The organism is Janthinobacterium sp. CG_23.4, assembly GCF_029892305.1.
Classification (GTDB): Bacteria; Pseudomonadota; Gammaproteobacteria; order Burkholderiales; family Burkholderiaceae_D; genus Janthinobacterium; species Janthinobacterium lividum_D.
In genome coordinates, this window is sequence record NZ_JARXUX010000001.1 from 4,596,704 (window position 1) to 4,712,046 (window position 115,343).

Consider the following 115,343-nt stretch of genomic DNA (forward strand, 5'->3'; position numbering starts at 1 on the left):
GGATCACGAGTATTCGCGGACGCGCCGACCTCGGCAAGAATGTCGGAGATCCCAGCAAGAATACTGGCCTTCTCTTGGTCGATCAAAATCCAACGCATGGAAAAACGCGAGGAGTCTTGAAGGTACTCGTCGATGTCCGCATCGGTGACGCGGGGAATGAACATGCCCTCCTTATACAGAGCGAGATTGCCTTTATGGGCAAGCAAAAACGCAGTGAACAGCACGGGCATGATGCCTTTGCGGACGCCATACGGCGGCTGGGCCCAGAGCTCGTAAAGATCAGAGATCTTCACTCTCGTGTTCGCATCGGTGAAGAGCTCGCGCGTCTCTTTCCAAAGATTGCAAAAGGTCGGGGCATGTTGGTCGTCAGGCGGTAAGAAGCGCCATGCGCCATTGCTATCCTGTCGATGCAGCCCCGTTGCTCGGAGCAATGTCTCATAGAGGCCGCGCTCGGCAGGGAAGCCCGATACGCCGAGATTCTCTTCTTCTTCATGGTCGAGCATGCAGTAGAGCAGGTCGCGGCGAGCCTTGACGCTGTTGCTCGAAGGGCTGTCGCGGTTCAAAAGCTCGCTCCACAGTTCCGGGGCGGAAGGGTAGACCGCATCGGCCAAATTGGATGTGACAGGGGATAGACGCCCGTTTGTTTCGAACTCGTCTTCGCCAGCGATCCATCGCGCGTTGATCACAGCTTCACGAAGTTGCTCTTCAAGATTGGCGCGCACCGACGAGATTCTCGCTTGCACTTCGCGGCGCGCGACCGGATCGCCGTTGAGCTCATGGCGCGACTGGACAATTTGGAGCGCGAGAAGCTCGGAGCCGAGATCCTCGATTTTGGCGTGGTTGCGCGGAATGCCAATGACCACCGGCCAAGGCTCCACCCTTGAGTGTTCGTGGCACTTGCGCAGCGCGGCTTTGCTGTTGATGTTCGAGCCAGGTAGCGCCAGGAGAAATAGGCCGAAGTCGCCATTGTGGGGTTTGAACTTCATGGCGATGCGTTGGACGTCGTCCAAACGGCACAGCGCCATGTTCATCCATCGCATCGTGCCAGTTTCGTGATAGTGCCGCTTTGCGATGACCGGATAAAGATTCGTTAAGCTTTCGATCAAGGAGAAATCGACGCCAGACATCCCTGCTCGGGCTTGCGAAATGGCATTGTCAATATCGAAGTCGCTGCCTTCGAAAACCGACCAGGCTCCTATGTGTTTTTTGAATAGGATCACTCTCCAATTGGAAAGCTGCTCCAGAGCGGCTTCGACCTGCTCAAGCGTGTGGCCGTAGAAAAGCGATTTGAGAACGGTCGACTCCGCCGCAAGCCCCGATCCATTGCGGAAGAGATCGATCACAGCAATGTTCTTGATGAGCTCGACATGCAATGCATCGGTGGTTTTTGCTTCGGCGCGCTCGACGGCCTCGACGGCCTGAGCCCAACGGTGTCCATCTGGCGACGACAGGATCGCCGGCTCCAAGTTGGCGCGCAGGTAGTCCCAATAATCGTTGGGGCGATACCAGGACGATTGCAGTTGTGGCGTGGACTCTAGGTAGGAGCGGAATCCGGAGGGCTCGACCGAAGCCAAGAAGCCAAATGTGCTTCGTTCGTTTTGCCCAAATTGGCGTTTTGAGATTGGACCTAACAGAGCCGCCATGGTCGGATGCAATGGCCAGCAGGCATGTAAGCTTTTGGAGAAGCTCTCGCCTACAGCGGGGCGCCGTGCACGGATGGAGTCCGCGATCTCAATGGATGCTGGCATCATCCAGTCGGGCGTTACCTCAGCGTGGATGGCGCGGCCGATCAACTCCACAACCTCGTCGCTTGCAGCGACCAAAGGTATGTCGGAGTATCGACCTTGAACTTTGACCCAGTCGTCGCGCGTCCCGATGCCAAGCCGAGCCGCATATTGGCTGAACGATTGGTGAAGGATGCCAATGACGACAACCTTGCCAGCGGTCCGCGCCGCCGCTTCCGCGAGCTCTTGGAAGAAATAGACGTCGTCGCCCACGCCCAGCGCGGAAGCTTCGAGAAACTTGCCCATCTCATCGATGATGATCAGGACGCCATCGTTCTTCTTGGACTCGGCGGCTTCGCAAATGTCCGCGATGAGGGCCGAAGGGTTAGTCTTGCGTCCATCATGGCTAAACCCCTGCGCTTGGCGAAGACCTTTGGCGAGTTCGGATACGACACTCGCTCGTTTGCCGACGATCGGGACGGTCAACCAACCCTTGCGATGGGGCAGAGCCTGATCAAATGAAGGAACATCTTCCAGCCTTAGAATCTCTCGGGCTTTCGCGCGCAGATTCTTGTCCGCGCCCAGGGCGCTCGCGAATGCAACAGCCAGCGACGATTTGCCGCCGCCGAAGGGGCCGGTCCAACTAAATGCCCGCTGATTGCTCTCCAACAGTTGCTTGGTCATGCTGCTTAAAACGGAGGTAGCCGTTCCATGGCAGATATAACCGTTCAAAGCGTCGGGGCGGCCAAGATCGATATCGATGCGTATCGAGCGCTGATAGTGGCGTGAGACGTGGACGATGTCCGAGAGTTTGATAGTTTGCGTGTTAGACATAGGCCAGCTCGATCATGCGTTCGCTGAGGTTTTCAGCCTTGTTGATGTTGCGATGAACTTGCCTCAGGCCTGCTGTGTCGGTCCAAGAAAGCGCTCCGAGTGTGAGGTCCTCAAGCGCAAGAAGGCGCTCGGCGATCGAATCCTCGTCGAGCTTGAATACCCGTCCCGGCGATCCTTCGCCAAACGCGATGGCTTCGAAAGGGAGAGAGCTGAGTCCCGGCGCGGCCGTCTCCCAAAAATCCAAAAGCGCGTAGGCGAACATCCCGTCATGCAACGTGGCCTTCGGGCCGCGGCGGAAGGCGAAGTAGCCTTTGCGCTCTTCAAAAATCAATCCCAACTCGCCAAGCATTGGCTCGGCATAGTCCTCGGGTGAGCCGCCTGTGGACCGTGGAGCATAGCCGCGAAGGCACGTTTCGATATCTCGCGACAAAGTTGCGGGAGACAGCTTGCGATTGGGGTCCAAGCTTCGCGCGTATTCGGCCAATGGGGCTTCAAGGTCCTCGCGCGCGAATGTCGGAATGGTTACATGGTTGAAGAGCCATTTCCATGTGGTCGCCCGATTGCCTTTTCCTGCGAGCCACCAATGCGCATACCAAGCAGTGGTGGGATTTTCCGAATAGGGGTCCAAGCCGCCGTCCTTCAAGACTGCGTTGGCGGCATCGGTGACTTTGTAGGCGCCGCTTGGAGCGCCTTCCTCCGTCATCACATTGCACGCCAACGCCCAATGCCGTATCGCAGCGACCATGTTCTTGCCAACGCCGAACTCGGCGATCGCATTGTCGTCGGTGAAGGTCGATTTCAGGATAATGCCGCGCGATTTCGCTTGGTCGAAGGCTTTTTTGAGCCACATTTGACGAAGCGGAAACGTCTCGTGTCCTGAGAAGTGCGCCTGAACGCCTTTGGATGCTATTTTTTTCTTCATGCCTGCAATTATAACTGGAGACCTTCGCCAGTGGCTCGCTTTCCCGTCTAGCTACTACAGAAACTGGATACCTTCACCAGCGGGAATGGGGACGCATATTGCCGCAGTGTGCAGACGTCTACACTTATTTTCACTAATTAGTTCCTCTTGCGGACGTTAACAAAAAACATCAAATACTTAAATAACAACTCTCCACATTAGAGAAAGCACTGTGAAAATATACAGTATTTTCACATTTTTTACGATTGCTCTTTCTTATTACCTTTCGAGGAATTCGAAAAATTTTGCACAAAACATATTAAAACCTATTTTCTAGCGCCTAAGTAGGCGGTTCAGCTAGTTTGCAGGAAACCTAGAAAGCAAATTTCTCCACTATGTCCGACGGTTGGTGTTGGTTGATTGGCAAGAATTCGACCTCCGTCACATACACAAGGTCGTGTCGATCAGCGGTGTATTCAAATTTTTGGAGGTAGACGCTGTGCATGGTGGGCGCGGTGATGATCGATGTCGCCGGGACTAAAGTGCTCAGCACGACGCCACCTCTCCCGATCTTGTTCAAGCCGCCGGCGAACATCTGAGCCCTGTTGAATTGCGAAGTCTAGCAGGTACGATTGTCAAGGTGCCGATCTCGACGGCACCTTCATCGTAGTAGCACAGTGGTGCGGGCCACAGGATTAGGAAATATTGAATCGTACGCCTTACGTATCATCCCTGTATTGCCTGCAGCGCACCACCGCGGAGATCACCATGCCCCACAGCCACTATCCGGCACACCGCACTGGGTCAACTTCCAACACCTCAGGCATAGGTCAGAAGATTGGATGGGCAATCGTAAGTATCAGGGCATCACCGCTTTGAAGGCAGATTTTGATTGCTTTAAGCTTGAGCGATGAAGATACCGTATGAAAATTCGAGCCCGTAAAAAGCGACTTATGCAAAGGCGCCGATCTCAATTTAATCGAGACACGGTTCAGGGTCTCGCGGAGGCCAAGGCTGGCCTGTTGTCTCCCTATTTTTCAACAGCGAAGATCGCGCGTGGCTGGACATGCCCCCCGTTGAAAGGGAGTTTGGAGCCGCTCGTTTGTAATGGCGGCGAAGTAACTGTTCAGTTATGTCTTAAGTCGGCTTAAGTGGCGCCATTGCAGACGGCATGCGGCGCCTTACCTCTTGCCGCCCGCAGGCGTGGCAAGTTTGGCGCACATTTCCGTGACCCAACCGAGCATCCAGACGCGATCTTCTTCGCTCAACGTGTTAAGGGCTCCGGCCAGATCAATGGCCTGGTCAATCGAGCGAGCAGAACCGGCGCGCACCAGCGCATCGAGCGGCACATCAAAAATCTCCGCTAGGTCAATCAGCCGGAGCAACGGCGGCAGTGTGGCACCGCGCTCGAAACGTGAGATGGTTTCCTGCTCGACGCCCAGTTGCGCTGCCACTTGCTCCTGCGTGAGGTTGCGCGCGATGCGCTGCTTCGCCAATGCCTTGCCGATCCTCTTAGCAAATTGCCCCTCCTGCCGCGCCGTGACCATATTCTACATTCCATGATGAGTAACCACATGAATGGTGGTGCCGCGGAGAAATTCTGGTAACATCAAAATATGTGGTTAAACCACAAATTTTGCATATCAACCTACAGGATGGAGATGTCGATGCCCTATTCCCCCGCTATCTTTCGGTGTGTGATGATCGGTCTAGGGCTGGCCATTTCCGGGTGTACGACGCCGACCATACCGCAAGACCAGCTCCACAGTTATGCGTTGCTTGTCCCCCAGGACTTGTACGGAAACGGTGCCGCGGTCACCGAGATCGATCGCGGCCCCAACCGAGTGGCACTGCAGATGACGCTGGAGGGCCTCCATATTCTGCCTGGCACGGACACACGACCCGGCGTCAACGTGCGGCCTGGACGACATAGCATCGTGGTGCGGGTCTGCCGTACCGGCAGCACTGAGAGCTGCAAGCCGGATACATACATATTTGAGGCACAGCCTGGTGTGGCTTACGTCCTGCGCGGGCCGGGGCAAACCATCGTGATGCTGGACCGATTCAAGAAATCTCCTCTGGGCGAACTTTACCCGGCCGCACAGCATGCATTCGTCAGTCAACAGGAATGGACGATGATGCGAAACGCTGAACTCACGGCCGCGGTTGACGCTGGCCTCCGGGTCAGCGAGCAGCGCCAACGAGATCAACCAACGATCCGCAAGGTTGGCGCGCACGTCTGCCAAGAGGCGGGCCGCGGCATTATTTACAGCGGGTACGTGGCGAAGCTTACCGATGACAAGGTGCAAATCCGTATCGCCGAGGCGCATTTCAAAGGCAACCCCAGCCTCCGCCCTGGTGGCTTCGTCCCCACGACGATATGGGCGTCGCCGATGCAATGGGATCTGTGTAACTGATCGACGGATTCCCCTAAAAACAACAAACAACATCCGCATTATCTCCCCGTCGGTCACGAATACGCTGGCCCGAAAACGTGACGCCGCCCCCCTCTCACTAGAGGGGAACCCCTCCCAAAATCCACCTAAGTACTTGATTTTCAGCAGTTTTTCACTATTGCAAATATAACATCTTGTAGCCATCCGGCACCTGCTCGTGTTAACTTCCATTGACCGTCCAAATCTAAGCACCGATTGAAAAGAAAATTATGGCAAGCATGTTGTTTGGTAGTGCATTCAACGTGACGCGCATTCGCATGCAAAAGCGTCAGGGGGAAATTGCACGCCTCGCAGGAATCGACGCGAGTTACTTAGCGAGTATTGAATGCGGTCGTAGAAAGGCTCCCAATCGCGATGTCGTGGACAAGCTATTGCCAACGCTCAATGTGGACGAGCCTCTGCGCAAGAAGCTGCGCAGTCTCGCCATCATCGATCGCATGCTAGATGTAGTAGAGGGCCAGGCCGCCGACGATCTAACCATTACTCGTCTGAACAAACTATTGCGCCAGGTGGCTGATTTTAACGAAGGGGAATGGGACTCATTAGAGTGTGCACTCGCTGCCCTGACCAATCAATGTCTGCGACGGAAAGAGGGATAACCATGAGCTAAAAACCAAAAAAGCACCGAAACCCACAAGGGGCTGGCGCTTTTGGCTAATGCAGTAAAACTGATCTCGCAAATCTAGTTTCTACTGCCCGCCTTCTTAAGTCAAGCCCTCTTGTCGACAAATTCGTAATTTTTTCATTGCGATCTGGACAAAACACGTCCATTACTTTGACGAGAATAACCATGACCAAGCATCAAGGAGGGACGAGCACGTCCCACGCTGTGACTATGAACGTCCCAGCCGACCGCAGAGCCAAGCTGCGCCCGGGGCGATTTGGCAAATTAGAGACCTCTCTCGATACCCGCAACGTCGAACCGTATCTCTCCCATAGAAAAGTACGCGAGATCGTTACGGTCAGCGGTCGCAGCCCACGGGGTTACTTTCCTAGCTACAAAGGACAGTTACTGAAATTTGAAAGCCTCATTGAAGCGGACGCACTGCGGGTGTTCAATGTGGCGAGTATGGTGACGTCGCTGGTAACGCAGCCCGTCGTTTTGAACATCCCCACAGATCTTAAGCCCCGCCGCTACATGCCTCGCTGGAGTTAACATGAATGGAGGCGTTATTTTAATTTTAAGGAAAAAACAAAATAGCGAAATTCTTATTTTAAGTTGGCACTATCGAGCCGCCTTCGGCCACAGCACTTCGCCAAAGATTTGCAACACTTGTTCAGACTAGCAGCCCAACATCGCTTCAAGACGCCGACGATGCTGGCGGCGATATCCTGATTGATCTTGCTGCGCCAGACGGTGTACAGCATGGCCTCGATATAGCTGTGTTGATCGAGCAATAAGCGCCCTTCCTTCACAATGTCACGGCAGCAGGACAGTGATCATCGTCTTTCCTCTTCCGTATCACCCTTCTCACCCCAGAAACCAGTACACTAGTTCTTGAGCGCAACTACTTTTGTAGGCGCGTTATACTTCCCGCCGGTGCCGGCAGGTGTCCCTGCCGTAAGGCTTATTGTCTGCCTGGAAAAATACAATGTTCACTACGCGCAGCCTGTCTCCTGCCTTGTATTACCTGTTCTTTTTAGGAGAGCCGGAACAGCAGCAGCGCTTTTTCAAGGAACTGCATTTTATTTCAATAGCCATACTGACGTTTGGTATGACTTGCTGGCTGGTGACGTTCAGCCTGACCCTACCGCGCACTCCGATCGACCCTGCACAAGCGGAGATGGCTCTGGCAGGCATGCTGGTGGGGCTGCTGCTGACCAAGTATGCCAAGTCGCTGCACGCCACCATCGCCTGCGGCACCGTCAGCGTGCTGTTCATCAGCTTCGGTTTTCGCGTACTCATGCTGGGAACGGAAGAACCCGCTTTCTGGGTGTTGCCGCTAGGCGTGATGATCACGCTGACGACGGCCCCCATCTTCAGCGGCATCGCGTATTACTTGGGTGTATCGCTGTGCGTGTGGGCCATCCTGGGAGTAGGGCAGTTTCCCGTTCATGCCGGGCGCGTGGACCAGCATTGGCCCGTGCTGGCCGTCGCAATCAGCGTGATCATCGGCTTGGCGCTGAATATCTATTTTCTCGTCTTGCGCATTAACAACCATCGTTCCCATCGCGAGCTGGAAGCGATGGCCTATAAGGATGGCTTGACCGGGCTCAACAACCGGCGCATGTTCACGCAAAGCGCCCGCGTCCTGCAACGGACGACGCATACGCCCGCCTATTTCTTGATGATCGACATCGACGACTTCAAGCAAATCAACGACGTGCACGGCCATGAGGTGGGCGACGAGGTGCTGAAACAGGTCGCGGACATCATCGCAGGGCTGTCGGGCGGGCACCTGTGCGGCCGCCTGGGCGGTGAGGAATTTGCCATCATTTACCAGGGCGATGCGAATGCGGCTTGTACCTTTGCCGCGCAGCTGGTCGACAGTGTCGAGACGGCTTTCGCGTCGGAACGCAAGGTGTCCGTCAGCATCGGCATAGCCGAACTGAGCAAGGAAGCCGATTTGTCGCACAGCTACCGGCGCGCCGATGCATCGCTGTACCAGGCCAAGAAAAGCGGCAAGAACCGCTACGTGTTCAACGCCACTTGATTGTGCGCCGCTGACGGCGTTTCATCGGGCAGCGCCAGCTAGCGGGAAAAATAGGTTCACGGGGAGCGATGATAGGGAAAAGCATTGCCGTGACGCGCAAGAGCATGGCATTTTGACATTTTACGGTATGATTTCCGGCCGTGCGGCGCGGTCCGCTCCCTGCCTTGCCCACCCTGTCCTTCAAGCCTGCCACGCTTGCGTCGCATCCTGCCCTAAGGAATCATATGTTCGGTTTTAACTTGCGCGTTGCCAAGATGGTGTGGACGGCTTTCCTGATCACCTTCCTGCTCTTTCTCACCTACAAGGTCTCGTCGACCCTGATCGTGGTGACGTTTGCCGTTTTCTTCAGCTATCTCGTGTATCCACTGATCGAACTGCTGGAGCGGTATGGGCCGAAGCGCCTGCCGCGCACGGCCAATATCGGCATCGTCTTCCTGGTGGTGATCTTGCTGGTGGCGATACTGGGCTCCATTTTCGGGGCACGGATCGAGGAAGAGGCGATCAAACTCAGCGATCAGTTGCCGACCCTGCTCAAGGGCAACAACTTTGCCGAGCGCATCCCGTTGCCGGAATTCATGGAACCCTTGCGCGCGCGCCTGCTGTCGTTCATGCAGACGCAGCTGAGTAGCGGCACGGGACAAGCCATGCCGCTGGCGAAAGAACTGGGCTTGACCGTCATGCATGCGGCCAGCAACCTGATCTATCTGGTGCTGGTGCCCGTGCTGAGCTTTTTGCTGATCAAGGAAGGGCCGGATATGCGCGACGGCTTGCTGTCCCTGTTAAACCGCCCGAACAAGAAACTCTGGGGCGCCATCATCGATGACCTCGACATCTTGCTGTCGCGCTATGTGCGCGCGCTACTACTGTTGTCAATCGCCACTTTTATGTCCTACAGCATCGCTTTTTCCCTGATGGGCGTGCCGTACAGCCTGCTACTGGCGGGAGCTGCTGCCTTACTCGAATTCATCCCGTTTGCCGGCCCGCTGGCGGCCGCCGTCATCGCCGTCGTGGTGGCCGGTTTCAGCGGTTTCGAGCACGTGTTCTGGCTGATCGGCTTTATCGCCGCCTACCGTTTATTCCAGGATTACGTGGTCAACCCGTACTTGATGAGCGAAGGCGTGGAAGTAAGCCCGCTGATGGTGATCGTCGGCTTGCTGGCCGGCGACCAGCTCGGTGGCGTGGTGGGCATCTTCCTGTCCGTACCCGTGATGGCTGCCATTAAGATTGTCTTCGTGCGCGCCCGGGCGGCCTTGCAGGCGCGCCACGATGCGTTGGAGAAAGCGGAACAGGCGGCAGAAGAAGCACGCGCGCAAGCCTTGGCCGAGGCTGCGCTGCTGCAGGACCAGGGCAGCAAGGTGGCCCTGGAGCAGCAATAATTCGGAATCAATACCACCTAAAAACCATCACCAGCACCAGCGAACTCGGCGCCGCCGTTGTGCCGTGAGGCGCAACGGCGCTAGCACGAAGCTGCCGAAACAGTGAGTATCACCGGCCGAAAATGCGGCCGGCAACAGCTTGATACAGGTGCTTAAAACTCTTCCCACTCACCGCTGTTATCTGCGGCAGGCTTGGCCGGACGCGGTTTTGCAGCTGCCGCAGGTGCCGCCGCCGCAGATACTGCCGCGGTGCGGGCCGGCGCCATGCGCAAGGCCGGGCGTTTCAAGCCTGTGCTGGCGGCGGCCGCGACAGGCTTGGCGAGGGCCGGGCCGCTCTGGGCGGCATCGAGTTTAAAGATGCTGACCATCTCGGCCAGCGCCGCTGCCTGCTCTTGCATCGATTGCGAGGCGGCCGCTGCTTCTTCCACCAAGGCCGCATTTTGTTGCGTCACGGTATCCATTTCCGCCACAGCTTGATTAATCTGGCCAATGCCCAGTTCCTGTTCGCGGCCGGCGGCACTGATTTCACCCATGATGTCGGTCACGCGGCGGATGCTGGACACGATTTCGTCCATCGTCGTGCCCGTCTGGCTCACCAGCGTGCTGCCAGCACTCACGTTGTGCACCGACGCTTCGATCAGTATTTTGATATCTTTGGCAGCGCTGGCCGAGCGGTGTGCCAGGTTGCGCACTTCCGTGGCGACGACGGCAAAGCCACGGCCCTGCTCGCCCGCGCGTGCCGCTTCCACGGCTGCGTTCAGGGCCAGGATGTTAGTCTGGAAGGCGATGCCATCGATGACGCCGATAATGTCGGCAATCTTTTTCGACGATTCGCTGATGGTGCCCATGGTCTCGACCACTTGCGCCACCAGCGCGCCGCCCTTGACGGCCACATCCGATGCGGACACGGCCAGCTGGTTCGCCTGGCGCGCATTGTCGGAATTTTGCTTGACGGTCGAGGTCAGCTCTTCGAGCGACGATGCCGTTTCTTCCAGACTGGACGCTTGCTGCTCCGTGCGGCCGGACAGGTCCAGGTTACCCGAGGCAATTTCATTGCTGGCCGTGGCGATGGTGCTGCTGCCGTCACGCACGCCGCGTACGGTGCTCGACAAGCGTTCCTGCATTTGCTGCAAGCCCGTCAGCAAGGCGCCCATTTCATCGTGGCGCGTGATGACGATGTCATTGGCCAGGTTGCCGTCCGCGATGGCACCAAAATGGCGCAGGACTTGCTCCAGCGGGCCAAAGATGGCGCGCAGCAGCAAAATGCTGGAAATAATGGTCAGCAAGGTACCCACTACCATGCCGGTGATGGCCATGCTCACTTGCGTTTGGAAGCTGGCCTGGCTTTGCGCATACTTTGCGGCGGCCAAGCTAGCCTGGTGCTGCGTCAATGCATCGGAAGCCTGGTCCAGAGTCGTATAGAGGGGCGACAAGCCCTTCATCATCAAGCTATCGGCTTGCGCGATATTGCCTTCACGCAAAGCCTTGCTCAGGAGCAGCAAACCGTTATTCAGGAAATCGTTGCGATTCTTGTCCATGTCGTCGGACAGGCGCTTTTCTTCCGCGCCTTGCGGCAGGCCCAGGTACACCTTCCAGGCCTTGTTCGACACTTCCAGCAATTGATCTGCACGCGCCAGGGTATCCTTGGCATCGGGCGCATCCGGGTGCACCATCACGCGGTCCAAGGTAAAACGGGCGCGGCCCAGCGCGATTTGCGATTCGCCGATCGCTTGGGTCGACGCCAGCTGATTGCTGAAGACCTCATTGAGACTATTATTGGCCGATTTCAGGCTGATGATGCTCATCAAGCCCAGTACGGCGATCAGCAAGCCCAGCACACACATCGTGGCAATCAGGCGCATTTTTATTGTTATATTCGACAACATGCGATTTTCCTTGGTAAGGGTGCAACCATGCCTGCGCATGCCGTACGGATAGCAGCAGGCGCCAGATAGGCGGAGCAATTCTCAATGGTTCAAGACAAAATTCGGTCGATACGGCGTTACTGGCGGCAGGGGGAAGGCGGCCCGCTTGTTATCGTCAGGAGTGAAATACAGGGCAACAGGGTTAGGGTTTCCTGTACTTTTTATTTCCTTATTGAAAGATACATGGAAAGATTGGCAGTAGCAATACGCAGCCGGACTTTTCATGCTGTGTAGCAAGCGGATGATGTTTTTTGCGCAGAACTACGATTTTGCGGCCGTGAGCAGTCGCGCGGGAATGCCAAGTATGTTAAAAACAATTTTTTTGATGCGCTAAGCATCAACCGGCATCGACCGGACTCTGCCTGCAGCGCTTGTTGCAGAAACAGGCGGGCTCAATCAGCATGTCGGCACACGCCTACCGCGTTTTACTGGGCGGAAATCATCGCGGCGCAAAAAAAATGCTGCTATGCATCAATAATGATGGGAGATCGCCGCAGCTCTTGTTATCATCGCAAGCCCTATCGCACTGCGCCCGTCCTGGCAGCGGCGTTGACTTCACTCACACCACCATGACACAGAATTTCTTCCAGACTTTTATCCTGCTCTTGCTCGTCACCGATCCGTTCGGCAACGTTTCCCTGTTCGTCAATGCCCTGAAGGGGGTACCGGTCGAGCGGCGCTGGAAAGTCGTAGTGCGCGAGTGCATGATCGCCTTCGGCATCTTGCTGCTGTTCATGTTCTTCGGCCGCCATTTCCTGAACGCCTTGCAATTGTCTGAAGTGGCGCTGCGCATCGGCGGCGGCGTGATCCTGTTCTTGATCGCAATGCGTATGGTGTTTCCACAGCCCAACGCGGGCAATAGCGACCACGAGATGGGCGGCGAACCGTTCATCGTGCCGCTGGCCATCCCCGCACTAGCTGGCCCGTCGGCACTGGCTACCGTGTTGCTATTTTCCTCGCACGAAATGAACGATGTCATTGCCCACGTGGCCGGGCTAACGGCCGTGGCCATCGTCTGGCTGGCAGTCTTCCTGTGCGCCGAACGCTTGCAGCGCGCGCTCGGTCCTAGGGTCATGACGGCGTTCGAGCGCCTGATGGGCTTGATTCTGACGGCGATGGCCATTGAAATGTTGCTCGCCGGCATACGCGCATTTTTGAAATCCGTCTGACATCAATCTGACATCATAGCCGCCATACACTGGAGCAATCATCATGCAGCGCTGTGCCCACCTTGGCCTGATGGCCGCTTACAACCAGTGGATGAATGCCAAGGTCTACGCGGCGGCGGCTAGCCTGCCGCCCGGCGAGCTGCAGCGCGAGCGGGGCGCGTATTTCGGCTCCCTGCTCGCCACGCTGAACCACGTGATGGTGGGCGACACCCTGTGGCTGCAGCGCTATGCCAAGCATCCAGCCAGCTTTCCCCGGCTCGATCCCATCCGCGCCATCACGCCGCCCACGTCGCTGACGCAGCCGCTGTTCGCGGCCGAGGATTTCTCCGCCATGCACGCACACCGCTTGTGGCTGGACCAACTCATCGTCGACTGGAGCGCTTCCATCAGGGAAGAAGACCTCGACCATTTGCTCGACTACCGCAACAGCAAGGGGCAGAACCGGCGCGAGTTCTTCAGCCTGCTCATGCATTTCTTCAACCACCAGACGCACCACCGGGGCCAAGCCAGCACGCTGCTGTCGCAGGCCGGCGTGGACATCGGCGAAACGGACCTACTGTTCATCATCCCGAACCATCCCGGGCACTGAGGAAAGGCACTCGCGCCACGCTTTCAGGGCGCCCCCACCAGCGCCAGCCATCACACGTCCCACGACTCAGTGCGCAGTGGCGCGGCGCAGCAATACTGCTGCCGAGAGCCGATGGGAAACGTGCCAAGTCATGGCAAGCCCCCGCAGACGTGCAGGCCCGGCAGGAAGTTACCGGCTGACTTTTTTTTTCGTCTGCAAACAGCACTTTTTTTGCGGCAAAGCCCGCGCAATAGGCGAAAGTGCAAAACGTGCAGCGCGCAGACGCTTTACAATCCCCGCTCGCTTTACAAACTATTGGTCATCATGAATCAGGCAGAACAGCAACGCCTCCTGGCTATCCTGGAGTATTGGCACAAGATCGAATTCTTTATCCCGTTTGACCTGAATCAAATCACGGACGTTGAAGACCAGTCCACCGTGCGTCTCCTGCACCGCGAACAGCTGGCGCAACTGCCGCTGCAGTTCGCCACGCAATGGCAAGTCCCGTCCGACCGTGAAATTGAAGGCTTTCAACTCTTTTTGGGCGTCTTCGACAAGGCGGAAATCTTGCAGGCATGCCCGCCGGCCAACGGCCCGGAAAAGCTGGCCGAAACAGAAAAAACGGAACTGCTGGGACGCTCCTGCTTTGCCCGCTTATCCCTGAATGCACTCGGTGAGCCGCAGTTCGACCCCGTGTCCGTATCGACCTTGCCGTGGGCGCTGGGCCGCGCGCGTACACCGGACTGGTCGGGCCTGAGCCTGGACGCCTTCAGCGATAGCCAGCTGGTACTGCAGGACAGCTTGCGCAATTTCGCCGCCAGCCGCACGCCGCAGCAAGTGACGGACGAAGCGGGCAATAGCTCATCTCCGCTGTCCGGCATGGAAATCGCGGCCCTGGCCGACCTGCTGCGCGACTGGGCCGGTTTCCACCCGTCGGCCGGACAACCGCTGGCCGTGCTCGAATTACGCACGCGCAAAAAACGCGCCGCCGTGGCGAACGCCGCGACGCTTGAGTCGAGCCAGAGCCGCAGCCTGGACTTTGGCGACGCGGTGGAAACATCGATCGATATCCTCAACAGCTTTTACCTCGATGACCTGGAACAGATCATCCGCGCCTTGCGCGGCGGCAAGCTTCCAGCCACCGTGGCCGCCTATCTGACGCCGCTGGCGCACGACGAACGCATCGACCTGTACAGCCCGGCCGGACGCCAGGCACTGGCCGCCATGCTCAATCCGGCCAATATGAACCGGGGACACTGGCTGGAAGACGCCAGCTATGCCATGAGCTTGATGCAGCAGTTCGCCATCCACGGCGCGCGCACAGGCTTGCAAGAACGCGGCATCTTTTCCGTCAACGGGCCACCGGGCACGGGCAAGACAACGTTATTGCGCGAATTGTTCGCCGACAACATCGTGCGCCGAGCGGCCGTGCTGTCCTGCCTGGACCGCGCTGGCGACGCCTTCATCGGCAAGGTGGCCGTGGCCTTCGAAGGCGTGCGCGATCCGATTACCATCGCGCGTTTGCGCCCGGAACTGACGGGCTTTGAAATGGTCGTCGCCTCGTCGAATAATGCGGCAGTGGAAAACATTTCCGGCGACCTGCCGAAACCGAAACAGCTGGGCAAGGAATGGGCGCGCACGCGCTATTTTGAAAGCGTCGCGCGCCGCGTCATGGCCGACGGCAATGGCGCCAACCGCGCCTTGAGCGAGACGGAAGCGCCGTGGGGCTTGATGTCTTGTGCGCTGGGCAATAGCGCAAACCGCCGCCGCTTCGTCAGCAATTTTTATGACGACGACTGGGACAAGAGTACGGCGCGCAAGACGTCGAACGCACAGAATATCCGCCAATGGCTGGCCAGCTACCAGGGCGTCAGCTTCGCCCAGGCGGCGCGCGAGTTTCGCGAAACGCAACACGTGGTGGAAAAGACGCTGGCCGAACAAGCCCAATATGCGGCCCTGTGGCAAGCCGTGGGCACCTGCACGGAAGCTGACTTCATCCAGGCCAGCCAGCAAGCGCTGATTGCTGCCGAACAAGAGATGGATGCTGCGAATGGCGCCCTGGCCACCGCGCTGGCGCAGCAGGACACCTTGCTCGCCAGCAAGAAGGAATTGCTGGAAGAAGAACGCCTGGTAGCGCTGACACAGCCCGGTTTCTTTGCCCGTCTGTTGCGCACCACAGCAGCGCGCGCTTACAAGGACGCCGTCATCGCCAACGCCGAAGCGCAGCGCCAGGCCGCGCGCGACGTGTCCGCTATCAAGCTGCTGCTGAAGGGCGAACTGGAGCCGCGCTGCGAGCGCGCACGCCACAGCCTGCACATCGCCCTGCGCACGGCACAATCGCGCCAGCGCGAATGGGATGACAGCACGGAATTGCTGCGCCGCGCGCGCATGCGCTTTCCCACCATCATCGCGCCGGCGAGCCTGGACGAGCTGGACGGAGACGCGCTGCAAATTGACGGCCTGTGGCATGAACCGGCGCTGGCGCGCCTGCGCTCGCGCCTGTTCGCCAAGGCCCTGGCCCTGCACGAAGCGTGGCTGGCTGAAGTGGCGAAAAAGGGCGGCCCCGGCTTTGGCGGCAACTTGCTGGCCGTGTCGAAATTGCTCAAAAACAAACGTGCCTACGACCCGTCGCATATCGCCATGGTCTGGCACAGCCTGTTCATGGTAGTGCCTGTCGTATCGACCACGTTCGCTTCGTTCGCGCGTCAATTCCAGGGCATGGGCGCCGAATCGCTGGGCTGGCTATTCATCGATGAAGCGGGCCAAGCCGTGCCGCAAGCGGCGCTCGGTAGTCTGTGGCGCGCCAAACGCGCCGTTGTCGTGGGCGACCCACTGCAGATTGAACCCGTGTTTACGGTGCCGGCCGGCCTCGTGCAAAGCCTGTCGGCCCTGTCGCCGCATACACGCGATGGCAGTTACGCGCCGACTGCCGTTTCCGTGCAGACGCTGGCCGACAAAGCCAACGCTTATGGCGCGCATGTCGGCGCCGGCAGCGCCCAGCCCTTGTGGATAGGCAGCCCCCTGCGCGTGCATCGCCGCTGCGTCGAGCCGATGTTTTCGCTGGCCAACAGCATCGCGTATGAAGACAAGATGGTCTACGGTTTGAGCCAACGCACACCGCCGGCCAGCGCGCGCGGCCTGACGCGAGGCCCCAGCCGCTGGATCGACGCCGTCGGCCCCGTCAGCTACAAGCAGGTAGTGCCAGTGCAACTCGATTTCGTGCTGGAAGTGTTATTGAAACTCTACCGCCGCGACGGCAAGCTGCCCGAGATGTATGTGATTACGCCATTCAAGGCGGTGCGCAACGAATTACGTTCGCGCATCATGGACCTGGACTGGGACCGCCGCCTCGGCTATGGCAAGGCGCCGACGGCGCACGAATTGCGCCAGTGGAGCAGCCAGATGGTGGGCACCGTGCACACCTTCCAGGGCAAGGAGCAAAGCGTGGTGATGCTGGTCCTCGGCGCCGACGACAGTACGGCCGGTGCCGCGCAATGGGCGGCCAGTACGCCGAACCTGCTCAACGTGGCCCTGACACGCGCCCAGCATCATGTGTACATCGTCGGCAACCCTTTGCTGTGGGGCCAGTTGCCGCACTTTGCGCCGGCGTGTGCGCAATTGCCGCATACGGGCATGCATGAGTTTTTGGTGGAAATGGGATAACGGCCCCGAGACCATGCGGAACCACGTAATCCGACAATATTATTGGCGGCTCTTGTCGGATTACGCGTGGCTTCGCCTCGCTAATCCGACCTACCCTGCGCTGGAATGCGGCGTAGGTCGGATTAGCGTAGCGTAATCCGACACCACCCCAGTCAATTACGCCGGGAAAACGAGGGTAAATGTCGTGGCGGCCGCGTCGGATGCGACCGTCGCGCTGCCGCCATGCAACTGCATGATGGCCGTGACGATGGCCAGCCCCAGACCGGTGGAGGCGGCCGAATCGCTGCGGGCCGGATCGGCGCGGTAAAACCGCTCGAACAGATGCGGCAAGTGGCGCGCGGGGATGGCCGCTCCCAGGTTGCTCACGCTCAATTCCACGCCCTCGTGTGTCGTATGCGAACGCAGCAAGACCGTGCTGCCCGGCGCCGCGTGGCGTATCGCATTCGACAGCAAATTGCCCAATGCGCGGCGCAGCAGTTGCGGCTCGGCCGTCACTCTGCCGCTGCCGTGGCAAGCCAGCGCCAGCCCGCGCTCTTCGGCCAGGCCCTCAAAGAAATCGGCCAGCCTTAAAAACTCGTCCTGCACGGGCAAATCCTGCTTGACGAGTATCATTTCATCTTGCTGCGCGCGCGCCAGAAACAGCATGCTGTCGATCATGCGCGACAGCCGTTCCAGCTCTTCCACATTCGACGACACCAGTTGTTCATACTCAAGCGCGCTGCGAGGACGCGCCAGCATCACCTGGCTTTGCCCCAGCAAATTGGTAACGGGCGTGCGAAATTCATGCGCCAGGTCGGCGGAAAACTGCGACAGCCGCGCGTAACCTTCCTGCAAGCGCGCCAGCATGGCATTGAGCGCCTGGATCAACGGCAACAGTTCTGTCGGCGCGCCGCGCGCCTCCAGTTGCTGCTCCAGCTTGCCGGGCCTTACCAGGGCCGCATGGGCAGCGATATTACGCAGCGGGCGCAATCCCCGCAGCAACATGACGCTGGCCAGTATCGCCGCCACCAGCGCGCTGACGGCGACGGAGACGACGATCTGCCAGCGGTAGGCGGCAAACATGGACGTGCGGTCGCCGTACACGCGGGCAACGCTAATGTCGGCCATTTGCGCCGGATCGCCGATGCGCGCGCTGGCCGCCACGACCCTGGCCGGATAGCCGTCGCGGCTGGTCCAGCTGGCGATGTCGTTGGCCGTGACGGCTGCATCGACAGGCACGGGAACAAGACGCACCACGTTCTCGCCATGCGGATTGACATCGATCAAACGCGTGCCATCGGCACGCACGATGCGCACCAGCGAATTCTCTTGCCCGCTCATGGTGTCGCGGAAATACTGCGGCCGTTCGCGGATGATATCGAGGGTGCCCGCATTGCCCAGCAACTGCTGGATTTGCCGCAGTTTTCCCAGCAATAAAATGTCGTCGCGGCGCTCGATTTCCGCCACGAATGAACGGTACAGATGCATGCCCAGGCCGGCCGATACGAGCGCCACGATCAGCACGAAGACAAGCGTGACGCGCAGGGTCAGCGAGCGACGCAGTTGCGCCAGCGTCATGCGGCGCTACCAGCGTCAGGCGCCACGGGCACGGACGGCGCGCGCAATTCGCAGACATAGCCCATGCCGCGCAAGGTGTGGATCAGCTTGGGTTCGAACGGATCGTCGAGCTTGCTGCGCAGGCGGCGGATGGCGGCATCGATGACGTTGGTGTCGCTCTCGAAATTGATATCCCACACTTGCGAGGCGATGATGGAACGCGACAACACCTCGCCCTGGCGCCGCGCCAGCAAATGCAGCAAACCAAATTCCTTGGCCGTCAAGGTGATGCGCTGTCCTTGCCGGCTGACCTTGCGTTTCATGACGTCGATTTCCATGTCGCCGATGCGCATGACCTCGTCTTCACGCGGTGGTCCGCGCCGCAGCAGAGTGCGGATGCGCGCCACCAGTTCGGCAAAGGCGAATGGTTTGACCAGGTAATCGTCGGCGCCCAGTTCCAATCCTTTGACGCGGTCCTGCACTTCATCGCGCGCCGTGAGAAAAATCACGGGTACATCCGCGCCACCCTCCTGCAGCCGCAACGCGCGCAAGACTTGCCAGCCATCCATGATGGGCAGCATGACGTCGAGCACGATCAAATCGGGCGCTTCTGTGCCTGCCATGTGCAGGCCATCGCGCCCATTGCGCGCCAGGCTGACCGTAAAGCCGGACTCGGCCAGGCCGCGCAGCAAATAGTCGCCCGTCTTTGGTTCGTCTTCTATGACCAGGATGCGCATGGCGGCTTTCGAGTGAGAATATCGCGCTATTTTACGCCGCGCGCCACGCGCTGCAGATGATAAAAATGTCATCTGGCGATCATCTTCTCGTAGGGTAACACTGGCCATACTGATGTCACTTTATCCCAAGGATGCCAGATGAAAACACTTTTACTCGGCAGTACCCTGCTCTGCCTGCTGGCCAGTCCCGCACACGCGCAATTGCGCAGCATCAATGACGTGTCGCTGGCATCGGCAAGCAAGCTTGCCGATGCGGCCATGGCCGCGTGCCAGGCGCAAGGGCGGCACATCGTCGTCACCGTAGTGGACCGTGGCGGCAACATCGTTGTCGTGCAACGCGCCGATGGCGTCGGGCCACACAACACAGAGGCGAGCCGGCGCAAGGCGTACACGGCCTTGTCCACCAAAAGCGACACCTACACGCTGGCCGTTGCCGCGCGCGGCAACCCGGACATGCACAATTTGAGCAGCATGCCAGAGTTGCTGCTGCTGGGCGGCGGCCTGCCCTTGATGGCCCAGGGGCAAGTGGTGGGCGCCATCGGCGTCGCCGGCGGCGGTGGCGCCCTGCCCGACCGTGCCTGCGCCCGAGCTGCCTTGGCCGCCGTCCCTGAACTCGATCTCCCCACACCCTGAAAGAAACGACGATGACTTATCTGAAAAAAATCACTGCCGCCCTGGCTTTCGCCAGCCTGTCTGGCATGGCCATGGCCGCCGCCAATCCCTTGAGCGTGCACATCCTCGACCTGCAGAGCGGCCAGCCAACGCAGGGCGTCACGGTGACCCTGGAGCAAAAGCAGGGCGACGGCTGGAAACCACTGTCGAGCGGCGTGACGAATACGCAAGGGCGCATCGCCGCCATGTATCCGGAAAACAGCGCCATGCAGGCGGGCGACTACCGCATCGTCTTCAAGACGGGCGAGCACTATGCGCGCCTGAAACAGGAAACATTCTTTCCGGAAATCCCCGTGCAATTCCACGTGGAGAAGACGGACCAGCACTACCACATACCGCTGCTGCTCAGCCCTTTCGGCTTTTCCACGTATCGGGGTAACTGAGGAGCAACTGAAACTTAGCCTAGCGTTTTCGCCGTCTGGCCGAACAGCACGCTTTTCGCATCGTCGCTGACGGTGGGCTGCACATTGATTTCGGCCGCCCGCGCATACGCGCGCACGGTCGCAGGACGGGCGGCAATGGCGGCGAACCAGCGCGCCAAGTGCGGGAAGTCTTCCAGCTTCTGGCGCTGGCGCGCATGCGGCACGATCCATGGGTAAATCGCCATGTCGGCGATCGAATACGTGTCACCGGCAACGAAGACGCGATCGGCCAGGCGCTTGTTCAGCACGCCATACAAGCGGTTCGTTTCGTTCACATAACGCGTGATGGCATAGTCGATGGGTTCGGGCGCATATTGCACGAAATGGTGGTTTTGTCCGGCCATGGGCCCCAGTCCGCCCATTTGCCAGAACAGCCATTGCATCACCTCGGCGCGTGCGCGTGCGCCCGCCGGCAAGAATTGCCCGCTTTTCTCGGCCAAGTATTGCAAGATGGCGCCCGATTCGAACAGCGACAGGGGTGCGCCGCCATCTTCCGGCGCGTGGTCGACGATGGCGGGGATGCGGTTGTTGGGTGCGATGGCAAGAAATTCAGGCTTGAATTGATCGCCCTTGCCAATGTGTACGGGAATGATGTTGCAGGCGATGCCCGTTTCTTCCAGGAACATCGTGACTTTGTGCCCGTTGGGCGTGGTCCAATAGTAAAGGTCGATCATCGTGCTCTCTTAGTGTGGGTAGAATGCTAAGCTTGTCGGCGGGGCGCGCTTGGAGATTATCGCACCGCAGCTGGTGTGCATGGCTATAATGCCACGTCAGCAAAAAACAAGATGGCGCCCGAGGCAGGGTAAGCACCCACTGCCGCCATCACGCAGCCAGCCCAACATTCCAGAGCACATACCAAGAAAGCCGACCATGCGCAAACTCCTGATCGTCATGCTATCCATCCTGCTGTCAGGCTGTGTCCAGGATTTCGCCATCTATATGTTCGACGGCCAGGAGCATTCCCTGACTATACGCCGTCAGCAACGTTATTTTTGGCAAGATAGCGTAGAAGTACAGCTGATGGCCACCAATTTGCCGCAATGCCAGCGCCTGCATATTCTGTCGAGCGAGGCAGCGGCCGACATCAAGGTCGAGCTGTTTGCGGCTGGCGATGGCCTGTGGAATATCCGCATGGGCGAGCAATTGTGGCAGGCGCAAACGACTACCTGCAATGATCTGACGGAAATGGAAAACGACCCGCAAGCCGACCTGGGCCAGCCGGTCGGGCAATTCGTCGTCGTCGATGACAAGCTGGAGTTCGAAGCGGCGCCGCCAGCTGCGGCGCCGGCTCAGTAAATTAGCGCGCTGCCAGGCTGCGCAGCGGCTTTTTCGCCACGGCGCGTGGCGCGCCAGCGGCAGCCAGGCGCGACGCCGTCGCCGGCTCCTGCGCCGACAGCTTGAAGCGCGCGACCAGTTGCGCCAGAACGGCCGCCTGGTCTTGCATGCTGGACGCCGCGGCCGCCGCCTCTTCCACCAGTGCCGCATTTTGCTGCGTCACACTATCCATTTCCGTGATCGCCTGGTTGACGTGGCCGATGCCCGTGCTTTGCTCGTGCGAGGCGGCCGTGATGTCGGCCATGATGTCGGTCACGCGCGAGACGCTGGCCACTACCTGATCCATCGTCGTGCCCGCCTGGGCGACCAGGGTGCTGCCGGCTGCGATACTGTCGACGGAAGCGCCGATGAGTTCCTTGATTTCCTTCGCTGCGCCAGCGGACCTCTGGGCCAGATTACGCACTTCCGACGCCACCACCGCAAAGCCGCGCCCCTGCTCGCCCGCGCGGGCCGCTTCCACGGCTGCGTTCAAGGCCAGGATATTGGTCTGAAAGGCGATGCCGTCGATGACGCCGATGATATCGACGATCTTGCGCGACGAGGCATTGATGGTGTCCATGGTGCCGATCACTTGCGACACCACGGCACCGCCCTGGCGGGCCACGGCCGAAGCGGACTGCGCCAGCGCATTCGCCTGCTCGGCATTGCCCGCATTTTGTGTCACGGTCGAGGTCAATTCCTCCATCGAAGCGGCCGTTTCTTCCAGCGCACTGGCTTGCATTTCCGTGCGCGCCGACAAGTCCATATTGCCGCTGGCAATCTCGCTCGATGCCGTGGCTATCGTATCGGCGCTGTGGCGGATTTCACTGATCGCATCGACCAGATTGGCTTGCATGGTTTTCATCGCATACAGCACGCTGTGGCGGTCGTTGGCATGCGTGCGCACATTGCCGCTCAAGTCGTTGTTGGCGATCTTTTCCGCCACCTCGGCCGCATATTCAGGGTCGCCGCCCATGGCATGGCGCAGGCTGCGGTTGATCGCCACGACGATGGCAGCGAGCAGCGCGCATACCAGCAGCAGCACGCCCAGCGAGGTCAACAGCGACTGGCGAAAGGCTGCGTCGATATCGTCCATGTAGACGCCCACCACCAGGGTCCAGGCCCACGGTTTGTAAGCGACCACGCGGCTCATCTTCGGTTCCGGATTTTTCTGGCCCGGACGGGGGAAGTAATAGTGAACGAAACCCTTGCCGGCATCGCTCTTGCCGACGGCAACGATGTCGCGATACAGATAGGTGCCGTTGGCATCCTTGAAGTCCGCCATATTCTTGCCGTTAGTTTGCGGCGCGGCGGGATTCATGACGACAATGGCGTCGAGGTTGATGATGGACAAATAACCGGTCTCGCCAAAACGCATGCTCTTGATGACGGCACTGGCCTGCTTTTGCGCCTCGTCCTTCGTCAAGGCGCCGCTGGCGGCGAGGTCGCCGAACATCTTGACGGCGCCCAGGCCCAAGTCGGCGGCATTGCTCAGGTCGGCGCTGCGCTCTTCGATGCGAATCTTGCGAATTTCCAGCGCGTTATAGACAAAAATTACGCTGATGCATATCAGGCTGCAAATCAGGGGAATCCATAACTTCTGCCGAAACGTCAATTTCTTCATGTGCTGTCTCCAACTGTATGTGCGGCAAAGGGGCTTGTTGCTTACTCGGCTCTGCGGCCAGGTATGCGGCGGCGACGGTGCTCTTGCGGCACCGTTCAGACGACCCAGCATACGCTCGAACTAATATTTTTGACAATGCCGGGAAGCAATGTTTTTCCCTTATTGTTGTTAATATGTTGCAATAATTAATATTGCGCTGCAATAAAAACGTATGCAGATAGGCTGCCGCAAAACAGCCGAGGGTAGCGCGCCTGTGTCAAAATGCGCACCGGATACACGATGAATCACGAAAGAACAGCATGACCAAGAATGAAGCCATGAAACGCATCAACGACCGCCTGGGCAAGCCGACCCTGACGGACAAGAACACGCATTTTGCCAGCGTCGCCAGCTATGGCACGGACGAAGGCTGGTGGCTGAAGATTCCCTTCCTGACCTTCAAGCAGGAATTGCACTTCATCCTCAACAATGAAAAGACGAAAAGCTTCCAGCACCTGAAAATCGGCGCCAACCAGATCCTCAGCCCGGGCATGCGGTTTCGCAGCACGGGCGGCGCAGCCGACGCCTTCATGTCGGCCGCAGCGCCAAAACGCCTGGTCGATTTGCTCGACGGCGGCAGCAAGTACAACTTCACCAAGCACTTTGTCAACGATTATCGCTACTGATGCATAGCCTCGCTGCCTGAGGGTAGTCACGGCGATGTGCGGCAAGATCGCGGCGGCCCCAGACGGGGGGAAAGCGGTGACAGCGCATTGCAGGCGGACGCCGTCAGGGCGGCGTCGAGTATAAGAAAAGGCGAGAAAATGCGGCAGGCGCTGCCCCGGCAGCCCCTTGCATGACTACGCTGCCGGCGGGCGGTGCGCGCGCACTAGCAGCGCAGAAATCGACACGCTGGAACTCGCTTCCGGCCAGGCATCGCCGGGGCCGAACCAGCGCGCCTCGGCGATCTCATTGTCGTCCAGGCGAATCTCGCCATCGAGGTAATCGGCCGTAAACGCGATCATCAGCGAATGCGGGAACGGCCAGGACTGGCTCATGAAGTATTGCAAGTTATGCACGCGCAAGCCCACCTCTTCCATCACTTCGCGGTGCACGGCTTCCTCGATCGATTCGCCCGCTTCCAAAAAACCGGCAAGTGGGCTGAAACGCTGCGATGGCGAGTGCTTGTGCATGGCCAGCAACACTTGCTCGCCCTTGCGTATGAGCACCATCATGGCCGGCGAAATGCGCGGGTACGCCAGCATGCCGCAGGCGGCGCACGTGAAGCAGCGTTCACCGCGCGTGCGCTGCATGGGCGTGGCGCAGACACCGCAATGGCGGTGCGTGCGCGCCCACTCGGCCAGTTGCGCGGCGCGACTGGCCAGGCCCAGCAAGGCATCATCGACGGCATTGAAAAGCGCGCGCATGCCGTGCCAGGCCAGGGGGCTATCGGCGGGCAGCGACTCCTCATCGGTCCAGACGGTCTGGCAATAGCGGCCCTGCCACAGACCCACGGGCTGCGCGCGGTCGACGCCGACGGCGATACCCAGTACAGCCACCTCGGCGGCAGTGGGCAAGCGCAATTGCGGCGTATGCAACAGCAAGCGCCCGCGGTGAAAGACAAACGTGAGTATCTCGGTGGCGGCCGGAGCCGGTTCGGGCGCATCGATCAGCGCGACAAAGGCATCGGGAGTATGCAGCATGCTGGGATGAGGTTGGTCAAGGTTGCTTATGATACTCCCAAGATACTCCCAGGATACTCCCGCGCCAGGAGGCTTGCGCATATAGCAGCGGCCGGCCAGCAACGCAAGCACTCATACGCCATGCGGGTATTTTTTTTGGCGGCATCGCCAATCCGTTGCGTAAACGATACTGATAACGATTCTCATTTACGAAACGACTCCCATTTATTACAATATGTCTATTCCGTCTCCGTCGCCAGCCACTTGCCCGCGTGCCAACACCGCGTCGCAGAGCCAGCCAGGAACCACTACCCTGAACTTATCGAGAGAGCAATATGGCAATCAAGAGCCGCAAAAACGCCCCTACCCGCTTCAACCAGCACCTCGGCGCCGCCCTGGCCGTGATGCTGCTGCCCGTCGCCGCCCAGGCGGCCGACCCGGCCGGCCAGAGTGCCCCGGCAGCGCAGCAAACCCTGAACGAAATCAAGGTCGTGGGTTCCAAGGAAAATGATTTCAAGGCTGAAAAAGCCTCGTCGCCAAAATACACGGAAGAGCTGGTCAATACGGCGCAAACCATCGTCGTCATCAAGAAAGAATTGATCGAGCAGCAAGGCGCGCTGACCCTGACGGATGCGCTGCGCAGCACGCCGGGCGTGGGCACCTTCTTCCTCGGCGAAAACGGTAACACCAACACCGGCGACGCCGTCTACATGCGCGGCTTCGATGCGTCTAGCAGCATCTATGTCGATGGCGTGCGCGACGTGGGTTCCATCTCGCGCGACGTCTTCAACATCGAACAGATCGACGTACTCAAGGGCCCTGCGGGCACGGACAGCGGCCGCGGTTCGCCTACCGGCTCGATCAACCTGGTCAGCAAGACCGCCACCATGGAGAACTCGTTCAACTCCCTGCTGACAGCCGGTAGCGGCAAGCAAAAGCGCGCCACGGCTGATGTGAACCGCGTCCTCGACAGCGATACGGGCACGGCCATGCGCCTGAACCTGATGACGCAAGACAGCGGCAGCCCGGCGCGCAATGAAGTCACCAACAAACGCTGGGCCTTCGCACCGACCGTCACCTTCGGCATCGGCAAGCCAACGCGCGTCACGGCCAGCTACCTGCACGTGGACCAGGACAATATACCCGACGGCCTCGTGCCGACCATCGGCTTGCCAGGCTACTCGACGCCAGACACCGTCTCGAAGACGAATCCGGTCGTACGTACCTTCCTGAACAGCGCAGCGCGCGTCGATCCAAAGAATTTCTACGGTTCCGTCGCCGATTACGACAAGATCAAGGCCGACATGGGCACCTTGCGCATCGACCATGATTTCTTGCCCAACGTGCAAATCCAGAACACCACGCGCTACGGCAAGACCAAGCAAGACTACCTGCTGACAGCCTTCATGGGCAACACCGCCAACCTGAAAACGCCGGTCGCCAACGATCCGTCGAGCTGGACCCTGGCACGCTCGCTGCCCACCGTGAAGGACCAGGAAAATACGATTTTGACCAACCAAACCGTGGTCAGCGCACAATTCGACACGGGCGTGCTGAAGCACTCCGTGGTGGCCGGCGCCGAGTTCACCAGCGAAAAGCAGACCAACTACGGCTATGTCGCCGCCAGCCTGGGTACCTTGCCGGCTGCCAATCTGTACAATCCAAACCCGCATGACACCGTCACCGGCCGCAATCCCGTGCGCAGCGGCGCCTTCACCCAAGGCGAATTCAACACGCAAAGCGTGTATCTCTTCGACACCATCAAGTTCGGCGACAAGTGGATCTTCAACGGCGGCGCGCGCTTCGACCATTTCAACACCACCTATGACGCCGTCGCTTTGCAAACAGCCGTGACCGCGCCTGCGGTACAGCCATTGCCAGTGGGCACGCCGATTCCCACCCATTTGACCCTCAGCGATACCTTAGCCAACGGCAAGATCTCGGCCCTGTACAAGCCGACGCCGGACAGCAGCGTATATGCCTTGCTGGCCACGTCAAAAGCGCCACCGGGCACTAACTTTACCCTGAGCGCCGGCGCCAGCAGCGCACAAAACCCGAAATATGACCCACAGGAAACCATCACCAAGGAAATCGGCACCAAGTGGGACTTCCTGAAACAAAAACTGTCGTTGTCGGCCGCCGTCTACCAGACCACCGTCAAGAATGAAGTGGAACAAGATCCCGTCGACAAAATCTACTATCAGACTGGCAAGAAGCGCGTGCAGGGTATCGAGATCGGCATGGTCGGCGAAGTCATGCCTAACTGGCTGGTCAGCGCCGGCTATGCGCGCATGAACACCCGGATCGAGTCGAACAGAGTCGCCAGCGTCACTGCCAGCGGCATCAATAACCTCACCTACACGCCGAAACAATCGTTCAGCAGCTGGACCTCGTACACCATGCCGTTTGGCCTGAAAATCGGCGGCGGCGCGCGTTACGTGGGAGAAATGCTGCGCGGCATCGATGGCGCCGTCGGCACCCCGGCCCGCGTGGATGGGTACTGGGTCTTCGACGCCATGGCAACCTATAGCGTCAACAAGAACCTCGACTTGCAGTTGAACGCCTACAACCTGGCCGACAAGACCTATGTGGCAGCCATCAACAAGTCTGGCTTCCGCTACACCCCAGGCCAGCCGCGTTCGTTCAGCCTGACGGCGAATATGAAGTTCTAAGATCGATACAACACGTATTGCGCCATACCAAGCCCCTCTTCGGAGGGGCTTTTTTATTGTCCTGATAATCTTGTCTTTTTGGCGCAGGCACAGCCTGTCGCCACTAACGTATGAAAAGTCATACGGCGATGCCTGAGCGCGTCCAATATTTCGCGCAAGCAGCCTAAGCTGCAACATCCTTACAACAAAAAAGCTCACTTAAATCAACAACTTAAGAAGTTAGATCCGAAAGAAGCATTTCAGGCATATCCTTTGCTATGTACAGGTTTTGCTGCAAATAATCGCTAGTACGCAAGGGCTTGTTTCTGAGAAATATTGACTCCAAGCTTGAGTTGCTCGCAATCAATAATCCGCTCACAGCGGCGCTTCACCGGAGGAGTCCACATGAAAAAGAAACGGCCATTAACCCTGTACATCCTGATTGCCATGATCCTCGGCATTGCCGTCGGTTATGGATGCAATACTGCCTTCCCCGACGCCAAGCTCAGCGCTCAGATCGCTGGCAATATTTCCATCGTCACCGATGTCTTCTTGCGCCTGATCAAGATGATCATTGCGCTGCTGGTATTTTCCACCCTGACAGTCGGTATCGCCCACATGGGCGACGGCAAGACAGCGGGCCGCATCGGCTTGAAAGCCATGTGCTGGTTCGTCGTTGCCTCGCTCGTTTCGCTGGCGTTGGGCATGGTGCTGTCGAACCTGATGCAGCTGGGTACCAACCTGGGCTTGCCATTGCCTGACGTACACGCTTCGACCAATTTGAAAACGGCGGCCTTCACTTTGAAAGATTTCTTCACGCACCTGGTGCCGAAGTCGCCGATCGAAGCCATGGCCAACAATGAAATCTTGCAAGTGCTGGTGTTCTCGATCTTCTTCGGCGGCGCACTGGCCGGCCTGGGCGAATCGGGCAAGACGCTGACGGCCGTTGTCGATCAGCTGGCACAAGTCATGCTGCGCATCACCGGCACCATCATGAACCTGGCCCCACTGGCCGTGTTCGCCGCCATGGCCTCCGTCATCACCACCCACGGCCTGGGCGTACTGGTCACGTTTGCCAAGTTCATGGGCGGCTTCTACCTGGGCTTGCTGTGCCTGTGGATCTTGCTGATCGGTGCCGGCTTCATCGTCATCGGCCCGCGCGTCTTCAAGCTCGTCGGCCTGATCCGCGAACCATTCCTGCTGGCATTCTCGACGGCCAGCTCGGAAGCGGCTTATCCAAAATTGCTGACGGCGCTCGATCAGTTCGGCGTGGACCGTAAGATTTCCAGTTTTGTGTTGCCTATGGGCTACTCCTTCAATCTCGATGGCTCGATGATGTACTGCACCTTTGCCGTCCTGTTCATTGCGCAAGCCTACGGTATCGACCTGTCGGTCGGCACGCAAATCACCATGCTGCTGCTGCTGATGCTGACCTCGAAAGGCATGGCAGGCGTGCCGCGCGCCTCGCTGGTGGTGATTGCCGCTACCCTGAACCAGTTCAATATTCCGGAAGCGGGCCTGCTGCTGCTGATGGGTGTCGACCAATTCCTCGACATGGGTCGCTCGGCCACCAACGCGGTCGGCAATGCCGTCGCCACGGCCGTCGTCGCCAAGTGGGAAGGTGGCCTGGCCACCGAAGAAGAAGCAGCTGCGGCCAACGCCGCCAACCAGAACACGGAAAGCCATTGGGGCGAAGCTGACCACGCTAGCAAAGCCTGATAGCGCCATGGCCCGTCACAAGCGGGCCATTTATTTGTTGTCCATGTTGAGTAACAAGCAGTCAGGTAGTGCGATCAGTAGTCATTCCAACTTACGAGAGAGATTTTCATGAAAAAAATCCTGTTTACCCTGCTGGCCCTTGGCGCAGCTTCCGGCGGTGCCCTGGCGCAATCGAGCGTCAACATCTACGGCGTGGCCGATGCGGGCCTGGTGTTCGACAAAGACGCGGCCGGCGATCGCGTGAACCGCGTCGCCTCGGGCGTGGCCTCCGGTTCGCGCATCGGCTTCAAAGGCAAGGAAGACCTGGGCGGCGGCCTGGCAGCCACCTTCGTGCTGGAAAGCGGTTTCAATATCGATACCGGTACCTCGGGCCAGGGCGGCCGGCTGTTCGGCCGCCAAGCCTACGTCGGCCTGACCGGCAGCGCCGGCGCCGTCACGCTGGGCCGCCAGTATTCTCCGTACTACCTGGCCCTGCGCGACGTGGCCGATCCGTTTGTCATCGGCCTCGCTGGCACGGCGTCGAACATTATGGCGACGAATTACCGCGTCGATAACATGCTGCAATACAGCACGCCGACCTGGAACAAGCTGTCGGGCGAACTGGCGTATGGCTTTGGCGAAGTACCCGGCGACAATGCAAAAAACCGCAGCATGGGCGGTGCCATGCACTACATCGACGGCCCGCTGAACGTGACCCTGACGCACCACCGCGCGGAAGATTTGCAGGCCAAGCAAAAGCGCAACACCCTGCTGGCCACGCGCTATGACTTTGGCGTGCTGCAAGGTAACTTCGGCTATGCCGACAACCGCGCCATCGACAGCAGCAAGAGCAACGACATCCTCGTTGGCTTCAGCGCCCCGTTCGGCGCCACCAAGCTGGTCGCGTCGTACATCCGTCACAACGACAAGAGCAAGGCTAACCGTGACGCCCAGCAGTGGGCCATCGGCGCGTTCTACGCCCTGTCCAAGCGCAGCGACCTGTACACCGGTTACGGTCACATCAGCAACAAGAACGGCGCCACCTTCGTCGTCGGCAATGCCACCGACGATGGCACCGGCACCAGCGGCTTTAACCTGGGCATGCGTCATACTTTCTAATCGCGGCTAGTGACAGCGCAGGCCGCCGGATGCATATCCGGCGGCTTTTTTATTTCCGCAATTACTTAAATGCGATACTGTGGGTTCTTGCAAGTTGGCAACTGATTTTATGCATAGCAGTAATAAACCCTCCCTTTCCTGGCGCCAGCGCCTGTCGCAACGCTCGGCCCGCGAAACGCTGGCCTGGGGCGTGGTGCTGGCCGCCTGCCTGGCCACCGTCTGGCTCGTGTATTTCTGGACCGAACGCATCGCCATCGACAAGCTGCAAGCGAGCGGCGCGCAGCGCCTCGAGGTGTACGTCAGCAGCCTGGAAAATGCGCTGGAAAAATACGACTTCCTGCCCAAGACCCTGGAACTGAACCGCGACGTCATCCGCTTGCTGCAGCACCCGGAAGACCCGGCGCTGGTCGATACGGTCAACCATTATCTGGAGCAGATGAATGCCCAGGCGAAATCATCGACGATTTTTATCAGCAACCTCGACGGTAACACGCGGGCCGCCAGCAACTGGCAGCAAGACGACAGCTTTATCGGCGACAATATTTCCTTCCGGCCCTACGCCCAGGATGCCCTGCGCGGCACGCCCGGCCGCTTCTACGGCGTGGGTACGACACGGCTGGAGCCAGGCTACTTCTTTGCCCACGGCATCTACCAGAATGGACGCATGCTGGGCCTGGCAACGGTGAAGGTAAACCTGGAAACCCTGGAAAAACGCTGGGTGCAGGGTGCCGACAAGGTGATGCTGGCCGATGAGCACGGCGTGATCTTCCTCAGCTCCATGGCGGACTGGAAGTACAAAACCTTGGCGCCGCTGTCACCCGCCGTCGTCGAAGAGCTCAAGCGCACGCGCCAGTATTACTCGAAGCAGCTGGCAGCCATCCCCTTCGTTTCCGACCGCCAGCTGGGCAATGGGGCGCGCGTGATCAGCGTGCGCGAACAGGAACACGCCGATAGGCCAACGAAGACCAGTTCGAGCGTGATGACGCAGATCAAGCTCAAGTCCCCGCAAGGCTGGACCTTCATCTATTTGTCCGACCTGGCGCAGGCCAAGGCCAGCGCGCGCGCGGCGGCGGCTTTCTCCTGCGTGCTACTGGGCTTTTTCATGCTGCTGTTCTTTTACCTGCGCCAGCGCCGCGCAGCCGTGACGCAAAAATTGCGTGCCCGCGAAGACCTGCAGCATGCCTATGACAACCTGGAAGCCATGGTCGAAGAACGCACCGCAGAACTGCATGCCATGACGCAAAGCCTGAGCCAGGAAATCGAGGTGCGCAGCAAGGCTGAGCAGAAACTCCACATCACGCAAAATGAACTGTTTCAGGCTGGCAAGATGGCTGTGCTGGGCCAGATGTCAGCCAGCATCACGCATGAATTGAACCAGCCGCTGACGGCGCTGCGTACCATGTCTGACAATGCCGTCATCCTGCTGGAACGGGGTCGGCTCGACGATGCGCGGCGCAATCTGGCGAAGATTTCGCAAATTGCAGCCAGGATGGGAACCATTACAGGTCAATTGAAGATTTTTGCGCGCAAGTCGACCACCAGCCTGACGTCCGTCTCGATTCCCACGGCGATCAGCAACGCCCTGTTTCTGGTCGAACGGCGGCTGCAGGTTGAAAATGTACGTTTCACCCTGCACCTGCCGCCGGAAGACATTTTCGCCATGTGCGAAAGCAACCGCCTGGAACAGGTGCTGGTGAACCTGTACGCCAATGCGCTCGACGCCATGAACGGCAGCGACGTGCGCAGCCTGCGCGTGTGCGTCGAATGCACGCCGGAGCGCGTCCTGATCCATGTAGCCGATACGGGGCCGGGCCTGTCGACGGAAGTGTACGAGCACCTGTTCGAACCGTTCTTCACGACAAAACCGCAAGGATTGGGACTCGGTCTGGGTCTGGCCATTTCGGACCAAATCACGCGCCAGTTCGGCGGCCTGCTGCGCGCCGAAAACGCCCCCGGCGGCGGCGCCGTCTTCACCATCGAACTACAGATTGCAACGCAGGAGGAAAAACATGTTTGACGGCTTGAAGGTATTGCTGGTCGAAGACGACCCCACCGTACGCGAAGGCAGCGAACAGGCCCTGCAGCTGGCCGGCCTGGACGTGCTGGCATTCCACTCGGCCGAGCTGGCGTATAAACTGCTGACGCCGGATTTCCCCGGCATCGTGGTCAGCGACGTGCGCCTGCCCGGCATGAGCGGCCTCGAATTGCTGCAAGCGATCAAGACGCTCGATGCCAACCTACCCGTGATCCTCGTTACCGGCCACGGCGACATCACCATGGCCGTACACGCCATGCGCACGGGCGCCTACGATTTCATCGAAAAACCCTACTCATCCGAGCAACTGGTCGACGTCATCCTGCGCGCGCTGGAAACGCGGCGATTGACCCTGGAAGTGCATAAGCTGCGCCGCCAGCTCGAAGACGGCGGTGGCATCGAGGCGCGCTTACTGGGTAATTCGATGGCGATGCGCGACATACGGCGCCTGATACTCGACGTAGCAAACGAACCGGCCGACGTGCTGATCTATGGAGATACGGGCACGGGCAAGGAAATGGTGGCCCGCTGCCTGCACGACTTCAGCCACCGCCGCAAGCACAACTTCGTCGCCGTCAATTGCGGCGCGATTCCTGAGAGCATTTTTGAAAGCGAGGTCTTCGGCCACGAGCCGGGCGCGTTCACGGGCGCGGCCAAGCGCCAAGTGGGCAAGATCGAGCACGCGGACCAGGGCACTTTTTTCCTCGACGAAATCGAAAGCCTACCCCTGTCGCTGCAAGTGAAATTGCTGCGCGTGCTGCAGGAACGCTATATCGAACGGCTCGGTTCCAACGTGCCCACACCCGTCGATGTGCGCGTCATCGCGGCGGCCAAGCTGGACCTGGAAGACTTGTCGCAGCAGCAGAAATTCCGCAGCGACCTGTACTACCGCCTGAATCTGATCGTGCTGCATCTGCCGCCTTTGCGCGAACGGCGCGAAGACATTCCGATCCTGTTCGAGCACTTCGTGCTGGCCGCCGCGGCCCGCTACAACCGCGCCGCGCCCGTGGTCTCCAGCGCACAAATGCGCAACCTGATGGCCCATTCCTGGCCCGGCAATGTGCGCGAACTGCGCAACATCGCCGACCGCTTCGTGCTGGGCATCGCCGGCGGCGCCTCGAGCCTGTTGGCGGGCGGCCAGGCCAGTCCCTTGTCGCTGGCGGAACAGGTCAACGGCTTCGAACGCGCGCTGATCGAGCAGGAACTGCGCACTTATTCAGGCAACGTCAGCGAAGTGAGCGCAGTGCTCGGCTTGCCGAAACAAACCTTGTATCACAAGATGCAAAAGTACAACTTGGTGGCCGAAGAGTTCAGGTAAGCACGCCGATACGGCCCGTGCGCACAGCCTTGCTCATCGTCGTAGGCTTGCAAGCCCACGCGCTGCCCGAGTTGACGATCAGGCGCCGATCGGCCAGGCGTCGCCGGCGCGGCATGTGCGTGTGGCCGTACAGGATCAATGCCGCGTTCGGCCACCGCATCCGGCGTGGCCGCGCGGCTGCCTTGCGGCGTGGCGCTGTCGAGAAAATGCACGAGGTCACTTTTTGGGGTGTCATGCACGAGCAGCGCAGCCTGGCGCAGACGCAAGCTGGCCAGGCTTAAGTAGCAGCTGTGACGCGTGGTAGGACAAATCCGACGGCAACTTGCGCCGTGCGGCTACGTAATTCACATGTCAGCATTGCTACCATTTCCTCATTGCATTACATCCATAGGCCGCACCAGCGTCGCGGCCCAGCCATCATCTTTTCGAGGAGTAGTCCTATGTTTGTTGCGTCCGTCCCCGCCCGCCTGTCACGCCCCCGTTTTCAGCATCTCGCCTTGCGCAGCACCATGCTGCTGGGCGTGCTGGGCATGGCCATGGCGAGCGCCACGGCGCGGGCCGAGCCTTCGCCGGCACTAGACCGTGTCAGTCTCTCGGTGGGGGCGTTTTACGCCGATCCGCGCATCAATATCGGCGCCGACACACAGTTCGGCCGCATCGACGCGCCCGAATCGAAGTCCAGCCCTACCACCATCCCGCGCATCAAGGCAGACTTGCTGATCGGCGACCGCCATGGCCTGGCGTTCGACTACTACCGCTACGACAAATCCTACACGCCTAGCCTGACGGGCGCGAGCATCATCAATGGTCAGCCCGTCACAGGCACGGCCACGGCACATACCGATTTACAGCTGGACCTGGCCAAGCTGGCCTATCAATGGTGGCTAGGTAGCGGCAACGACAGTTTCGGCATCGGCCTGGGCGCCGCCTACTACCACGCCAGCCTGAACGGCACGGCCACCGGCGTCGTCAATGGCGCAACAGCCACGGCGAGCGATTCCATCGGCGAGCACGCGTTCGCGCCGCTGCTGGAAGTGGGCTGGCGCCACGCCTTCACGCCGGACTTGCGCATGTATGCGGAAGTGTCGGGCATCAAGAAAAATGGCGGGCGCATCAACGGCCACATCTTCGGTGGCAATATCGGCGTGGAATGGTTTCCGTTCAAGAACATCGGTTTCGTGGCCGATTACGGCATCTCGAAAATCAAGCTGCACCGCGACAGCGAACGCGATGCCGACCTGGACATTCGCCTGGCGGGACCGTCGGCGTATGTGAAAGTACGCTTCTAAACCAACTCAGGCCGCCGGTTTCAGCAGGTAGCGCTGAAACTGCGGCAAGGCAGGCTCATCGTGGGTCTCGATCCTGGCAAACGGCAGGCGCGCAAACGCCTGCTGCCAGAAGGCACACGCATGCGCATCGGCGCGAAACATCGCCACCAGCCACGTCTGCGCGCTGCCCAGCAGCACCCTGCGCACCACTTCCAGCGCCACGCCCCGGCGTCGGTGTTTCTTCAGAACAAAAAATTCGCTGAATTCCTGCACGGCCAGTCCGCCCGCCATGCCAGGCTCGGTGAGGAAAAAGCCCGCCAGTTCGCCATCGACCTCGATCCAGCTGGCAGTGTGGCCCGCTGCATGCACAGACGACGCCAGCCCCGCATCGCACACGTCATAACGACCATCAGCCAGCCGCGCCTCACCGCTTCAGGCGTGTCATAACAGTAGAGTTAAACAGCGGCGCCAATGCCGCCTCCTCGCCTGCGGCAATGGCGCGCAAGGCGATGATCTTGTGTATGGCATCCATAAAAAACGTTCTTCAGCGTTACGTCGAGCCGGTAGGCGATCTTATCACCGTCACTCATCCCCAACTGGGGCATTTCATGCCCGTCTTTCCGCCACCGGTCGCAGAAAGATTACTTTTTTCCAATTGCTTATATATTATTTCCTTTAAATAACATCCGCCATCGCGGTTGACAGAAAACAAGGGCGATCGCCTTCCACAGACCGGCAGACGGATATCTGCCGGCTTTTTTAGACCCAAGCTCTGGAGAGTGCTGCACATGCTATCGATCAAACAGTTGAACAAAACGTATGCCAATGGCGTCAAGGCCATCAATGATGTCAGCCTGGAAATTCCCAACGGAATGTTCGGCTTGCTGGGACCGAATGGCGCAGGAAAGTCTTCGCTGATGCGTACCATTGCCACATTGCAAGATCCCGACAGCGGCAGCATCCATTTCGATGGCCTCGACGTGCTCAAGGACAAGGCTGGCTTGCGCCGCCAACTCGGCTATCTGCCACAGGATTTCGGCGTGTATCCGAAGGTCAGCGCGGAAACCTTGCTCAACCACTTTGCCGTCTTGAAAGGGCTGACGGAAAAGGGCCCGCGCAAGGAAGCCGTAGAAGCCTTGCTGCAACAAACCAATCTGTGGGAAGCGCGCAAGCGCAACCTGGGCACGTATTCGGGCGGCATGCGCCAGCGCTTCGGCATCGCCCAGGCCCTGCTGGGCGCGCCGCGCCTGGTGATCGTCGATGAGCCCACGGCGGGCCTGGACCCGGACGAACGCAACCGCTTCCTGAACCTGCTGGCGAAGATCGGCGAGCAAGTGGTAGTGATCCTGTCGACGCACATCGTCGACGACGTGACAGACCTGTGCCCGCGCATGGCCATGATCGTCAAGGGGCAGGTGCTGGTGCAGGGCGAGCCGCAGGCGGCCATAGCCACCTTGCACGGCAAGGTCTGGCGCCGCAGCGTCACGACGCAAGAACTGGCGCACTACCAACAAACCTTGAACGTGCTGTCGACGCGCCTGGTGGGCGGCAAGCCGCAAATCAATGTGTTTGCCGACAGCCAGCCCGACAGCGGCTTCGTACAGATCGCCGCCGACCTGGAAGACGTGTACTTCCTGCACGTGCGCAACGCTGCCCGCCCCGGTGCCGCCGCGCCGGCCGCAGTCGCAGTCGCCGCATAAGGGGCCGCCATGTGGAAGGAATTTTTCAAGTTTGACCTCGGCTATCAGCTGAAACAGCCGCTGCTGTGGGTGTTTGCCGTCATCCTGGCCCTGATGGCCTTTGGCGCCACCACCAGCGACTCGGTGCAGATCGGCGGCGCCATCGGCAACATCAACCGCAACGCCCCCACCGTGGTGGCGCAGATGCTAGGCATCTTCAGCCTGCTGGCGATGCTGCTCGTCACCGTCTTCATCGCCGGCGCCGTGCTGCGCGATAGCGAAGTCGGCATGGCCGACATGCTGTTCGCCACGCCCATGCGCAAGTGGGACTACCTGTTCGGCCGCTTCGCCGCCGGCTTTGCCGCCTGCCTGGTGATCTTCATCGCCATTGCCCTGGCCACCATGCTCGGTCCCATCATGCCCTGGGTCGATGCGCAGCGCGTGGGCGCCTTCTCGCTGCACACCTACGCCTGGAGCTTTGCCGTCATCGTCATCCCGAACCTGCTCTTCATCGGCGCCCTGCTGATGCTGCTGGCCGCTACCACGCGCTCGATGATGCTCGTGTATGTGGGCGTGCTGGGCTTTTTCGTGCTGTGGGCCATGGCCGGCGTGTTTACGCGCGACATCAACAATGAATGGTATGCCGTCCTGCTCGACCCGTTCGGCGTGCGCGCCTTCGGCCGCATGACGCGCTACTTCACTGCCGCCGAGTCGAATGCCAGCCTGCCGCCCCTATCTGGCTACCTGCTGGCCAACCGCGCCCTATGGCTGGGCATCACAGTCGTGCTGTTTGCCGCCACCGTGCTCCTCTTCAAGCCGCAGCGCACGGGCACTGGCAAGCGCCTGTTCGGCAAGCACAAGGCACAGGCGGGCGCGCCAGCCGTCGCCGCGCCGCTGCACCTGCCGCGCAGCATCCCCACGTTTACCGCGGCGACAGCCTGGCGCCAGTGGTGGCAAATCCTGCGCTTCGACGCAGCGGGGGTCTTCAAGAGCCTGCCCTTCCTCGTCATGCTGCTATTCGGCGTCCTCAACCTGGTCGCCGGCTCCAGCATGGCCAAGAACATGTATGGCACGGCCGTGTATCCGATGACGCACCTGATGTTGCAAAGTATTAGCGACAGCTTCAGCTTCCTGTTGATCATCATCGTCACCTTCTATGCGGGCGAACTGATCTTCAAGGAGCGCCAAGTGAAGATCGCCGACGTCAGCGATGCCATGCCCGTGCCCAGTTGGGTGCCCCTGCTGGCCAAATGCACGGCCTTGGTCGGCGTCATCGCCGGCTACCTGCTGGCAGGCGTCATCACGGCCATTGGCTTCCAGCTCGTCAAGGGCGGCGCCCCCGTGGAACTGGGCCTGTACCTGCAAGGCACCTTGCTCGCTGCCCTCTTCTTTGTGCTGATGGGCTTGTGCGCGCTTAGCCTGCAAGTGTTGTCGAATAACAAGTTCATCGGCTATTTGCTGGTGATCTTGCTGATGGTGGCGCAAGCCGTACTGAGCATGCTGCACCTGGAACACAATCTGTACGCCTTCGGCGGCATGCCGGCCATCAAGTATTCGGACATGAATGGCTACGGCCATTTCCTGACGGGCTGGGCCTGGTTCGCGCTGTACTGGAGCTTGTTTACCGTCGCGCTGGTGATGCTGGCGCAGGCGTTCTGGGTGCGCGGCCTGTGCGCCGACTGGCGCGCGCGCGTACGCCTTGCGCGGCAACGCCTGAACGGCCGCGCCGGTGCTGCGCTGGCCACAGTCATGCTGTGCTGGGCAGGCACCGGTGGTTGGATCTTCTACAACACGAATGTGCTCAACCAGTACGTGCCATCGAACATCAGCATGGACAGGCAGGCGCGCTACGAGAAATTGTACAAACAATACAAGGACTTGCCGCAGCCAAAAATTACCGATGTCCAGGCCGATGTGGATATATATCCTGAACAACGTAAAGTGTTGATCAAGGGCCACTACGTGCTACAAAACAAGACAGCACAGCCGCTCGACACCCTGCGCATCCAGCGCAACCCGGATCTGGAAACGCACTGGTTGAACTTGCCTGAGCATAAGGTGATGCTGGACGACAAGGAACTCGGTTTCAGTATCCTCAAGCTGGCCCAGCCCCTGGCGCCGGCTGCCACCCTGCCGCTGGACTTCACGGTGGAGCTCACGCACCAGGGTTTCACCAACGACGGCGCGCCGGACCAAGTCAACCTGAACGGCAGCTTCTTCAACAACCATGCCTTCTTTCCCCACTTCGGCTATGCGCAGGACATGGAGTTGACGAACCGCAATGAGCGGCGCAAGCGGGGCCTGGGCGAACCGCAGCGCATGGCCAAGCTGGAAGATGCGTCCGCGTATGGCAACACGGTATTGGGAGGCGATGCCGACTGGGTCCATTTCGACACCACCGTCTCGACCAGCGGCGAGCAGATAGCGCTGGCGCCTGGCTACCTGCAGGCAAGCTGGGAAAAAGATGGCCGCCGCTATTATCGCTACAAGATGGACCAGCCGATGCTGCCCTTCTTCGCCTACCTGTCGGCGCGCTGGGAAGTCAAAAAAGGCGCGTGGCAGGGCTTGCCGATCGAAATTTATTTCGATAAAAAGCATGGCTACAACACGGATCGCATGATTACCTCCGTGCAAAAGTCGCTCGACTACTACAGCACCCAGTTCACGCCCTACCAGCACAAGCAGGTGCGCATCCTGGAGTTCCCCGGCTACCAGAGCTTCGCGCAATCGTTCGCCAACACGATTCCCTACTCGGAAGGCATCGGTTTCATCGCCGACCTGCGCGACAAGGACGATATCGACTATGTGTTCTACGTCACGGCGCATGAAATGGCGCACCAGTGGTGGGGCCACCAGGTGATCGGCGCCAACGTGCAGGGCGCCAGCATGCTGATGGAATCGCTGTCGCAGTACTCGGCGCTGATGGTGATGGAAAAGGAATACGGCCGCAATAAAATGCGCCGCTTCCTGCGCTATGAACTGGACCGCTACCTTAGCGGGCGCGGCGGCGAAGCCATCGAGGAACAGCCGCTGGCGCGCGTGGAGGGACAGCAATACATCCACTACAACAAGGGCAGCCTGGTGTTTTACCGCCTGCGTGACGACATCGGCGAAGAAGCGCTGAACCGTGCCCTGAAACGCTATCTGCAAGACAAGGGCTACCAGCAGGCACCCTTCACCACCGCGCGCGAACTGCTGGCCTACATCCGCGCCGAAGCACCGCAGGACAAGCAGGCGCTGATCACGGACCTGTTCGAGAAAATCGTCTTTTACGATAACCGTGTCACGCAAGCGAGCGCCGTGAAACGCCCCGATGGCCAGTGGGATGTCACCATGCAGCTGCATCTGGCCAAGCTGGAGTCCGACGGCAAGGGCAAGGAAAGCCCACGCGCTTATGACGAGCCGGTGGAAATCGCCATCTTCGCGCGCCCTGCGGGTGGCAAGGAAAAGGATGAAAAAGTCCTGTTCACGGACAAGCGCGTGTTGTCGGGCCGCGACCCGCTCATCACCATCACGGTCAAGGACAAACCGTTTGAAGTGGGCGTCGATCCGTATAACAAGATGATCGATCGCGTCTCGCGCGATAACCGCAAGGAAGTCAGTTTCAATTAAGGCTTTAATGCAAGCTTGAGCCAACGCAAACCGGTCGCGCATTCGATGAGTGCGCGACCGTTTTTTTTGTGCAATCAAGCCGAGGCATACTGGTCATGCCCGCTGCCGTACAAACGCATGGCAGCAGTTGGCATAAGATCGACGGCACGGCCATCGCCTGGTTTTTATCCACGTTGATCGCGACATTGCATATGCTGCCTCGTCACCTGCCCATCCGCGCCAGACTGCTGCTGATGGGCCTGGTATTCATGACACCCGCATGTAGCACCTATTCTATGCGTAAGGAGAACGTCGCCAAAAAAAAGCCTGCTTCACTGAAGAAGCAGGCTTTTTATGAGCAGTGTCTGACAGAAAGCATCAGGACGGCGTACTTAGAACGGAATATCGTCATCCATGTCCGAGAAGTTCGGCGCTGGCTTCGGTGCCGGGCGTGGCGCCGGTGCCGGGGCTGGACGTGGGGCAGGCGCCTGGCGTGGGGCAGGCGCGTCGTAGCCGCCACCACCGCCATAGCTCTCATCGCCACCACCGGCGTCGCCGCCCATGCCGGAGCGGCCGCCCAGCATTTGCATCTGTTCCGCGATGATGTCGGTTGCGTACTTCTCGACGCCATCCTTGTCCGTGTATTTACGGGTTTGCAGACGGCCTTCGACGTAGACGGACGAGCCTTTTTTCAGGTATTGGCCGACGATTTCCGCCAGGCGGCCAAAGAATGAGATACGGTGCCACTCTGTCAATTCTTTTTGTTCGCCCGTGTTGCGGTCCTTCGATTTGTACGAAGTGGCCACGGCGATGTTGGCGATCGCGTCGCCGCTAGGCATGTAGCGGATTTCCGGGTCACGGCCCAGATTGCCGACGATGATGACTTTGTTGACTGATGCCATGAATAACTCCTGATGAACTGCAGCGGGAGCCGGTGTCCCGCGCGGTAGTTTAGTGTACTAAACGAGGATTATAAGCGACCACGCGGTGCAAAGCACCCGCTTTCTAATGGACGCCAGCTACCATGCGGCGGCACGTTTTTTTCACGGCAAGGGAAAACAAGGAACTTGAATACTGGTATTATATACAGTGTTTAAACGTCGGTATGTATCTGCATCAAACTTTGTCGGGGCACGTTCGCCTGGCCACGCAATCCGCCTATGGACGCCTCAGGCATGCAGAGCAAAACCCGGCTATAGTAACAAGTTGACCCATTGTGGCTCTTCATCCGCACCCAGGCACAATGCGCCGGCCGCACCACTTACTGAAAGCAAGGCAATCACATGGAACAGATCCGCATTCGCGGCGCTCGCACGCATAACCTCAAGAATATCAATCTCGATTTGCCGCGCAATAAGCTGATCGTGATTACCGGCTTGTCCGGCTCCGGCAAGTCTTCGCTGGCCTTCGATACCCTGTACGCGGAAGGCCAACGCCGCTATGTCGAGTCGCTGTCAGCCTACGCGCGGCAGTTCCTGCAATTGATGGAAAAGCCCGATGTCGACCTGATCGAGGGCCTATCGCCGGCCATCTCCATCGAACAGAAGGCAACATCGCACAACCCACGCTCAACGGTGGGCACGGTGACGGAAATCCACGATTACTTGCGCCTCCTGTACGCGCGCGTGGGCACGCCTTACTGCCCCGACCATCCGGAAAACGCGCTGGCCGCCCAGTCGGTGTCGCAAATGGTCGATGCCGTGCTGGCCATGCCGGAAGACACCAAGCTGATGATACTCGCGCCCGTGGTCGCCAACCGCAAGGGCGAACACGTGGACTTGTTCGAGCAAATGCAGGCGCAAGGCTTCGTGCGCTTTCGCGTGCAGAGCGGCACGCATGCGGCCAAGATCTATGAAGTCGATGACCTGCCGAAATTAAAGAAGACGGAAAAACACACGATCGACGTCGTCATCGACCGCGTCAAGGTGAACCAGGAAATCAAGCAGCGCCTGGCGGAAAGTTTCGAGACAGCGCTGCGCCTGGCAGACGGGCGCGCCATTGCCTACGAAATGGATACCGCGCAGGAACACGTATATTCGAATAAATTCGCCTGCAATGTGTGTGGCTATTCCCTGCAGGAACTGGAACCGCGTTTGTTCTCGTTCAACAACCCGATGGGTGCCTGCCCCGAGTGCGACGGCCTGGGGCACATTGAATTCTTTGACCCGAAACGCATCGTCGCGTTCCCGAACCTGTCGCTGGCGTCAGGCGCCGTCAAGGGCTGGGACCGCCGCAACCAGTTTTATTTCCAGATGCTGTCGAACCTGGCCGCGTATTACGAATTCGATCTGGACATGCCGTTCGAGCAACTGGCATTGAATGCCCAGCAAGCCGTGTTGTACGGTTCCGGCAAGCAAGTGATTCCGTTCACCTATGTCAACGAACGGGGCCGCACCGTCGTCAAGGAACACACGTTCGAAGGCGTGGTCAACAATCTGCAGCGCCGCTACCGCGAGACCGATTCGATGGCCGTGAAGGAAGAACTGGCCAAGTTTATCAATGAAAAATGCTGCCCCTCATGCGATGGCGCGCGCTTGCGCGTGGAAGCGCGCTTCGTCAAGGTCGGCACTGGCAAGCAGCAGCGCGCCATTTATGAAGTAGCGGGAAAACCGCTGCGCGAAACCCTGGAGTTCTTTGAAACACTGACACTGACGGGCGCAAAAAAAGAAATCGCCGACCGCGTGGTAAAAGAAATCATTTCGCGCCTGAAATTTCTCAACAATGTGGGCCTCGATTACCTGTCGCTGGACCGCAGTGCCGACACGCTGTCCGGTGGCGAAGCGCAGCGCATCCGCCTGGCATCGCAAATCGGCTCCGGTTTGACGGGCGTCATGTATGTGCTCGATGAACCGTCGATCGGCTTGCATCAGCGCGATAATGACCGCCTGATCGAAACGCTCAAACATTTGCGCGACATCGGCAACAGCGTGCTCGTGGTCGAGCATGATGAAGACGCCATCCGCACGGCCGACTACATCGTCGACATGGGTATAGGCGCTGGCGTGCACGGCGGCGAAATCATCGCTGAAGGCACGCTGCAAGACATTCTCAAAAACAAGAAATCGCTGACGGCGCAATACCTGAATGGCAAGCTGAAAATCGCTGTACCGTCCAAGCGCCATGCCAGCAATCCGGAAAAGCAGCTGCTCATTACTGGCGCGACGGGCAACAATCTGAAGAAGGTGTCGCTGAGCTTGCCGGTAGGCTTGATGACCTGCGTCACGGGTGTGTCCGGCTCGGGCAAATCGTCGCTGGTCAACGATACTTTATACCCGGCCCTGTCGCGCCATTTGTACGGTTCGCAGACGGAGCCGGCACCGCACGAATCGATCAGCGGCCTGGAACATTTCGACAAGGTCATTTCCGTCGATCAAGCGCCGATCGGGCGCACGCCACGCTCCAATCCGGCAACCTACACGGGCTTGTTTACGCCGATTCGCGATCTGTTCTCTACCGTGCCGACGGCCAAGGAACGCGGTTACAGCGCTGGACGCTTCTCGTTCAACGTGAAGGGCGGCCGCTGCGAAGCATGCCAGGGTGATGGCGTGATCAAGGTCGAGATGCACTTCTTGCCCGACGTCTACGTGCCGTGCGACGTCTGCCACGGCAAGCGCTACAACCGCGAAACGCTGGAAGTGCAATACAAGGGCAAGAACATCACACAAGTGCTGGGCATGACGGTGGAAGAAGCGCATGAATTCTTCAAGCCCGTACCCTTGATCGCGCGCAAGCTGCAAACCCTGCTCGACGTGGGCCTCGGTTACATCAAGCTGGGGCAGAGCGCCACCACCTTGTCGGGCGGCGAAGCGCAGCGCGTGAAACTGTCGCTGGAACTGTCCAAGCGCGATACGGGCCGCACCCTGTACATTCTCGATGAACCGACGACAGGCTTGCACTTCCACGACATCGACTTGCTGATGAAAGTCATCCACCGCCTGCGCGACCAGGGCAACACCCTCGTCATCATCGAGCACAATCTGGACGTCATCAAGACGGCCGACTGGATCGTCGACCTGGGCCCTGAAGGCGGTGCCGGTGGCGGCCAGATCATCGCCACGGGCACGCCGGAAGAAGTGGCCCTGAACCCGGCCAGCGTGACGGGTAAATACCTGGGGCCGCTGCTGAAGCAGTAACGGCGGCAGCACAATAAAAAACGGCGCGGATTGCTGATGCAATCCGCGCCGTTTCTCTTTTTGCTAGCACCCCAGTCATTGCCGGCGTGTCATTTGTCGCACGCCAGTCTTTGCCGGCGTGTTTCTCCCCCACTACTAAACTTTATGCACTCAGCCGCTTTTCCAGCGCAGCCTTGTTATCTGCCAATTCTTGCGGCAGATGATACGCGAGTTTTTCAAACAACTGTGTATGCAATGTCAATTCTTCCACCCACGCAGCCTTGTCGATCGAAGTGATGGTGTCGAACTGTTCTTGCGTGAACGGCAAGCCATCCCAGTTCAGGTCGCCATACTGCGGCGTCGTGCCGAACAGGTTTTCCACACCGCCTGCCTTGCCTTCGATGCGTTCCAGCATCCATTTCAGCACGCGCATATTATCGCCAAAGCCAGGCCAGACGAACTTGCCGGCCTCGTCGGTGCGGAACCAGTTGACGCAGTAAATCTTCGGCAGGGCAGCGGGGTTAACTTTACCCACTTTGACGCCCATGTCCAGCCAGTGCTGGAAATAATCGCTCATGTTATAGCCGATAAATGGCAACATGGCAAATGGATCGCGGCGCACGACACCCATCTGGCCCACGGCGGCAGCCGTCGTTTCGGAACCCATGGTGGCGGCCATGTAGACGCCTTCGACCCAGTTGCGCGCTTCCGTCACCAGCGGTACGGTGGTGGAGCGGCGGCCGCCGAAGATGAAGGCCGAAATCGGCACACCGGCCGGATCGTCCCAGGCAGCGTCGATTACCGGGTTTTGCGTAGCGGCAACAGTGAAGCGCGCGTTCGGGTGCGCCGCCTTGGTGCCGGACGCTGGCGTCCAGTCATTGCCCTGCCAGTCGATCAAATGGCTTGGTGCCTCTTTCGTCAAACCTTCCCACCAGACATCACCATCGTCCGTCAGCGCTACGTTGGTGAAGATGGTGTTGTCGCGCATGGAAGCCATGCAGTTGTAATTGGTTTTTTCGTTGGTGCCCGGCGCCACGCCGAAATAACCGGCTTCCGGGTTGATCGCGTATAGGCGGCCATCGGCGCCCGGCTTGATCCAGGCGATATCGTCGCCGATGGTGGTCACTTTCCAACCGTTAAAACTTGCCGGCGGGATCAGCATGGCAAAGTTGGTCTTGCCGCAAGCCGAGGGGAATGCTGCCGCGACGTAATGCTTCTTGCCTTCCGGCGATTCCACGCCGAGGATCAGCATATGTTCGGCCAGCCAGCCCGGGTTGTCGTCGGACGCTTGCGCTTCCTGGTAACCCATGTTCGAGGCGATGCGCAGAGCGAAACATTTCTTGCCCAGCAAGGCGTTGCCGCCGTAGCCCGAACCGAAGGACCAGATTTCGCGCGTTTCCGGGAAATGCACGATGTATTTGGTGCTGTTGCACGGCCATTTCACGTCTTGCTGGCCGGCAGCGAGCGGCGCGCCCACGCTGTGCACGCACGGCACGAATGCGCCATCGGTGCCCAACACGTCGTACACGGCACGGCCCATGCGGGTCATGATCTTCATGTTCACGGCGACATACGGCGAATCGGACAGTTCCACGCCGATGTGCGCGATCGGCGAACCCAGCGGGCCCATCGAGAATGGCACGACGTACATGGTACGGCCACGCATGCAGCCATCGAACAGGCCGTTCAAGGTCTGGCGCATCTCGCCAGGCTCGGTCCAGTTATTCGTCGGGCCGGCCGCTTCTTTCGTTGCCGAGCAGATATACGTGCGGTCTTCGACGCGGGCCACGTCGCTCGGGTCGGAGCAGGCCAGGTAGGAATTCGGGCGCTTTTCCGCATTCAGTTTTTTCATGGTGCCGCTGGCAACCATATCAGAGCACAGGCGCTCGTACTCTTCCTGAGAACCATCGCACCAATAGATGCGCTCGGGCTTGGTCAGCGCGGCAATGTCGGCCACCCAGTTGATCAGTTTCTGTTGTTTAATATAAGCTGGGACGTTGAGTGCGGCGACGCCACTCATGACGGGCTGATTCATATTACCTCCAATACCAATAAAAGAAATTCTGGTCATTCCGGCGAGACAGGCAGCATCATTGAGAGGTGGCTGCGGCTCACTGCGGGCGGTGTCTTCACGCAGGCAGGGCTCTGGTGTCGTTTACCTGGATCATGCATCCAGGCTGCGGGAATAGTTTGCGCTATAACTATACTCAGGAAGCGTCAAAAGTGCCGGCGATTGTACACCCGAGTCACAGCTATTTTCGCAAAAATGTAGGAAAATAGTCCGACTAATGTAGTAGGCTATTCAGCATTTCCCGTATCCTGTTATTTCCCTACCAAATCCTTACCTAAATCGGCCATCCACCATGAAAATTGCCATACTCGATGATTACCAGGATGCCGTGCGCGGCCTCGATTGTTTCCGATTGCTCGATGGCCACGAGGTCAAAGTATTTAGCAATACGGCGCGGGGCCTGGGCCAGCTGGCGATCCGCCTGGCGCCGTTCGACGCGCTGGTACTGATCCGCGAACGCAGCAGTGTCAACCGCGCCTTGCTGTCGAAGCTGCCGAATCTGAAACTGATTTCGCAAACGGGCAAGGTCAGCGGACACATCGACGTGGCGGCCGCCAGCGAACTGGGTATTGCCATCGCGGAAGGCATGGGCTCACCCACGGCGCCGGCCGAACTGACGTGGGCGCTGATCATGGCGGCGCAGCGCAAGATCGTGCCGTACGCGCAACATTTACAGGAAGGGCTGTGGCAGACGTCGTCGCTGGAAGCCGCGCGCAATACGCTGGGGACGGTACTCAAGGGGCGCACCCTGGCAATCTGGGGCTACGGCAAGATCGGTCAATTGATCGCCGGCTATGGCCGCGCCTTTGGCATGAGCATCCTCGTGTGGGGCAGCGAAGCGAGCCGCGCGGCGGCCGTGGCCGCTGGCGATACGGCCGCGACCTCACGTGCAGCCTTCTTTGAGCAAGCCGACGTCTTGACCTTGCACTTGCGGCTGTCCGACACGACGCGGGGCTTGGTCACGGCCGAAGACCTGGCGCGCATGAAACCGACTTCCCTGTTCGTCAACACCAGCCGCGCCGAACTGGTGGCTGAAGGGGCGCTGGAAGCGGCGTTGCCGCTGGGTCGCCCGGGCGCTGCGGCGCTGGACGTGTTCACGGACGAGCCGCTGCCGCCAAGCTCCCCCTTGCTGCGGCTGCCGAACGTGCTGGCCACGCCACACCTGGGCTACGTCGAGCGTGACAGTTATGAACTGTATTTCCGCTACGCCTTGCAAAACATCGTCGATTTTACGCAAGGTCAATGCACGCGCCTGCTCAATCCCGAGGTGTTGCAACACGCGCGACAGGGGTGTCAGGAGCGCTGAAAACCCTTGATGAGGTCTGGCTCGCCGGTGATGCGAATAGCGGGTGCCGGCAACACGTGCCTGCCGCGCCACAGGCCGGACCAGCCGGGTGGCCAGGCGATGTCCGCGCCAGCATACGGCACCACGCCGGCGCGCACGGCGACCACCGGCACGGGCGGCATGTCGGCCAAGGGCTCGCCTGGGGTGCGCTGCATGTCCAGGCTGTACATGTAACTGGGCAACAAGGCGTCGCAGACGCGGCCAAACCAGTCGGTATGGTCCTCGTCGCGCCCCAGCGCCTGCGCCAGCCCCTGCGGGTCGAAACGGGCCAGCGCGTCGATCAGCTCGCCTGTAGAGGCACCGGGCGTATCGCCCCAGCCCATCACAGGGTTGACGTTATAATCGGCGCCCGAGCCATACCAGCCTTCGCGCCAGGGCCGCTGCATCCAGTCGCGCGGACCCGTAAATATATGCCAGCGCCAATGCAGGCCCGACGGTTTCGGCCAGCAATACAGATACAGTTTTTGATATCCGGCCTGGTGCAACTCGCGCACCATGGCCATCAGGCGCGCGTGCGGCATGCGGTCGGGTGGCGCGCGGCGAAACAGGATCGCTTCGCCATCGGCAAACTGCACATCATCGGTTGACAGGTTCAGGTCCAGGGTCCGCGCTTCGCTGCCGAAACGGGCGGCGATCCAGCCCGTCAGCAGATTGACGGCCGTGATCACACCGTAACCGCGGTGGCGGTGAAAAATGACGGTGCCGGGAGCGAGCGCTTTCATACAGAGTCGTGGCGGTAGACAAACAAAGAAACCAGTGTACTCACAGATGGTCAAATTTTCCAGTTGCAATCTGCAACGGTCAACAGTGCACCCGCCGTTCACGCAAGGCACACAATCCACGCTATCATGCGCGTCATTCTCCACTGACATCGTGACCACATCATGACCTTGCGCATACTCGCCACTGGCGGCACTTTCGACAAACACTACAACGAATTGAACGGTACCCTGGGCTTTTCCGACAGTCATTTGCCAGCAGCAATTGCCCGCGCGCGCATGACGGCACCCGTAGCACTGGAGCAACTGCCACTGCTGGACTCGCTCGACATGCAAGATGCGGACCGCCAGCGCGTACTAGCCTCGTGCCGCGCGGCACAGGAAAAAGCCATCGTTATTATCCACGGTACCGACACCATGCGCGAAACGGCGCAAGTGCTGGGCGCGGCGAACCTGCAGCAAACGGTGATTTTGACGGGCGCCATGATTCCCTACGAAATCGAGAACTCCGATGCCCTGTTCAATCTCGGCTTTGCTTGCGGCGTGGCGCAAACCTTGCCAGCAGGCGTGTACGTTGCCATGAACGGCCAGATCTTCGCCTGGGACAATGTGCAAAAGAACCGCGCCGCCGGCGTGTTCCAGCCCTTGTAAGCCGATGCCAGGCAGGATGCCAGCAGCAGACCGGCAAACGGTCTGCCCAGCACTGCGTCACAATTTGACAAAGCCCGTTTCTACGGGCTTTTTTTGCGTTCTTTTGCATTGCACAAATTCTGCAAAATATTAAATTTCGATGAATTATTGCAGGCAAAACATTGAATTGCCAATATATTAATTTTATGTTGTAAAAAAACACCATTGATAATTTTAAAAAGTAGTCTTCTTATTAAATATAGAACTGCAATTTAACAATTAAAGTGAACATTCTTCTGTATCTCTAATTTATTGCCAAATCCGACACGGTTGATGTGCATTTTTTCTTGCTGAGACCACATAATGTTCGCCTCGACAAGCCATAAGTGCATTTATAACAATATTGCACTAAGTAGCCTTCCACCTCCCATAGACGTGGTTACACCTACCGTACCCGAGCACCACTGATCATCTATCCGATGCCTTGAGCCGTGCGCGGGTGCCGCTTGTCGTTATTAAAACTACTACGGAGTAATTGTTACAATGGCATTTAAAGAAAAAATTGGCGTACGCAGCGTACGCCTGGCCCTGACCGTCCTGGCAGGTAGCGTTTTGTTCTCCGGCCAATCCATGGCGGATGAGGCAATTCAAAAAGTTGAAATTACCGGTTCGAGTATCAAGCGTATCGCTGTAGAAGGCGCACTGCCTGTACAACGCCTGTCGCAAGAAGCGATCGCCCGTACCGGCGCCACCACCGTCGCTGATCTGGTACAGAGCCTGCCAGCAATGCAAGGTTTCACCATCGGCGCCGTTGCCGCCGGTTCCAACTCGGGTGGCCGCACCAGCGCGTCGATCCATGACATCGGCGAAAGCTACACCCTGGTTCTGCTGAACGGCCGCCGCATCGCGCCACAAGGCTCGGGCACTTCCGTCAATCTGAACGCCATTCCGATGAGCGCCGTTGAGCGCGTCGAGATCCTGACTGACGGCGCTTCGGCACTGTACGGCTCGGACGCCATTGCCGGCGTGATCAACTTCATCCTGAAGAAAAACGTCCAAGGCGGCTCACTGGAAGCCACTTACGGTGGTCCGGAAGACAAGGGCGGCAACGCCTGGAACACCAACGTCACCTACGGTTTTGGCGACCTGGACGAAGACCGCTTCAACGTGCTGGTATCGTACCGCCACGATGAACAATCGAAACTGAAGGCGACGGACCGCTCGTTCGCCCGTTCGTCGTACATTCCTGTCAGCTACGGCGGCAAGAACTATATCTACGACCGTACCAGCTCCTCGACCGCACCGGCCAATGCCACGGTCGCGTTCAAAAACAAGGACACCCAGTCCATCACGTTCAACCCGTACCTGGCGGCTAACAAAGGTTGCGCACCAAGCAACTACGTCATGGCCAACAATAACCAGGCTTGCGGCTTCGACGGTGGCTCGACGGTGGAAATCGTTCCAGAATCGAAACGCGATAGCCTGTTCGCACGCGGCACCTATAAACTGACGGAAAACCTGAATGCGTTTGCCGAAGTTGCTCTGTCGCGCTACGACCTGACGGCACGTATCGCCGCCAACCCCGTGCCTATCTCGATCGCCAAAGACAGCGCTCTGTACAACGCCTACGTCAAGCCTAACCTGACGCCAGCGCAGCAAGCGGATATCAAAACCGTCACCGCCAACTATCGCATGGTCGACTGGGGCACTCGCGCCAGCAACACCATCACCGACACCAAGCACTTCGTGGTCGGCGTAGAAGGCGAAGTAGGCGAGTGGAACGTGGAATCGGCTCTGACCTGGTCGCAAAACGCGATCGACGAGCGCTATGTAGGCGGTTACGCCAAGAACGCCGACTTCGTCGCGATGCAAAGCAATTCGCTGTTCAACCCCTTCCTGCCAGCAGGCAGCGCATCGCCAGAACTGCGAAAGCTGATCGACAGCTCGCAATTCAACGGTTCGATCCGTACGGCATCGACCACGATGCGCGGCATCGACGCGCACGGTTCGCGTGAACTGTTCTCCCTGCCAGGCGGCAAAGCCAATATCGGTATCGGCGGTGACTATCGTGAATACAATTACGAGCAATCGCCAAGCGCCGGCGCCAGCACCAGCACGATCTACAACTTCAACACGTCGCCACGTTACGACCTGACCCGCGAAACCTATGGTGTGTTTGCCGAATTGCTGGCACCTGTCACCAAAACGATCGAAGTGAGCCTGGCCGGTCGCTACGATACCGTGACGAAGATCGACAACGGTGTCGTCAACAAGTCCATCGGTAACGACCAAAGCGCCAGCACCTACAAAGTGACGGCACGCTGGCAGCCAGTACAGCAATTGCTGGTACGTGGTTCGTACGGCACGGGCTTCAAGGCACCAAGCATGCTGGACATCGGCCAGCCGCTGGTCAACAACGGCTTCACCGCAAAACCATGGAACTGCCCGTTCCCCGGCGATGCCCTGTGCCGTCCGCCAGCAACCCAGTACAACCAATTGGCTGGTGGTAACGAAAACCTGAAACCAGAAAAATCGAAGCAGTACACCGTGGGTTTCCGTATCGAGCCAAGCTCGGCATTCTCGTTTGGTGCCGACCTGTGGGACGTGAAGATCACAGATGCGGTTTCGGCAGTGAGCGAATCCCAGGCCTTTAACAACCCAAGCCTGTACCGCGACCTGTTCGGCACCTACACCGAACCATCGACCGGCAATACCTACTATGCATTCAAGTCGCTGTCGCTGAACATCGGCCAAACGCATAACCGTGGTATCGACTGGGACATGACTGGTCGTCACAAGTCTGACTTCGGTAACTTCACGGCGAACCTGAGCGGCACCTACATGCTCAAGGCCGACTACACCGTGCCAGGCACCAAGGACCAGTGGACGACCAACATGAACTACTTCGGCATCACCGATGCAGTCACGTTCCGTAACCTGGCCAAGCTGAACCTGAGCCTGGAATCGGGCAAGCTGACCAACAGTGTCATCATCAGCTACCGTAACGGCTATACCGACGCTTCGGCCGAGGTAATGGATATTGCGACCAAGAAACTGGAGAAGATCCGCCTGGCCGTGCCTTCGTACACCACCATCGACTGGCAAGGTCGCTATGTGTTCGACAGCAAGAAGTCGATACGCGCTGGTATCAAGAACCTGTTTGACCGCGCACCACCATTGTCGCTGCGTACCTCGTCGGGCCACCAGGTTGGCTTCGACCCACGCTATGCTGATCCAATGATGCGTTCGTTCTACATCACGGGCCAAATCAAGTTCTAAGTTGATTCCGTCAATGTAAACTGAGTGGCAAAAGGGCCTTGCAAACGCAAGGCCCTTTTTACATCCCACAGTGCCATGCCAGACGCGCAGGCGAAAAAAAGGAGCCGCAGCTCCTTTTCCGTACTGTACAACTGCTTTTATGCAGTCGCTTCGCCGCCCAAGGCTTCGACCACGTCGGCCATCAGCTTGGCGAGCTCACCCGTCATCAGCATCAGGTCGCCATCGAAACGCTCGTCGTCGTTCTTGGTGCTCGATTCCGTTTCCTTGATCACGTCCAGCGGCTTGACGCTCTTGATGGCCAGCGACTCCGTGAGCACGAACGAAATTTTATCGTTCCACGTCATGGCCAGGCGCGTGCATTGCTTGCCGGCGGCGATGTGGCGGCGCACGTCGTCCGCTTCCAGGGTGTGGCGCACGTAGCGCACGGTGGCCTTGCTCTCGCCCGTGGCGCGCAATTCGGTGTCCATGTCGACCGTGAAGCCGGCAGGCGCATCGTCGGCCTGCAGCCATTCCGTCATCACCGCCACGGGCGAGCGCTGCACGCGCAGGCTTTCCAGCGGCAGTTTGTCGACGGCTTTCAACAGCAGCTTGATGACTTCATCGGCTTTCGCCGGACTGGCGGCATCGACCACCAGCCAGCCATTGACCGGGTCGATCCAGGTCCAGATGTTGCTGCGGATGCTGAAGGCGCGCGGCAGCAGTTCGTCGGCCACGCGTTCCTTCAATTCTTTCATGGCTTTCTTGCCAGGCGCAAAGCCTTGCGCTTCTTCCATCTCGGCCGCGCGGGCCTTGGCCACCTGGTTGATGACGGTCGCTGGCAGCAATTTCTTTTCGGTGCCCAGCAAGATCAGCATTTGCTTGTTGACCACGTGGACCAGGCCACCGTTCGGGCGCGGCGTATCCCAACCCTGGCGCATCAGATCCATGCTGGTCGCCGGCGTAAATTTGTTCGAGGACAAGGCCTCTTCCAGTTGTTCTGGCGTATAAGCCCATGGTGCGGGCAGACGGTAAATCTGAAGATTCTTGAACCACATAGTTTTTTCTTCCGTTTGTTTCAGTAGTGCCAGAGAGATGCCATTCTACACTTTCGACACGAGAATGCCGTCAAAAGCGCGGACTGGCGCGATGCTTGTAATCCATGGAAAATGCCGCTACAGGGCGGGAAACAGCTCCGCCTGGGCCGGCACCAGCCGCGTCACCACGGCCGGGTCGCACAAGGTCGAGATGCGCACGCCCAACAGTCGGATTTTCTTTTCAAATGGCACGCGCCGCAAGCAATCGCGGCTGGCACGCAGGATGGCGGCGGCGTCCGCCGTGGCGCTGGGCAGGGTGATGTCGCGCGTGACGGTGCTGAAATCTTCGAAGCGCAACTTGACGCCCACCGTGCGCCCCGCCAGCGATTGCTTGTCCAGGTCGCCCGCCACGCGCGTGCACAGGCTTTTCAGCTTTTCCGACAGGGTGGCGCGGTCGCGCACCACCTGCAAGTCGCGCTCGAACGTCGTTTCGCGGCTGACGGACTTGGTTTCCCGGCTCGTCTGCACGGGCCGATCATCAATGCCCAGTGCCGCCTGGCGCAGCCAGCCCGTGTACAGGTCGCCGAACTGCGTGCGCAGCATGGTGAGGTCGGCCCGCGCCAGTTCGCCGATGCTGACGATGCCCAGCGCTTCGAGCTTGGCGGTGGCCTTAGGACCAATACCGTTGATCTTTTTTGCCGGCAAGGGCCACACACGTGTTTCTACATCTTCGGGCTGCAAGATGGTCAGGCCATCGGGTTTTTCCAGGTCGGAACAGATTTTTGCCAGCAATTTGTTGGGCGCCAGGCCGACCGAGCACGACAGGCCCGTCGCCTCGAATACGGCTGCCTTCAGGCGTGCGGCCATGGCCGGTGCCTGCTCGCCGTATTCGCTGAGGTCGATATAGATTTCATCGATGCCGACGTTCTGGATGATAGGGCACAGCTCGGCCACGGCTTGCTTGAAGCGGGCCGAATACGCGCGGTAAGCGTCGAAGTCGGCCGGCAGCAAGATGCTGTCCGGTGCCAGCTTGGCCGCCTTCATGATGCCCATGGCAGAAAACACGCCAAACTTGCGCGCCGCATAGGTGGAGGTGGTGACAACGCCGCGCCCGACATAGTCGCGCATGCGCGCAAATTGCAGCGTGCCATCGTCCTGCAGCACGGGCTGCTGCAGCCGGCCGCCGCCGATGACGACGGCTTCACCGCGCAATTGCGGATATTTCAACAGCTCCACGGAGGCAAAGAAGGCATCCATGTCCAGGTGGGCTATCCAGCGGCGCGCGTCTGCGCTGCGCGGTTCGGCAAGTGGTGGGACAGATGGAGTCAAAAAAACACCTCGCGGCGGGTCGGTTGCCTTGATTGCGGCAAGATACTGTGCATGCATACAGTATTACCGCAAATGCGCACGGATGCAAGACGAAATGATGGCAGCGCGATGGCAGCGATCAGCGGTTGCTTTTCTCAATAGCAAGATTACAATCTTGACACAATCATGCAAAGGAGCCTCCTTGTCTATCACCTATCACGCTACGCGCCGCCGGTCCGTCTGGTCATCCATCCTGCCAGCCCTGCTGTTGTCCACCCTGGCGCCAGCCGCGCTGGCGGCTGATGCCCCCACCACTACTGCCAGTGCCACTATCCCGGCACCTGTTGCCGCCAAGACAGCGTGGCAGGAAAAGCGCCACGGCAGCGTCGTCACGGACGACTACCGCTGGCTGCAAAAGAAGACCGATCCTGCCGTGATCGATTATCTGAATGCGGAAAACGCCTACACGGCGGCCATCACGGCCCCGATCCAGCCGCTGGCCGACAAGGTGACTGCAGAAATCAAGGGCCGCATGCAGGAAGTGGACCTGTCCGTGCCTGCGCGTCAGGGTAACTTTTACTATTACACGCGCACCCAGGCGGGCCAGCAATATCCGCTTCACTGCCGCCGCCCAGTGGGCGCGAATAGCGCCTATGATGCGCAGGCGGTTGAAGAAATCCTGCTGGACCAGAATCAATTGGCTGAAGGCCACAAATTTTTTGCCGTGCGCGCGTTTGCTATCAGTCCCGATGAACAGTTGCTGGCCTACACCACCGACACGACGGGTTTCCGCCAATACGAGCTGCATGTCAAGGATTTGAAGACGGGCAAGTTGCTGAGTGATACCATGCCGCGCGTCACATCGCTGGCCTGGGCGGCCGATAACGCCACCCTGATGCTGGCCCAGGAAGACGCCACCACCAAGCGTTCGGACCGCTTGTTCCGCCTGGCCCTGGGCGGCGCGCCGCAGCAGGTCTACCACGAGCCGGTGGAACAGTTCGCCATCAATGTGGGCCGCACGCGCGACAAGCGCTACTTTGTGCTGAGTTCGGCCAGCACGGATACCAGCGAAGTGCTGCTGTTGCCAACGAGCAAGCCGGAAGGCAGTTTCCAAAGCGTGCTGAAGCGTGAAAAAGGCCACCGCTACGGCGTCGAGCACCGCGACGGCCAGTTGTACATTCTCACCAACAAGGACGCGAAGAATTTCCGCATCGTCAGCGCACCGGTAGCGGCCCCGCAGCCGAAAAACTGGAAACTCGTCGTGCCGCATAACAAGGATGCCGTGATCCTGTCCATCGACGTGTTCCAGGATTACCTGGTGGTCATGGAAAAGGCGCGCGCCCTGAACCGCGCGCGCATCCATGATTTTGCGCAAAAGAATTGGAAGACGGTGCAGTTCGACGACCCCGTCTACCTGGCCACGGCGGCCGGCACGCCAGAATTTTCCGCCACACAATTTCGCATGTCTTACCAATCGCCTATTACGCCGCCCGCCGTGATTGACGTCAACATGAAAGATGGCAAGCGCACGCTGCTGAAACAGCAGGAAATCGTCGGCGGCTACGATGCCAGCCGCTACACCACGCAGCGTCTGTGGGTGACAGCGCGCGATGGCGTGCAAGTGCCACTGTGGATCGTCTACAAGAAAGGCGTCAAGCTCGACGGTACCGCGCCACTGCTGCTGTACTCGTATGGCTCCTACGGCATCTCGACGGAAGCCAGCTTCGCTATCAGCCGCATCAGCCTGCTGGAGCGCGGCGTCATCTATGCGCAAGCGCACATCCGCGGCGGCACGGACATGGGCGAAGCCTGGCATGAAGACGGCATGCTGATGAAGAAGAAGAACACCTTCAATGACTTCATCGACAGCGCCGACTACCTGGTGCGCGAAAAATGGACCAGCCCGAACCGCCTGATCATCCAGGGCGGCAGCGCGGGTGGCCTCTTGATGGGGGCCGTCGTCAACATGCGTCCCGAGCTGTTCCACGCCGTGCACGCGGCCGTACCGTTCGTCGACGTGATGAACACCATGATGGACGCCAGCTTGCCGCTGACGACGGGCGAATACCTGGAATGGGGCGACCCGAACCAGAAAGCGGCCTACGACTACATGCTCAGCTACTCGCCCTACGACAACATTGCACGTAAGAACTATCCAGCCATGCTGGTGACGACGGGCCTGAACGACAGCCAGGTCATGTACTGGGAACCGGCCAAGTATGTGGCCAAGCTGCGCGCATATAAAACGGACAGCAATGCGCTGCTGCTGAAAACGAATATGGGCGCCGGCCATGGCGGCGCTTCGGGCCGCTACAACGCCATCGCCGAGAATGCGTTCAATCTGGCGTGGATGCTGTCGCAGTGGGGTATCACGCAATAACAGCCCTGAGAAAAAGCCCACGGCAGCGTTACATTGCCTCGCCCTGAACTTTTTTCAGCTGCTCCCAAGCGCTTTTTTGAAAAAAGCGCTTGCACAAGGATTTTCGTCGTCCTATAATAGCGCCTCTTCCAGACGTGGTGACAAACGTCGGGATAGTTTTCTGAGACAAGCATTGGGTGCTTAGCTCAGTTGGTAGAGCGGCGCCCTTACAAGGCGTAGGTCGGGAGTTCGAGCCTCTCAGCACCCACCAAATCAGAAAACTGTCCAGTGCTTCATGGATCAGCAATACAGATCATACGAGCTTGGAGTGGTAGTTCAGTTGGTTAGAATACCGGCCTGTCACGTCGGGGGTCGCGGGTTCGAGTCCCGTCCGCTCCGCCAATAAAAGAAAAGCCCTTTGGTTCTCTGAACCGAAGGGCTTTTCCCATTGTGCAGCAACAAATACACCGAAAAAAGCGCCAGCATCGCCTGCCCCTGCATATTTTTGTGCTTTTCAGCAAAAAAACTGCTTTTAGTGCTCAAGAATAGTTGCACAAGTGGGAAAACGCCCCCTATAATAGTGCCTCTTCCAGACGTGGTGACAAACGTCGGGATAGTTTTCTGGGTATGCGGGTGCTTAGCTCAGTTGGTAGAGCGGCGCCCTTACAAGGCGTAGGTCGGGAGTTCGAGCCTCTCAGCACCCACCACCAAAACAGAAAATTATCCAGTGCTTCATGGATCAGCAACACAGATCATACGAGCTTGGAGTGGTAGTTCAGTTGGTTAGAATACCGGCCTGTCACGTCGGGGGTCGCGGGTTCGAGTCCCGTCCGCTCCGCCAATAAAAGAAAAGCCCTTTGGTTCTCTGAACCGAAGGGCTTTTCCCATTTTGGGGTCAGCCCCTCAACACTGCCAACGTCAAGCACAAAGCTAACTTATCCGGGGGTCTGACCCAGGCTGTTAGAATCAGCGCTCATCCTGACTCTGCAGATACAGCCTGATGCGCCTGCCCCCCAGTCTATCCCCCTACCTCGTCCTGCGCTTACGCCTGGCCCACCATGCTCTACTGCAATTTGTCGCCAGCCTGGCCAGTTCCATGGAAATTCTTGTCTTCCTGGCCGGCCCCGTCTTGCTGGGCTTACTCAGCGTCATCGCCCTGCCCGGCTTTCTCGCCGTGAGCCTGCCCTGGCCCGCCGCCTTGGGTCTCTTGAGCGCGCAAATCCTGCTGACCTGCCTGCCCGCCTGGCTGCTGCGCCAACGGCTGTTGCCAGCGCCCATCGCCGCCTGGCTGCGCCAGTTGCCCTTGACTAGGCGCTTGCGCTGGCAAGCAGACGTGGCCGTGGCCGCTTTGCTGATGCTGCCGCTGGGCCTCGCCTATGCCGTCTCGACCACCATCTGGCTGCTGCAGTCGCCACCCTGGTTGCGCCCGCTTGTCGCGCCCGGCATTGCCACCATCATCGCCGCGTGGCTGCTGGCCTGGCTACTGACAACATGCATCGTGGCGCAGCGCCTGCGCGCGCCCCGCCCGGCACCAAGGGCGCGCCCGACCACGATGAGCGCCTATGTGCCGCAGCGGCCCCGCTGGCGCAGCGTATTGCTGTGGCGCCAGTTGTTCTGGCTGCCGTTCTGGCGCCACGACAATATGGTTGGCATCGAGCAAAGCGTGTTGCTGGCCACCGCTGGCGCCAGCATGCTGGCCTGGCTGCTGCGCGCGCCCCTGGTGCCCGCGCCGCTGTTGGGTTTGCTGGCCAGCGCCAGTCTGGTGATTCTGACGGACCGCGGCGACAAGGCCGTGCGCGAGCAGATCGACTTGCTGCATCCATCGCTGAACGCCTGGCCCCTGGCCAGCGCCACCTTGACGCGCCTGGCCTGCGCCGCCAGCCTGCTGCCGCCATTTGCCGTGCTGCTGGCAGGCGGTATCTTGCTCTACAACATACACCCCGCCGCCTTGCAGCAGCGCGTGACCAGCGTGTATGGCCTCACCGCCAGCGCGGCCCTGCTGGCCATCGTCGGCCTGCCCCGCCTCACGGCGCGCGGCCGCGTCGTCCTCGTCGTGCTATCCATCCTTGCCTTGAGCGCCATCGGAAGCGAATTATGGAATTGAATGCCTGTTCTCCCACCCTGCAAATCGAGCACCTCGATTTTCACTTCCCCACGCACACCGTGTTCCAAGGCTGCAATCTGCAATTCGGCCCCGGCGTCACCTGGCTGCGCGGCGCGAACGGGGCCGGCAAGACAACCTTGCTGAAACTGGCGGGCGGCGCCCTGCTGCCCGCGCGCGGCGCCATCCGCCTCGATGACATCGACAGCGCTTGCACGCCGCTGGCGTACCGCGCACTGGCCTTCTATTGTGGCGGCGACGCCCCTTCCCTGCCCTGGCTGCAAGTGCATGAATTTCTCGACCTGTACCTGGCCCTGTACCCGGACAGCGACCAGTCCCTGTTGAACGACGAGCTGAGCGCGTTTGGCATGACGCCGACCTTGCGGCAAAGCATCACCGCCCTCTCGCTGGGCCAGCACAAAAAGCTGCAACTGGCCTTGGCGCTGGCCTTGCCCGTACGCCTGCTGCTGATTGATGAACCGTTCAATGGCCTCGATGCAGCGGCCATGGCGCATCTGCGCGCGCGCCTGTCGGAGCCGGCCCGCCTGGCGCGCCAGTGCATCGTGCTGTCCAGCCATCTGGTGCCTGGCGTGCCGCTGACGGCGACGCTAGAAATATAGACAGAAAAACGCTTGGGATAGCGTATTGCAAAAAACCGACAATCCCGCTGCAGCCACGACGCCAACACCGCGCGTCGATGGCGTGCAAGTATAGGTAAGCGCGAATGCCCACGACACGGACAGCTAAAAAAGTTGCGCGCAAAAAAAACCGGAAGCACCTTGCGGCGTTCCGGTTTTTTACGGCTGGACAGCTTAGGCCGTCAGTGCTTCCTTGGCGGCAGACTCTTCGACCACTTCATCGTCGTCCGAGCGGATCAGGTGGTCAAAGGCGGACAGGGCTGCCTTGGCACCTTCGCCGGTGGCGATGATGATTTGCTTGAACGGCACGGTGGTAACGTCGCCAGCCGCAAACACGCCGGGGATCGAGGTCTGGCCGCGGGCGTCGACTTCGATTTCGCCTTGGCGCGACAACGTAACCGTCCCTTTCAGCCATTCCGTGTTCGGTACCAGACCGATTTGCACGAAAACGCCTTCCAGATCGACCTTGTGCGATGCGCCGCTGACGCGGTCGGTGTAGCTGAGGCCATTGACGATCTTGCCGTCGCCGTTGATTTCGGTGGTTTGCGCCGAGGAAACCACGCTCACGTTAGGCAAGCTGTGCAGCTTGCGTTGCAGCACCGCATCGGCGCGCAATTCCGCGCCGTACTCGATCAAGGTCACGTGTTTTACCAGGCCGGCCAGGTCGATCGCCGCTTCCACGCCCGAGTTTCCGCCGCCGATCACGGCCACGCGCTTGCCCTTGAACAAAGGACCATCGCAGTGCGGGCAGTAGGCGACACCGTGGTTGCGGTATTCCTTCTCACCCGGTACGTTGATTTCGCGCCAGCGGGCGCCGGTGGCCAGGATGACGGTCTTGGCTTTCAAGATGGCGCCATTCACCGTTTCAATCTCGATCAGCTTACCCGGCGTCAACTTCATGGCGCGCTGGGTATTCATGATGTCGACCTCGTATTCCTTGACGTGCTGTTCCAGCGCCATGGCGAACTTCGGACCATCCGTTTCGCTGACGGAAATAAAGTTCTCGATGGCCAGCGTATCGAGCACTTGGCCGCCGAATCGCTCGGCCAGCACGCCCGTCTTGATGCCTTTACGCGCTGCGTAGACAGCTGCTGCCGCACCGGCAGGGCCACCGCCGACGATCAGCACGTCGAACACGCCTTTTTTCGACAACGCTTGCGCTTGGCGGGCACCGGCGTTGGTATCGATCTTGGCGAGGATTTCCTCGACATTCGTGCGTCCCTGGCCGAAATGCTGGCCATTCAGGAACATCATCGGCACGGACATGATCTGGCGCTCTTCGACTTCTTTCGGGAATACGCCGCCGTCGATGGTGGTGACCTTGATGCGCGGATTGATCACCGCCATGGCATTCAAGGCCTGCACCACTTCCGGGCAATTATGGCAGCTGAGCGAAATAAACGTCTCAAACGCGTAATCGCCTTCGAGGTTGCGGATCTGCTCGATCACCGCTTCGTCGAACTTGATGGTATGGCCGCCCACTTGCAGCAGGGCCAGCACCAGCGAGGTAAATTCGTGGCCCAGCGGGATGCCGGCGAAACGCACGCCGATATCAGTGCCTGGGCGGTTGATGCTGAACGATGGCTTGCGCTCGGTATCGTCCAGACTCTTGAGCAGCGTGATCTTGTCGCTCAACAGGACGATTTCCTGGAGCAGTTCTTCCATTTCACGCGCCTTGGCGCTGTCATCGAGATTGGCGACGATCTCAATGGGCTGTACTACTTTTTCCAAATAGGTTTTCAACTGCGCTTTGAGATTTACGTCCAACATGATTTTTTCCTTTGACAAATATTTAGGCAAATGCCGGGCCGGACACCCGGTCCGGCATCGCGGTAACTACTTGTTTGCTGCTAGATGTTGCAAGGCTTCAAGACTTAGATCTTGCCAACCAGGTCCAGCGATGGGGTCAGGGTTGCTGCGCCTTCGGTCCATTTGGCTGGGCACACTTCACCTGGGTGAGCGGCAACGTATTGTGCTGCCTTGACTTTGCGCAACAGTTCCGATGCGTCACGGCCGATGCCGTTGTCATGCACTTCCAGCACTTTGATGAAGCCGTCCGGGTTCATCACGAAGGTACCGCGCAGTGCCATGCCGTCTTCTTCGATCATGACTTCGAAATTGCGCGACAGGGCGCCGGTTGGGTCGCCGATCAGTGCGTATTGCACTTTCTTGATGGCGTCCGAGGTGTCATGCCATGCTTTGTGCGCGAAATGCGAGTCGGTCGAGATGCCGTAGACTTCGACGCCCATTTGCTGGAATTGCGCGTGGTGATCGGCCAAGTCTTCCAGTTCTGTTGGGCAAACGAAGGTGAAGTCGGCTGGGTAGAACATGAATATCGACCACTTGCCCTTCAGCGACGCTTCCGTCAGGTCGACGAATTTGCCATTGTGGAATGCGGTTGCCTTGAATGGTTTAACTTGGGTATTGATAAGCGACATAATCATTTCCTCTCGGGTGGTGAATCAGTAAGACCATAGTGTAAGGGTTTTTAATCCATACTCAAAATTGATTGTAACAATAGTTTCAATTGGTTTTGACTATCGTTGCACTACGGGAACACCATCATAGGCAGTTCCCGGTGGATTGAACAGCAACAAGAAGATATCTTCTTCCCGCCGTCTGGTCCTCAATTTTTTAGGTGCTGCGTGAACTTTTCCAGCGTTTTCCGCCAGCTTGAGCATCACCTGGCGCTGCGGCCGGATAGGCATGCTGGCCGTATCATTGGTATCGCCCATGCAGTCACCTCGGCTCAGTGAATGGAAAAGCTTGGCCTGCGCGCCCGATTCACATGCAGCGAAGCGGTGACAGCTAAAGCCGGGCGCAGGCGCCAGCGCATCGAGTATAAGCCCGTTCAAGCGGAAAGCCCCGTCCGGCAGAGACCATCGAATCTGCTGGCAGGGCAGGCGAAGATGTTGGTTTTTTTGAAAAAGAATCTGGCGTTTGTTTTGCGCTAGAACACCACGCCGGCCACCAAAATGATGTTGGCATACGGACTGCACTCCCCCGTGCGCACGATGGCGCGCGCGCCCTTGGACAGTTGCTTGAACGCTTCATGCGTGACTTGGCGCGCATCGGGCACGGCCAGGGCCGCCACCTGCGCCGCCATGGCAGGATTGTGCTGTGGCAACTCGCTAGCCAGCACATGGTATTCCACCTGCATTTCGCTCAACACGGTATTGACGGTGTCGATGAAGCCGGGGATGCCGCGCGTCAAGGCCAGGTCGATCAGGGGCACGCCCGGCTGCGAGGGCAAGCCCGCGTCGCCGATAACAAGCATGTCGCCATGACCGAGCGAAGCGATCAATTGCGACAACGCAATATTGAGCAGTGGTGTTTTTTTCATGGTCTCAGAACAGTTCGTGCAGGTGGGGAATCGAGGTTTGCGCGCCGTGCTTGGTAACGCTCCAGGCGGCCGCGCGCTGGCCTTGTTGAATCGCTTCAGCCTCGTCCATGCCAGAGGCCAGGCCCGCCACAAAGCCGCCGATGAAAGTGTCGCCAGCGGCCGTTGTGTCGACCGCTTGCACCACTTCAGCCGGGAAATCATAATCGCCGCCATACAGGGCCGCATGCACGCCCTTGTGGCCCAGCGTGATGATGACGTTGTCGCTGCCCAGCTTTTGCAGCGCGGCCGCCAGCGCCTTGGCATCCGCGCCTTCCGGGCTGACACCGGCCAGCATGGCCGCTTCGATTTCATTCGGAATCAGGTAATCGACCAGCGCCAGCACACTTTCCGGCAAGCTAGCGGCCGGTGCAGGGTTCAGCACCACGGTCTTGCCCAGCGAACGGGCCAGTTTGATCGCGTGCACGACGGTGGCCATCGGCGTTTCCAGTTGCAGCACGACGATATCGGCCTGTTCGATCAGCCCTTTGGCCGCGTCGATATGCGCGGGGCTTAATAAATCGTTGGCGCCGCCAGCAATCACGATGCTGTTCTGGCCATTGTCGTCGACGAGAATGGACGCGATGCCGGACGCCATGCCGGGCAAGGTGGTGATATGGCTATCGATGATGCCATCGCCCACCAGCGCCGCGCGCAGGGTCGTGCCGAACGCGTCATCGCCCACGCAGCCTATCATGGCCACTTGCTGGCCACCGGCCTCAACCTTGCCGCTCAGGCGCGCGCAAGCCACGGCCTGGTTGGCACCCTTGCCGCCAGGAATGGTTCTAAAAGCGCCACCCGTCAGGGTTTCACCGGGAAGTGGCATGCGCGGCACGCGCAAGACCAGGTCCATATTGATACTGCCGATAACCACGATCATGATGTCATTCCCATCAGTTCAGTTGCAGGTGAAGAAGTCAGTGAGGAAGAAGCTACAGTAGCGGCCACGCTGGAGCCGCGCACATGTAGTGCAGGCGCGATGCTGCGCTGCTGGCGCGGCAAGGCGGGGGCGGCGATGCGCGCCAGCAGGCAGGCCGCCGTGATATGGCCCAGTTCGCGCGTGTTTTGCGCCACGCTGCTCAAGGCCGGATGCACGAAGCTGGCCAAGTCGATATCGTCGAAGCCGACGACGGCCAGGTCCACGGGCACGGCAATGCCGAGCTCGGCGGCGGCGCACAGGGCACCAAAGGCCATCAAGTCATTGCAGCAGAACAAGGCGTCGGGGCGCTGGCCCTCGGGCAGCGCCAGCAAGTCCAGCGCGACCGCATAGCCGCCCGCACTCGTAAAATCGCTATGCCGGCACAGGTCGTCGGCCAGCAGCAAGCCCGCATCGGCCATGGCGCTGCGTGCGCCGGCTATGCGGTCATTGGAAATGCTCACTTCGCGCGGGCCAGCGATACATGCCAGACGCCGGCGTCCCAGCCCCAGCAGATGGCGCGCGGCCAGCACGCCGCCGGCGCGGTTATCGACGGCCACCACATCGATGGACAGGTCGTTGGGCGCGCGGTCGAGCAGCACGGCCGGCACCTTCATCTTGCGCAGCAATTCGCCATCGCTGTCGGCCAGTGCGGACAAAATCAGGCCGTCGCAGCGCTTGGTCAGGAGCACGTTCAGGTAGTCGCGCTGCTTGACGGGGTCGTCATCGGAATTACATAAAATGACGCTGTAGCCGGCCGCGTAGCAACTGTCCTCGATGCCGCGCGCCACTTCCGAAAAGTACGGGTTCGTATTATTCGGAATGATGAGGCCTATGGTGCCCGTGCTGCTGCTGCGCAGCGAACGCGCCAAGGCGCTGGGCACGTAATGCAATTGCTGCGCCGCTGCCAGCACGGCGCGGCGCGCGGCGTCGCTGACGGGACGGGTATTGTTGAGGACGTGCGACACGGTGGTATACGACACCCCCGCCGCCTGCGCCACTTGTTTGATGGTTGCCATGGACCGCGCTTTCTCTTGCGCTTATGCGCGCTCGCCGCGGCGGCGGTAAGTGTCGAGCACCACGGCAGCGACGATCACCAGGCCCGTGACGATGCGTTTGACGGGTTCAGATACGCCCACTTGCGCCAGGCCCGCTTCCAGCACGGAAATAATCAGCACGCCAATAAAGGTACTGATGACGGAGCCGCGCCCGCCCATCAGGCTGGTGCCGCCGATCACCACGGCGGCGATCACTTGCAATTCCATGCCCACGCCGCCGTTCGGATCGGCCGCTTCCAGGCGCGAGACCTGGAACAGGGCACCCACGCCGGCGAGGAAACCCATCAGGGCAAACACCAGCACTTTGGACGGTTTGGTATTGATGCCGGACAAACGCACGGCTTCTTCATTCGTGCCGATACCGATCCAGTGGCGTCCCAGCACCGTGCGCGTGAGCACCAGGTGGCCGATCACAACAATAGCGATGGCGGCGATGAAGGCAGGCGACAGGCCGAAGGCGATCGGCGAACTGATGCCGTCAACGGCGCTGCCGATATATTCCGTGCGCGAGTTGGTCACTTGATAGGCCAGGCCGCGTGCCATTTCCAGCACGCCCAGCGAGACGATGAACGAGGGAATGCGCCAGCCGACGGAAATCAGGCCCGTGGTGGCGCCGCACACGGCGGCGACGAACATGCCCAGCAGGGCGGCGCTCCACACGGGCCAGCCCCAGTGCACGACGGCCAGCGACAGTACGGAAGCGGCCAGTGCCATCACCGAGCCCACCGACAGATCGATGCCGCCGATGATCAGGACAAAGGTCATGCCGACCGCCATCACCACCAGCGTCGGGATGTTGTTCGACAGGGTGCTGAGGGTAGCGAGCGTAAAGAAGTTTTCGCTGGCAAACGAGAACAGCACACACATGGCCAGCAGGGCGCCGATCAGGCCTGCATAGTTTTTCAGGTCGGCCAGGCTGCGCTGCAGATACGAAGGAGAGGAGTGGATAGTCATGGGAATCTTTCCGGCGGATCAGGCCGCAGCTGGAGTGGAAGTAGGGGTCAAATAGCCAGAGAAGGCGGCCGACAGCAGCGCGTCCTGGCTCCAGGCGCCGCGCTCGAAGGTCTCGACGATGCTGCCCGCGCTCATCACGGCGATGCGGTCACAAATCAGCATCAGTTCGCGCAAGTCGCTCGATACGATGACCAGGCCCTTGCCCTGGCGCGCCTGTTCCGCCAGCACCTGGTAAATATCAAACTTGGCGCCGATATCGATGCCGCGCGTGGGCTCGTCGAACAGCATCACGGGGCAGTCGCGGTACAGCCAGCGGGCGATCACCACTTTTTGCTGGTTACCGCCCGACAATTCGGCCACCGTTTGCGCGCTGCTACGCGAACGGATGCCCAAGCGTTGAATATAGTCGTCGGCCACCGTCGCTTCGGCGGCGGCGTTAAGCCAACCGGCGCCACTGACGCTATCGAGCGACGCCAGGGTCGTGTTGACGGCGATGGACTGGCGCAGCAACAAACCCTGGCCCTTGCGGTCTTCCGTGATCATGGCAATGCCGGCCTGGACGGCGGCCTGCGGTGAACCCAGTACAGCCGGTGTTGCGCTGTCGCCAAGATACACTGCCCCGGCGTCGGCACGGTCGGCGCCGAAGATCAGGCGCAACAATTCCGTGCGGCCCGAGCCGATCAGGCCGGCGACGCCGAGGATTTCGCCCGCGCGCAAGTCGAAGGAAGTCGGTTTGACCACCGTACCGCGCGCCAAGCCGCGCACGCGCAGCAGCGGCGCGCCGATGCTGCGTCCGCTCAAGTCGACGGCGTCATCGGCCGAACGGCCGACCATCAGGCTGACCAGGTCGGCAGCGGAATGGCCGGCGATGTCGTCGTCGCACACGAGCTGGCCGTCGCGCAGCACGGCGATGCGGTCAGCCACGCGCTTGAGTTCTTCCAGACGGTGGGAAATATAGATGATGCACACGCCTTCGGCCTTCAGGCGCTCGATTTGCAGGAACAGCAATTCCACTTCGCGGTGCGTCAGCATGGCCGTCGGCTCATCGAGCACCAGCAGGCGGCAGGCACCGATCAGGTTGCGCGCGATCTCGATCATTTGCTGGTGGCCAATGCCCAGTTCACCGACGAGTGTCCACGGGTCGAGTCCACCCAAGCCCACTTTCTCCATCTGTTCGCGCGCGTCGCGCGCAAGACGGCTGCGGTCGATGAAGCCGAAGCGCTGCGGCAAATTCTTCAGGTACAGGTTTTCCGCGATCGACAGCGTGGGAATCAAGTTCAGTTCCTGCATCACCATGCGGATGCCCAGCGCCTCGGCTGCACCACGCGAGGCGGGCCGATACGGCTTGCCGTCGAGCAGCATCGTGCCCGTGCTGGCTTGCTCCAGGCCACAGATGATCTTCGACAGGGTGCTCTTGCCCGCGCCGTTCTCGCCCGTCAGCGCCAGCACCTGGCCAGGGGCAAAACGCAGGCCCACGCCGCCCAGCACGGGGCCGACATAGGACTTGCCGATGTTATCCAGAGTCAATAAAGAGATGGCGGCTGTTGGCGCCGGGGGGATGTCGCTAGGCATGATAAAACTCCGCAGTAGTGGCGGCGGGGCCGGCACCGCCTACTCCCTAATGATGAGTACGCAGGCGCCGGCCGCGGCGGGATCAAACGATCAGGCGATCAGGACTTGGCGCCCTTGGCGACCAATTCGACCTTGGTTTCGATGACGCCACCCAGGTCAGCCTGTTTCTTCTTCTGTGCCAGGGCTTTGAGCACGGTGTCGATGCCGAACACGGCTTGCTGCGAACCGAACTGGTCAGCGGTGGCCAGCACGCGGCCATCGGCCAGCATCGGCTTGATGGCGTTGATGTTGTCGTAGCCGACGACCAGCACTTTGCCCGTCTTGCCTGCGGCCTTGATGGCGGAAATGGCGCCGATGGCCATGTTGTCGTTACCGCACAGCAAGGCCTTGATATTCGGATTGGCGTTCAGCATGGCGGCCGCTACCGTGTTGGCAGGGGCGATTTCCCACTGGCCCGACTGCACGCTGACAACCTTGGCGCCGGCCGCATTCATGGCGTCCTGGAAGCCCAGGGTACGCTGCTGTGCATTGTAAGTGGTGGAAACGCCTTCGATGATGCCGACGGGGTCGCCCTTTTTGAGCTGCGGGGCCAGATAATCGCCGACGACCTTGGCGCCCTTGCGGTTGTCAGGACCGACGAATGGCACGCTGATGCCCTTCTCTTTCAGGGCGCCCTCGTCGAGCTTGTTGTCGATATTGACGACGATGATGCCTGCATCGATGGCTTTCTTCAGCACCGGCACCAGCGCTTTCGAGTCGGCAGGGGCGATCACCAGCGCGTTGACGCGCGCGACGATCATTTGCTCGACCAGCTTGATCTGGCTCGACGTATCCGTCTCATCCTTGATGCCGTTCGACAGCAAGTCGTACTTGGCGGCATTCGCCTTCTGATGCGCCTTGGCGCCATTTTCCATGGTCAGGAAAAATTCATTGGCGAGCGACTTCATCACCAGCGCGACCTTCGGTTTGGCAGGTGTCTGCGCCATCGCCGGCACGGCGGGCAAGGCACACACCAGGACAGCGGCGGCAATCATTTTCAGGCGAATACGGGATGTCATGAGCGTCTCCAGAGTTGTTGGTCAAGCATGTGTAGAGTATGCTTTGATGGAATTTCATTGCGCGCAAACGTTTGCGCGAAGCGAATAGTGCCTCAATGCCACATATTAGTGCAAGCAAAACTGTATGTGCGGTGCAGCAAAAAGAGTAAGTTCAGAAGCAGGCAAGCGCATGCGATCCTTCTCTCAGGAGCTTTGTTGCCGTAGGGCTAGCTATTCAATAGTTTTCCCAGCACCAAGTTAGCACATGGAAAAATTATCTTTTATGCTTTTCAGTTTTCAACTACCGGTAGTAAACCTGCCGGCAAGGGCGCCGCGCCCTATCTTGGTGCGCAGAAAGAAAAAACCCGGCAGCGCAGGTCGCGTTGCCGGGTTTTCCATCCATGCCCCAAGGGAGATGACAGTTACTTGCGTCCGCCCCGTGCCGGCGCGGCATGGCCGCCCTTAGCAGGTGGCTTGCTGCCGCGCCCCAGCGGCGCGGCGGCTGGTTTGGCACGGGTTTTGATGGTCGACAAGATCGAGGGACGCACTTTCGACTCGGCAGCCGAAGCTTTTGGCGCCGCTGCCGTGCCGCCCAGGGCGATACGGTTCTTGCCCGGCGTGACCTTGAACTTGTCCGGCGTGCCGGCACCATGCGTCTGGCGGCTGCGCTCGCCTGCCGCCAGGCCACCCGACTCCGACGAAGTCCAGGCAGGAATCAGATGCTTGTCGCCATTGCCGATCAGGTCGCCACGCCCCATGTTGACCAGCGCTTCGCGCAGGATAGGCCAGTTGGCCGGGTCCTGGTAGCGCAGGAAAGCTTTATGCGTGCGGCGGATCTTGCCGCTACGCGCCGTTTCCACCACTTCCGAGTCAGCCGTCACCTTGCGCAAGGGATTCTTGCGCGTGTGATACATCGTCGTGGCCATCGCCATCGGCGTAGGCATAAAGGTTTGCACCTGGTCCAATTTAAAATTGTTTTTCTTCAGCCACAGAGCCAGGTTCAGCATGTCCAGGTCTGTCGTGCCCGGATGGGCGGCGATGAAATACGGGATCAGGTATTGCTTCTTGCCCGCTTCCAACGAGAAACGGTCGAACATTTCCTTGAACTCGTCATACGCGCCTATGCCGGGCTTCATCATCTTCGACAAGGTGCCCTCTTCCGTATGCTCGGGCGCGATCTTCAGCAAGCCACCGACGTGGTGCGTCACCAGTTCCTTCACATACTCAGGCGAGCGCACGGCCAGGTCATAGCGCAAGCCCGAGCTGATCAGCACTTTCTTGATGCCGGGAATTGCGCGCGCCTTGCGGTACAGGGAAATGAGCTTGCTGTGATCCGTGCCCAGATTCACGCAGATGGACGGGTAGACACAAGACAGGCGGCGGCACGACACTTCGATCTCTTTTTCCTTGCATGCGAGGCGATACATATTCGCCGTAGGGCCGCCCATATCCGAAATAGTGCCCGTAAAACCTTTGGTTTTATCGCGGATATGCTCAATTTCGCGCAAGATCGACGGTTCCGAACGGCTCTGGATGATGCGCCCTTCGTGCTCGGTGATCGAGCAGAAAGTACAGCCGCCAAAACAGCCGCGCATGATGTTGACGGAAAAACGGATCATTTCCCAGGCGGGAATGTGCGCCTTGCCATAGCTCGGGTGCGGTGCGCGCGCATAATTCATGTCGTACACGCCATCCATCTCGTCCATGGCCAGCGGCAGCGGCGGTGGATTGAGCCACACATCGCGTTCGCCGTGCGCCTGCACCATGGCGCGCGCATTGCCGGGATTCGATTCCAGGTGGAACACGCGCGACGCGTGCGCATACATGACCGGGTCATCCTTGACGACGTCGTAGGCTGGCAGGCGCACGACCGTCTTGTCGTGCTTTTCCTTGGCCATGGCCAGGCGCTCTTCGCGACTCATGATACGGATAGGCTTGATGACTTCAGCCGATTTCGATGCATTTTCGGTGGCGCAGGCGGTCTTGTCTTCCTGCACCATCTCGTACGGGCTGTAGTGCGGGTCGATCTTGCCGGGCACGTCGACGCGGGTCGAATTGTGCACGCCCCAATCGTCGCCGGGCAACCAGCCGGAAGGCACCATGAAGGCCGTGCCGCGCAAGTTGCGGATATCCTTGATCGCTTCACCGGCAGCGAGGCGGTGGGTCAGGTCGACCAGCGCCCGCTCGGCATTGCCGAAAATCAACAAATCAGCCTTGGAATCGGGCAAGACGGAGCGGCGGACCTTGTCCGACCAGTAATCGTAATGGGCGATGCGGCGCAAGGATGCTTCGATGCTGCCGATGACGATGGGCACGTCGGGATAGGCTTCGCGCGCGCGCTGGGCGTACACGGTGACGGCGCGGTCCGGGCGCTTGTTCGGCTCGGCATTCGCGGTGTAGGCGTCGTCGGAACGGATCTTGCGGTCAGCCGTGTACTGGTTGACCATGGAATCCATATTGCCGGCGGTAATGCCGTAATACAGACGCGGCTTGCCGAGAATGCGGAAGGCCTCGGCCGACAGCCAGTCGGGCTGGCTGATGATGCCGACGCGGTAACCCTGCGCTTCAAGCAGGCGACCCACCAGGGCCATGCCGAAACTCGGATGGTCGATGTAGGCGTCGCCCGTGACGAGGATGACGTCGCACTGGTCCCAGCCCAGCGCGTCCATCTCGGCACGCGACATCGGCAGGAAAGGCGCTACGGCAGCGCGGGCAGACCGCTTGGGAACGGTCGCAAATAAATTGGTAGGGGAGCTCATAGGGTACGGATTGTACCGGAATTGGCCATTTCCAACCTGACGGCCTGCTTTTTACTGTTGGATTTCCGTATAAAAAACGTTTATTTTTCAATTACTTGGGGTCACACCCTTTGAGTCTGACCCTAGAATTTAAGGTCTGGGGGTAGACGTTGGCATTTGACCCAACACCTTGACTGCTGGGGTACGACCCGACGGGTCGGCCCCCGATCAACGCGTAGCGACTGACCCCGATCAGATACCCATATTAGCTAAAATCTCACCCAACTCGCGCAAGGCCGGCTCCAGTTTCGGATGCTTGACGGCAAACTTGGCCGACAATTCCTGGCTGCGCTCGGCCAGTCCATAGGTGGTCGACTCTTGGTCCTGTTCCTGGGCAGCGCGCTTTTCCATCAGCAACTTGATGTCGACGTCGAGTTTTTGCAGCAACGCATGCAGTTCTTCATCAACGGGGCCGCTGGTTTGGAGTGTCGAATGCAGCTGTTGCAGCGATTCCTTGAGTTTGCTATCCATGTTTTTTCCTGTCAGTCAGTAAATTGCGTGTCCAGGTACAACTGTTCCACCCTGCTCCTGGCCCACGGGGTCTTGCGCAAAAACTTCAGGCTCGACTTGATGCTGGGATCGCTGATGAAGCAATTGATATCGATGTGCTTGGCCAAGCCGTCCCAATCGTAGTGGGCCTGCAGGCGCGTCACGATAGCTTCCAGGGTGATGCCATTCAAATCTTGCTGACTCATATACTCTTTCTACTACCTTCTTGTTGACATCTTACGCAATTCTACGCCGCCGGCAAAGAAAGCTTGCGTGGGTCATGAAGACGCAGCGCAAGCTTCAGATAAGGACGGCTTACTTGGTATTCAAGCCGCGGCGTTCCAGCAGCGGTTCCACGCTGGCGTCGCGGCCGCGGAAATCACGGAACAGTTGCAGGGCATCGACGCTGCCGCCGCGCGACAGCAATTTGCTGCGGAACCAGTCGCCATTCTTGCGCGTCAGGCCGCCGTTTTCCTTGAACCAGTTGACCGATTCCGCGTCCAGCTTTTCCGACCACAAATAGGCGTAATAGGCCGCCGAATAGCCGCCCGCGAAGCTATGCGAAAAGTAGCTGCTGCGGTAGCGCGGCGGCACGGGCGCATAATCGACGCCCGCATCGCTCAAGGCCGCTTTTTCAAAGGCCAGCACGTCGGTCGGGATCTGGCTCGGCGCCAGCTGGTGCCAGCGTTGATCCAGCAGGGCCGCCGACAGGTATTCCGTGGTCATGAAGCCCTGGTTGAATTTCTTCGCTGCCGTGACCTTGTCGAGCAACTCCTGCGGCATGGCCGCGCCGCTCTGGTAGTGCTTGGCATAATTTTGCAGCACTTCCGGCCAGATAGCCCACATTTCATTGACTTGCGATGGATATTCGACGAAGTCGCTCGGTACGCTGGTGCCGGCAAAGCGCGGGTATTTCACGTTTGAAAACATGCCGTGCAGCGCATGGCCGAATTCGTGGAATATGGTCGTCACTTCATCGAAGGTCAATAGCGTCGGCTGGCCGGCAGGCGGCTTGGGAATATTCAACTGATTGGCCACCACCGGATGCGTGCCCATCAGTGACGATTGCGACACGTATTCATTCATCCATGCGCCGCCATGCTTGTTGCCGCGCGCATAAAAGTCGGCGATGAACAGCGCCAACGGCTTGCCGTTGGCATCGAGTACGTCGTAGACGCGCACGTCCGGGTTGTACACCGGCAGATCGGTACGCTGTTTGAAGCTGATGCCGTACAGTTTATTGGCGGCAAAGAAGACGCCGTTATTCAACACGCTATCGAGTTCCAGGTACGGTTTCAGCTCGTTTTCATCAAAATTAAAACGTTGCTTGCGCAGCTTGTCCGTGTAGATGGCCCAGTCGGCCGCCGCTACCTGGAAACCGCCTTTTTCCGCGTCGACCAGTTGCTGCAGGTCGGCCGCTTCGCGGCGCGCGTTGGCGACAGCCGGTTTCGCCAGTTCCGACAACAGGGTGTTGACGGCCGTGGTGGTCTTGGCTGTCTGGTCTTCCAGCGAGTAGGCGGCGTAATTGGCGTAACCGAGCAAGGTGGCCCGTTCGGCGCGCAGTTTTGCCAGCTTCAGCACGATGGCGCGATTGTCGAACTCGCCGCCTTCGCTGCCGCGCTTCAGCGAAGCGTCCATCAGGCGCTGGCGTGTCTTGCGATCCGTCAATACAGCCAGCGGCGGCTGGCTGCTGGTGTTGACCAGGGCGATGACGAACTTGCCCGTCAAGCCCCGTTCCTTGGCTGCCGTGGCGGCCGTGTCGATATCACTGTCCGTCATGCCAGCGAGCTCGGCGCGCGTATCGACGACGATGCTCTTGGCATTTGTTTCCTTCAGCACGTTTTGCGCAAAGGCCGTTTCCAGGCCCGCCTGCTCGGCGTTGTAGGCTTTCAATTTTTCCTTGTCCGCATCGGACAGCTTGGCGCCGGCGCGCACGAAATCCGTGTGATAGCGGGCCAAAAGGCGCAAGGATTCGGCATCGAGGCCCAACTTGTCGCGCTTGGCGTACAGGGTGTCGATGCGGGCAAACAGTTTCGGGTTCAGGGTAATCGCGTCGCCATGCGCGGCCAGTTTCGGCGACACATCCACTTCCACCGCTTCGATCACGCTGTTGGTGTTGGTCGAGGTCATGTTGCTAAAGATGCTCTGCACGCGGTGCAGCAGCTGCCCCGTGCGCTCGAGGGCGACGATGGTATTTTCAAACGTGGGGGCCTGGCGGTTGTTGGCAATCGCGTTGACTTCGGCCAGCTGGCGTTTCATGCCTTCGGCGAACGCCGGCGCGTAGTGAGCGTCCTTGATCAGGCCGAACTGCGGCATCTGGAACGGCAGCGGACTGGCTTTGAGCAAAGGATTCTGGGCACTGATGGCGGCAGCCGGTGTAGCGGCGGCGGCCAGGGCGGCAGGAGCGGCGTGAGCCAGCATGACGCTGGCAGCGATGACGAGCAGTTGTGGACGGATCATGACATCTTTCAGGAAGCGCGGGAGAGAACCGCGATCGCATCGCGGGCCAGTGGGAGATCATAGCAGCCTGTCACACGGGCGTCATCCAACATGGGCACTCCTGTGGTGCATAGCGGCAAATGCGCGCTTTACCACGGTTTATCATCAAAATTCCCAAATAAAAATGGCTGCCAATCGCTTGGCAGCCACTTCATTGACCCGGCTTTGAGGCCGGCAATACCCCTGTTTACTGACCGTTCAAGCCACGGCGTTGCAGCAGCGGCTCAATCTTCGCATCGCGGCCGCGGAAGTTGCGGTAGATGTCGAGCGCATCGGCGCTGCCGCCGCGCGACAACAGCTTGGCGCGGAACCAGTCGCCGTTCTTGCGCGTCAGGCCGCCGTTTTCCTTGAACCACTCGACCGTGTCGGCATCGAGCTTTTCCGACCACAGATACGCGTAATAGCCAGCCGAATAGCCGCCCGCGAATGCGTGCGAGAAATACGTGGTGCGGTAACGCGGCGGCGCAGGGGCGAAATCGACGCCCGCGTCTTTCAAGGCGGCTTTCTCAAACGCCAGCACGTCGGTCGGGATCTGGGCCGGGGTCAACTGGTGCCAGCGCTGGTCCAGCAGGGCCGATGCCAGGTATTCCGTGGTTTTATAGCCCTGGTTGAAATTGTCGGCTGCCGTCACTTTAGCCAGCAGCTCGGCCGGGATAGCCGCGCCCGTCTGATAATGTTTGGCATAGTTTTGCAGCACTTCGGGCCACAGCGCCCACATTTCATTGACTTGCGACGGGTATTCGACGAAGTCGCGCGGCACGCTGGTGCCGGCGAAGCGCGGGTACTTCACGTTCGAAAACATGCCGTGCAGTGCATGGCCGAATTCGTGGAACATGGTGTTGACTTCGTCAAACGTCATCAGGGTCGGCTGGCCCGCTTCCGGCTTTGGAATGTTCAAGTTATTCGCGATGACCGGCTTGCGGTTCAGCAAGCTCGATTGGCCCACGTAGGCGTTCGCCCAGGCGCCGCCGCGCTTGTTGCTGCGCGCGTAAGGGTCGAGCGTAAAGATGGCCAGTTGCGTGCCGTCTTCATTGAAGACGTCGTACACCAGCATGTCGGATGTGTAGACGGGCAAGTCGGTGCGTTGCTTGAAGCTCAGGCCGTACAATTTTCCAGCGGCAAAGAACACGCCCTTGGTCAATACGCTGTGCATTTCAAAGTACGGTTTTAATTGCGTCTCATCAAAGTTGTAGCGCTCGGCGCGTACCTTGTCGCTGTAGAAAGCCCAGTCGGCGGCGCCCACCTTGAAGCCGCCTTTTCCTGCATCGATAACCTTCTGGATATCGTCTGCTTCACGGCGCGCATTGACGACGGCCGGTTTCGCCAGCTCGCCCAGCAAGGTATTCACGGCGGTGGTGTCGTGCGCCGTCTGGTCTTCCAGTGAATAGGCAGCATAGTTCGGGTAGCCCATCAGCGCAGCACGTTCGGCGCGCAATTTCGCCAATTCCAGTACTTCCTGGGTATTGTCGAACTCGCCACCACGGCTGCCGCGCGCTTGCGCGGCGGCCATGATGCGTTCGCGCACGGCGCGGTTGGTCAGCAGCGACAGCGGTGCCTGGCCCGTCGTGTTGACGAGGGCAATCACATACTTGCCATCGAGGCCGCGCTTCTTGGCCAGGCCGGCGGCCACGTCGATAGCGGCCGGCGACAGGCCGTCGAGCTCTTCGCGCGTGTCGACGACGACGGCCGAGGCGTTCAATTCCTTCAGTACATTTTGTGCGAACTTGGTCGACAGGGCCGCCAGCTGGCCATTGTAGGCGCGCAGCTTTTGCTTGTCGGCCGCCGACAGCTTGGCACCCGCGCGCACGAAGTCGGTGTGGTAGCGTTCCAGCAAGCGTTTCGATTCGGCATCGAGCCCCAGCTTGTCGCGCTTGGCGTACAGACTGTCGATGCGCTTGAACAATTTGTCGTTGAGCATGATCGCGTCGCTGTGGGCTGCCATTTTCGGCGCCAGCTCGCGTTCCAGGCCCTGGATCGTCTCATTCGTATTCGAGCCGGACATCACGGAAAAAACGGTGCGCACGCGGCTCAGCAACTGGCCCGAGCGCTCCATGGCGACAATGGTGTTGTCGAACGTGGCTGGCTTCTTGTTGTCGGCAATCGCGTTGATTTCCGCCAGGTTGGCGGCCATGCCTGCCGTAAAAGCGGGCGCGTAGTCGGCGTCTTGCACCTTGTCGAACGGTGGATAGTAGAACGGCAGGCTGCTGGCCTGCGCAAACGGGTTCGAAGCGGGCAAGGCGGCAGCCGCAGTAGCGGCCGTGGTAGGCGCTGTGGTGGCGGTAGCGGCAAAAGCGGCAGCGGCTGGCGCCAGCATCAAGCTGGCGGCGATGACGAGCATTGTTGGACGGGTCATGTCTTCTTTCAAGAAACGCAAGAGAGCCGCGATTGTGTCGCGGGCCAGCCTGAAATAATAACAGCCTGACACACTTGCGTCATCAGCAATAAACAATGGTGGCGCGCCAGCCGATAATGAACGGTTTTCATGCGCTCCGCGCCAGGATGCCGTATCAATAGTGCGGCGGGCGCTCGTTGACCAGTCCGCCATTCGCCTGCTGCGCGCCGTCGCGCACATGTTCGCCCAGCTTGTGCAACATCGCTTCGAGCTGGTCGATGCGCTTGCCTTGCTGGTACACCATCTGGTTCAGCGACTCGACCAAGTCTTCCTGCTGCGCCAGCTTGATTTCGATATCGACGAAACGTACTTCCATCTGTTCTGCATTATCCATGGTGCTCTCGGTGATTCCTGACTGAAAGGGGGCATTCTACCGCCGCAGCGCCGTGAGCCAGCACAAACCTCGTCCATTCCCCATCGGTCAGGTGGCCATTTCTGCCTATTCTTCACTGATGGCTGAATCAAACCGCTTGACGAATGAGAACAAACAATGGACACGCCTGCGGCTCACGAACCACCGTTGATCGACGCGCGCAAGACGGCACAATAGCGGCGCTGCGAAGACTGCCTGCATGACGTGGCGGCCAGGGCCGACATCACGCGCGAAGGCGCGTATAAAGCCTTGCGCGAAGGCAGCAAACCGCGCTTCGAAACCATTTTAAAGATGCTCGATGCACTGGGCATGCAGCTGGCCATCGTGCCAAAAACCACGCCCGACGGCGCCGTGGAAGCCTGAACGCTGCTTACACTTTCGGCGTGGCCAGCAAGGCCTTCATGCGCGCCAGCCGTTCTTTCGGCGAAATGATTTCCGACTCCGTCGGCACGGCGTCACCCACGTCGAGCTCCATTTCTTTGATGAAACGTGACGGGTCGCAATGGACTTGTTCGCCAGCCCGCTTGCGCTTCTTGCACCAACTGACGTGCAAGGTGCGCTGGGCCCGCGTGATGCCCACATACATCAGCCGCCGCTCTTCTTCGATGCGCGCGGCGATGCTTTCGGCGGGCGCGTCGGGGTCGCCCTTGTGCGGCAGAATCCCCTCTTCCACGCCGACCAGAAACACGTGCGGGAACTCCAGCCCCTTTGACGCGTGCAGGGTGGACATGCGCACGGCATCCTGCTCCTCGTCCTTGCCCTCCAGCATGGTCATCAGGGCCACCATCTGCGTCAATTCCAGCACGTTCTTTTCTTCGCCGTCGCGGTCCTTGCCACCCCTGCCGCGCTCCTTGAGCCAATTGACGAATTCCAGCACGTTCTGCCACTTGCTTTGCGCTTGCCGTTCCTCGAAGGCATCGTACAGATACGATTCGTAGTGGATTTCCTTCATCATGTCGTCCAGCACTTCGGCCGCGTTGTCGCCGCTGCCAGCGGCACCCGGGCGGCTGGCGCGCGATTCGAGGTCGTTGATGAAGTTGCAAAAATCACGCAACGGCCCCAGTTGGCGGTCCGTCAGCTTGGCCTCGATGCCGCCCTTGAACACGGCCTGGAATAGCGAGCACTGCCACTGGCCTGAAAACGCGCCCAGCGCTTCCAAGGTTGACTGCCCCACGCCACGGCGCGGCGTCGTCACGGCGCGGATGAAGGCTGGATCGTCGTCTTCGTTAGCCAGCAAACGCAGGTAGCTGATGATGTCCTTGATTTCCGCCTTGTCGAAGAAGCTCTGGCCGCCCGAAATCGTGTATGGAATACGTTCCTTGCGCAAACATTGCTCGATGATGCGCGCCTGGTGGTTGCCACGGTACAGAATCGCGTAATCGGAAAACTTGTTCTTGCGTTCAAAATGGTCGGCCGAGATCATGATGGCCACTTGCTCCGCCTCTTGCTCGTCCGTCTGCATGCCCAGCACCTTGATCGGCTCGCCCAGGCCATGTTCCGACCACAGCGACTTTTCAAACAGCTTGGGGTTATTGCCGATCACGGCATTGGCAGCATTGAGCACGCGCATGGTGGAGCGGTAATTCTGCTCAAGCTTGATCACGCGTAAATCGGGGAAATCCGTTTCCAGCGTTTTCAGATTTTCCACGGTGGCGCCGCGCCAGGCATAGATGGCCTGGTCGTCGTCACCCACGGCCGTAAACATCGGCTTCTTGCCGATGCCCGTCACCATCAGTTTGACCAGTTCGTACTGACAGGTATTCGTATCCTGATATTCGTCGACGAGCAGGTAGCGCAGGCGGCGCTGCCACTTGTCGCGCACGGGGCCGTTATTGCGGAACAGTTCCACCGGCAAACGGATCAAATCGTCGAAATCGACGGCCTGGTAGGCAGACAGCGTTGCCACATAGCTGCGGTAGATGCGCGCCGCGTTCGCTTCGTCCTCGTCCTTGGCTTGCGCCAGCGCCATGTCCGGATCGATCAAGCCGTTTTTCCACAGCGACATGGCGCTCTGGATGCCACGGATCACCTGTTTATCGGTGGTAATGGCAAGGTCTTGCACCAGCGAAAAACAATCATCGCTGTCCATGATGGAAAAGCGGTCTTTCAAGCCCACGCCATTGGCTTCCTGGCGCAGGATTTTCACGCCCAGCGAGTGGAAGGTCGATACCGTCAACTGCTTCGCCTGGCGTGGCTGTTTCAACAGCTTGGCGATGCGCTCCTGCATTTCCAGCGCCGCCTTGTTGGTGAAGGTCAGGGCGGCGATGGTGCGCGGGTCATAGCCCCGGTCTTCGATCAGGTGAGCGATCTTTTGCGTGATCACGCGCGTCTTGCCCGAGCCGGCGCCCGCCAGCACCAGGCAAGGGCCGTCGAGGTAGGTAACCGCTTCGCTTTGCGGCGCATTCAGACCGAACTGTGGTGCTTTGGACATCAGGGTATTTCCGCAGGGAACAGCAGCCCATTGTAACAGCGTCGCGTCCGCCTTTTGCACGGCCAGATCTGCGCGAAAAACAGGCAATGACATTGATATCTCGCCAATTGCCGCCATCTCGGCCCAGGCAAGGCGTGCGGCCAAGCCAGCGCTAGAGTACCATTCCGCCTATACCGCCCGTGCGCGCCCACTTACCGAATGGCAGTCCCATGAAATTTGAACATCTGATTGAAATCAACGATCCGCTGAACCCGCTGATCGACACCCTGAGCCTGGAACAAGTCTGGCGTGGCCTGGTCTTGCGCGCCGAGTCGCCGAAATTGTTCGTGCCGCACCTGGACGAGTGCCAGATCAGCGAACGCAGCGATGACGGTTTCGCGCGCAGCCTGCGCTATGGCGAGCTGGTCATCAACGATACGGTGCAGCTGCTGCCGCAACTGCAGGTGCGCTATACGGTGCCGGCGCAAAAGGATATCAGCGCGTCCTCGCTGGTGATGACCATCGAGATGCCCGATGAAGCGAGCCTGTGGGTGCGCTTCCAGTACGACGACGGCCACGACGCGGCCACCGATGCAGCCAACGCCATGTACGACGACTTGCGCCGCGCCGCCTACAAGGAGTCCGACATCGACACCGTGCGCATCATGCGCGAGCTGGCCGCCGAGGGACGCCTGGACATCGGCCTGCTCAATTAAACGCTTGCGCTAGATGCGCGCTGCGGCCCCACAGCTGGGCGGAGCGACACTGCAGTCCCGCCTGCTCCGCGCTGGGCACTTCACCGATGGCGTGCAAGTTCTGGCGCGCTCCAGCAACGACGCCAGCGGCGCATCCAGGGTGGCCGTGTCGGGCATCAACGTTGCGCGCTGGGCCACGTTTGGCAGCAAGGTCTGGCGCGATGAGCTCGCCTACAAAATGTAGCTCAAGCATACGCTCGCATCAGACGCCGGGCGAGCAATCGGCGCAGCCGGGTGCGTGTTCAGGGTCTTTTGCCAGGTGCAGCGCCAGCTCGCGCAAGGCCGTGCGCACGCCTTCCTCGATGACGGGGTGGTAAAACGGCATGTCGAGCAGGGCCGGTACCGTCAGCTGGGCTTGGCAAGCCCAGGCCAGCAAGTGACTCAAGTGTTCCGCCCTTGGGCCGATCAGCTCGGCGCCAAGCAAACGCTGGCTGCCAAACTGCGCATACACGCGCAGCAAGCCTTGGTTTTGCAGCATCACTCGGCTGCGGCCCTGGTTGCCGAAGGATACGGCGCCCACGGCAAAACGGCCCGCGTGGCTTGCGCACAATTGCCGGTAGGTGGCGCCCAGGGTAGCGATCTGCGGCTCGGTGAAGGCGATCGTCAATGGCGTGCGGCGCAAGCTCGGCTTGACGTCAGGAAAGCGCGCCGCGTTGTCGCCCGCGATGCGGCCCTCGTCGGCTGCTTCGGGCAGCAGCGCTAATGCGTTGTCGGCATCGCCGGCGATGAAGATGGCACTCTGGCCGCACTGCATGGTGTGCGGGTCATACAGGGGGATACCATGCCGGTCGAGCGCAATTTGCGCCGTTTCCAGGCCGAGTTGATCCACGTTCGGACGGCGACCGATGGCGGCCAGCAAATACTCGAACTGCTCGGTTTTTTCCTGGCCCGCAGCATCGCGGCTGGTCAGCGCGATGGCGCTGCCATCCGGCGTTTTTTCCACGTGCGCCACGCTGGTCTGGAAGCGGATATCGAGTTCGCGCGCCAGCACGGCGCCCGCCTCCTGCAGCACCAGCGGGTCCGTCAGCTGCGCGACATTATTACCGCGCGCAAACAGGGTCACGCGCACGCCCAGGCGAGCCAGCGCCTGACCCAGTTCCAGGCCGATCACGCCGCTGCCGACCACGGCCACGGAGCTGGGCAAGTCGGTCCACTCAAACACGGCGTCGCTGGTAATGACGCGCTCACCCGCCGCCTGCCACTCGGGCGGCACGATGGGCGTGGAGCCGGTGGCGATGACGATGCTGGTGGCCTCGACGATGCTGTGCTCGCCCACCTGCAATTTGCCGGGACCGATAAAGCGTGCGTGGCCGCGCAATTTTTCCTCGTCGGCAATGGCGTCGATGCCGTCGAGCACGAAACCGACAAAGCGGTCGCGCTCGCCGCGCACCCGGTGCATGACTTGCTTGCCGTCGATGCGCACGGAGCCCGGATGCACGCCGAAGCCGGGCGCCGCAGCCACCGCGTGGGCCGCCTCGGCGGCCGCGATCAAGAGTTTGCTGGGCATGCAGCCCACGCGCGCGCAAGTCGTGCCGTACGGCCCGCTTTCGATCATCAGCACGCGCTTGCCCTGCAGGCGCGCCGCCTTGTGCGCCGTCATGCCAGCCGTACCGCTGCCGATCACTGCCACATCGACTTGTCGTGTTTTCATCATGTCACTGATCTCCGCGTCTGATTGCTCATGCGCTTCGATACTACCCGTTTGGCAAAAATAAAGTTTTACTTTGCAGCAATACATGTATTAGTATAACTAATTAATGTATTGATTTATAAGCTGAGCTAATGCTATCACTCGATTATCGCGCGCTGGCCGTGCTGGACGCCGTGGCCAGCCACGGCAGTTTTGACAAGGCTGCTCTCGCGCTGGGCATCACCCAGTCGGCCGTATCGCAGCGCATCAAGGCGCTGGAAGACGCCAGCGGACGCCTGCTGATCATCCGTGGCCAGCCGGCCGTGCCTACGGGCCTGGGCCAGCGCCTGATCGTGCATCACCGCAACGTCAAGCTGATGGAAGCGTCGCTCGACATCGACCTGGGCAATAGTGTCAGCATGCCGGAAATCGCCATCGCCATCGATGCCGACAGCCTGGCCACCTGGTTCCCCGCTACCCTGTCGGCCTTGCTGACGCCACCGCGCTGCCAGCTCGACGTGCGCCTGGCCGACAGCGACAGCGCCTTGCAAATGGTGCGCGATGGCTCCGTGTTTGGCTGCGTGGCGGCCGAAACCGCCACAGCGCCCGATGCGGCGGCGGCCACCAGCGTCACGCCGCTGGGCGTGCTGCGCTATGTCTGCGTGGCCACGCCGGTGTTTGCGGGCCACTGGTTCGGCGATGGTTTCAGTGACGAGGCGGTGCAACTGGCACCCGCCGTGGTGGGCCAGCACGGCTTGCTGGCGCGTTTTCTTGCTGAACAATTGGGCATGCGTGAGCCGTTTCCGCACCACACCTTACCGGTGGAAACGGCGCGCCGCAGCTGCGTCCAGGATGGCCTGGCCTATGGCCTGGTGCCGCAGCGCCTGGCCGCGCCGGCGCTGGCGACAGATCGTCTCGTCGATCTGCTGCCGGGCAGCACTCTGGACGTACCGTTGAGCTGGCATGCCTGGACCCTGGACACGCCATTTACCAAGCTGCTATCCGAGCAGATCGTCAAGTCGGCGCGCGACTACCTGGCGTAATTCAGATATCCAGCGGGTCCACTTCCAGCGACCATTTCACGCGCGTCTTCATGGCGCGCAATTGCGCCAACCATTCCTTTAAAAACGCCTGCAGCGCGGGCCGCGAGGGCGATTCGAGCAGCAGCTGGGCACGGTCCACGTTGTACACGCGCGTCATGCTCATGGGAATCGGATCATTGATGTTCACCTGCGGGTGGGCCATGCATTCCTTGGCCGCCTGCAAGAACTCGATGGCCGTGGCCAGCTCGGGCGCTTCGGCGCGCAGCAGTGCCTGGAACAGATACGGCGGCAGCGCCGCCTGTGCCCGCTCTTCGAGCAAGCTGGTGGCGAAATGCTCGTAATCGTGGTTGACGACGGCGTCGTACAGTGGATGGCGCGCATAGCGCGTCTGGATAAGCACCTCACTGACGCTGCCCCCTTGCGTCTGCGCGGCGCGCCCGGCGCGGCCCGCCACTTGCATCAGCTGGGCAAACAGCCGTTCGCTGGCCCGGTAATCCTGCGAAAACAGGGCCGTGTCCGGGTTCAAAATCCCCACCAGCGTCAGCTTTTTGAAATCGTGGCCCTTGGCCACCATCTGCGTGCCGATCAAAATATCCACTTCACCCCGGTGCACGGTATCGAACGCTGCCTGGGCGCTGCCCTTCTTGCGCGTGGAATCGGCGTCGATGCGCAAAATACGCGCCTCTGGAAACAATTGCTGTAGACCCTCTTCCACCCTCTGCGTACCGCGTCCCAGCGGCTGCAAGTCGACATTGCCGCAGGTGGGGCAATGGCGGGGAATGCGCAATTCCAGGCTGCAATGGTGGCAGCGCAGGCGGTGCTCGGGCTTGTGCAGCACCATGAACGACGTGCAGCGCGTGCAATTGCTGATCCAGCCGCACGATTCGCAGCAAATCACGGGAGAATAGCCGCGCCGATTCAAGAACAGCAGCGACTGTTCGCCCCGCTCCATGCGCAGCTTCAAGGCGGCGATCAGATGCGAGGTCAGGCCATCTTTCGGCCGGTCGCGCTCCATGTCGAGTATTTTGACGCGCGGCAAGACCGCATTTTTCACTGCCCGCTCGCGCAATTCCAGCTTGCGGTAGCGCCCCGTCTGCGCGTGATGCCAGCTTTCCAGCGAGGGCGTGGCCGAGCCCAGCACGATGGGAATCTGCAATTGCCAGGCGCGCCACACGGCCAGGTCGCGCGCCGAATAGCGCAAGCCTTCCTGCTGCTTGTAGGATGGGTCGTGCTCTTCGTCGATGACGATCAGTTTCAATGCCGGCAGCGACGCCAGGATGGCCAATCGCGTGCCAAGAATGATGCGCGCCTGGCCCCGGTGGGCGGCCAGCCAGTGCAGCATGCGCTCGCCTTCCGACAAGCTGCTGTGCAAGGTAGCGAGCATGACGCCGGGAAAGCGCGCGCGAATATTGCCTTCCAACTGGGGCGTCAGATTAATTTCCGGCACCAGGATCAGGATTTGCGCATCATCGTCGCGCGCCAAAACCTGGGCGCAGGCTTGCAGATACACTTCCGTCTTGCCGCTGCCCGTCACGCCGTACAGCAGCGTCGGCTTGAAACCGCGCGCGCCGCCGATGGCGTCCGCCGCCTCTTGCTGGGCGGCATTCAGGAGCGGCATGTTGAGCGGCGTGCCATCGTGCGCGTCGGCCAGCTTGGCCAACTTCTTGATGGCGCGATCCAGCGCCACGGTGGTCAGCACGCGCAAGTTCTTCGGCAAGCCCGGCAAGGCCACTTCGCCCAGCGGGCGCTGGTAATAATCGGCGGCGAAGGCGGCCAGCGCCAGCCACTGTTCCGACAACGGCGCCAGTTGGCTGCGCACGGCCAGCACATCCTTCAATTTCTCGACGGGTACGTCGGTGCTGCTTGAGATGCCGACGATCAAGCCCATCACTTCGCGCCGGCCGAACGGCACCAGCGCCAGCTGCCCCACTCGCGGCAACTGCCCCACTACCGGTACAGGCACGCCAGCATCAGCATCAGCGCCGGCGCCCGGCGGCGCACTCCAGCGGTAATCGAACAGGGCGTTCAAGGGCGTGTCGAGCGCGATTTTCAGGATGCACGACGTCAAAATGCGCTGCGGCATGGGAGGGGTGGCCTATCTCAATAAAAAAGCGCGCCGCAGGGTCGATGGCGCGGCGCAATGTCAGGCATCAAGCCAGCGGGCCATGATACTTGTTTCGTCCGTCAAACGCCTAACGGCAGACACGAGCGCGTGCCATGCTGCCAAAAAGAAATTCTGTGGATAACTTTGTGGACAAAGCAAAATTAACTTTCATAAAAATGTGGATAGAAAATTTTGATCGCCGTCAAGAGGGGGAGGAAAGAAAAATTAACTATTTAAAATCAATGACTTAAAAATTTACCTCTGGGAGGTGATAAATCCGTGAGGCATTTCCGCCGCTGTGCATAACTGCAGCATTTGTCATTTTTTTGTACAGAAATAAGCACCATTTAGAGGCATCCGATCGACGCAAACGGGGGCGGCATACAGCAAAGTTGACAATTCCGGGGCAAGCCTTTGTCTTGGCCTGCCGAGTGATGAAACATTGTTCAATGATTATGCTCTGCAGCATGCACTCCAGTTAAAACCTGAATCTCGACGCTCCATACCGATGGACAACTATTTTTCAATTTTATCCACAGCATCTGTTGATAACTTTGTGGACAATGAAGGAACAAGGCTGCCAAGCGGAAGAACAACCTGAGCAATTGCCACAAAGTGCGCCTGGTGCTGAATTTTTATTTCTTAATAATCAAGCACTTGCAGAGCATCCCTGGGCATGGATTTTCAACTGCCTCATATTTCCGCAGAAAAAAAATTGTGCATAAGTCGGCATTTCCTGCCAGGGCGCAGTAAAGAAAAAGGCAGGCTTCCGCGGGAAAGCCTGCCTTTTTTGCCCCTGCACCAGGGGACGCGGCAACTTACTGGCCGCTGCGCATGGCGCGGCTCATGCTGTGCACGGCTTCCACCATGGCATGCACCGATTCCGGCGGCGTGAACTGGGAAATGCCATGGCCCAGGTTGAATACGTGGCCCGTGCCGGCCGATGGCGCGCCAAAGGCGTTGAGCACTTTCGCCACTTCGGCGCGGATCTGCTCGGGACTGGCGAACAGGATGGCGGGGTCGAGATTGCCCTGCAAGCCCACTTTATGCCCGACCAACTGGCGCGCGCGCGTCAGGTTGACGGTCCAGTCCAGGCCCACGGCATCGGCGCCTATGTCGGCGATCTGCTCGATCCACTGGCCGCCGCCCTTGGTAAACACGATGGCGGGAATCTTGACGCCATCCTTGTCGCGTTTCAGCTGTGCCACCACCTGCTGCATGTAGGCCAGCGAGAATTCCTGGTAGGCACCATCGGCCAGCGCGCCGCCCCAGGAGTCGAAAATCATCACGGCTTGCGCGCCGGCATCGATTTGCGCATTCAGGTACTGCGCCACGGAAGTGGCATTGATGGCCAGGATGTGGTGCATCAGGTCAGGGCGGTTGTACAGCATCTTCTTGATGGTATGGAACTCTTTCGAGCCGCTGCCTTCCACCATATAGCACGCCAGGGTCCATGGGCTGCCGGAAAAACCGATCAGCGGCACGCGGCCATTGAGTTCCGTGCGGATCTGCGTGACCGCCTTGAAAACGTAGTCGAGCGACGCCAGGTCCGGCACCTGCAGCGCCTTCACATCGTGCTCCGTGCGCAGCGGGCGCTCGAACTTCGGCCCTTCGCCATCGGCAAAATACAAGCCCAGGCCCATCGCGTCAGGCACCGTCAGGATGTCGGAAAACAGGATGGCGGCGTCGAGCGGGAAGCGCTCCAGCGGCTGCAAGGTCACTTCGGTGGCGTAATCGGGATTCTTTGCCAAGCCCAGGAAGGAGCCGGCCCGCTCGCGCGTGGCGCGGTACTCGGGCAGGTAGCGGCCCGCCTGGCGCATCAGCCAGACTGGGGTGTGCTCGGTCGGCTGGCGCAGCAAGGCGCGCAGGAAAGTATCATTCTGGAGCGGAGCAAATTGTGGCATGGCAGGCAATCGAGCTTGGAGAAGCGATATTATCGCATCCAATCGCTGCCATTTCATTGATTCCAGTGCCGCTTTACAGCATTTGCCACGCACAGCGATGTCTTTCGTTGTGCCAGCCCTTCCATTATGATGATGCACGCCGCCGCGCTGCCTGACGCCGCCCGGCGGCCCTTCTTCCCATTACGACACGGAGCCCGCATGACCTCGACCGCATCCAGCACCCCTTATGGCATTTGGCCATCGCCGATCAGCGCGGCCATCGTCGCCGCTGGCGCCTCGCCGCTGACGCAGCTGGCCCTGGGCGGTGCCGATGGCAGCGACGTGTTCTGGCTGGCCGGGCGCGCCAGCGAGGCCGGCCGTAACACCCTGCTGCGCCAGCGCGGCGCCAGAGTCGATGAATTGACGCCGGCGCCCTTCAATGTGCGCACCCGCGTGCATGAATACGGCGGCGCTGCGTATGCGATCGCGGGCGATACCGTGTATTTCTCGCATTTTGCAGACAATTGCCTGTACCGCGTCGCCGGCGACGGCGCGCCGGAAGCGCTCAGCAAGGGCGGCAACACGCGCCACGCAGACTTCGTCGTCGATGCAGCCCGCTGCCGCCTGATCAGCGTGCGCGAGCAGCATCCGGACACCGGCCATGCGCACCCGGAAAATTGCCTGGCGGCAGTCGGCTTCGACGGCCGCGAAACGGTGCTGGCGCATGGTCACGACTTTTATGCGGCGCCGCGCTTGTCGCCGGACGGCAGCCAGCTGGCCTGGATCAGCTGGGACCACCCGCGCCTGCCTTGGCAAGGCACGGAACTGTGGCTGGCCGACGTGCACGCGGACGGCACGCTGGGTTCGCCACGCCTGATCGCTGGCGGCGCGCGCGAATCGATCTGCCAGCCGGAATGGTCGCCGAATGGCTTGCTGCACTTCGTTTCCGACAGCAGCGGCTGGTGGAATCTGTACCGCCTGCACGGCGCCGACATCGAGGCGCTATGCCCGATGGACGCGGAATTTGCCACGCCGCACTGGACCTTCGGCGCCAGCATGTACGGCTTTCTTTCCGACGACGAGATCGTCTGCACGTATATCCAGGCCGGCATCAGCTACCTGGCGCAATTGAACGTGGCGGCGGCCAAGCTCGAGCCGATTGCCCACCCCTACCAGGAAATCCGCGAACTGCGCGTGGGCCCCGGCTGTGTCGTACTGCTGGGCGGTAGCCCCACCATCGCGCTGGAACTGGCGCGCATCGACTTGTCGAACCATGAGCTGGAAGTGCTGGCGCAGTCGATCGCACACTTGCCCGCGCTCGCTTACCTGTCGGTGCCGCGCAGCTTGAGTTTTCCTAGTAGCAATGGCCGCACGGCTTACGCCTTCTTTTATGCGCCCGCCAATGGCGACGTGCAGGCGCCGGCGGGCACCTTGCCGCCCGTCATCGTCATCAGCCATGGCGGCCCCACCAGCATGGCCAGCAATACCTTGAAACTGGCGACGCAGTACTGGACCAGCCGCGGCATCGGCGTGCTCGACGTCAACTATGGCGGCAGCAGCGGCTTCGGCCGCGAATACCGCGACGCGCTGCGCGGGCAATGGGGCATCGTCGACGTGGAAGACTGCATCGCCGGCGCGCGCTACCTGGCGAGCAATGGCCTGGCCGACCCCGAGCGCCTGATCATCCGCGGCGGCAGCGCGGGCGGCCTGACGACCCTGTGCGCGCTGACCTTCCACGACGTCTTCAAGGCCGGTGCCAGTTACTATGGCGTATCCGACCTGAAGGGCCTGGACAACGATTCGCACAAGTTCGAATCGCGTTACACCGACTACCTGATCGCCTCGCAGCCGCAAGCCGAAGCGCTGTACCGTGAACGCTCGCCCATCCACCACACGGATAAACTGTCGCGCCCGATGATTTTCTTCCAGGGCCTCGATGACAAAGTGGTGCCGCCGCAGCAGTCGCAGCTGATGGTCGACGCCTTGCAGGCGCGCGGCGTGCCGGTCGCCTATGTGCCGCTCGAAGGCGAGGGACACGGCTTCCGCAAGGCGGAAAACATCGTGCGCACCCTGGACGCGGAACTGTATTTCTACCAGCGCGTGTTCGGCCTGCCTGTGGCGGCCGGCGAGCCTGCCGTACATATCGCCAATTTGCCCGCATGACCGAGCCGCATCCAGACCAGCTGCTGCTGGACGAATTCGCCGCCCTGCAGCAGCACGAAAAAATGATCCTGGCCTTGCTGGCCATCGCGGGCGAACCGGTGGGCAAGCATGCCGTGTATGAACACTTGCAGCGCGCCAATATCGTCGAGCCGGACGGCACGCCATTTTCCCTGCTCACCATCACGGGCATGCTGCAACATTTGGCGCGGCATGCGCTGGCGTTGGAAGTGGTGGGACGGGGCTTTGCCTGCGAGGCGAAGCTGCGCTGGCCCGCCATGCGCGCCGCCATCGAGCACCTGGCGTTTCGCGACCTGTGCCAGGCTATCGAGCTGATCAACCCCGTACGCCGCAACTGGGATGGCTATGTGGAGCTGCGCAGCTACCGGCAAGGCGTGGCGCGCCTGCGCATCGCCCTGCTGCGCAATGACGAAGTGCGTCATGTGAGCGCCATCCTGACCGCCTGCATGGCCTGCTATGAAGCGCAGCAACTGCATCCGCTGATCGAGATCTTCGGCCGCCCGTTCGAGCCGGAAATGCTGTCTTTCGTCATGCCGCAGCTGCAAGACGACATTCTCGCCGTGCTGCTGGGCAACGCCCCGCGCGAGCCGGCCACGGCGCGCGCCATCCGCGCGTATGCGCGCGCACACCATGCGCGCCAGGCGGCGGCCGGCGACCATATCGGCGCCGCGCTGCCGTTGGCCCTGGCCGAGGACGCCCTGCTGTGCGGCGAACTCGACGCGGCCGCCAGCTACCTGGCGGGCCAGCAGGGCGCGCAAGCGCTGTTTGTCGACAGCAGCATCGTGCTCTTGCGCGGCGAACAAGCGCACGCCATAGCGGGCTTTGAAATCGCCCTGAAAGGGCTGCGCAAGGAGGCCGGCAAGCGCAAGCTGTGCTTCAGCGGCATCGGCGGCCACCTGTACGTGCTGGCCCTGCTGCGCGGCAATGATGCCAAGCTGCTCAAAAGCGCGGAAGCTTACCTCGATATCGCACTGCATGCGCAGCCGAACCACGACAGCATCGTCTACCAGCAGCTCAACACCTTGCGCCTGGTGCGCGCCGGCGTACTGCTGGCGCAAAGCATCGCCACGCGCAACTGGGAAACGGGCTTGCAGGCGCAGTTGTTCCAGGCCTTGCTGTACTACTGGCTTGCGCTACCGCAATTGAACGAACGCAAGGACCAGCTGCACTTGCTGGTACAGCAAGCCGATGCCGCCGGCTACGATTTGATCGCGGCGCAGGCGGCCGGCTTGCTGGGCTTGATGGGCGAGCCGCAGCAGGAGCGCTATGCGACGGCCAAGCGGGCGCAGCACGGCTTGACCGATATGGCGCCGTGGTTCGAGCGCCAGGAAGCGTGGCAGCGCCAGCTGAGCGCACTGATCAACCTGCAGCAAGATGCTCCCGCCGAGGCCATCGGCAGCGTCTCGCGCCTGGTGTGGCTGGTGGCGTTCGACCCGCGCTTCGGCCTCACGGCCGTGGAAGTGCGCGAGCAGAAACGCGACGCGCGCGGCGGCTGGAGCAAGGGCCGCGCCATGGGCTTGAAACGCCTGGCCGAAGCGGCAGGCGACATCGATTTCCTCACGCCGCAGGACGCTCGCGCGGCTGGCAGCATCGCGCCCTTCAAACAGTATTATTCGTCGGCAGCGCGCTATGAAATCGAACTGGACAAGGCCGCCCTCTTGCTGGTCGGCCACCCGCTCGTCTTCTGGCTCGACGCGCCCGAGACGCGCGTGGAACTGATCGCCGGCGCGCCCGAACTGCTGATCAAGTCGCACGAGGGGCAGCTCTGGCTGGGCATGCAGCCCCCCTTGCCCGACAACGGCAGCAATGTGGTGCTGCAGCGCGAAACGCCGACGCGCTTGCGCGTGGTACACATCCTCGACGAGCACCGGCGCATCGGCGCCATCGTGGGCCTGGGCCTGTCCGTGCCGCTGCATGCGGAAAAACAGGTCATGCAAGCAATCGGCGCCATCTCATCCATGGTCACGGTGCAATCGGATATCGGCGGCGGCGAAGCGGAAACGATCACGGCCGACCAGCGTCTGCATGTGCACCTGCTGCCCTACCAGCAGGGCTTGAAAATGCAGATTTTAGTCCGCCCGCTGCTCGATAACGGCGCCTATTACGCGCCCGGCAGCGGCGCCGAAAGCGTGTTTGCCGACGTGGCGGGCCGCGCCGTGCAAGCACGGCGCGACCTGAACGCAGAACGCGAAGCGCAGCGCCAGCTGATCGGGCGTTGCCTGGTGCTGGAAGAGGCGCAAGAAGAGCATGGCGAGTGGCTGTTGGGCCAGCCTGCCCTGGGCTTGCAATTGCTGCTGGAATTACAGGCGCTGGACCCCGCCGCTGTCGGCTCCGGCATTGTGCTGGCCTGGCCCGAAGGCGAAACCATGCGCGTGTCGAAACGCATCGACAGCGGCCAGATGCGATTGAATATCAGGAGCGAAAAAGACTGGTTTGCCGCCAGCGGCGAGGTGCAGATCGATGAAGACAAGGTGATGGATTTGCGCGCCTTGCTGGATTTGATGCAGAACAATAAGGGCCGCTTCGTGGCCCTCGGTGACAACCAGTTCCTGGCCCTCAGCGACGAATTGCACCGGCGCCTGTCGGAATTGGCCGCCTACGGCGAAACGCAGGCCGATGGTGTCCGCGTCCACCCGCTGGCCGCCTTCGCGCTCGAAGAGCTGGCCAACGATGCCGGCGGCGTCAAGGCCGACCAACTGTGGCGCGAGCACTTGCTGCGCCTGCGCGCCCTCGACGACTATCAGGCACAACTGCCCAGCACCCTGCAAGCCGACTTGCGCGACTATCAGCTGGCCGGTTTCGAATGGCTGGCGCGCTTGGCGCACTGGGGCGTGGGCGCCTGCCTGGCCGACGACATGGGCTTGGGGAAGACCTTGCAGGCGCTGGCGCTGATCCTGGCGCGCGCGCCCAACGGCCCCACTTTGGTGGTGGCACCCACGTCCGTGTGCATGAACTGGATCAGCGAAGCGCAGCGCTTCGCGCCGACCTTGAAGATCAAACTGTTCGGTAGCGGCGACCGGGCCGACATGCTCGATACCTTGCAGCCATTCGACGTGGTGGTGGCCAGCTATGGCTTGCTGCAGCAGGAAGCGAGCATGTTTGCCGGCGTGCGCTGGCATAGCATCGTGCTTGACGAAGCACAAGCGATCAAGAATGGCGCCACCAAGCGCTCGCAAGCCGTGATGGCCCTGCAAGGCGATTTCCGCATGGTAGCCAGCGGCACGCCGCTGGAAAACCATTTGGGCGAATTGTGGAACCTGTTCCGCTTCATCAACCCAGGCTTGCTGGGCACTCTCGATCAATTTAACCTGCGCTTTGCCGGTCCGATTGAAAAAGATCAGGACAAGCGGGCGGCGGCCGGCGCGCGCTTGCGGCTGCGCCGCTTGATCGCGCCATTCATCTTGCGCCGCACCAAGACGCAAGTACTGTCGGAATTACCGTCCCGTACGGAGATTGTGCTGGAAGTGGAACTGTCGCCGCAGGAAACGGCGCTGTACGAATCCTTGCGCCGCGAAGCACTGGAAAAGCTGGCCATGCTGGAAGGGCCGGCGTCAAAGAAAGCCATCCAGATCCTGGCGGAAATCATGAAGTTGCGCCGCGCCTGCTGCAATCCGCAACTGGTGGCGCCGGAACTGGGCCTGGCCAGCAGCAAGCTGGCGGCCTTCGCCGAATTGCTCTCGGGCTTGCTGGAAAACCGCCACAAAGTGCTCGTCTTCAGCCAGTTCGTCGATCATTTGACCCTGCTGCGCCAGCACCTCGAACAGCATGGCGTCAGCTACCAGTATCTCGACGGCAGCACGTCCATGCAGGAGCGCAAGCGCCGGGTCGACGCCTTCCAGGCAGGCGAAGGCGATGTCTTCCTGATCAGCCTGAAAGCGGGCGGCATGGGCATCAACCTGACGGCGGCCGATTATGTGATCCACATGGACCCATGGTGGAATCCGGCCGTGGAAGACCAGGCCTCGGACCGCGCCCACCGCATGGGGCAATTGCGCCCCGTGACGATTTACCGGCTGGTGGCGAAACACACGATCGAGGAAGGCATCGTCGAATTGCACCAGCATAAGCGCGACCTGGCCGACAGCTTGCTGGAAGGCAGCGACGCGGCAGCGCGCATGTCGGCCAGCGACATGCTGGGCATGCTGCAGGAGGGCTTGAAGCAATGAGATTGAAAAAATGAACGGGGGAACCGCGTTCCATGCGATGATCGTTTTTCCCCGTTTTTATCCGACCCCATGACCGACTTTATCGCCACCAGCGCCGGCCAGCGCGCCACCTTTTTGTGCGGCAAATCCTGGACCGCCTACGTCAGCACTTTCGTCGTTGCCGTGCTGCTATTCTTTGCCGCCCTGCCACTGGCTTTCAAGTACAACACGCGCGCCGCCTTGGTGGTGCTGATCGGCTCAGCCCTGATCGTCACCTACCGCCTGCTGACCATCCGCAGCTATCAGCTTTACATTGATGAGGCAGGCGTCTGGCTGGCGTCCGGCATCTTGCCGTGGAAAAAGAAACTAATGGGCGTCAAATGGCGCGACATGGACGAAGCCGTCTATGAAACCAATTTCTGGAGCTGGCTGTTCCAGTCCTACACCGTGCGCGTCAGCCAGCGCTACACGCAAGACATCGGCATCCATGCCACCGGCATGGCGCGCGGCAAGGATGCCGTCGCGACCCTGAATGCGCGTCACCAAGAAATGCTGCAAGGCAGCGCCATCGTCGTCTAGCGGGATTGGCAGAAAGGCAAAAAACTGCGCAAGCGCGGCAATTAATGCTAATCTTTGGCCGCCCTGGCAAGCAAAGCCAACCTTTCAATAGTTGTTTGTTACTTATATTATCAGTTTATTATTTTATGATTAAAACAAACGACGATATATTCAAGAGATAAACTATGCAAATAAAAAATAAAGTTGTGCTCGCCGCATTGATGATGGCCTTTACCCTGACACCGGCCAGCGCCGCCAAGAAGCCGCAGAAAAGCAGCAAGGCCAGCACCAGCAGCAGCAAGAAAAAAACCGGCGTCAAGAAAGCGGCCGTCGTCACGGCAGCCACGGCAGCGACGGTCGCGGCCGTCGCCAGCGAGAACAGCAGCGACCGCTCCATGAATAACCTGAGCGGCCAATTCCTGACGGCGCTGTGGCGCCTCGACCCGGAAAGCGCGATTTCGGTCGGTAAATACGATGGCGCGGCCAACCTGAGCATCCCCGACGCGGCCAGCCGCCAGAAACAACTGGCCTTCATCGAAGAATGGCTGGGCAAGTTCGGCAAGCTCAATGCCAGCAAAATGTCGGACAAGCAACGCACCGACCTGGCCTTGCTGACGAATAAACTGCAATCGGACCGCTGGAATCTGACCACCTTGCGCGAATTCGAATGGAACCCCGCCCTATACAACGTGGCCGGTTCCATCGACTTCATCCTGAACACGGAATACGCGGCGCAGCCGCAGCGCCTGCGCACCTTGCTCAAGCGCATCGCCAGCGTGCCGCAATACTATGCGGCCGCGCGCGCCAGCATCGTCAACCCCACGCGCGAACACACGCAGCTGGCCATCGCCCAGAGCGCCGGCGTGCTCAGCGTGCTCGACGACCTGAACAAGACGGCACAGGGCTCCATCCTGACAGCGACGGAAAAACAGCTGTACAACGCCCACATCGCCGCAGCCCGCACGGCAGTGCAAGGCTATGCGGCCTGGCTGACGGAGCAAGATGGCGCGCTGGCGCAGAACGGCAACGCGCGCTCCTTCCGCATCGGCAAAGACTTGTACGAACAGAAATTCGCCTACGATATCCAGGCCAGCGTGAGTGCCGAGCAGATGTACCAGAAAGCCCTGGCCGCGCGCGAAAAGCTGCTCGAGCACATGGATAGCCTGTCCGACGAGCTGTGGCTAAAAACCATGGGCGCCACGGCCAAGCCGACGGACCGCACGGCGAAGATCGGCATGGTCATCGACAAGCTGTCCAGCAAGCATGTGGCGGCCGCCGATTTCGTGCCGGAAATTCGTCGCCAGATCCCACAATTGCAGGAATGGGTCAGCAGCCACAATCTGCTGACGATGGATCCGAAAAAGCCGCTGGTCGTACGTGAAACGCCCGCTTACCAGCGCGGCGTGGCTGGCGCCAGCATCGAGGCGCCCGGCCCGTATCGCCCGCAGGACCGCACCTATTACAACGTGACGCCGCTCGACGGCGAAACGCCGGAACAGGCGGAAAGCAGCTTGCGCGAGTACAACCACTGGATCTTGCAGATCCTCAATATTCACGAAGCCATTCCCGGCCATTACACGCAGCTCGTGTACGCCAACAAGTCGCCCTCGCTGGTCAAGTCCATCTTTGGCAATGGCGCCATGATCGAAGGCTGGGCCGTGTATGGCGAACGCATGATGCTCGAATCGGGCTATGGCGATAACGCGCCGGAAATGTGGCTGATGTACTCGAAGTGGAATTTGCGCAGCGTCACCAACACCATCCTCGACTACAGCGTGCACGTGCTGGGCATGACGCAAGCACAGGCGCTCGACCTGCTGACGCGCCAGGCCTTCCAGACCAAGCGTGAAGCGACGGAAAAATGGCGCCGCGTACAGTTGAGCTCGGTGCAACTGACCAGCTACTTCAGTGGCTATAGCGAAATCATGGACTTGCGCGAACAGCGCAAGCAGGCACTGGGCAGCAAATTCGTGCTGAAGGATTTCCATGAGCAATTCCTCAGCTACGGCAGCGCGCCCGTGAAAGTCATCAAGGAATTGATGAATTAAGCGCTACGCATCGTCTGCTGGCAAAGGGCGCTGCTGCGCCCTTTTTGCATTGGTTTGTATCACCGCAAACTACCGGCTACCCTGTCTATGAAAAAGCCGCTGCTCCCGGAAGAGATCAGCGGCTTTTGCCTGGGTATCGTGCCCGTGTCAGCTTGCTGTCTAGGACGCTTCTTCGGGCGCCTGGGTAACCTTGACGAAGATGGGCGCCACCAGCAGGCCCAGCTCGAACAATAGGCACATCGGGATGGCCAGCGAAAACTGACTGACCACGTCCGGCGGTGTGACGATGGCGGCAATCACGAAGGCGCCGACGATGACGTAGGGGCGTACTTCCTTGAGTTTCGCGACGCTGACCAGGCCCATGCGCACCAGGATCACCACCACCACCGGCACTTCGAACGTGGCGCCAAAGGCCAGGCACATCGACATGACGAAGTCGAGGTAGTTTTCGATATCGGGCGTGACGGCAATCGAGGATGGCGAAAAGTCACTGATGAAGTGAAACACGCGGCCAAAGACAAAGAAGTAGCAAAAGGCCACGCCGGCCATGAACAGCAGCGACGAAGAAATAACGAGCGGCGCGATCAGGCGCTTTTCATGCGTGTACAGGCCGGGCGCGATAAACGCCCACATCTGGTATAGCACCCAGGGCAAGGCGACGATGAAGGCGATCACCAGGGTCACTTTCATCGGCACCAGGAACGGTGAGATGACGCCGGTGGCGATCATTTTCGAGCCGGCCGGCAGCGAGGCGATCATCGGTTCGGCGATAAAGTCGTAGATCTGCGCGGGACCGGGCCAGTAGAACAGCACGGCGCAGACCACGGCGATGCCGATCGAGGCCTTGACCAGGCGGTTGCGCAGCTCGACCAGATGCGAGATAAAGGTTTCTTCCACCGGGGATTTGCTACTCATGAGTAAAAGGAGGAGGAATTGGCGCGCGGACGGAAACGCGCCACGCGGGCCGCTGCCGACTGCACATGCAGCTTGCCGCCATGGCGCTGCTTGTACCAGCCGGGAATGGCGGAATTGCGCACCAGCTTCTTGCGGCGAAATTCGCGCGCCTTGCGGGCCAGGTCATCGTTGGTGGCGCGCAGCATGGCTTCGTGAGGATCGTGCTGCCCATCGTCCGCGCTGGCATCGCCGCGCCAGGCGTTTTCCACCTCGGCCAGGTTGCCGGAGATCGAGTTTTCCACGCCATGGATGGATTTCTCCACGCTTTGCTTGACTGAATGGGCGGCATCCTGCACTTCCTTCTGCAGGTTTTTCAGCTCTTCCATTTCAATTTCGCGCGAGACTTCGGATTTCACCTGGTTCAGGTAGCGTTGCGCGCGGCCGTACAGGGTACCGGCCATGCGCGCTACTTTCGGCAGCTTTTCAGGGCCGATGACTATCAACGCTACCACGCCGATGATGGCGATTTTAGAGAGACCGATATCGATCATAAGCGCACAAGAGCTGTTACCGGATGAGGCAAGCGCCCCACCACGCTATCAGAACTTGCTTTTCTCTTTCGTCTCGACGTCGACGGTGCTTTTATCGGCCACTTGCGATGGCGCAGCAGGAGGGGTATTGGCAGCCGGGACATCATCTCCACCCTTGACGCCATCCTTGAAGCCTTTGACGGCCTTGCCGATATCACCGCCCATATTGCCCAGTTTCTTGGTGCCGAAGACCAGCATCACAATGACCAGAACGATCAGCCAGTGCCAAATACTCAATGAACCCATCACATTCTCCTTGCGGGACGGTGCCCGAATAGCGTCAACCAATGCCGATAGTATACACGCGAACCCGGCGCACGGCGAAATCAGTGCTGGCCGCGCCAGGGGCGGGGACCACCATACACATGCATGTGCAAGTGATACACCTCTTGCCCGCCATCGGGGCCGCTGTTGATCATGGTCTTGAAGCCGCCGGCAGGCGTGCCATCGACGTCATAGCTGACGGCGCAACCGAACTCGGCTGCGAGCTTCGGCGCCAGGCGCAGCAGCTTGCCCAGCATTTCCGTATGGCGATCGTCGCAGTCCGACAGGCTGGCCACATGGTGCTTGGGAATGAGCAGCAAATGCACGGGGGCGGCCGGATTGATGTCTTTGAAGGCGAGCAAGTCTTCGTCTTCATACACGATGGAAGAAGGAATTTGTTTTGCCACAATCTTGCAAAAAATACAGTTATCCATGCACGCTCCAGTAGGTCAGTGTTTGTCGGTGTCGCCGGCGTCGCGCAGCTCATCCTTGCGCGCCGCCTTTTCTTCGAGGCCGGACAAGCCCTCGCGGCGCGCCAGCTCGTCGAGCACCTGCTGCGGCGTCAGGTCGAACTGGGCCAGCATCACCAGCGAGTGAAACCACAGGTCGGCGCATTCGTACAAGACCTTCGATGGGTCGTTGTCGCGGCGCGCATCCTTGGCGGCCATCACCGTTTCCGTCGCTTCTTCGCCAATTTTTTTCAAAATGGCATCATCACCCTTGGCAAACAGGCGCGCGACGTAGGAAGTGGCGGGGTCGCCGCCGTTGGCCAGCTTGCGCGATTCGATCACGGCAGCCAGGCGCTTTAAAGTTTCACTCATTTGTTCTTGGTTTCCGCGTAAATCGTCTCAGGGTCTTTCAGGACGGGGGCGGTGATATGCCATTCGCCGGTTTTTTCGTCGCCTTCAAATTTCTGGAAGAAACACGAATGGCGGCCCGTATGGCAGGCGATGCCGCCAGCTTGCTCGATTTTCAGCAAGACCACGTCTTCATCGCAATCGAGGCGAATTTCCAGCACTTTTTGCGTGTGGCCCGACTCTTCGCCCTTGTGCCAAAGTTTCTTGCGCGAACGGCTCCAGTACACCGCTTCACCGAGCTCCACCGTGCGCGCCAATGCATCGCGGTTCATCCAGGCGAACATCAGCACGTCATTGCTGCCCGCTTCCTGCGCGATCACCGGCACCAGGCCGTGCTCGTCCCATTTGACTTTTTTCAGCCACTTGGCGTTGCTTGCTACGATGCTTCCGTTTTGCATGTTCTGTATCCTGCTTCTGTATCTTGCTGACTATTTTTGTTTAGGCCAGGCGCATGGGGATGCCCTGCTGCGCCATGAAACGCTTGGCTTCCTGCACCGTGTGCTGGCCATAGTGAAAGATGCTGGCGGCCAGCACGGCGTCTGCGCGACCCACCTTGATGCCATCGGCCAGGTCTTGCAAGCTGCCCACGCCGCCCGAGGCAATGACAGGGATGTTGACGGCGTCCGACACGCCGCGCGTCAGGCCCAGATCGAAGCCGACCTTGGTGCCATCGCGGTCCATGCTGGTGAGCAAGATTTCGCCAGCACCCAGGCTTTCCATCTTTTTGGCCCATGCGAAGGCGTCCAGGCCCGTCGCAGTGCGTCCGCCATGGGTAAATACTTCCCACTTGCCGGGCGACACCTGCTTGGCATCGATGGCCACGACGATGCATTGCGAACCGTGCTTTTGCGATGCCTCAAACACCAGTTGGGGATTCGTCACGGCCGAGGTGTTGATGCTGACCTTGTCGGCGCCCGCATTGAGCAAGCGACGCACGTCTTCCACCACGCGCACGCCACCGCCCACGGTCAGCGGAATGAACACTTGCGAGGCCACCGCTTCGATGATGTCGAAGATCAGACCGCGGTTGTCGCTGGACGCGGTAATGTCGAGGAAAGTGATTTCATCGGCGCCCTGCTCGTCATAACGGCGGGCAATTTCCACCGGGTCGCCGGCATCGCGCAATTGCGTGAAGTTGACGCCTTTGACAACGCGACCATTGGTCACGTCGAGGCAGGGAATGATACGTTTTGCAAGCATGATGGTATCCAGATTGTTGCCAGGCCCGCGCATGCGGCTGCATGCCAGGGCCGGGCAGGCTTAAACGGCAGCGTCGGTCAGTTCGTCGGCGCGTTCCTGCGCCTGCGCCAGGTCGATCGTGCCTTCATAGATGGAACGGCCGCAGATCACGCCTTCGATGCCTTCGGCCTGGACCGCGCACAGCGCTTCGACGTCGCCGATATTGTGCAAGCCGCCCGAGGCGATGACGGCAATCTTGACCGCTTGCGCCAACTTGACGGTGGCTTCGATATTAATGCCGCCCATCATGCCGTCGCGGCCGATGTCGGTGTAAATGATGGATTCGACGCCATAGGCTTCAAATTTTTTCGCCAGGTCGATGACTTCGTGGCCCGACATCTTGCTCCAGCCGTCCGTTGCCACTTTGCCATCTTTGGCATCGAGGCCGACGATGATATGGCCGGGGAAGGCGCTGCAGGCGTCATGCAGGAAGCCGGGGCTTTTCACTGCCGCCGTGCCGATGATGACGTAGCTGATACCGGCGTCGAGATAGCGCTCGATGGTGTCGAGGTCGCGAATGCCGCCGCCCAGTTGCACGGGGATTTCCTCGATATCGTTTTCCACGGCGAAGTCCTGCACCGCTTTCAGGATGGCCTTCACGGCGCCTTCGTTCTTCGGCTTGCCGGCAAAGGCGCCATTCAAGTCGACCAGATGCAGCCGGCGCGCGCCTTGCATCAGCCAATGGCGGGCCATTTCGGCCGGGTCTTCGGAAAATACGGTGGCAAGTTCCATATCGCCTTGTTTTAGGCGTACGCAGTGACCGTCTTTCAGGTCGATGGCGGGAATAAGCAGCATGGTCAGTGTGGTGTCAGAGTGAGTGAGAAGCGAAGCCGGAAAGGCCACGAAGATACATCAAAAAATACATCAATACGCGACGTCAGGGTTGCCAGTGAACGAAGTTCTTGTACAACTGCAAACCAGCGGCAGCGCTTTTTTCAGGGTGGAACTGTGTCGCGAAAATATTATCACGCGCGACGGCGCAGGCGAACGGCGCGCCGTAGACAGTCTCGCCCACCGTGTGCGCCGCCTCTTGTGGCTGAGCAAAATAGCTGTGCACAAAGTAAAAATAGGCATTGTCGGCAATGCCATCCCACATCGCATGCGACGCCGTTTGCCGCACCTGGTTCCAACCCATTTGCGGCACCTTGAAGCGCGAGCCGTCCTGCTGCACCTGGCCGTCGAGCTGGAAGCGCACGACTTTGCCGGGCAACAAGCCCAGACCGGCGGCGTCGCCCTCTTCGCTGGCCTCGAACAACATTTGCTCGCCTATGCACACGCCCAGCACGGGCTTGCTATCGGCGGCGCGCAGCAGCGCTTCGAGCACGCCTGATTCGCGCAGGCTGCGCATGCAGTCGGGCATGGCGCCCTGGCCCGGCAAAACGATGCGGTCGGCGCTATCGATGTCGGCCGGCACGCCGGAAATGCACACATCGGCATCCGGCGCCACGGCACGCAGGGCCTGCGCCACCGAGCGCAGGTTGCCCATGCCGTAATCCACCACCACAATTTTATTCATGTGTTTATTTAATCTCAGAATTGACAGTGTAATCGACCAGCGCTTACAGGCTGCCCTTGGTCGATGGAATGATGCCAGCGGCGCGCTCGTCGAGCTCGGCAGCCATGCGCAGCGCACGACCAAAGGCCTTGAACACGGTTTCGCACTGATGGTGGGCATTCGTGCCGCGCAAGTTATCGATATGCAATGTCACGCCCGCATGATTGACAAAGCCGCGGAAGAATTCCAGCGTCAGGTCGACGTCGAAGCCGGCGATCATGGCGCGCGTAAACGGGATGTGATATTCGATGCCAGGACGGCCCGAAAAATCGAGCACCACGCGCGACAGCGCCTCGTCCAGCGGCACATACGCGTGGCCATAGCGGCGGATACCCTTCTTGTCGCCGATGGCCTTGGCCACGGCCATGCCCAGGGTAATGCCGACGTCTTCCACCGTGTGGTGGTTATCGATATGCACGTCGCCGGTCGCTTCGATATCGAGGTCGATCAAGCCATGGCGGGCGATCTGGTCCAGCATGTGGTCGAGGAAGGGCACGCCCGTATTGAGCTTTTGCTGGCCGGTGCCATCGAGGTTGAGGGCGACGCGAACTTGCGTCTCATTGGTATTGCGCGTGATTTCTGCGGTGCGGTTCATGGGAGGCTCTGGCGATAGGCTAAACGAGGGATGCCTTGAAGGCATCGTAAAAAAGGGAATTCTCTTCCGGGGTGCTAACGCTGATACGCAGACAATTGAGCAGCGCAGCATGCATTTTACTCATATTTTTAATTAAGACTCTGCGGGCAAGCAGTTTTGCGCAAACATCGTCGGAATCGGCCACACGAATCAAAAGAAAATTTGCCTTCGAGGGGAAGACCGTCACGCCGGGCAATTCCGCCAGGCGCAGCGCCAGTGCATCGCGCGCGCTGTTGAGCAGGTCCGCCTGGGCATTGAGCACCTCGATGTGCTCGAGCGCGAATTCGGCCGCTGCCTGCGTCAGCACATTGACATTGTACGGCGGACGCACTTTTTCAAACTGCGCCAGCAGGGCTGGCGCGGCCGACATATAGCCGAGGCGAATCCCGGCCAGGCCCAGTTTCGACACGGTGCGCATCACCACCAGATTCTCGAACTCGGGCAGGCGGCCCATGAAACTGTGCTGCGCGAACGGCTCATACGCTTCGTCGACGACGGCGATGCCCGTGTCGCCCAGGGCGGCCAGGATGCGTTCGATATCGACGCTGGCAAACAGATTGCCGGTCGGGTTATTCGGATACGCGAGGAAGACCAGCGACGGGCGGTGCTCTTCAATGGCCGCCAGCATGGCCTCCATGTCCAGGCTGAAATCGGCCTGCAGGGGCACGCCGACGAAATCCATGCCGGCAAACTGCGCCGAGCGCGCATACATGACGAAGGCCGGCACGGGTGCCAGCATCACGGCGCGCTGGCCCGCTTCCTGGCGGGCGCAAGCCATGGCCAGGATGGAAATCAGTTCATCGGAACCGTTACCCAGCATGACGTCGTAAGCGGCTGGCACGCCCAGCTTGGCGCAGATGGCCGCCTGCAGGCTGGCGTAGGACGGCGGATAGCGGTTCAGTGCCACGGCGGTCAGGCGCGCGCCCAGTTCCTCGCGCAAGTGCTGCGGCAGCAGATACGGGTTTTCCATCGCATCGAGCTTGATGTAGCCACTGGCATCTACTACCTGATAGCTTTTGACGGCCCGCACATCGGAGCGCACGGTGTTGCTGATTAACTGATCGAGGAAAGACATGCTGCAAACACTCCTGATGGAATTAAATGGAGACTCAATGGTGACTAAATGAGGACGTCTTCCGGCGCGTCGACGCTGAGCGCCTGGCGGGCCGGTGCTTTTTTTACTGCCGGCGTTTTTTTCGCCTTTGCTGGCGGCTTGTCCGCCAACGGCTTCTTCACGGCCGCCTTGGCCGCCTTGGGTACAGCGGCGCGGCGTTTGGCCTGCGCCTTTTTCTCTGGCTGCGGCGCGGCCGGTTCGGCCAGTTCCTGCGCCAGTGCCGCCAAGCGCTGTTCGATGATGGCGCAATAAGCGGGATTCAATTCAAAACCGACGAAATCGCGCCCGCAGCGCTTCGCCGCCAGCGCCGTGGTGCCGCTGCCCATGAACAAGTCGAGCACCACGCCGCCGGGCGGGCACGAAGCCTTGAGCATGCGCTCGATAATTTCCAGCGGCTTTTGCGTCGGATGGTCGGCGCGTTCCGGGTGTTCCTTGTGCAGGCGCGAGACGCTCCACAAGTCTTTCGGGTTGTAGCCCACCTCGAGCCATTTCGCACCGATGAAGATAGAGCGCGAACGCGCTTTCTTGGTAGCGGCGTCGTAGGCGATGCGCACGGCGTCAAGGTCGAAGTAATAATCCTTGCGCTTGACGAAGAAACCGATGGTGTCGTGCACCGATGAAAAGCTGCGCACGCTGCCGCCCATGGACGGTACGCGGCGATCCCAGATGATTTCATTCATCATCGCCATCCGTTGTTTCAGCATGACAAAAATCTCTGGCGAATAACGCCAGGTGAGAAAGATGTACAGGCTGCCGTTGGCTTTCAGCTTGGGCAGCGCCGCATCGATCCACGCCTCCGTCCAGCGCAGGTAATCGGCCACCGACTGCTGGTCCGAAGCGTTGCCATAATCCTTGCCCAGGTTGTATGGCGGATCCGTCAGGATCAGGTCTACGCAAGCATCGGGAATACGCGCCAGCCCCGCCAGCGCGTCTTCGCAATAGACCCGGTTGACCCAGTCCGGCCGCTCCGCCATCTGCGTCATGGCTGCGGCGTCAAACGCAGTTCAGCGCTGCGCGCGTGGGCTTGCAAGCCTTCGCCATACGCCAGAGTGGCGGCGACACGGCCCAGGGTTTGCGCGCCCGCTTCGCTGACGTAAATGATGGACGAACGCTTCTGGAAGTCGTACACCCCCAACGGCGACGAAAAACGCGCGGTGCGCGAAGTCGGCAGCACGTGATTGGGACCGCAGCAATAATCGCCCAGCGATTCGGACGAAAAGCGCCCCAGGAACATGGCACCCGCATGGCGGATCTGCTCGGCCCACTGCTGCGGGTTTTCCGCCGAGATTTCCAGGTGTTCGGCCGCGATGGCATTAGCGATTTCACACGCTTCTTCCATGCTGCGCACCTTGATCAGCGCACCCCTGTCCTGCAGCGAAGTGCTGATGGTGGCCTGGCGCGGCATCGTCGGCAGCAGCTTGGCGATGCTCGCTTCGACCTTGGCGATATAGTCGGCATCGGGGCACAGCAGGATCGCCTGCGCCAGTTCGTCGTGTTCGGCCTGCGAAAACAGGTCCATGGCGACCCAGTCCGGGTCCGTCGTACCGTCGCACAGCACCAGGATTTCGGACGGTCCGGCGATCATGTCGATGCCGACGATGCCGAACACGCGGCGCTTGGCGGCGGCCACATAGGCGTTGCCCGGGCCGACGATCTTGTCGACGGCGGCAATCGTCTGCGTGCCGTAAGCCAGCGCGCCGACCGCTTGCGCGCCGCCGATGGTAATCACGCGCGTCACGCCGGCGATTGCAGCGGCGGCCAGCACCAGCTGGTTTTTCACGCCATCAGGCGTTGGCACCACCATGATGATTTCGCCCACGCCCGCCACATGGGCGGGAATGGCGTTCATCAGCACGGACGATGGATACGCTGCCTTGCCGCCCGGGACGTAGATACCGACCCGGTCCAGCGGCGTGATCTTCTGGCCCAGCAGCGTGCCATCGGGCTCGGTGTAGGTAAAACCGCGCAATTGCTCGCGCTGGTGTTCGTGGAAGACGCGGATGCGCTGCGCGGCGATCTGCAGCGCTTCACGCTGCGCCGACGGCAAGCCATTCAGGGCCGCCTGCAATTCGGCTTGCGAAATATCAAACGCCGCCATTTCCGCCGCGCCGCCATGCGGGATACGGTCGAAACGGTTGGTGTATTCGAGTACTGCGGCGTCGCCGCGCGTTTTCACATCGGCCAGGATTTTTGCGACCGACGTTTCAATCGCGGCGTCGGTGCCTGCCTCGAACGCCAGCAGTGTATCGAGCGATTGTTGGAAACCATCCTGGCTTGAATCGAGCTTGCGTATCTGTATGGACATAATCGGCTTTCTGCTACTGAGATTGTCTAGGCTTGCGAAGCGGTTTGCGAGGCGCGTTCAAACGCCTCGATGATAGGCTGCAAACGCTCGCGCTTGAGCTTGAGCGCCGCCTGGTTGACCACCAGGCGCGACGAAATTTCCATGATGTGCTCGACCTCGACGAGGTTGTTCGCACGCAAAGTACTGCCCGTGCTGACCAGGTCGACGATGGCGTCGGACAGGCCCACCAAAGGCGCCAGCTCCATCGAACCATACAGCTTGATCAGGTCGACGTGTACGCCCTTGGCGGCGAAATGCTCGCGCGCCGTGTGCACGAACTTGGTGGCCACGCGCAGGCGCGCACCCTGCTGCACCGCCTTTTCGTAGTCAAAGCCAGCCTGCACCGCCACCGACATGCGGCAGGAAGCGATATTCAGGTCGATCGGCTGGTACAGGCCTTCGCCGCCGTGTTCGAGCAAGACATCCTTGCCCGCCACGCCGAAATCGGCCGCGCCGTACTGTACATAGGTCGGCACATCGCTGGCGCGCACGATGATGACGCGCACGTTCGGATCATTGGTGGCCAAAATCAGCTTGCGCGAGGTCTCTGGGTTTTCCAGCACCTTGATGCCGGCCGCTTCCAGCAGCGGCATGGTGTCCTCAAAAATACGGCCTTTTGAGAGCGCCAGGATCAGCTGGGAGCTGTCACCGTTATTCGATCCGTTCATGCTCATTGCTTTTCCTATTTTTATTTGATGCGCACGATGTTGGCGCCGACTGCAGACAATTTGACTTCCATGCGATCGTAGCCACGGTCCAGGTGATAGATGCGGTCGATCAGGGTTTCGCCGTCGGCCGCCAAGGCGGCGATCACCAGCGACGCCGAGGCGCGCAGGTCGGTCGCCATCACGGGCGCGCCGCGCAGCTGCTTGACGCCGGCGATGATGGCCGTATTGCCCTCGATGGTGATGTCAGCGCCCAGGCGGTTCATTTCCTGCACGTGCATGTAGCGGTTCTCGAAAATCGTCTCGGTGACGCGGCTGGCGCCGTTGGCGAGCGTGTTGACAGCCATGAACTGCGCCTGCATGTCGGTCGGGAAGCCCGGGTATTCCGTGGTGCGGAAGCTGACGGGGTTCGGACGGGCCGACATCTCGGCGCGGATCCAGTCGGCGCCGAAGGTCATCGTCAGGCCCATGGCGCGCAGCTTGTCGAGCGCAGCGTCGAGGATGTCGGTGCGCACATTGCGCAGCGTGATATCGCCGCCGGTGGCCGCCACGGCGCACAGGAAAGTGCCCGTCTCGATACGGTCGGCAATGACCGCGTGCGACGCGCCGTGCAAAGCGTCGACGCCCTGGATCACCAGGCGGCTGGTGCCGATGCCGTCGATCTTCGCGCCCATCGCCACCAGCAGGTGCGCCAGGTCGGTCACTTCCGGTTCGCAGGCAGCGTTTTCCAGGATGGTCTCGCCTTCGGCCAGGGTCGCGGCCATCAGCAGGTTTTCGGTGCCGGTGACGGTGATCATGTCGGTGACGATGCGCGCGCCTTTCAGCTTGGCGCACTTGGCGTAGATATAACCTGCTTCGATACGGATCTCGGCGCCCAGCGCTTCGAGTCCCTTGATGTGCTGGTCGACCGGGCGCGAGCCGATGGCGCAGCCGCCCGGCAAGGAGACCTTGGCTTCGCCAAAGCGCGCCAGCATGGGGCCCAGCACCAGGATCGAGGCGCGCATGGTCTTGACCAGTTCATACGGCGCTTCCAAGGTGTCGATGGCGCTGCCGTTGAGAACGACGCGGTCGCCATCCTGCTGCACCTTCAGGCCCGTCTGGCCCAGCAGTTTCAACATGGTGGCGACATCGTGCAGGTGCGGCACGTTCGTCAGGTCCAGGTCGCCTGCGGTCAGCAAGCCGGCGCACAGGATCGGCAAGGCGGCGTTCTTCGCGCCGGAGATGGCGATGTCGCCGTTCAGGCGGTTGCCGCCGTTGATGAGGAGTTTGTCCATGTACTTATCCTTGGAATTCTTCAGGTGTCAGGGTTTTCATCGACAGCGCGTGGATTTCCTCGCGCATGCGGTCACCCAGCGCCGCATAGACGATCTGGTGACGGGCGATCAAACGCTTGCCAGCAAACGCCGGCGAAACGATCACTGCCTGGAAGTGCTGGCCGTCGCCCTCCACTTCGAGGTGCGTGCATTCGAGGCCGGCCGACAGGTAGCCGTGGATCAGTTCTGGAGTGGTGGTCACGATAAGTCCTTGATATTGAATAATGTAGTGATGTGATGTGCCGCAATCAATGGCGCAATGAGTGTCGTCACTAGTGACGCAAACGATAGCCACTTTTCAGTAGGCGGATCGATGCCAGCGCCAGTATCACGAGGAAGCCGGCGACGATGGAAAGACTGAGCCAGGGGCTGACGTCGGACACGCCGAAGAAGCCATAGCGGAAGCCGTCGATCATGTAAAAGAAGGGGTTCAGATGCGATACCGACTGCCAGAACGGCGGCAGCGAGTGGATCGAATAGAACACGCCCGATAAAAAGGTGGCCGGCATGATCAGGAAATTCTGGAAAGCGGCCAGCTGGTCGAATTTTTCGGCCCAGATGCCGGCGATCAGGCCCATGGTGCCCAGCATGGCGGCGCCCAGGAGCGCAAAGATGACGATCCACAGCGGCGCGACAAACGACAGGTCGGCGAACCAGCAGGTAATGACAAACACGCCAAAGCCCACGGCCAGGCCGCGCGCGACGGAAGCGAGTACATACGCCGAGAAGATTTCCCAGTGCGACAGGGGCGTCAACAGCACGAACACCAGATTGCCCGTGATCTTGGATTGGATCAGCGAGGACGAGGAATTGGCGAATGCGTTTTGCAACACGCTCATCATCACCAGCCCGGGGATCAAAAAGGCCGTGTAGCTGACGCCAGGGCTGGGCTCCACGCGGCCGTCGAGCACATGGCCGAACACCAGCAAGTACAGCATCGAGGTAAGTACGGGCGCAGCCACGGTTTGCGTCGCCACTTTCCAGAAGCGCAGCGTCTCTTTGTAGACGAGGGTGCGAAATCCTGTCGAAATCATACGGTACCTTTATCCATGATCTGCAAGAAGATATCTTCCAGGTCGGCTTGTTGCAATTGCATTTCGTCGATCTCGACGCCGGCTTCGCGCAAGTGGGCGAGGATTTTCTCGACTTCGCTGTATTCGTTGATGCGCAGGCTGAACTTGTTCGGCGCCTGCTGTTCTTGCGGGTGCAGCAGCAGGTGCTGCAGGTCGGCCGGCAGGCCGCCATGTTTGAGGTGCAGCTGCAACTGCGAACCGGCGATGCGCCGGATCAGGGCCGACATGGTGTCGAGCGCCACCACCTTGCCCGCCTTGAGCATGGCCACGCGCTGGCACATCGCTTGCGCTTCTTCCAGGTAATGGGTGGTCAGCACGACCGTGTGGCCGCCTTCGCGGTTCAGGCGCGAGATGAACTTCCACAGGGTCTGGCGCAGTTCCACGTCGACACCTGCGGTCGGCTCATCGAGCACGATCACGGGCGGCTTGTGCACCAGCGCCTGAGCGACGAGTACGCGGCGCTTCATGCCACCGGACAGGGCGCGCATATTCGTGTCGGCCTTGCCGGTCAGGTCGAGGTTTTCCATGACCTCGTCGATCCACTTGTCGTTGTTCGGCAAGCCGAAATAGCCGGACTGCAGGCGCAAGGTTTCGCGCACGGTGAAAAACGGGTCGAATACCAACTCCTGCGGCACCACGCCCAAGTTGCGGCGCGCATTGCGAAAGTCGCTGACCACATCGTGGCCGTGGATCTTCACGCTGCCCGCATCGGGGCGTATCAGGCCGGCGATGATGGAGATGAGGGTGGTCTTGCCGGCGCCATTCGGACCGAGCAAGCCGAAAAATTCGCCTTCCTCGATGGCCAGTGACACGCCGCCCAGCGCCTTGAGCGATTTATAGCTCTTTTCTACATTCGTGATTTGAATTGCGGTCATGTGCTTGTTTCAAGTGTAATGCGTCGGGTGTGATGCGCCAGTTGCCGGAGAGATCGAGGCCGGCAGGCCAGTGCAGGGCGTCCCCTTCATACGAGGGTGACGCAACAGTCAATTATAGTTGGAAAATTCGTGAAACACTTGGAGATCAATCCGGCGGCGCTACTGTCCTGCCGGCTTGAAAGCTACTGCTGATGCGGGGAGTGGGACAGGATCAATGATGATGCAGGTCGGACGGGCTGCGTTCGGCGCTGCCGCCGGCGCTGCCGCAATCGTCGGCGCTGTCGGCACTCAACGTGCTCGACACGAGCGAGCACACGCCATACAGCTTGGTGAGGTTTTTCAAGTTATTCGGCAGGTTTTTCAGTTCCAGCACGCCGCCGGCATCCTGCGCGGCGCGCTGCCACGTCAGCATGACGGAAACGGCGGCCGAGTCGACAGCCTTGACGTTGCGCAAGTCGAACTTGGTCTGACCCGAGCGGATGGCGTCCAGGCCTTGCTCCAATGCCGAGGTGGCATTGTGCACGGTCAGGGAAGTCAGGGACTGCAAGGTGTCGAGAGAATCGGGCATGGCGTCGGGCTGTGCTGGTCTGGATCTGGTTCAGGAACTATATGATAGCCGATTATTTGGCTTTGACAGCGGGACGGCTGGCCAGGGCCTTGTTTTTTGCCTGCAAGGTCTTGATCAGGCCATCGACGCCGCCCTTGCTGATCTCGCTGGCGAAGCTGCTTTTATACGTTTCCACCAGCCACGCGCCCAGCACGTTGATGTCATAGATCTTCCAGCCGGACGGAGTTTTCGCCACGCGGTAGTTCAAAGGCACGGGTTCGCCGCGCGCCACGTTGACCTGCGAGCGCACTTCCACTTCCACATCGGCCGGGTCGGCGCGCATCGGCTTGAATTCCACGGTTTCGTTCTTGATCTGCGACAGGGCGCCCGAATACGTGTAGATCAGCAAGGTGCGAAATTCTGCGGACAGCTGCTTTTGCTGGTCCGGCGTAGCGTCGCGCCAGAAGCGGCCGGCAGCCAGCGCCGTCATGCGCTGAAAGTCCACGTACGGCAAGATCTTGCTTTCCACCAATTCGGTGACGCGCTTGATATCGCCAGCCTGAATCGCCTTGTCGTTCTTGGCGGTATCGATCACGTCCTGGCTGATGCGTTTGACCAATACGTCCGGCGCTTCTGCCGCAGGGGCAGCCTGGACGGCGGTGGCGAAGGCGATGGCCGCCATCGCCAGCAGTTGTTTCATCAATTTCATGGTTCTACCTTTCATGGTGTTGCTATACACCGGCTGGCGTTGATCGCAGCCGTGGTGTTTCTATACCGCAGTTTACTGCTGGGAGCCGGCCTCGGAGGCAACGGTATTGCTACCAGATGTTACGCGCTCCGCAGGTGCCAACACGGCGAGCTCTGCCGGCGCGTCACTCTGCGCTGGCGGCTTTGCCTCGTACTGCGGCGCATAGTCGCTGCTGTCGTTTTTTGGCACTTTGCGGTCGCGGCGGTCCGTGTCGCCATCGAACACCTTGCTTTCGCGCGCCTGCAGGAAACCGTCGCGGATGAATTCATAGCGGTCCAGCGCGGCCGCTTCCATCAGGTTGGTCGCGTCGAGCAGCGCTGCGCGCTTGTCGACCACCCGCGTCACCGTGCCGATAGTGCGCACTGCCGCGGGGTCCTTGTAGCGCCATGGATCGCCCGTGATATCGAGCGGCAGGGCCACCGTATCGCGCACGGTCGATGGACCCAGCAGCGGCAGCATCACGTACGGACCAGGCTCGATGCCATACCAGCCCAGGGTCTGGCCAAAGTCTTCGTTATGCTTCGGAATACCTGCCTGCGAGGCGATGTCGATCAGGCCAAGGAGTCCGAAAGTCGAGTTCATGCTGACGCGCACGACGTCTTGCAAGCCCGCTTCACCCTTGCCTTGCAGCAAGTTGTTAACGGCGCTCCACACATCGGACAAGTTGCCGAAAAAGTTGCCCACGCCCGTTTGCACGAACGATGGCGTAACCGTCTTGTAGGCCGTGGCGACCGGCTTCAGGGCCACCTGGTCAACGGTGTCGTTGAACTTGAACATGGCGCGGTTATACCCTTCGAGCGGGTCGCGCGGATTGGTGCCGGTGGCGCAAGCGCTCACGCCTGCGGCGATGGCCAGGGCCAGGCCGATACGCACAAGGCTGCCTTGGGATTGCTTGGTCGACTCGCTCATTTGCTGTCCTTTCCTTCCGCTGCCTTGCTGTAGATGAACTGATTGATCAGGTCTTCCAGCACTGTGGCCGATTGAGTACGGGCGATCTTGTCACCCTCTGCCAGGTTCGCCAAATCGCCGCCTGCTTCCAGGCCGATATATTGCTCACCGAGCAAACCGGCCGTCAAAATCTTGGCCGAGCTGTCTTTCGGAAATTTGTAACCATCTTCGATGTCGAGTTTCACCAACGCCTGGTACGTTTTGTCGTCAAAGCGGATCTCCGCCACGCGTCCCACCACCACGCCAGCACCCTTGACGGGTGCCTGCGGCTTGAGCCCGCCAATATTGTCGAACTTGGCACTAATGGTATACGTCTTGCTGAAAGACAGCGAGCTCATATTACCTGCCTTGAGCGCCAGAAACATCAATGCCGCCACTCCCAGCAAGACGAACAAGCCAACCCAGACATCCAAAGATTTACGTTGCATAAACAATCCTAAATAATTTTTACTTGCTGCCGCCTGCGCAAAATCGTGCCCAGGCCCGCTGTTGTGGGCTGATCGGCAATTACTTGCTGAACATCAACGCCGTCATCATGAAATCAAGCCACCACACCATCAACGATGAAATCACCACCGTGCGCGTGGTCGCGCCGGAGACATCTTCCGGTGTCGGCTGTGCCTGATAACCCTGGAACAGCGCAATGAATGTCACCGCGATACCGAAGACCATGCTTTTCACATAAGTACCATTGGCGATGTCTTTCCAGATATTCACACCGCCCTGCATCTGCGACCAGAACGAGCCTTCATCGACGCCGATCAGCACCACGCCTACCAGGTAGCTGCCGATGACGCCGACGGCCGTGAAAATGCCACCCAGGATAGGCATGGCGATCACGCCGGCCCAGAAACGGGGCGCCAGCACGCGCTGGATCGGGTTCACGGCCATCATTTCCATGGCCGACAACTGCTCACCCGCTTTCATCAGACCGATTTCCGCCGTCAGCGAGGTGCCGGCGCGGCCCGCAAACAGCAGCGCCGTGACGACCGGACCCAGTTCACGCATCAACGATAGCGCCACCAACTGCCCCAGCGACTGCGTCGCGCCAAAGGTACTCAGTGTGTAATAGCCTTGCAAACCCAACACCATGCCGACGAACAGGCCGGATACGGCGATGATCAGCACCGAGCGGCTGCCGATGTAAAAAAGTTGCTCTATTAGCAAATGTGGACGTCGCCACAGGCCGCCCGAGGAGGCGATGATGAGAAAGAACGAGCGCACGGCAAAGCCCAGGTCTTGTACCGAGCGCCGCAACCATGCTCCGATTGCCGCCAGGAAACGCGCGATCATCGACCCGCTCCCGCTTGCAGCCCCAGGTCGTCGGCCAGCGACTTGCCCGGATAATGGAACGGTACGGGGCCATCGGCATCGGCGTTGACGAACTGCTTGACGTAGGGATGCGTCGACACGGCCATCTCGGCCGGCGTGCCGTGCGCCACGATCTTGCCCGATGACAGAAAATAGACGTAATCGGCGATGGCGAAACACTCCTTCACGTCGTGCGATACCAAAATAGACGTGGAACCCAGCGCATCGTTCAGATTGCGGATCAAATTGGCCGTGACGCCCATGGAAATCGGGTCCAGGCCGGCAAATGGTTCATCGTACATGATCAGCTCAGGGTCGAGCGCGATGGCGCGCGCCAGCGCAACGCGGCGGCCCATGCCGCCCGAAATCTCGGCCGGCTTCAATTGCGCCGCATTACGCAAACCCACGGCGTTCAGCTTCATCAGCACCAGGGTACGGATCAGCTCTTCATTCAAGTCCGTGTGTTCGCGCAGGGGAAACGCCACGTTCTCGAACGCCGTCAAGTCCGTAAACAGGGCGCCGTGCTGGAACAGCATGCCCATCTTGCGGCGCAATTCATATAGTTGGTCAGTCTCGAGCGTATGCACGATCTGGCCGTCGACATTGACGGAGCCGCTACTGGGGCGCAATTGCCCGCCGATCAGGCGCAATACGGTCGTCTTGCCACTGCCAGAGCCACCCATGACGGCCACAACTTTTCCACGTGGGAAATCCATTTGAAGGCCCGATAAAATCGAACGTTCTCCATAGGCAAAGTGTAAATCACGGATTTCAACAAGATTTGGCACGACGAAACTCACTATTTTAATGGCGTATTGTAGTGCAGAAACGCCAACCTCTGCTGAGACACCACTAGAGACAGCCGCGCAAAGGCGAAGAATACAACACTAATGAACTAAAAGTCAGCTATTGTAGTGGATATTTGACATCTGCATTGCGCCCCCACCCAAAGCCATTCAGGCGCGCGACTGGACACGTAAAAATAAGAAAAGCCACGTCGCAAGCCGCGCCGTGGACATGTCGAAAAAACAACAATTGCTGCTTGATTAGCGCGGCAGCAAAGATGTCCCCATCAGGAACTCATCGACGGCGCGCGCACACTGGCGCCCCTCGCGGATCGCCCACACCACCAGCGACTGGCCACGGCGCATGTCGCCGGCAGTAAACACCTTGGCCACCGAGGTCTGGTAGCAAGCGGCACCGTCCGTGCTGGCCTTGACGTTGCCACGCGCATCCGTATCGACGCCGAACGCTTCCAGCACTTGTTGTACAGGGGAAACAAAGCCCATGGCCAGGAAGACCAGGTCGGCCTTCATCTCGAATTCCGAGTCCGGCACTTCGCTCATTTTGCCGTCTTTCCACTCCACGCGGCAGGCGATCAGCTTTTCCAGCTTGCCGCCCTTGCCTTCGAAACGCTTGGTGGCCACGGCCCAGTCGCGCTCGCAGCCTTCCTCGTGCGAGGACGAGGTGCGCAGCTTGGTCGGCCAGTATGGCCAGACCAAGGGCTTGTTTTCCTGCTCCGGCGGCTGCGGCATCAGTTCAAATTGCGCCACCGAGGCCGCGCCATGGCGGTTCGAGGTACCCACACAGTCAGACCCCGTGTCGCCGCCGCCGATCACCACCACGTGCTTGCCCGTCGCCTTGATCTGGTCCTTGAGCTTGTCGCCTGCATTCACCTTGTTTTGCAGCGGCAGGAAATCCATGGCGAAATGCACGCCTTTCAAATCGCGGCCCGGCACGGGCAAGTCGCGCGGCTGCTCGGCGCCACCAGCCATGATGACGGCGTCGAATTCTTTTTCCAGGTCTTCCGGGAAAATGGTTTCCTTGGCCCAGTTGTTGACATGGGCAGGGAAATCCTTGCCCACGAGCACGCTGGTGCGGAACACCACGCCTTCGTCCTCCATCTGCTTCACGCGCTGGTCGATGTGCGACTTTGCCATCTTGAAGTCGGGGATGCCATAGCGCAACAAACCACCGA

General features: G+C 60.0%; 95 protein-coding genes, 4 tRNA genes and 1 pseudogene (2 of these 100 running past the window's edge). 40 read left to right on the plus strand and 60 right to left on the minus strand.

Translation table 11 applies throughout. From position 1 onward, the window contains the following. The 3 genes from H4V96_RS20610 to H4V96_RS20620 form a co-directional block, all read right to left on the minus strand. Positions 1 to 2,558, minus strand: the 5' portion of a protein-coding gene (locus H4V96_RS20610; RefSeq protein WP_196856599.1) for an ATP-binding protein. The gene continues 781 nt to the left of window position 1, outside the view; 2,558 of the gene's 3,339 nt are visible here — the first part of the coding sequence; it begins with the start codon at positions 2,556 to 2,558; its stop codon lies off the left edge, out of view. Then, positions 2,551 to 3,480 carry a DUF4007 family protein gene (locus H4V96_RS20615; RefSeq protein ID WP_196856598.1) on the minus strand — a complete coding sequence of 310 codons (930 nt, stop codon included), beginning with the start codon at positions 3,478 to 3,480 and terminating at the stop codon, positions 2,551 to 2,553. The genes H4V96_RS20610 and H4V96_RS20615 overlap by 8 nt, the downstream gene beginning before the upstream one ends. 1,160 nt (positions 3,481 to 4,640) lie before the next feature. Then, positions 4,641 to 5,006 carry a helix-turn-helix transcriptional regulator gene (locus H4V96_RS20620; protein WP_196856597.1) on the minus strand — a complete coding sequence of 122 codons (366 nt, stop codon included), beginning with the start codon at positions 5,004 to 5,006 and terminating at the stop codon, positions 4,641 to 4,643. Between the two features lie 120 nt (positions 5,007 to 5,126). Here H4V96_RS20620 and H4V96_RS20625 point away from each other — a divergent pair, with 120 nt between their 5' ends. The 5 genes from H4V96_RS20625 to H4V96_RS20645 all read left to right on the plus strand — a co-directional run bounded on the left by H4V96_RS20625 (position 5,127) and on the right by H4V96_RS20645 (position 9,945). After that, the gene (locus H4V96_RS20625) at positions 5,127 to 5,876 is read left to right on the plus strand and encodes a hypothetical protein (RefSeq protein ID WP_196856596.1); all 750 of its coding nucleotides are present in this window, start codon (positions 5,127 to 5,129) and stop codon (positions 5,874 to 5,876) included. 248 nt (positions 5,877 to 6,124) lie between these two features. After that, complete coding sequence (locus H4V96_RS20630) at positions 6,125 to 6,514, plus strand: helix-turn-helix transcriptional regulator (protein WP_196856595.1); 390 nt, start codon at positions 6,125 to 6,127, stop codon at positions 6,512 to 6,514. A gap of 191 nt (positions 6,515 to 6,705) precedes the next feature. Continuing rightward, the gene (locus H4V96_RS20635) at positions 6,706 to 7,071 is read left to right on the plus strand and encodes a hypothetical protein (protein ID WP_196856594.1); all 366 of its coding nucleotides are present in this window, start codon (positions 6,706 to 6,708) and stop codon (positions 7,069 to 7,071) included. Positions 7,072 to 7,507: 436 nt separating this feature from the next. Then, positions 7,508 to 8,569, plus strand: coding sequence for a GGDEF domain-containing protein (locus tag H4V96_RS20640; RefSeq protein WP_196856593.1), 1,062 nt, complete (start codon positions 7,508 to 7,510; stop codon positions 8,567 to 8,569). Between the two features lie 224 nt (positions 8,570 to 8,793). Then, positions 8,794 to 9,945 carry an AI-2E family transporter gene (locus tag H4V96_RS20645; RefSeq protein WP_196856592.1) on the plus strand — a complete coding sequence of 384 codons (1,152 nt, stop codon included), beginning with the start codon at positions 8,794 to 8,796 and terminating at the stop codon, positions 9,943 to 9,945. Positions 9,946 to 10,097: 152 nt separating this feature from the next. On the opposite strand, the gene H4V96_RS20650 is transcribed toward H4V96_RS20645, so the two are convergent. Continuing rightward, complete coding sequence (locus tag H4V96_RS20650) at positions 10,098 to 11,831, minus strand: methyl-accepting chemotaxis protein (protein ID WP_196856591.1); 1,734 nt, start codon at positions 11,829 to 11,831, stop codon at positions 10,098 to 10,100. Positions 11,832 to 12,439: 608 nt separating this feature from the next. Between H4V96_RS20650 and H4V96_RS20655 the strand changes: the two genes are divergently transcribed. The 3 genes from H4V96_RS20655 (at position 12,440) to H4V96_RS20665 (ending at position 17,270) form a co-directional block, all read left to right on the plus strand. Continuing rightward, positions 12,440 to 13,039, plus strand: a complete 600-nt coding sequence (locus H4V96_RS20655; protein ID WP_029496732.1) for a MarC family protein — start codon at positions 12,440 to 12,442, stop codon at positions 13,037 to 13,039. Positions 13,040 to 13,082: 43 nt separating this feature from the next. Beyond that, entirely contained in the window at positions 13,083 to 13,628 is a 546-nt protein-coding gene (locus tag H4V96_RS20660; RefSeq protein WP_196856590.1) for a DinB family protein, read from the plus strand. 303 nt (positions 13,629 to 13,931) lie between these two features. After that, entirely contained in the window at positions 13,932 to 17,270 is a 3,339-nt protein-coding gene (locus tag H4V96_RS20665; RefSeq protein WP_280721136.1) for an AAA domain-containing protein, read from the plus strand. 156 nt (positions 17,271 to 17,426) lie between these two features. Here H4V96_RS20665 and H4V96_RS20670 read toward each other — a convergent pair whose 3' ends face one another. Next, a complete protein-coding gene (locus H4V96_RS20670; protein WP_196856588.1) occupies positions 17,427 to 18,827 on the minus strand; it encodes a heavy metal sensor histidine kinase in 1,401 nt (466 codons plus the stop codon). After that, positions 18,824 to 19,543, minus strand: a complete 720-nt coding sequence (locus H4V96_RS20675) for a heavy metal response regulator transcription factor (RefSeq protein WP_010402024.1) — start codon at positions 19,541 to 19,543, stop codon at positions 18,824 to 18,826. Before H4V96_RS20675 ends, H4V96_RS20670 begins: the two co-directional genes overlap by 4 nt. A 138-nt stretch (positions 19,544 to 19,681) precedes the next feature. Between H4V96_RS20675 and H4V96_RS20680 the strand changes: the two genes are divergently transcribed. Both H4V96_RS20680 and uraH read left to right on the plus strand, forming a co-directional pair. Next, positions 19,682 to 20,176, plus strand: a complete 495-nt coding sequence (locus tag H4V96_RS20680; RefSeq protein WP_196856586.1) for a heme-binding protein — start codon at positions 19,682 to 19,684, stop codon at positions 20,174 to 20,176. 11 nt (positions 20,177 to 20,187) lie between these two features. Next, complete coding sequence (gene uraH, locus H4V96_RS20685; RefSeq protein WP_010402026.1) at positions 20,188 to 20,598, plus strand: hydroxyisourate hydrolase; 411 nt, start codon at positions 20,188 to 20,190, stop codon at positions 20,596 to 20,598. Positions 20,599 to 20,612: 14 nt separating this feature from the next. Here uraH and H4V96_RS20690 read toward each other — a convergent pair whose 3' ends face one another. Then, positions 20,613 to 21,311, minus strand: a complete 699-nt coding sequence (locus H4V96_RS20690; protein WP_196856585.1) for a glutathione binding-like protein — start codon at positions 21,309 to 21,311, stop codon at positions 20,613 to 20,615. Between the two features lie 196 nt (positions 21,312 to 21,507). Here H4V96_RS20690 and H4V96_RS20695 point away from each other — a divergent pair, with 196 nt between their 5' ends. Beyond that, a complete protein-coding gene (locus H4V96_RS20695; protein ID WP_010402030.1) occupies positions 21,508 to 21,933 on the plus strand; it encodes a hypothetical protein in 426 nt (141 codons plus the stop codon). A gap of 1 nt (position 21,934) precedes the next feature. Here H4V96_RS20695 and H4V96_RS20700 read toward each other — a convergent pair whose 3' ends face one another. After that, positions 21,935 to 23,575 carry a methyl-accepting chemotaxis protein gene (locus H4V96_RS20700; protein ID WP_010402032.1) on the minus strand — a complete coding sequence of 547 codons (1,641 nt, stop codon included), beginning with the start codon at positions 23,573 to 23,575 and terminating at the stop codon, positions 21,935 to 21,937. Between the two features lie 299 nt (positions 23,576 to 23,874). Between H4V96_RS20700 and H4V96_RS20705 the strand changes: the two genes are divergently transcribed. Then, complete coding sequence (locus H4V96_RS20705) at positions 23,875 to 24,240, plus strand: hypothetical protein (protein WP_010402034.1); 366 nt, start codon at positions 23,875 to 23,877, stop codon at positions 24,238 to 24,240. A gap of 174 nt (positions 24,241 to 24,414) precedes the next feature. Here the strand turns inward: H4V96_RS20705 and nudC are convergent, their stop codons facing one another. Further along, positions 24,415 to 25,257 carry an NAD(+) diphosphatase gene (gene nudC / locus H4V96_RS20710; protein WP_070346057.1) on the minus strand — a complete coding sequence of 281 codons (843 nt, stop codon included), beginning with the start codon at positions 25,255 to 25,257 and terminating at the stop codon, positions 24,415 to 24,417. Between the two features lie 314 nt (positions 25,258 to 25,571). On the opposite strand from nudC, the gene H4V96_RS20715 reads away from it, so the two are divergent. From H4V96_RS20715 to H4V96_RS20735, 5 genes are all read left to right on the plus strand, one after another. Beyond that, entirely contained in the window at positions 25,572 to 27,908 is a 2,337-nt protein-coding gene (locus H4V96_RS20715; protein WP_196856584.1) for a catecholate siderophore receptor Fiu, read from the plus strand. Between the two features lie 384 nt (positions 27,909 to 28,292). Further along, positions 28,293 to 29,606: a dicarboxylate/amino acid:cation symporter gene (locus tag H4V96_RS20720; protein ID WP_196856583.1), complete on the plus strand. Its 1,314-nt coding sequence runs from the start codon at positions 28,293 to 28,295 to the stop codon at positions 29,604 to 29,606. 108 nt (positions 29,607 to 29,714) lie between these two features. Then, positions 29,715 to 30,704 carry a porin gene (locus tag H4V96_RS20725; protein ID WP_196856582.1) on the plus strand — a complete coding sequence of 330 codons (990 nt, stop codon included), beginning with the start codon at positions 29,715 to 29,717 and terminating at the stop codon, positions 30,702 to 30,704. Between the two features lie 109 nt (positions 30,705 to 30,813). Continuing rightward, positions 30,814 to 32,721 (plus strand): ATP-binding protein, encoded by a 1,908-nt coding sequence (locus H4V96_RS20730; RefSeq protein WP_196856581.1) that lies wholly within the window; start codon positions 30,814 to 30,816, stop codon positions 32,719 to 32,721. Continuing rightward, complete coding sequence (locus H4V96_RS20735; RefSeq protein WP_196856580.1) at positions 32,714 to 34,057, plus strand: sigma-54 dependent transcriptional regulator; 1,344 nt, start codon at positions 32,714 to 32,716, stop codon at positions 34,055 to 34,057. Before H4V96_RS20730 ends, H4V96_RS20735 begins: the two co-directional genes overlap by 8 nt. A gap of 29 nt (positions 34,058 to 34,086) precedes the next feature. On the opposite strand, the pseudogene H4V96_RS20740 reads toward H4V96_RS20735, so the two are convergent. After that, a pseudogene (locus H4V96_RS20740) lies at positions 34,087 to 34,302 on the minus strand (metallophosphoesterase); the annotation flags it as partial. Between the two features lie 195 nt (positions 34,303 to 34,497). Here H4V96_RS20740 and H4V96_RS20745 point away from each other — a divergent pair. Then, the gene (locus H4V96_RS20745) at positions 34,498 to 35,346 is read left to right on the plus strand and encodes a hypothetical protein (RefSeq protein WP_196856578.1); all 849 of its coding nucleotides are present in this window, start codon (positions 34,498 to 34,500) and stop codon (positions 35,344 to 35,346) included. A gap of 6 nt (positions 35,347 to 35,352) precedes the next feature. Here the strand turns inward: H4V96_RS20745 and H4V96_RS20750 are convergent, their stop codons facing one another. Beyond that, a complete protein-coding gene (locus tag H4V96_RS20750; protein ID WP_196856577.1) occupies positions 35,353 to 35,694 on the minus strand; it encodes a hypothetical protein in 342 nt (113 codons plus the stop codon). A gap of 419 nt (positions 35,695 to 36,113) precedes the next feature. Here H4V96_RS20750 and H4V96_RS20755 point away from each other — a divergent pair, with 419 nt between their 5' ends. Both H4V96_RS20755 and H4V96_RS20760 read left to right on the plus strand, forming a co-directional pair. Then, positions 36,114 to 37,025: an ABC transporter ATP-binding protein gene (locus H4V96_RS20755; protein WP_010402048.1), complete on the plus strand. Its 912-nt coding sequence runs from the start codon at positions 36,114 to 36,116 to the stop codon at positions 37,023 to 37,025. 9 nt (positions 37,026 to 37,034) lie between these two features. Continuing rightward, positions 37,035 to 40,616: a M1 family aminopeptidase gene (locus H4V96_RS20760; protein ID WP_196856576.1), complete on the plus strand. Its 3,582-nt coding sequence runs from the start codon at positions 37,035 to 37,037 to the stop codon at positions 40,614 to 40,616. A gap of 371 nt (positions 40,617 to 40,987) precedes the next feature. Here H4V96_RS20760 and ssb read toward each other — a convergent pair whose 3' ends face one another. Then, positions 40,988 to 41,497 carry a single-stranded DNA-binding protein gene (gene ssb, locus H4V96_RS20765; RefSeq protein WP_010402050.1) on the minus strand — a complete coding sequence of 170 codons (510 nt, stop codon included), beginning with the start codon at positions 41,495 to 41,497 and terminating at the stop codon, positions 40,988 to 40,990. A gap of 381 nt (positions 41,498 to 41,878) precedes the next feature. On the opposite strand from ssb, the gene uvrA reads away from it, so the two are divergent. Continuing rightward, the gene (uvrA, locus tag H4V96_RS20770; protein ID WP_010402051.1) at positions 41,879 to 44,728 is read left to right on the plus strand and encodes an excinuclease ABC subunit UvrA; all 2,850 of its coding nucleotides are present in this window, start codon (positions 41,879 to 41,881) and stop codon (positions 44,726 to 44,728) included. 142 nt (positions 44,729 to 44,870) lie between these two features. On the opposite strand, the gene H4V96_RS20775 is transcribed toward uvrA, so the two are convergent. After that, the gene (locus tag H4V96_RS20775) at positions 44,871 to 46,742 is read right to left on the minus strand and encodes a phosphoenolpyruvate carboxykinase (GTP) (protein WP_280721138.1); all 1,872 of its coding nucleotides are present in this window, start codon (positions 46,740 to 46,742) and stop codon (positions 44,871 to 44,873) included. A gap of 328 nt (positions 46,743 to 47,070) precedes the next feature. Here H4V96_RS20775 and H4V96_RS20780 point away from each other — a divergent pair, with 328 nt between their 5' ends. Next, positions 47,071 to 48,084: a D-2-hydroxyacid dehydrogenase family protein gene (locus H4V96_RS20780; RefSeq protein ID WP_196856574.1), complete on the plus strand. Its 1,014-nt coding sequence runs from the start codon at positions 47,071 to 47,073 to the stop codon at positions 48,082 to 48,084. Here H4V96_RS20780 and H4V96_RS20785 read toward each other — a convergent pair. Continuing rightward, on the minus strand, positions 48,072 to 48,845 hold the full coding sequence (locus H4V96_RS20785) for a hypothetical protein (protein WP_010402054.1): 774 nt from the start codon (positions 48,843 to 48,845) through the stop codon (positions 48,072 to 48,074). The genes H4V96_RS20780 and H4V96_RS20785 overlap by 13 nt on opposite strands. 162 nt (positions 48,846 to 49,007) lie before the next feature. Here H4V96_RS20785 and H4V96_RS20790 point away from each other — a divergent pair, with 162 nt between their 5' ends. Both H4V96_RS20790 and H4V96_RS20795 read left to right on the plus strand, forming a co-directional pair. Further along, positions 49,008 to 49,493: an asparaginase domain-containing protein gene (locus H4V96_RS20790; protein WP_010402055.1), complete on the plus strand. Its 486-nt coding sequence runs from the start codon at positions 49,008 to 49,010 to the stop codon at positions 49,491 to 49,493. 522 nt (positions 49,494 to 50,015) lie between these two features. Continuing rightward, positions 50,016 to 52,751 carry a TonB-dependent receptor gene (locus tag H4V96_RS20795; RefSeq protein WP_010402058.1) on the plus strand — a complete coding sequence of 912 codons (2,736 nt, stop codon included), beginning with the start codon at positions 50,016 to 50,018 and terminating at the stop codon, positions 52,749 to 52,751. Positions 52,752 to 52,888: 137 nt separating this feature from the next. Here H4V96_RS20795 and H4V96_RS20800 read toward each other — a convergent pair whose 3' ends face one another. Beyond that, positions 52,889 to 53,785 (minus strand): recombination-associated protein RdgC, encoded by an 897-nt coding sequence (locus H4V96_RS20800; RefSeq protein ID WP_010402061.1) that lies wholly within the window; start codon positions 53,783 to 53,785, stop codon positions 52,889 to 52,891. A 117-nt stretch (positions 53,786 to 53,902) separates the two neighbouring features. Beyond that, positions 53,903 to 55,093, minus strand: a complete 1,191-nt coding sequence (gene dinB, locus H4V96_RS20805; protein WP_196856572.1) for a DNA polymerase IV — start codon at positions 55,091 to 55,093, stop codon at positions 53,903 to 53,905. Between the two features lie 181 nt (positions 55,094 to 55,274). On the opposite strand from dinB, the gene H4V96_RS20810 reads away from it, so the two are divergent. The 7 genes from H4V96_RS20810 to H4V96_RS20840 all read left to right on the plus strand — a co-directional run bounded on the left by H4V96_RS20810 (position 55,275) and on the right by H4V96_RS20840 (position 60,152). Next, positions 55,275 to 57,452, plus strand: coding sequence for a S9 family peptidase (locus H4V96_RS20810; protein WP_196856571.1), 2,178 nt, complete (start codon positions 55,275 to 55,277; stop codon positions 57,450 to 57,452). Positions 57,453 to 57,626: 174 nt separating this feature from the next. Further along, positions 57,627 to 57,702, plus strand: a tRNA-Val gene (locus tag H4V96_RS20815). A 54-nt stretch (positions 57,703 to 57,756) separates the two neighbouring features. After that, a tRNA-Asp gene (locus H4V96_RS20820) sits at positions 57,757 to 57,833 on the plus strand. Positions 57,834 to 58,062: 229 nt separating this feature from the next. Beyond that, a tRNA-Val gene (locus H4V96_RS20825) sits at positions 58,063 to 58,138 on the plus strand. A 57-nt stretch (positions 58,139 to 58,195) separates the two neighbouring features. After that, a tRNA-Asp gene (locus H4V96_RS20830) sits at positions 58,196 to 58,272 on the plus strand. Between the two features lie 159 nt (positions 58,273 to 58,431). Then, positions 58,432 to 59,535: a hypothetical protein gene (locus H4V96_RS20835; RefSeq protein WP_196856570.1), complete on the plus strand. Its 1,104-nt coding sequence runs from the start codon at positions 58,432 to 58,434 to the stop codon at positions 59,533 to 59,535. Further along, positions 59,526 to 60,152, plus strand: a complete 627-nt coding sequence (locus H4V96_RS20840) for an ATP-binding cassette domain-containing protein (RefSeq protein ID WP_196856569.1) — start codon at positions 59,526 to 59,528, stop codon at positions 60,150 to 60,152. Before H4V96_RS20835 ends, H4V96_RS20840 begins: the two co-directional genes overlap by 10 nt. Before the next feature lie 192 nt (positions 60,153 to 60,344). On the opposite strand, the gene ahpF is transcribed toward H4V96_RS20840, so the two are convergent. From ahpF to H4V96_RS20855, 3 genes are all read right to left on the minus strand, one after another. Continuing rightward, positions 60,345 to 61,940, minus strand: coding sequence for an alkyl hydroperoxide reductase subunit F (gene ahpF, locus H4V96_RS20845; protein WP_196856568.1), 1,596 nt, complete (start codon positions 61,938 to 61,940; stop codon positions 60,345 to 60,347). Positions 61,941 to 62,044: 104 nt separating this feature from the next. Beyond that, the gene (gene ahpC, locus H4V96_RS20850) at positions 62,045 to 62,608 is read right to left on the minus strand and encodes an alkyl hydroperoxide reductase subunit C (protein ID WP_196856567.1); all 564 of its coding nucleotides are present in this window, start codon (positions 62,606 to 62,608) and stop codon (positions 62,045 to 62,047) included. 99 nt (positions 62,609 to 62,707) lie between these two features. Continuing rightward, positions 62,708 to 62,905 carry a hypothetical protein gene (locus H4V96_RS20855; RefSeq protein ID WP_196856566.1) on the minus strand — a complete coding sequence of 66 codons (198 nt, stop codon included), beginning with the start codon at positions 62,903 to 62,905 and terminating at the stop codon, positions 62,708 to 62,710. 21 nt (positions 62,906 to 62,926) lie between these two features. Here H4V96_RS20855 and H4V96_RS20860 point away from each other — a divergent pair, with 21 nt between their 5' ends. Continuing rightward, complete coding sequence (locus H4V96_RS20860; RefSeq protein ID WP_196856565.1) at positions 62,927 to 63,124, plus strand: hypothetical protein; 198 nt, start codon at positions 62,927 to 62,929, stop codon at positions 63,122 to 63,124. On the opposite strand, the gene rbsD is transcribed toward H4V96_RS20860, so the two are convergent. From rbsD to H4V96_RS20920, 12 genes are all read right to left on the minus strand, one after another. Further along, positions 63,121 to 63,513, minus strand: a complete 393-nt coding sequence (rbsD, locus tag H4V96_RS20865) for a D-ribose pyranase (protein WP_010402070.1) — start codon at positions 63,511 to 63,513, stop codon at positions 63,121 to 63,123. The genes H4V96_RS20860 and rbsD overlap by 4 nt on opposite strands. A 4-nt stretch (positions 63,514 to 63,517) precedes the next feature. Next, positions 63,518 to 64,429 (minus strand): ribokinase, encoded by a 912-nt coding sequence (rbsK, locus tag H4V96_RS20870; protein ID WP_196856564.1) that lies wholly within the window; start codon positions 64,427 to 64,429, stop codon positions 63,518 to 63,520. After that, a complete protein-coding gene (locus tag H4V96_RS20875) occupies positions 64,426 to 65,484 on the minus strand; it encodes a LacI family DNA-binding transcriptional regulator (RefSeq protein ID WP_280721139.1) in 1,059 nt (352 codons plus the stop codon). The genes rbsK and H4V96_RS20875 overlap by 4 nt, the downstream gene beginning before the upstream one ends. A 21-nt stretch (positions 65,485 to 65,505) precedes the next feature. Then, positions 65,506 to 66,477 (minus strand): ABC transporter permease, encoded by a 972-nt coding sequence (locus H4V96_RS20880; RefSeq protein WP_010402073.1) that lies wholly within the window; start codon positions 66,475 to 66,477, stop codon positions 65,506 to 65,508. A gap of 18 nt (positions 66,478 to 66,495) precedes the next feature. Continuing rightward, positions 66,496 to 68,049, minus strand: coding sequence for a sugar ABC transporter ATP-binding protein (locus H4V96_RS20885; protein WP_196856561.1), 1,554 nt, complete (start codon positions 68,047 to 68,049; stop codon positions 66,496 to 66,498). Between the two features lie 98 nt (positions 68,050 to 68,147). Next, positions 68,148 to 69,083: a sugar ABC transporter substrate-binding protein gene (locus H4V96_RS20890; RefSeq protein WP_261980960.1), complete on the minus strand. Its 936-nt coding sequence runs from the start codon at positions 69,081 to 69,083 to the stop codon at positions 68,148 to 68,150. 425 nt (positions 69,084 to 69,508) lie between these two features. Next, a complete protein-coding gene (locus tag H4V96_RS20895; protein ID WP_080570705.1) occupies positions 69,509 to 71,845 on the minus strand; it encodes a YgiQ family radical SAM protein in 2,337 nt (778 codons plus the stop codon). A 231-nt stretch (positions 71,846 to 72,076) separates the two neighbouring features. Further along, positions 72,077 to 72,355 (minus strand): DUF4404 family protein, encoded by a 279-nt coding sequence (locus H4V96_RS20900; protein WP_070346046.1) that lies wholly within the window; start codon positions 72,353 to 72,355, stop codon positions 72,077 to 72,079. Between the two features lie 11 nt (positions 72,356 to 72,366). Beyond that, on the minus strand, positions 72,367 to 72,579 hold the full coding sequence (locus tag H4V96_RS20905; protein WP_010402080.1) for a VF530 family protein: 213 nt from the start codon (positions 72,577 to 72,579) through the stop codon (positions 72,367 to 72,369). A 109-nt stretch (positions 72,580 to 72,688) separates the two neighbouring features. Next, complete coding sequence (locus H4V96_RS20910; protein ID WP_196856553.1) at positions 72,689 to 74,833, minus strand: M3 family metallopeptidase; 2,145 nt, start codon at positions 74,831 to 74,833, stop codon at positions 72,689 to 72,691. A 226-nt stretch (positions 74,834 to 75,059) separates the two neighbouring features. Continuing rightward, on the minus strand, positions 75,060 to 77,225 hold the full coding sequence (locus H4V96_RS20915; protein WP_280721142.1) for a M3 family metallopeptidase: 2,166 nt from the start codon (positions 77,223 to 77,225) through the stop codon (positions 75,060 to 75,062). 154 nt (positions 77,226 to 77,379) lie between these two features. Then, complete coding sequence (locus H4V96_RS20920; RefSeq protein ID WP_034753936.1) at positions 77,380 to 77,598, minus strand: SlyX family protein; 219 nt, start codon at positions 77,596 to 77,598, stop codon at positions 77,380 to 77,382. 243 nt (positions 77,599 to 77,841) lie between these two features. Between H4V96_RS20920 and H4V96_RS20925 the strand changes: the two genes are divergently transcribed. Continuing rightward, positions 77,842 to 78,000: a hypothetical protein gene (locus H4V96_RS20925; protein WP_196856552.1), complete on the plus strand. Its 159-nt coding sequence runs from the start codon at positions 77,842 to 77,844 to the stop codon at positions 77,998 to 78,000. A gap of 7 nt (positions 78,001 to 78,007) precedes the next feature. On the opposite strand, the gene H4V96_RS20930 is transcribed toward H4V96_RS20925, so the two are convergent. Continuing rightward, positions 78,008 to 80,068, minus strand: a complete 2,061-nt coding sequence (locus tag H4V96_RS20930) for a UvrD-helicase domain-containing protein (RefSeq protein ID WP_010402092.1) — start codon at positions 80,066 to 80,068, stop codon at positions 78,008 to 78,010. A 209-nt stretch (positions 80,069 to 80,277) separates the two neighbouring features. Here H4V96_RS20930 and H4V96_RS20935 point away from each other — a divergent pair, with 209 nt between their 5' ends. After that, on the plus strand, positions 80,278 to 80,763 hold the full coding sequence (locus tag H4V96_RS20935; protein ID WP_196856551.1) for an SRPBCC family protein: 486 nt from the start codon (positions 80,278 to 80,280) through the stop codon (positions 80,761 to 80,763). 13 nt (positions 80,764 to 80,776) lie between these two features. Beyond that, positions 80,777 to 80,986 carry a hypothetical protein gene (locus H4V96_RS20940; protein WP_196856550.1) on the plus strand — a complete coding sequence of 70 codons (210 nt, stop codon included), beginning with the start codon at positions 80,777 to 80,779 and terminating at the stop codon, positions 80,984 to 80,986. An 18-nt stretch (positions 80,987 to 81,004) separates the two neighbouring features. On the opposite strand, the gene H4V96_RS20945 is transcribed toward H4V96_RS20940, so the two are convergent. Then, positions 81,005 to 82,453: a dihydrolipoyl dehydrogenase gene (locus H4V96_RS20945; protein ID WP_196856558.1), complete on the minus strand. Its 1,449-nt coding sequence runs from the start codon at positions 82,451 to 82,453 to the stop codon at positions 81,005 to 81,007. Between the two features lie 131 nt (positions 82,454 to 82,584). Here H4V96_RS20945 and H4V96_RS20950 point away from each other — a divergent pair, with 131 nt between their 5' ends. Continuing rightward, positions 82,585 to 83,475 carry an ArgP/LysG family DNA-binding transcriptional regulator gene (locus H4V96_RS20950; protein ID WP_196856549.1) on the plus strand — a complete coding sequence of 297 codons (891 nt, stop codon included), beginning with the start codon at positions 82,585 to 82,587 and terminating at the stop codon, positions 83,473 to 83,475. Between the two features lies 1 nt (position 83,476). On the opposite strand, the gene H4V96_RS20955 is transcribed toward H4V96_RS20950, so the two are convergent. Continuing rightward, complete coding sequence (locus H4V96_RS20955; RefSeq protein WP_196856548.1) at positions 83,477 to 85,558, minus strand: primosomal protein N'; 2,082 nt, start codon at positions 85,556 to 85,558, stop codon at positions 83,477 to 83,479. 839 nt (positions 85,559 to 86,397) lie between these two features. Next, positions 86,398 to 87,483: a uroporphyrinogen decarboxylase gene (gene hemE, locus H4V96_RS20960; protein WP_029496739.1), complete on the minus strand. Its 1,086-nt coding sequence runs from the start codon at positions 87,481 to 87,483 to the stop codon at positions 86,398 to 86,400. A 198-nt stretch (positions 87,484 to 87,681) separates the two neighbouring features. On the opposite strand from hemE, the gene H4V96_RS20965 reads away from it, so the two are divergent. From H4V96_RS20965 to H4V96_RS20980, 4 genes are all read left to right on the plus strand, one after another. Next, positions 87,682 to 89,625, plus strand: coding sequence for a prolyl oligopeptidase family serine peptidase (locus tag H4V96_RS20965; RefSeq protein WP_196856547.1), 1,944 nt, complete (start codon positions 87,682 to 87,684; stop codon positions 89,623 to 89,625). Further along, a complete protein-coding gene (locus H4V96_RS20970; protein ID WP_196856546.1) occupies positions 89,622 to 93,809 on the plus strand; it encodes a DEAD/DEAH box helicase in 4,188 nt (1,395 codons plus the stop codon). The genes H4V96_RS20965 and H4V96_RS20970 overlap by 4 nt, the downstream gene beginning before the upstream one ends. A 69-nt stretch (positions 93,810 to 93,878) precedes the next feature. Next, complete coding sequence (locus H4V96_RS20975) at positions 93,879 to 94,367, plus strand: hypothetical protein (protein ID WP_010402108.1); 489 nt, start codon at positions 93,879 to 93,881, stop codon at positions 94,365 to 94,367. A gap of 164 nt (positions 94,368 to 94,531) precedes the next feature. Further along, positions 94,532 to 96,394: a DUF885 domain-containing protein gene (locus tag H4V96_RS20980; protein WP_196856545.1), complete on the plus strand. Its 1,863-nt coding sequence runs from the start codon at positions 94,532 to 94,534 to the stop codon at positions 96,392 to 96,394. Positions 96,395 to 96,553: 159 nt separating this feature from the next. Here the strand turns inward: H4V96_RS20980 and tatC are convergent, their stop codons facing one another. The 25 genes from tatC to H4V96_RS21105 all read right to left on the minus strand — a co-directional run. Continuing rightward, a complete protein-coding gene (tatC, locus tag H4V96_RS20985; RefSeq protein ID WP_029496740.1) occupies positions 96,554 to 97,309 on the minus strand; it encodes a twin-arginine translocase subunit TatC in 756 nt (251 codons plus the stop codon). After that, a complete protein-coding gene (gene tatB, locus H4V96_RS20990; protein ID WP_010402112.1) occupies positions 97,306 to 97,839 on the minus strand; it encodes a Sec-independent protein translocase protein TatB in 534 nt (177 codons plus the stop codon). The genes tatC and tatB overlap by 4 nt, the downstream gene beginning before the upstream one ends. Before the next feature lie 48 nt (positions 97,840 to 97,887). Further along, positions 97,888 to 98,124, minus strand: coding sequence for a Sec-independent protein translocase subunit TatA (gene tatA, locus H4V96_RS20995; RefSeq protein ID WP_196856543.1), 237 nt, complete (start codon positions 98,122 to 98,124; stop codon positions 97,888 to 97,890). A gap of 80 nt (positions 98,125 to 98,204) precedes the next feature. Next, on the minus strand, positions 98,205 to 98,576 hold the full coding sequence (locus tag H4V96_RS21000; protein ID WP_010402115.1) for a histidine triad nucleotide-binding protein: 372 nt from the start codon (positions 98,574 to 98,576) through the stop codon (positions 98,205 to 98,207). A gap of 15 nt (positions 98,577 to 98,591) precedes the next feature. Beyond that, positions 98,592 to 98,963 carry a phosphoribosyl-ATP diphosphatase gene (locus H4V96_RS21005; RefSeq protein ID WP_010402116.1) on the minus strand — a complete coding sequence of 124 codons (372 nt, stop codon included), beginning with the start codon at positions 98,961 to 98,963 and terminating at the stop codon, positions 98,592 to 98,594. Further along, on the minus strand, positions 98,960 to 99,397 hold the full coding sequence (gene hisI / locus H4V96_RS21010; RefSeq protein WP_010402117.1) for a phosphoribosyl-AMP cyclohydrolase: 438 nt from the start codon (positions 99,395 to 99,397) through the stop codon (positions 98,960 to 98,962). Before hisI ends, H4V96_RS21005 begins: the two co-directional genes overlap by 4 nt. Positions 99,398 to 99,437: 40 nt before the next feature. After that, positions 99,438 to 100,199 carry an imidazole glycerol phosphate synthase subunit HisF gene (gene hisF, locus H4V96_RS21015; RefSeq protein ID WP_010402119.1) on the minus strand — a complete coding sequence of 254 codons (762 nt, stop codon included), beginning with the start codon at positions 100,197 to 100,199 and terminating at the stop codon, positions 99,438 to 99,440. A 60-nt stretch (positions 100,200 to 100,259) separates the two neighbouring features. Next, positions 100,260 to 101,033: a 1-(5-phosphoribosyl)-5-[(5-phosphoribosylamino)methylideneamino]imidazole-4-carboxamide isomerase gene (hisA, locus tag H4V96_RS21020; RefSeq protein WP_010402121.1), complete on the minus strand. Its 774-nt coding sequence runs from the start codon at positions 101,031 to 101,033 to the stop codon at positions 100,260 to 100,262. An 82-nt stretch (positions 101,034 to 101,115) separates the two neighbouring features. Next, entirely contained in the window at positions 101,116 to 101,754 is a 639-nt protein-coding gene (gene hisH / locus H4V96_RS21025; protein WP_010402122.1) for an imidazole glycerol phosphate synthase subunit HisH, read from the minus strand. A gap of 43 nt (positions 101,755 to 101,797) precedes the next feature. Then, positions 101,798 to 102,388, minus strand: coding sequence for an imidazoleglycerol-phosphate dehydratase HisB (gene hisB, locus H4V96_RS21030; protein WP_010402123.1), 591 nt, complete (start codon positions 102,386 to 102,388; stop codon positions 101,798 to 101,800). Positions 102,389 to 102,407: 19 nt separating this feature from the next. Beyond that, entirely contained in the window at positions 102,408 to 103,502 is a 1,095-nt protein-coding gene (hisC, locus tag H4V96_RS21035; protein WP_010402125.1) for a histidinol-phosphate transaminase, read from the minus strand. A 44-nt stretch (positions 103,503 to 103,546) separates the two neighbouring features. Then, positions 103,547 to 104,515: a site-specific DNA-methyltransferase gene (locus H4V96_RS21040; RefSeq protein WP_196856557.1), complete on the minus strand. Its 969-nt coding sequence runs from the start codon at positions 104,513 to 104,515 to the stop codon at positions 103,547 to 103,549. A 5-nt stretch (positions 104,516 to 104,520) separates the two neighbouring features. After that, the gene (gene hisD, locus H4V96_RS21045) at positions 104,521 to 105,846 is read right to left on the minus strand and encodes a histidinol dehydrogenase (protein WP_196856542.1); all 1,326 of its coding nucleotides are present in this window, start codon (positions 105,844 to 105,846) and stop codon (positions 104,521 to 104,523) included. Positions 105,847 to 105,872: 26 nt separating this feature from the next. Beyond that, positions 105,873 to 106,559 carry an ATP phosphoribosyltransferase gene (hisG, locus tag H4V96_RS21050; protein ID WP_010402130.1) on the minus strand — a complete coding sequence of 229 codons (687 nt, stop codon included), beginning with the start codon at positions 106,557 to 106,559 and terminating at the stop codon, positions 105,873 to 105,875. 14 nt (positions 106,560 to 106,573) lie between these two features. Next, a complete protein-coding gene (gene murA / locus H4V96_RS21055) occupies positions 106,574 to 107,824 on the minus strand; it encodes a UDP-N-acetylglucosamine 1-carboxyvinyltransferase (RefSeq protein WP_010402132.1) in 1,251 nt (416 codons plus the stop codon). Positions 107,825 to 107,828: 4 nt separating this feature from the next. Continuing rightward, a complete protein-coding gene (locus H4V96_RS21060) occupies positions 107,829 to 108,065 on the minus strand; it encodes a BolA family protein (RefSeq protein WP_010402134.1) in 237 nt (78 codons plus the stop codon). A 70-nt stretch (positions 108,066 to 108,135) separates the two neighbouring features. Beyond that, positions 108,136 to 108,897, minus strand: a complete 762-nt coding sequence (locus tag H4V96_RS21065) for an ABC transporter permease (protein WP_196856541.1) — start codon at positions 108,895 to 108,897, stop codon at positions 108,136 to 108,138. Beyond that, positions 108,894 to 109,811: an ABC transporter ATP-binding protein gene (locus H4V96_RS21070; protein ID WP_010402136.1), complete on the minus strand. Its 918-nt coding sequence runs from the start codon at positions 109,809 to 109,811 to the stop codon at positions 108,894 to 108,896. The genes H4V96_RS21065 and H4V96_RS21070 overlap by 4 nt, the downstream gene beginning before the upstream one ends. A 211-nt stretch (positions 109,812 to 110,022) precedes the next feature. Further along, positions 110,023 to 110,379: an STAS domain-containing protein gene (locus H4V96_RS21075; protein WP_010402137.1), complete on the minus strand. Its 357-nt coding sequence runs from the start codon at positions 110,377 to 110,379 to the stop codon at positions 110,023 to 110,025. 52 nt (positions 110,380 to 110,431) lie between these two features. Next, positions 110,432 to 111,067 (minus strand): ABC transporter substrate-binding protein, encoded by a 636-nt coding sequence (locus H4V96_RS21080; RefSeq protein ID WP_010402139.1) that lies wholly within the window; start codon positions 111,065 to 111,067, stop codon positions 110,432 to 110,434. 72 nt (positions 111,068 to 111,139) lie between these two features. Continuing rightward, on the minus strand, positions 111,140 to 112,015 hold the full coding sequence (locus H4V96_RS21085) for a VacJ family lipoprotein (RefSeq protein ID WP_010402140.1): 876 nt from the start codon (positions 112,013 to 112,015) through the stop codon (positions 111,140 to 111,142). After that, a complete protein-coding gene (gene mlaD, locus H4V96_RS21090; protein ID WP_070346035.1) occupies positions 112,012 to 112,482 on the minus strand; it encodes an outer membrane lipid asymmetry maintenance protein MlaD in 471 nt (156 codons plus the stop codon). The genes H4V96_RS21085 and mlaD overlap by 4 nt, the downstream gene beginning before the upstream one ends. 79 nt (positions 112,483 to 112,561) lie before the next feature. Continuing rightward, positions 112,562 to 113,347, minus strand: a complete 786-nt coding sequence (mlaE, locus tag H4V96_RS21095; protein WP_010402143.1) for a lipid asymmetry maintenance ABC transporter permease subunit MlaE — start codon at positions 113,345 to 113,347, stop codon at positions 112,562 to 112,564. After that, positions 113,344 to 114,153, minus strand: coding sequence for an ABC transporter ATP-binding protein (locus tag H4V96_RS21100; RefSeq protein WP_043463093.1), 810 nt, complete (start codon positions 114,151 to 114,153; stop codon positions 113,344 to 113,346). Before H4V96_RS21100 ends, mlaE begins: the two co-directional genes overlap by 4 nt. Positions 114,154 to 114,411: 258 nt before the next feature. Continuing rightward, on the minus strand, positions 114,412 to 115,343 hold the 3' portion of the coding sequence (locus H4V96_RS21105; protein WP_010402145.1) for a glutamate synthase subunit beta. Its footprint extends 532 nt past the window's final position; only the last 932 of its 1,464 coding nucleotides appear in the window; the start codon falls outside the window, past its right edge — the gene reads right to left on this strand; the stop codon is at positions 114,412 to 114,414.

Bases quoted from the DNA above. Each gene is read 5' to 3' on its own strand.
- H4V96_RS20660 (WP_196856590.1), top strand. From the start codon at position 13,083: ATGCAGCGCTGTGCCCACCTTGGCCTGATGGCCGCTTACAACCAGTGG.
- H4V96_RS20625 (WP_196856596.1), top strand. From the start codon at position 5,127: ATGCCCTATTCCCCCGCTATCTTTCGGTGTGTGATGATCGGTCTAGGG.
- H4V96_RS20970 (WP_196856546.1), top strand. From the start codon at position 89,622: ATGACCGAGCCGCATCCAGACCAGCTGCTGCTGGACGAATTCGCCGCC.
- hisD (WP_196856542.1), bottom strand. From the start codon at position 105,846: ATGTCCATACAGATACGCAAGCTCGATTCAAGCCAGGATGGTTTCCAA.
- H4V96_RS20935 (WP_196856551.1), top strand. From the start codon at position 80,278: ATGAAATTTGAACATCTGATTGAAATCAACGATCCGCTGAACCCGCTG.
- H4V96_RS21005 (WP_010402116.1), bottom strand. From the start codon at position 98,963: ATGAGTGAAACTTTAAAGCGCCTGGCTGCCGTGATCGAATCGCGCAAG.
- ahpF (WP_196856568.1), bottom strand. From the start codon at position 61,940: ATGTTGGACGTAAATCTCAAAGCGCAGTTGAAAACCTATTTGGAAAAA.
- hisI (WP_010402117.1), bottom strand. From the start codon at position 99,397: ATGCAAAACGGAAGCATCGTAGCAAGCAACGCCAAGTGGCTGAAAAAA.
- H4V96_RS20965 (WP_196856547.1), top strand. From the start codon at position 87,682: ATGACCTCGACCGCATCCAGCACCCCTTATGGCATTTGGCCATCGCCG.
- H4V96_RS20885 (WP_196856561.1), bottom strand. From the start codon at position 68,049: ATGCCTAGCGACATCCCCCCGGCGCCAACAGCCGCCATCTCTTTATTG.
- H4V96_RS20840 (WP_196856569.1), top strand. From the start codon at position 59,526: ATGGAATTGAATGCCTGTTCTCCCACCCTGCAAATCGAGCACCTCGAT.
- H4V96_RS20910 (WP_196856553.1), bottom strand. From the start codon at position 74,833: ATGATCCGTCCACAACTGCTCGTCATCGCTGCCAGCGTCATGCTGGCT.
- H4V96_RS20645 (WP_196856592.1), top strand. From the start codon at position 8,794: ATGTTCGGTTTTAACTTGCGCGTTGCCAAGATGGTGTGGACGGCTTTC.
- ahpC (WP_196856567.1), bottom strand. From the start codon at position 62,608: ATGTCGCTTATCAATACCCAAGTTAAACCATTCAAGGCAACCGCATTC.
- H4V96_RS20775 (WP_280721138.1), bottom strand. From the start codon at position 46,742: ATGAATCAGCCCGTCATGAGTGGCGTCGCCGCACTCAACGTCCCAGCT.
- H4V96_RS20975 (WP_010402108.1), top strand. From the start codon at position 93,879: ATGACCGACTTTATCGCCACCAGCGCCGGCCAGCGCGCCACCTTTTTG.
- H4V96_RS20715 (WP_196856584.1), top strand. From the start codon at position 25,572: ATGGCAATCAAGAGCCGCAAAAACGCCCCTACCCGCTTCAACCAGCAC.
- uraH (WP_010402026.1), top strand. From the start codon at position 20,188: ATGACTTATCTGAAAAAAATCACTGCCGCCCTGGCTTTCGCCAGCCTG.
- H4V96_RS20920 (WP_034753936.1), bottom strand. From the start codon at position 77,598: ATGGATAATGCAGAACAGATGGAAGTACGTTTCGTCGATATCGAAATC.
- murA (WP_010402132.1), bottom strand. From the start codon at position 107,824: ATGGACAAACTCCTCATCAACGGCGGCAACCGCCTGAACGGCGACATC.
- H4V96_RS20890 (WP_261980960.1), bottom strand. From the start codon at position 69,083: ATGATTGCCGCCGCTGTCCTGGTGTGTGCCTTGCCCGCCGTGCCGGCG.
- hisB (WP_010402123.1), bottom strand. From the start codon at position 102,388: ATGAACCGCACCGCAGAAATCACGCGCAATACCAATGAGACGCAAGTT.
- H4V96_RS20790 (WP_010402055.1), top strand. From the start codon at position 49,008: ATGACCTTGCGCATACTCGCCACTGGCGGCACTTTCGACAAACACTAC.
- hemE (WP_029496739.1), bottom strand. From the start codon at position 87,483: ATGCCACAATTTGCTCCGCTCCAGAATGATACTTTCCTGCGCGCCTTG.
- H4V96_RS20955 (WP_196856548.1), bottom strand. From the start codon at position 85,558: ATGCCGCAGCGCATTTTGACGTCGTGCATCCTGAAAATCGCGCTCGAC.
- H4V96_RS20670 (WP_196856588.1), bottom strand. From the start codon at position 18,827: ATGACGCTGGCGCAACTGCGTCGCTCGCTGACCCTGCGCGTCACGCTT.
- uvrA (WP_010402051.1), top strand. From the start codon at position 41,879: ATGGAACAGATCCGCATTCGCGGCGCTCGCACGCATAACCTCAAGAAT.
- H4V96_RS20730 (WP_196856581.1), top strand. From the start codon at position 30,814: ATGCATAGCAGTAATAAACCCTCCCTTTCCTGGCGCCAGCGCCTGTCG.
- H4V96_RS20950 (WP_196856549.1), top strand. From the start codon at position 82,585: ATGCTATCACTCGATTATCGCGCGCTGGCCGTGCTGGACGCCGTGGCC.
- H4V96_RS20665 (WP_280721136.1), top strand. From the start codon at position 13,932: ATGAATCAGGCAGAACAGCAACGCCTCCTGGCTATCCTGGAGTATTGG.
- ssb (WP_010402050.1), bottom strand. From the start codon at position 41,497: ATGGCATCAGTCAACAAAGTCATCATCGTCGGCAATCTGGGCCGTGAC.
- mlaD (WP_070346035.1), bottom strand. From the start codon at position 112,482: ATGCAACGTAAATCTTTGGATGTCTGGGTTGGCTTGTTCGTCTTGCTG.
- H4V96_RS21080 (WP_010402139.1), bottom strand. From the start codon at position 111,067: ATGAAATTGATGAAACAACTGCTGGCGATGGCGGCCATCGCCTTCGCC.
- hisH (WP_010402122.1), bottom strand. From the start codon at position 101,754: ATGAATAAAATTGTGGTGGTGGATTACGGCATGGGCAACCTGCGCTCG.
- mlaE (WP_010402143.1), bottom strand. From the start codon at position 113,347: ATGATCGCGCGTTTCCTGGCGGCAATCGGAGCATGGTTGCGGCGCTCG.
- rbsK (WP_196856564.1), bottom strand. From the start codon at position 64,429: ATGATCGTGGTTATCGGCAGTATCAATATGGACCTGGTCTTGCGCGTG.
- H4V96_RS20875 (WP_280721139.1), bottom strand. From the start codon at position 65,484: ATGGCAACCATCAAACAAGTGGCGCAGGCGGCGGGGGTGTCGTATACC.
- H4V96_RS20640 (WP_196856593.1), top strand. From the start codon at position 7,508: ATGTTCACTACGCGCAGCCTGTCTCCTGCCTTGTATTACCTGTTCTTT.
- hisC (WP_010402125.1), bottom strand. From the start codon at position 103,502: ATGTCTTTCCTCGATCAGTTAATCAGCAACACCGTGCGCTCCGATGTG.
- H4V96_RS20700 (WP_010402032.1), bottom strand. From the start codon at position 23,575: ATGAAGAAATTGACGTTTCGGCAGAAGTTATGGATTCCCCTGATTTGC.
- H4V96_RS20680 (WP_196856586.1), top strand. From the start codon at position 19,682: ATGAAAACACTTTTACTCGGCAGTACCCTGCTCTGCCTGCTGGCCAGT.
- H4V96_RS20795 (WP_010402058.1), top strand. From the start codon at position 50,016: ATGGCATTTAAAGAAAAAATTGGCGTACGCAGCGTACGCCTGGCCCTG.
- H4V96_RS20745 (WP_196856578.1), top strand. From the start codon at position 34,498: ATGTTTGTTGCGTCCGTCCCCGCCCGCCTGTCACGCCCCCGTTTTCAG.
- H4V96_RS20650 (WP_196856591.1), bottom strand. From the start codon at position 11,831: ATGTTGTCGAATATAACAATAAAAATGCGCCTGATTGCCACGATGTGT.
- tatA (WP_196856543.1), bottom strand. From the start codon at position 98,124: ATGGGTTCATTGAGTATTTGGCACTGGCTGATCGTTCTGGTCATTGTG.
- H4V96_RS20760 (WP_196856576.1), top strand. From the start codon at position 37,035: ATGTGGAAGGAATTTTTCAAGTTTGACCTCGGCTATCAGCTGAAACAG.
- H4V96_RS20835 (WP_196856570.1), top strand. From the start codon at position 58,432: ATGCGCCTGCCCCCCAGTCTATCCCCCTACCTCGTCCTGCGCTTACGC.
- H4V96_RS20880 (WP_010402073.1), bottom strand. From the start codon at position 66,477: ATGACTATCCACTCCTCTCCTTCGTATCTGCAGCGCAGCCTGGCCGAC.
- H4V96_RS20930 (WP_010402092.1), bottom strand. From the start codon at position 80,068: ATGTCCAAAGCACCACAGTTCGGTCTGAATGCGCCGCAAAGCGAAGCG.
- H4V96_RS20620 (WP_196856597.1), bottom strand. From the start codon at position 5,006: ATGGTCACGGCGCGGCAGGAGGGGCAATTTGCTAAGAGGATCGGCAAG.
- tatB (WP_010402112.1), bottom strand. From the start codon at position 97,839: ATGATCGATATCGGTCTCTCTAAAATCGCCATCATCGGCGTGGTAGCG.
- nudC (WP_070346057.1), bottom strand. From the start codon at position 25,257: ATGCTGCATACTCCCGATGCCTTTGTCGCGCTGATCGATGCGCCCGAA.
- H4V96_RS20895 (WP_080570705.1), bottom strand. From the start codon at position 71,845: ATGAGCTCCCCTACCAATTTATTTGCGACCGTTCCCAAGCGGTCTGCC.
- H4V96_RS20860 (WP_196856565.1), top strand. From the start codon at position 62,927: ATGGAAAAGCTTGGCCTGCGCGCCCGATTCACATGCAGCGAAGCGGTG.
- hisF (WP_010402119.1), bottom strand. From the start codon at position 100,199: ATGCTTGCAAAACGTATCATTCCCTGCCTCGACGTGACCAATGGTCGC.
- H4V96_RS20800 (WP_010402061.1), bottom strand. From the start codon at position 53,785: ATGTGGTTCAAGAATCTTCAGATTTACCGTCTGCCCGCACCATGGGCT.
- H4V96_RS20695 (WP_010402030.1), top strand. From the start codon at position 21,508: ATGCGCAAACTCCTGATCGTCATGCTATCCATCCTGCTGTCAGGCTGT.
- H4V96_RS20615 (WP_196856598.1), bottom strand. From the start codon at position 3,480: ATGAAGAAAAAAATAGCATCCAAAGGCGTTCAGGCGCACTTCTCAGGA.
- H4V96_RS21065 (WP_196856541.1), bottom strand. From the start codon at position 108,897: ATGATTTCGACAGGATTTCGCACCCTCGTCTACAAAGAGACGCTGCGC.
- H4V96_RS20630 (WP_196856595.1), top strand. From the start codon at position 6,125: ATGGCAAGCATGTTGTTTGGTAGTGCATTCAACGTGACGCGCATTCGC.
- H4V96_RS21075 (WP_010402137.1), bottom strand. From the start codon at position 110,379: ATGCCCGATTCTCTCGACACCTTGCAGTCCCTGACTTCCCTGACCGTG.
- H4V96_RS21070 (WP_010402136.1), bottom strand. From the start codon at position 109,811: ATGACCGCAATTCAAATCACGAATGTAGAAAAGAGCTATAAATCGCTC.
- H4V96_RS20980 (WP_196856545.1), top strand. From the start codon at position 94,532: ATGCAAATAAAAAATAAAGTTGTGCTCGCCGCATTGATGATGGCCTTT.
- H4V96_RS20635 (WP_196856594.1), top strand. From the start codon at position 6,706: ATGACCAAGCATCAAGGAGGGACGAGCACGTCCCACGCTGTGACTATG.
- H4V96_RS20675 (WP_010402024.1), bottom strand. From the start codon at position 19,543: ATGCGCATCCTGGTCATAGAAGACGAACCAAAGACGGGCGACTATTTG.
- H4V96_RS20785 (WP_010402054.1), bottom strand. From the start codon at position 48,845: ATGAAAGCGCTCGCTCCCGGCACCGTCATTTTTCACCGCCACCGCGGT.
- H4V96_RS20945 (WP_196856558.1), bottom strand. From the start codon at position 82,453: ATGAAAACACGACAAGTCGATGTGGCAGTGATCGGCAGCGGTACGGCT.
- H4V96_RS20720 (WP_196856583.1), top strand. From the start codon at position 28,293: ATGAAAAAGAAACGGCCATTAACCCTGTACATCCTGATTGCCATGATC.
- H4V96_RS21040 (WP_196856557.1), bottom strand. From the start codon at position 104,515: ATGGCGGAGCGGCCGGACTGGGTCAACCGGGTCTATTGCGAAGACGCG.
- H4V96_RS20725 (WP_196856582.1), top strand. From the start codon at position 29,715: ATGAAAAAAATCCTGTTTACCCTGCTGGCCCTTGGCGCAGCTTCCGGC.
- H4V96_RS21000 (WP_010402115.1), bottom strand. From the start codon at position 98,576: ATGGATAACTGTATTTTTTGCAAGATTGTGGCAAAACAAATTCCTTCT.
- hisA (WP_010402121.1), bottom strand. From the start codon at position 101,033: ATGCTGCTTATTCCCGCCATCGACCTGAAAGACGGTCACTGCGTACGC.
- H4V96_RS21085 (WP_010402140.1), bottom strand. From the start codon at position 112,015: ATGAGCGAGTCGACCAAGCAATCCCAAGGCAGCCTTGTGCGTATCGGC.
- H4V96_RS20915 (WP_280721142.1), bottom strand. From the start codon at position 77,225: ATGACCCGTCCAACAATGCTCGTCATCGCCGCCAGCTTGATGCTGGCG.
- H4V96_RS20905 (WP_010402080.1), bottom strand. From the start codon at position 72,579: ATGAGTCAGCAAGATTTGAATGGCATCACCCTGGAAGCTATCGTGACG.
- hisG (WP_010402130.1), bottom strand. From the start codon at position 106,559: ATGAGCATGAACGGATCGAATAACGGTGACAGCTCCCAGCTGATCCTG.
- H4V96_RS20755 (WP_010402048.1), top strand. From the start codon at position 36,114: ATGCTATCGATCAAACAGTTGAACAAAACGTATGCCAATGGCGTCAAG.
- H4V96_RS20900 (WP_070346046.1), bottom strand. From the start codon at position 72,355: ATGGATAGCAAACTCAAGGAATCGCTGCAACAGCTGCATTCGACACTC.
- H4V96_RS20940 (WP_196856550.1), top strand. From the start codon at position 80,777: ATGCGCGCTGCGGCCCCACAGCTGGGCGGAGCGACACTGCAGTCCCGC.
- H4V96_RS20735 (WP_196856580.1), top strand. From the start codon at position 32,714: ATGTTTGACGGCTTGAAGGTATTGCTGGTCGAAGACGACCCCACCGTA.
- H4V96_RS20705 (WP_010402034.1), top strand. From the start codon at position 23,875: ATGACCAAGAATGAAGCCATGAAACGCATCAACGACCGCCTGGGCAAG.
- tatC (WP_029496740.1), bottom strand. From the start codon at position 97,309: ATGAGTAGCAAATCCCCGGTGGAAGAAACCTTTATCTCGCATCTGGTC.
- rbsD (WP_010402070.1), bottom strand. From the start codon at position 63,513: ATGAAAAAAACACCACTGCTCAATATTGCGTTGTCGCAATTGATCGCT.
- H4V96_RS20690 (WP_196856585.1), bottom strand. From the start codon at position 21,311: ATGATCGACCTTTACTATTGGACCACGCCCAACGGGCACAAAGTCACG.
- H4V96_RS20655 (WP_029496732.1), top strand. From the start codon at position 12,440: ATGACACAGAATTTCTTCCAGACTTTTATCCTGCTCTTGCTCGTCACC.
- H4V96_RS20855 (WP_196856566.1), bottom strand. From the start codon at position 62,905: ATGGGCGATACCAATGATACGGCCAGCATGCCTATCCGGCCGCAGCGC.
- H4V96_RS20780 (WP_196856574.1), top strand. From the start codon at position 47,071: ATGAAAATTGCCATACTCGATGATTACCAGGATGCCGTGCGCGGCCTC.